The organism is Chryseobacterium indologenes (assembly GCF_002025665.1).
In the GTDB taxonomy this organism is placed as follows: domain Bacteria; phylum Bacteroidota; class Bacteroidia; order Flavobacteriales; family Weeksellaceae; genus Chryseobacterium; species Chryseobacterium metallicongregator.
The window spans coordinates 4,555,763-4,671,105 of the sequence record NZ_CP018786.1; the positions used below are offsets into that span (position 1 = coordinate 4,555,763).

General features: G+C 35.3%; 110 protein-coding genes and 1 tRNA gene (2 of these 111 running past the window's edge). 58 read left to right on the top strand and 53 right to left on the bottom strand.

The features are described from left to right. From BUE84_RS20570 to lpxB, 11 genes are all read right to left on the bottom strand, one after another. Positions 1 to 802: the 5' end (the start) of a reprolysin-like metallopeptidase gene (locus tag BUE84_RS20570; protein WP_079243299.1), read on the bottom strand. It extends 2,231 nt beyond the left edge of the window; only the first 802 of its 3,033 coding nucleotides appear in the window; the start codon lies at positions 800 to 802; its stop codon lies off the left edge, out of view. Positions 803 to 1,078: 276 nt separating this feature from the next. Beyond that, on the bottom strand, positions 1,079 to 1,744 hold the full coding sequence (locus BUE84_RS20575) for a DUF6048 family protein (RefSeq protein ID WP_079243300.1): 666 nt from the start codon (positions 1,742 to 1,744) through the stop codon (positions 1,079 to 1,081). Further along, on the bottom strand, positions 1,710 to 2,186 hold the full coding sequence (locus tag BUE84_RS20580) for a DUF6452 family protein (protein WP_079243301.1): 477 nt from the start codon (positions 2,184 to 2,186) through the stop codon (positions 1,710 to 1,712). The genes BUE84_RS20575 and BUE84_RS20580 overlap by 35 nt, the downstream gene beginning before the upstream one ends. A gap of 31 nt (positions 2,187 to 2,217) precedes the next feature. Continuing rightward, the gene (gene rlmD / locus BUE84_RS20585) at positions 2,218 to 3,630 is read right to left on the bottom strand and encodes a 23S rRNA (uracil(1939)-C(5))-methyltransferase RlmD (protein ID WP_079243302.1); all 1,413 of its coding nucleotides are present in this window, start codon (positions 3,628 to 3,630) and stop codon (positions 2,218 to 2,220) included. Between the two features lie 108 nt (positions 3,631 to 3,738). Further along, entirely contained in the window at positions 3,739 to 5,277 is a 1,539-nt protein-coding gene (locus tag BUE84_RS20590) for a TlpA family protein disulfide reductase (RefSeq protein WP_079243303.1), read from the bottom strand. A gap of 308 nt (positions 5,278 to 5,585) precedes the next feature. Further along, the gene (locus tag BUE84_RS20595) at positions 5,586 to 6,353 is read right to left on the bottom strand and encodes a succinate dehydrogenase/fumarate reductase iron-sulfur subunit (RefSeq protein ID WP_034693080.1); all 768 of its coding nucleotides are present in this window, start codon (positions 6,351 to 6,353) and stop codon (positions 5,586 to 5,588) included. Positions 6,354 to 6,377: 24 nt separating this feature from the next. Next, entirely contained in the window at positions 6,378 to 8,390 is a 2,013-nt protein-coding gene (locus BUE84_RS20600) for a fumarate reductase/succinate dehydrogenase flavoprotein subunit (protein ID WP_079243304.1), read from the bottom strand. A 15-nt stretch (positions 8,391 to 8,405) separates the two neighbouring features. After that, on the bottom strand, positions 8,406 to 9,068 hold the full coding sequence (locus tag BUE84_RS20605; protein WP_034693075.1) for a succinate dehydrogenase cytochrome b subunit: 663 nt from the start codon (positions 9,066 to 9,068) through the stop codon (positions 8,406 to 8,408). A 145-nt stretch (positions 9,069 to 9,213) separates the two neighbouring features. After that, on the bottom strand, positions 9,214 to 10,986 hold the full coding sequence (locus tag BUE84_RS20610) for a ComEC/Rec2 family competence protein (protein ID WP_079243305.1): 1,773 nt from the start codon (positions 10,984 to 10,986) through the stop codon (positions 9,214 to 9,216). A 141-nt stretch (positions 10,987 to 11,127) separates the two neighbouring features. After that, entirely contained in the window at positions 11,128 to 12,219 is a 1,092-nt protein-coding gene (locus BUE84_RS20615) for a glycoside hydrolase family 99 protein (protein WP_079243306.1), read from the bottom strand. A gap of 39 nt (positions 12,220 to 12,258) precedes the next feature. Further along, positions 12,259 to 13,362 carry a lipid-A-disaccharide synthase gene (gene lpxB, locus BUE84_RS20620; protein ID WP_079243307.1) on the bottom strand — a complete coding sequence of 368 codons (1,104 nt, stop codon included), beginning with the start codon at positions 13,360 to 13,362 and terminating at the stop codon, positions 12,259 to 12,261. A 78-nt stretch (positions 13,363 to 13,440) separates the two neighbouring features. Here lpxB and BUE84_RS20625 point away from each other — a divergent pair, with 78 nt between their 5' ends. Together BUE84_RS20625 and BUE84_RS20630 are read left to right on the top strand one after the other, a co-directional pair. After that, the gene (locus BUE84_RS20625) at positions 13,441 to 13,950 is read left to right on the top strand and encodes a DUF2480 family protein (protein ID WP_079243308.1); all 510 of its coding nucleotides are present in this window, start codon (positions 13,441 to 13,443) and stop codon (positions 13,948 to 13,950) included. Positions 13,951 to 14,061: 111 nt separating this feature from the next. Next, positions 14,062 to 14,718: a DUF937 domain-containing protein gene (locus tag BUE84_RS20630; RefSeq protein WP_079243309.1), complete on the top strand. Its 657-nt coding sequence runs from the start codon at positions 14,062 to 14,064 to the stop codon at positions 14,716 to 14,718. Between the two features lie 58 nt (positions 14,719 to 14,776). Here the strand turns inward: BUE84_RS20630 and BUE84_RS20635 are convergent, their stop codons facing one another. Both BUE84_RS20635 and BUE84_RS20640 read right to left on the bottom strand, forming a co-directional pair. Next, positions 14,777 to 14,896, bottom strand: coding sequence for a 30S ribosomal protein THX (locus BUE84_RS20635; protein WP_079243310.1), 120 nt, complete (start codon positions 14,894 to 14,896; stop codon positions 14,777 to 14,779). A gap of 184 nt (positions 14,897 to 15,080) precedes the next feature. After that, the gene (locus BUE84_RS20640; RefSeq protein ID WP_079243311.1) at positions 15,081 to 16,475 is read right to left on the bottom strand and encodes an MATE family efflux transporter; all 1,395 of its coding nucleotides are present in this window, start codon (positions 16,473 to 16,475) and stop codon (positions 15,081 to 15,083) included. A 112-nt stretch (positions 16,476 to 16,587) separates the two neighbouring features. Between BUE84_RS20640 and BUE84_RS20645 the strand changes: the two genes are divergently transcribed. The 3 genes from BUE84_RS20645 to BUE84_RS20655 all read left to right on the top strand — a co-directional run bounded on the left by BUE84_RS20645 (position 16,588) and on the right by BUE84_RS20655 (position 20,691). Beyond that, a complete protein-coding gene (locus BUE84_RS20645) occupies positions 16,588 to 16,950 on the top strand; it encodes an ankyrin repeat domain-containing protein (protein WP_079243312.1) in 363 nt (120 codons plus the stop codon). A gap of 138 nt (positions 16,951 to 17,088) precedes the next feature. Further along, positions 17,089 to 18,843, top strand: a complete 1,755-nt coding sequence (aspS, locus tag BUE84_RS20650; RefSeq protein ID WP_079243313.1) for an aspartate--tRNA ligase — start codon at positions 17,089 to 17,091, stop codon at positions 18,841 to 18,843. Between the two features lie 516 nt (positions 18,844 to 19,359). Beyond that, positions 19,360 to 20,691, top strand: coding sequence for a M12 family metallopeptidase (locus BUE84_RS20655; RefSeq protein WP_079243314.1), 1,332 nt, complete (start codon positions 19,360 to 19,362; stop codon positions 20,689 to 20,691). Positions 20,692 to 20,758: 67 nt separating this feature from the next. Here the strand turns inward: BUE84_RS20655 and BUE84_RS20660 are convergent, their stop codons facing one another. After that, a complete protein-coding gene (locus BUE84_RS20660; RefSeq protein ID WP_079243315.1) occupies positions 20,759 to 22,027 on the bottom strand; it encodes an adenylosuccinate synthase in 1,269 nt (422 codons plus the stop codon). A gap of 149 nt (positions 22,028 to 22,176) precedes the next feature. Beyond that, the gene (locus tag BUE84_RS20665; protein WP_079243316.1) at positions 22,177 to 22,746 is read right to left on the bottom strand and encodes a Crp/Fnr family transcriptional regulator; all 570 of its coding nucleotides are present in this window, start codon (positions 22,744 to 22,746) and stop codon (positions 22,177 to 22,179) included. Positions 22,747 to 22,914: 168 nt separating this feature from the next. Between BUE84_RS20665 and BUE84_RS20670 the strand changes: the two genes are divergently transcribed. After that, the gene (locus BUE84_RS20670) at positions 22,915 to 23,460 is read left to right on the top strand and encodes a hypothetical protein (RefSeq protein WP_079243317.1); all 546 of its coding nucleotides are present in this window, start codon (positions 22,915 to 22,917) and stop codon (positions 23,458 to 23,460) included. A gap of 52 nt (positions 23,461 to 23,512) precedes the next feature. Here the strand turns inward: BUE84_RS20670 and BUE84_RS20675 are convergent, their stop codons facing one another. The 5 genes from BUE84_RS20675 to BUE84_RS20695 all read right to left on the bottom strand — a co-directional run bounded on the left by BUE84_RS20675 (position 23,513) and on the right by BUE84_RS20695 (position 27,291). Then, a complete protein-coding gene (locus tag BUE84_RS20675) occupies positions 23,513 to 24,358 on the bottom strand; it encodes a mechanosensitive ion channel family protein (protein ID WP_079243318.1) in 846 nt (281 codons plus the stop codon). A 271-nt stretch (positions 24,359 to 24,629) separates the two neighbouring features. Next, positions 24,630 to 25,364 (bottom strand): SDR family NAD(P)-dependent oxidoreductase, encoded by a 735-nt coding sequence (locus BUE84_RS20680; protein WP_079243319.1) that lies wholly within the window; start codon positions 25,362 to 25,364, stop codon positions 24,630 to 24,632. 140 nt (positions 25,365 to 25,504) lie between these two features. After that, entirely contained in the window at positions 25,505 to 25,867 is a 363-nt protein-coding gene (gene yajC, locus BUE84_RS20685; protein ID WP_079243320.1) for a preprotein translocase subunit YajC, read from the bottom strand. A gap of 10 nt (positions 25,868 to 25,877) precedes the next feature. Continuing rightward, on the bottom strand, positions 25,878 to 26,384 hold the full coding sequence (locus BUE84_RS20690) for a DUF1573 domain-containing protein (protein WP_079243321.1): 507 nt from the start codon (positions 26,382 to 26,384) through the stop codon (positions 25,878 to 25,880). Position 26,385: 1 nt separating this feature from the next. Next, the gene (locus BUE84_RS20695; protein WP_034693040.1) at positions 26,386 to 27,291 is read right to left on the bottom strand and encodes a transcription antitermination protein NusB; all 906 of its coding nucleotides are present in this window, start codon (positions 27,289 to 27,291) and stop codon (positions 26,386 to 26,388) included. Between the two features lie 91 nt (positions 27,292 to 27,382). On the opposite strand from BUE84_RS20695, the gene BUE84_RS20700 reads away from it, so the two are divergent. Together BUE84_RS20700 and BUE84_RS20705 are read left to right on the top strand one after the other, a co-directional pair. Beyond that, positions 27,383 to 29,044: an ABC transporter ATP-binding protein gene (locus BUE84_RS20700; RefSeq protein WP_079243322.1), complete on the top strand. Its 1,662-nt coding sequence runs from the start codon at positions 27,383 to 27,385 to the stop codon at positions 29,042 to 29,044. Positions 29,045 to 29,143: 99 nt separating this feature from the next. Continuing rightward, positions 29,144 to 29,479: a DUF3276 family protein gene (locus BUE84_RS20705; RefSeq protein ID WP_002976288.1), complete on the top strand. Its 336-nt coding sequence runs from the start codon at positions 29,144 to 29,146 to the stop codon at positions 29,477 to 29,479. A 288-nt stretch (positions 29,480 to 29,767) separates the two neighbouring features. Here the strand turns inward: BUE84_RS20705 and BUE84_RS20710 are convergent. The 11 genes from BUE84_RS20710 to BUE84_RS20760 form a co-directional block, all read right to left on the bottom strand. Beyond that, a tRNA-His gene (locus BUE84_RS20710) sits at positions 29,768 to 29,843 on the bottom strand. Positions 29,844 to 29,878: 35 nt separating this feature from the next. Next, positions 29,879 to 30,598: a bacillithiol biosynthesis deacetylase BshB1 gene (bshB1, locus tag BUE84_RS20715; RefSeq protein WP_079243323.1), complete on the bottom strand. Its 720-nt coding sequence runs from the start codon at positions 30,596 to 30,598 to the stop codon at positions 29,879 to 29,881. An 81-nt stretch (positions 30,599 to 30,679) separates the two neighbouring features. After that, complete coding sequence (locus tag BUE84_RS20720; RefSeq protein ID WP_079243324.1) at positions 30,680 to 32,332, bottom strand: tetratricopeptide repeat protein; 1,653 nt, start codon at positions 32,330 to 32,332, stop codon at positions 30,680 to 30,682. Positions 32,333 to 32,423: 91 nt separating this feature from the next. After that, positions 32,424 to 33,296 carry a PstS family phosphate ABC transporter substrate-binding protein gene (locus BUE84_RS20725; protein ID WP_079243325.1) on the bottom strand — a complete coding sequence of 291 codons (873 nt, stop codon included), beginning with the start codon at positions 33,294 to 33,296 and terminating at the stop codon, positions 32,424 to 32,426. Continuing rightward, positions 33,286 to 33,483 carry a DUF308 domain-containing protein gene (locus tag BUE84_RS20730; RefSeq protein ID WP_171006307.1) on the bottom strand — a complete coding sequence of 66 codons (198 nt, stop codon included), beginning with the start codon at positions 33,481 to 33,483 and terminating at the stop codon, positions 33,286 to 33,288. The genes BUE84_RS20725 and BUE84_RS20730 overlap by 11 nt, the downstream gene beginning before the upstream one ends. 75 nt (positions 33,484 to 33,558) lie before the next feature. Further along, the gene (locus BUE84_RS20735; RefSeq protein WP_079243326.1) at positions 33,559 to 34,398 is read right to left on the bottom strand and encodes an energy transducer TonB; all 840 of its coding nucleotides are present in this window, start codon (positions 34,396 to 34,398) and stop codon (positions 33,559 to 33,561) included. A 28-nt stretch (positions 34,399 to 34,426) separates the two neighbouring features. Then, the gene (locus tag BUE84_RS20740; protein ID WP_034693034.1) at positions 34,427 to 34,993 is read right to left on the bottom strand and encodes an ExbD/TolR family protein; all 567 of its coding nucleotides are present in this window, start codon (positions 34,991 to 34,993) and stop codon (positions 34,427 to 34,429) included. Between the two features lie 11 nt (positions 34,994 to 35,004). Beyond that, a complete protein-coding gene (locus BUE84_RS20745; protein ID WP_034693033.1) occupies positions 35,005 to 35,613 on the bottom strand; it encodes an ExbD/TolR family protein in 609 nt (202 codons plus the stop codon). A 61-nt stretch (positions 35,614 to 35,674) separates the two neighbouring features. Further along, on the bottom strand, positions 35,675 to 36,538 hold the full coding sequence (locus BUE84_RS20750; protein ID WP_034693032.1) for a MotA/TolQ/ExbB proton channel family protein: 864 nt from the start codon (positions 36,536 to 36,538) through the stop codon (positions 35,675 to 35,677). Between the two features lie 240 nt (positions 36,539 to 36,778). Beyond that, positions 36,779 to 39,592 carry a leucine--tRNA ligase gene (gene leuS / locus BUE84_RS20755; protein WP_079243327.1) on the bottom strand — a complete coding sequence of 938 codons (2,814 nt, stop codon included), beginning with the start codon at positions 39,590 to 39,592 and terminating at the stop codon, positions 36,779 to 36,781. Positions 39,593 to 39,764: 172 nt separating this feature from the next. Next, positions 39,765 to 40,241, bottom strand: coding sequence for a lipocalin family protein (locus BUE84_RS20760; RefSeq protein ID WP_047373532.1), 477 nt, complete (start codon positions 40,239 to 40,241; stop codon positions 39,765 to 39,767). Positions 40,242 to 40,386: 145 nt separating this feature from the next. Between BUE84_RS20760 and BUE84_RS20765 the strand changes: the two genes are divergently transcribed. From BUE84_RS20765 to BUE84_RS20775, 3 genes are read left to right on the top strand one after another with little or no spacing between them, the layout of a single operon-like run. Then, a complete protein-coding gene (locus BUE84_RS20765; RefSeq protein ID WP_158521390.1) occupies positions 40,387 to 41,418 on the top strand; it encodes an acyltransferase family protein in 1,032 nt (343 codons plus the stop codon). A 23-nt stretch (positions 41,419 to 41,441) separates the two neighbouring features. Beyond that, a complete protein-coding gene (locus BUE84_RS20770; protein ID WP_079243329.1) occupies positions 41,442 to 42,200 on the top strand; it encodes a glycosyltransferase family 2 protein in 759 nt (252 codons plus the stop codon). After that, positions 42,200 to 42,826: a deoxyuridine 5'-triphosphate nucleotidohydrolase gene (locus BUE84_RS20775; RefSeq protein ID WP_079243330.1), complete on the top strand. Its 627-nt coding sequence runs from the start codon at positions 42,200 to 42,202 to the stop codon at positions 42,824 to 42,826. The genes BUE84_RS20770 and BUE84_RS20775 overlap by 1 nt, the downstream gene beginning before the upstream one ends. Here the strand turns inward: BUE84_RS20775 and BUE84_RS20780 are convergent. The 6 genes from BUE84_RS20780 to BUE84_RS25075 all read right to left on the bottom strand — a co-directional run bounded on the left by BUE84_RS20780 (position 42,818) and on the right by BUE84_RS25075 (position 46,629). Further along, complete coding sequence (locus tag BUE84_RS20780) at positions 42,818 to 44,056, bottom strand: 3-deoxy-D-manno-octulosonic acid transferase (protein WP_079243331.1); 1,239 nt, start codon at positions 44,054 to 44,056, stop codon at positions 42,818 to 42,820. The genes BUE84_RS20775 and BUE84_RS20780 overlap by 9 nt on opposite strands. Positions 44,057 to 44,061: 5 nt before the next feature. Continuing rightward, entirely contained in the window at positions 44,062 to 44,406 is a 345-nt protein-coding gene (locus BUE84_RS20785; RefSeq protein WP_079243332.1) for a cupin domain-containing protein, read from the bottom strand. Continuing rightward, positions 44,403 to 44,870 carry a DUF1648 domain-containing protein gene (locus BUE84_RS20790; protein WP_079243333.1) on the bottom strand — a complete coding sequence of 156 codons (468 nt, stop codon included), beginning with the start codon at positions 44,868 to 44,870 and terminating at the stop codon, positions 44,403 to 44,405. The genes BUE84_RS20785 and BUE84_RS20790 overlap by 4 nt, the downstream gene beginning before the upstream one ends. A gap of 22 nt (positions 44,871 to 44,892) precedes the next feature. Next, entirely contained in the window at positions 44,893 to 45,609 is a 717-nt protein-coding gene (locus BUE84_RS20795; protein WP_034693014.1) for a C40 family peptidase, read from the bottom strand. A gap of 85 nt (positions 45,610 to 45,694) precedes the next feature. Then, on the bottom strand, positions 45,695 to 46,342 hold the full coding sequence (locus tag BUE84_RS20800; RefSeq protein WP_079243334.1) for an O-methyltransferase: 648 nt from the start codon (positions 46,340 to 46,342) through the stop codon (positions 45,695 to 45,697). 131 nt (positions 46,343 to 46,473) lie between these two features. Next, positions 46,474 to 46,629 (bottom strand): CCPGW family putative bacteriocin, encoded by a 156-nt coding sequence (locus tag BUE84_RS25075; protein ID WP_409993781.1) that lies wholly within the window; start codon positions 46,627 to 46,629, stop codon positions 46,474 to 46,476. Between the two features lie 824 nt (positions 46,630 to 47,453). Between BUE84_RS25075 and BUE84_RS20805 the strand changes: the two genes are divergently transcribed. Genes BUE84_RS20805 through BUE84_RS20815 form a run of 3 tightly spaced genes read left to right on the top strand, consistent with a single transcriptional unit; the run spans position 47,454 to position 49,640 of the window. Beyond that, positions 47,454 to 48,047, top strand: a complete 594-nt coding sequence (locus BUE84_RS20805) for a hypothetical protein (RefSeq protein WP_079243335.1) — start codon at positions 47,454 to 47,456, stop codon at positions 48,045 to 48,047. Positions 48,048 to 48,100: 53 nt separating this feature from the next. Continuing rightward, positions 48,101 to 48,673, top strand: coding sequence for a hypothetical protein (locus tag BUE84_RS20810; RefSeq protein ID WP_079243336.1), 573 nt, complete (start codon positions 48,101 to 48,103; stop codon positions 48,671 to 48,673). Further along, positions 48,636 to 49,640, top strand: a complete 1,005-nt coding sequence (locus BUE84_RS20815; RefSeq protein ID WP_238594301.1) for an HTTM domain-containing protein — start codon at positions 48,636 to 48,638, stop codon at positions 49,638 to 49,640. Before BUE84_RS20810 ends, BUE84_RS20815 begins: the two co-directional genes overlap by 38 nt. 48 nt (positions 49,641 to 49,688) lie before the next feature. Here BUE84_RS20815 and BUE84_RS20820 read toward each other — a convergent pair whose 3' ends face one another. Further along, a complete protein-coding gene (locus BUE84_RS20820) occupies positions 49,689 to 50,522 on the bottom strand; it encodes an OmpA family protein (RefSeq protein WP_079243337.1) in 834 nt (277 codons plus the stop codon). A gap of 87 nt (positions 50,523 to 50,609) precedes the next feature. Here BUE84_RS20820 and tilS point away from each other — a divergent pair, with 87 nt between their 5' ends. The 10 genes from tilS to BUE84_RS20870 all read left to right on the top strand — a co-directional run bounded on the left by tilS (position 50,610) and on the right by BUE84_RS20870 (position 61,856). After that, complete coding sequence (tilS, locus tag BUE84_RS20825) at positions 50,610 to 51,962, top strand: tRNA lysidine(34) synthetase TilS (RefSeq protein ID WP_079243338.1); 1,353 nt, start codon at positions 50,610 to 50,612, stop codon at positions 51,960 to 51,962. After that, positions 51,935 to 52,495 (top strand): RNA polymerase sigma factor, encoded by a 561-nt coding sequence (locus tag BUE84_RS20830; RefSeq protein WP_079243339.1) that lies wholly within the window; start codon positions 51,935 to 51,937, stop codon positions 52,493 to 52,495. The genes tilS and BUE84_RS20830 overlap by 28 nt, the downstream gene beginning before the upstream one ends. An 80-nt stretch (positions 52,496 to 52,575) precedes the next feature. Further along, entirely contained in the window at positions 52,576 to 52,977 is a 402-nt protein-coding gene (locus BUE84_RS20835) for a thioredoxin family protein (protein WP_079243340.1), read from the top strand. 8 nt (positions 52,978 to 52,985) lie between these two features. Continuing rightward, the gene (locus BUE84_RS20840) at positions 52,986 to 53,534 is read left to right on the top strand and encodes a peroxiredoxin-like family protein (protein WP_079243341.1); all 549 of its coding nucleotides are present in this window, start codon (positions 52,986 to 52,988) and stop codon (positions 53,532 to 53,534) included. Between the two features lie 332 nt (positions 53,535 to 53,866). Next, positions 53,867 to 55,936 carry a protein-disulfide reductase DsbD family protein gene (locus tag BUE84_RS20845; protein ID WP_079243342.1) on the top strand — a complete coding sequence of 690 codons (2,070 nt, stop codon included), beginning with the start codon at positions 53,867 to 53,869 and terminating at the stop codon, positions 55,934 to 55,936. A gap of 135 nt (positions 55,937 to 56,071) precedes the next feature. Continuing rightward, complete coding sequence (locus BUE84_RS20850) at positions 56,072 to 57,607, top strand: T9SS type A sorting domain-containing protein (RefSeq protein WP_079243343.1); 1,536 nt, start codon at positions 56,072 to 56,074, stop codon at positions 57,605 to 57,607. A gap of 108 nt (positions 57,608 to 57,715) precedes the next feature. Further along, entirely contained in the window at positions 57,716 to 59,254 is a 1,539-nt protein-coding gene (locus tag BUE84_RS20855) for a T9SS type A sorting domain-containing protein (protein ID WP_079243344.1), read from the top strand. 306 nt (positions 59,255 to 59,560) lie between these two features. After that, complete coding sequence (locus BUE84_RS20860) at positions 59,561 to 60,085, top strand: biopolymer transporter ExbD (RefSeq protein WP_079243345.1); 525 nt, start codon at positions 59,561 to 59,563, stop codon at positions 60,083 to 60,085. 110 nt (positions 60,086 to 60,195) lie between these two features. After that, on the top strand, positions 60,196 to 60,978 hold the full coding sequence (locus BUE84_RS20865; protein ID WP_079243994.1) for an alpha/beta fold hydrolase: 783 nt from the start codon (positions 60,196 to 60,198) through the stop codon (positions 60,976 to 60,978). 71 nt (positions 60,979 to 61,049) lie between these two features. Next, the gene (locus tag BUE84_RS20870) at positions 61,050 to 61,856 is read left to right on the top strand and encodes a patatin-like phospholipase family protein (protein WP_079243346.1); all 807 of its coding nucleotides are present in this window, start codon (positions 61,050 to 61,052) and stop codon (positions 61,854 to 61,856) included. A gap of 28 nt (positions 61,857 to 61,884) precedes the next feature. On the opposite strand, the gene BUE84_RS20875 is transcribed toward BUE84_RS20870, so the two are convergent. After that, entirely contained in the window at positions 61,885 to 62,889 is a 1,005-nt protein-coding gene (locus BUE84_RS20875) for a DHH family phosphoesterase (RefSeq protein WP_034693239.1), read from the bottom strand. Positions 62,890 to 63,124: 235 nt separating this feature from the next. On the opposite strand from BUE84_RS20875, the gene rpmH reads away from it, so the two are divergent. Both rpmH and BUE84_RS20885 read left to right on the top strand, forming a co-directional pair. After that, on the top strand, positions 63,125 to 63,283 hold the full coding sequence (gene rpmH / locus BUE84_RS20880) for a 50S ribosomal protein L34 (protein ID WP_002976260.1): 159 nt from the start codon (positions 63,125 to 63,127) through the stop codon (positions 63,281 to 63,283). A 154-nt stretch (positions 63,284 to 63,437) separates the two neighbouring features. Next, complete coding sequence (locus BUE84_RS20885) at positions 63,438 to 64,148, top strand: cell division ATP-binding protein FtsE (protein ID WP_034692990.1); 711 nt, start codon at positions 63,438 to 63,440, stop codon at positions 64,146 to 64,148. 58 nt (positions 64,149 to 64,206) lie between these two features. Here the strand turns inward: BUE84_RS20885 and BUE84_RS20890 are convergent, their stop codons facing one another. Genes BUE84_RS20890 through BUE84_RS20900 form a run of 3 tightly spaced genes read right to left on the bottom strand, consistent with a single transcriptional unit; the run spans position 64,207 to position 66,939 of the window. Continuing rightward, entirely contained in the window at positions 64,207 to 64,899 is a 693-nt protein-coding gene (locus tag BUE84_RS20890; RefSeq protein WP_079243347.1) for a tRNA1(Val) (adenine(37)-N6)-methyltransferase, read from the bottom strand. Then, the gene (locus BUE84_RS20895; protein ID WP_079243348.1) at positions 64,899 to 66,353 is read right to left on the bottom strand and encodes a sensor histidine kinase; all 1,455 of its coding nucleotides are present in this window, start codon (positions 66,351 to 66,353) and stop codon (positions 64,899 to 64,901) included. The genes BUE84_RS20890 and BUE84_RS20895 overlap by 1 nt, the downstream gene beginning before the upstream one ends. Before the next feature lies 1 nt (position 66,354). Further along, positions 66,355 to 66,939 (bottom strand): riboflavin synthase, encoded by a 585-nt coding sequence (locus tag BUE84_RS20900; protein ID WP_079243349.1) that lies wholly within the window; start codon positions 66,937 to 66,939, stop codon positions 66,355 to 66,357. A gap of 48 nt (positions 66,940 to 66,987) precedes the next feature. Between BUE84_RS20900 and pdxA the strand changes: the two genes are divergently transcribed. The 16 genes from pdxA to BUE84_RS20980 all read left to right on the top strand — a co-directional run bounded on the left by pdxA (position 66,988) and on the right by BUE84_RS20980 (position 82,605). Beyond that, complete coding sequence (gene pdxA, locus BUE84_RS20905; RefSeq protein WP_079243350.1) at positions 66,988 to 68,079, top strand: 4-hydroxythreonine-4-phosphate dehydrogenase PdxA; 1,092 nt, start codon at positions 66,988 to 66,990, stop codon at positions 68,077 to 68,079. Positions 68,080 to 68,163: 84 nt separating this feature from the next. Continuing rightward, positions 68,164 to 68,694, top strand: coding sequence for a YceD family protein (locus BUE84_RS20910; protein ID WP_079243351.1), 531 nt, complete (start codon positions 68,164 to 68,166; stop codon positions 68,692 to 68,694). Positions 68,695 to 68,761: 67 nt separating this feature from the next. Beyond that, positions 68,762 to 68,965: a 50S ribosomal protein L32 gene (rpmF, locus tag BUE84_RS20915; RefSeq protein ID WP_007843326.1), complete on the top strand. Its 204-nt coding sequence runs from the start codon at positions 68,762 to 68,764 to the stop codon at positions 68,963 to 68,965. Between the two features lie 127 nt (positions 68,966 to 69,092). Further along, positions 69,093 to 69,575 carry an acetyl-CoA carboxylase biotin carboxyl carrier protein gene (accB, locus tag BUE84_RS20920; protein WP_034692974.1) on the top strand — a complete coding sequence of 161 codons (483 nt, stop codon included), beginning with the start codon at positions 69,093 to 69,095 and terminating at the stop codon, positions 69,573 to 69,575. 94 nt (positions 69,576 to 69,669) lie between these two features. Then, the gene (gene accC / locus BUE84_RS20925) at positions 69,670 to 71,025 is read left to right on the top strand and encodes an acetyl-CoA carboxylase biotin carboxylase subunit (RefSeq protein WP_034692971.1); all 1,356 of its coding nucleotides are present in this window, start codon (positions 69,670 to 69,672) and stop codon (positions 71,023 to 71,025) included. Between the two features lie 326 nt (positions 71,026 to 71,351). Next, the gene (rocD, locus tag BUE84_RS20930; protein ID WP_079243352.1) at positions 71,352 to 72,599 is read left to right on the top strand and encodes an ornithine--oxo-acid transaminase; all 1,248 of its coding nucleotides are present in this window, start codon (positions 71,352 to 71,354) and stop codon (positions 72,597 to 72,599) included. After that, a complete protein-coding gene (locus tag BUE84_RS20935; RefSeq protein ID WP_079243353.1) occupies positions 72,600 to 73,400 on the top strand; it encodes a glycosyltransferase family 2 protein in 801 nt (266 codons plus the stop codon). Position 73,401: 1 nt separating this feature from the next. Beyond that, a complete protein-coding gene (locus tag BUE84_RS20940) occupies positions 73,402 to 74,166 on the top strand; it encodes a polysaccharide deacetylase family protein (protein ID WP_079243354.1) in 765 nt (254 codons plus the stop codon). A 53-nt stretch (positions 74,167 to 74,219) separates the two neighbouring features. After that, entirely contained in the window at positions 74,220 to 74,966 is a 747-nt protein-coding gene (locus BUE84_RS20945) for a glycosyltransferase family 2 protein (protein ID WP_079243355.1), read from the top strand. 4 nt (positions 74,967 to 74,970) lie between these two features. Further along, positions 74,971 to 75,957, top strand: a complete 987-nt coding sequence (locus tag BUE84_RS20950; protein WP_079243356.1) for a hypothetical protein — start codon at positions 74,971 to 74,973, stop codon at positions 75,955 to 75,957. A gap of 3 nt (positions 75,958 to 75,960) precedes the next feature. Continuing rightward, positions 75,961 to 77,148: a glycosyltransferase gene (locus BUE84_RS20955; protein ID WP_079243357.1), complete on the top strand. Its 1,188-nt coding sequence runs from the start codon at positions 75,961 to 75,963 to the stop codon at positions 77,146 to 77,148. A gap of 3 nt (positions 77,149 to 77,151) precedes the next feature. After that, positions 77,152 to 78,387 carry a glycosyltransferase gene (locus tag BUE84_RS20960; RefSeq protein ID WP_079243358.1) on the top strand — a complete coding sequence of 412 codons (1,236 nt, stop codon included), beginning with the start codon at positions 77,152 to 77,154 and terminating at the stop codon, positions 78,385 to 78,387. Positions 78,388 to 78,463: 76 nt separating this feature from the next. Continuing rightward, positions 78,464 to 79,711, top strand: a complete 1,248-nt coding sequence (locus BUE84_RS20965; RefSeq protein WP_079243359.1) for a glycosyltransferase family 4 protein — start codon at positions 78,464 to 78,466, stop codon at positions 79,709 to 79,711. Beyond that, positions 79,711 to 80,850 (top strand): glycosyltransferase family 4 protein, encoded by a 1,140-nt coding sequence (locus BUE84_RS20970; protein ID WP_079243360.1) that lies wholly within the window; start codon positions 79,711 to 79,713, stop codon positions 80,848 to 80,850. The genes BUE84_RS20965 and BUE84_RS20970 overlap by 1 nt, the downstream gene beginning before the upstream one ends. Next, a complete protein-coding gene (locus BUE84_RS20975; protein WP_238594302.1) occupies positions 80,829 to 81,731 on the top strand; it encodes a glycosyltransferase family 2 protein in 903 nt (300 codons plus the stop codon). Before BUE84_RS20970 ends, BUE84_RS20975 begins: the two co-directional genes overlap by 22 nt. After that, positions 81,724 to 82,605, top strand: a complete 882-nt coding sequence (locus tag BUE84_RS20980) for a hypothetical protein (RefSeq protein WP_079243361.1) — start codon at positions 81,724 to 81,726, stop codon at positions 82,603 to 82,605. The genes BUE84_RS20975 and BUE84_RS20980 overlap by 8 nt, the downstream gene beginning before the upstream one ends. Before the next feature lie 52 nt (positions 82,606 to 82,657). Here BUE84_RS20980 and BUE84_RS20985 read toward each other — a convergent pair whose 3' ends face one another. The 3 genes from BUE84_RS20985 to BUE84_RS20995 form a co-directional block, all read right to left on the bottom strand. Further along, a complete protein-coding gene (locus tag BUE84_RS20985; protein WP_079243362.1) occupies positions 82,658 to 83,623 on the bottom strand; it encodes a hypothetical protein in 966 nt (321 codons plus the stop codon). Positions 83,624 to 83,927: 304 nt separating this feature from the next. Continuing rightward, positions 83,928 to 85,316, bottom strand: a complete 1,389-nt coding sequence (locus BUE84_RS20990; protein ID WP_079243363.1) for an MAC/perforin domain-containing protein — start codon at positions 85,314 to 85,316, stop codon at positions 83,928 to 83,930. Between the two features lie 279 nt (positions 85,317 to 85,595). Further along, complete coding sequence (locus BUE84_RS20995; protein ID WP_079243364.1) at positions 85,596 to 87,029, bottom strand: MAC/perforin domain-containing protein; 1,434 nt, start codon at positions 87,027 to 87,029, stop codon at positions 85,596 to 85,598. A gap of 440 nt (positions 87,030 to 87,469) precedes the next feature. Here BUE84_RS20995 and gltX point away from each other — a divergent pair, with 440 nt between their 5' ends. Both gltX and BUE84_RS21005 read left to right on the top strand, forming a co-directional pair. Continuing rightward, a complete protein-coding gene (gene gltX, locus BUE84_RS21000) occupies positions 87,470 to 88,978 on the top strand; it encodes a glutamate--tRNA ligase (RefSeq protein ID WP_079243365.1) in 1,509 nt (502 codons plus the stop codon). Positions 88,979 to 89,027: 49 nt separating this feature from the next. Next, positions 89,028 to 89,984: an acetyl-CoA carboxylase carboxyltransferase subunit alpha gene (locus BUE84_RS21005; protein ID WP_047435651.1), complete on the top strand. Its 957-nt coding sequence runs from the start codon at positions 89,028 to 89,030 to the stop codon at positions 89,982 to 89,984. Between the two features lie 62 nt (positions 89,985 to 90,046). Here BUE84_RS21005 and BUE84_RS21010 read toward each other — a convergent pair whose 3' ends face one another. Next, positions 90,047 to 90,817 (bottom strand): DUF6759 domain-containing protein, encoded by a 771-nt coding sequence (locus BUE84_RS21010; RefSeq protein WP_079243366.1) that lies wholly within the window; start codon positions 90,815 to 90,817, stop codon positions 90,047 to 90,049. A gap of 143 nt (positions 90,818 to 90,960) precedes the next feature. Here BUE84_RS21010 and tsf point away from each other — a divergent pair, with 143 nt between their 5' ends. The 8 genes from tsf to BUE84_RS21050 all read left to right on the top strand — a co-directional run bounded on the left by tsf (position 90,961) and on the right by BUE84_RS21050 (position 102,540). Beyond that, positions 90,961 to 91,785 carry a translation elongation factor Ts gene (gene tsf, locus BUE84_RS21015; protein ID WP_034692936.1) on the top strand — a complete coding sequence of 275 codons (825 nt, stop codon included), beginning with the start codon at positions 90,961 to 90,963 and terminating at the stop codon, positions 91,783 to 91,785. A gap of 325 nt (positions 91,786 to 92,110) precedes the next feature. Beyond that, a complete protein-coding gene (locus BUE84_RS21020; RefSeq protein ID WP_079243367.1) occupies positions 92,111 to 94,936 on the top strand; it encodes a gliding motility-associated C-terminal domain-containing protein in 2,826 nt (941 codons plus the stop codon). A gap of 223 nt (positions 94,937 to 95,159) precedes the next feature. Continuing rightward, positions 95,160 to 98,558, top strand: a complete 3,399-nt coding sequence (locus BUE84_RS21025) for a T9SS type B sorting domain-containing protein (protein WP_167595398.1) — start codon at positions 95,160 to 95,162, stop codon at positions 98,556 to 98,558. 204 nt (positions 98,559 to 98,762) lie between these two features. Next, the gene (locus BUE84_RS21030; protein WP_079243368.1) at positions 98,763 to 99,557 is read left to right on the top strand and encodes a hypothetical protein; all 795 of its coding nucleotides are present in this window, start codon (positions 98,763 to 98,765) and stop codon (positions 99,555 to 99,557) included. A gap of 292 nt (positions 99,558 to 99,849) precedes the next feature. Next, a complete protein-coding gene (locus tag BUE84_RS21035) occupies positions 99,850 to 100,614 on the top strand; it encodes a DUF6759 domain-containing protein (protein ID WP_079243369.1) in 765 nt (254 codons plus the stop codon). 96 nt (positions 100,615 to 100,710) lie between these two features. Next, the gene (gene trmB / locus BUE84_RS21040; protein ID WP_034692928.1) at positions 100,711 to 101,388 is read left to right on the top strand and encodes a tRNA (guanosine(46)-N7)-methyltransferase TrmB; all 678 of its coding nucleotides are present in this window, start codon (positions 100,711 to 100,713) and stop codon (positions 101,386 to 101,388) included. A gap of 17 nt (positions 101,389 to 101,405) precedes the next feature. Beyond that, a complete protein-coding gene (locus BUE84_RS21045; RefSeq protein WP_185117001.1) occupies positions 101,406 to 101,996 on the top strand; it encodes a DUF6759 domain-containing protein in 591 nt (196 codons plus the stop codon). Positions 101,997 to 102,099: 103 nt separating this feature from the next. Then, entirely contained in the window at positions 102,100 to 102,540 is a 441-nt protein-coding gene (locus BUE84_RS21050; protein ID WP_079243370.1) for a DUF6759 domain-containing protein, read from the top strand. Between the two features lie 358 nt (positions 102,541 to 102,898). Here BUE84_RS21050 and rpsB read toward each other — a convergent pair whose 3' ends face one another. The 3 genes from rpsB to rplM form a co-directional block, all read right to left on the bottom strand. Then, positions 102,899 to 103,660, bottom strand: coding sequence for a 30S ribosomal protein S2 (rpsB, locus tag BUE84_RS21055; protein ID WP_062675707.1), 762 nt, complete (start codon positions 103,658 to 103,660; stop codon positions 102,899 to 102,901). A 203-nt stretch (positions 103,661 to 103,863) separates the two neighbouring features. Beyond that, positions 103,864 to 104,250: a 30S ribosomal protein S9 gene (gene rpsI, locus BUE84_RS21060; RefSeq protein ID WP_002976218.1), complete on the bottom strand. Its 387-nt coding sequence runs from the start codon at positions 104,248 to 104,250 to the stop codon at positions 103,864 to 103,866. A gap of 6 nt (positions 104,251 to 104,256) precedes the next feature. Further along, complete coding sequence (rplM, locus tag BUE84_RS21065; RefSeq protein WP_002976217.1) at positions 104,257 to 104,712, bottom strand: 50S ribosomal protein L13; 456 nt, start codon at positions 104,710 to 104,712, stop codon at positions 104,257 to 104,259. Positions 104,713 to 105,060: 348 nt separating this feature from the next. Between rplM and BUE84_RS21070 the strand changes: the two genes are divergently transcribed. After that, complete coding sequence (locus tag BUE84_RS21070; RefSeq protein WP_079243371.1) at positions 105,061 to 106,158, top strand: DUF3667 domain-containing protein; 1,098 nt, start codon at positions 105,061 to 105,063, stop codon at positions 106,156 to 106,158. 41 nt (positions 106,159 to 106,199) lie between these two features. On the opposite strand, the gene BUE84_RS21075 is transcribed toward BUE84_RS21070, so the two are convergent. Beyond that, on the bottom strand, positions 106,200 to 106,652 hold the full coding sequence (locus BUE84_RS21075; RefSeq protein ID WP_309521618.1) for a hypothetical protein: 453 nt from the start codon (positions 106,650 to 106,652) through the stop codon (positions 106,200 to 106,202). A gap of 135 nt (positions 106,653 to 106,787) precedes the next feature. Between BUE84_RS21075 and BUE84_RS21080 the strand changes: the two genes are divergently transcribed. The 4 genes from BUE84_RS21080 to BUE84_RS21095 all read left to right on the top strand — a co-directional run bounded on the left by BUE84_RS21080 (position 106,788) and on the right by BUE84_RS21095 (position 112,577). After that, entirely contained in the window at positions 106,788 to 110,135 is a 3,348-nt protein-coding gene (locus tag BUE84_RS21080) for a methylmalonyl-CoA mutase family protein (RefSeq protein WP_079243372.1), read from the top strand. A gap of 166 nt (positions 110,136 to 110,301) precedes the next feature. Continuing rightward, a complete protein-coding gene (locus BUE84_RS21085) occupies positions 110,302 to 110,502 on the top strand; it encodes a hypothetical protein (protein ID WP_079243373.1) in 201 nt (66 codons plus the stop codon). Between the two features lie 37 nt (positions 110,503 to 110,539). Then, a complete protein-coding gene (locus BUE84_RS21090) occupies positions 110,540 to 111,250 on the top strand; it encodes a diphthine--ammonia ligase (protein ID WP_079243374.1) in 711 nt (236 codons plus the stop codon). A 214-nt stretch (positions 111,251 to 111,464) separates the two neighbouring features. After that, the gene (locus tag BUE84_RS21095) at positions 111,465 to 112,577 is read left to right on the top strand and encodes a serine hydrolase domain-containing protein (protein ID WP_079243375.1); all 1,113 of its coding nucleotides are present in this window, start codon (positions 111,465 to 111,467) and stop codon (positions 112,575 to 112,577) included. Between the two features lie 17 nt (positions 112,578 to 112,594). On the opposite strand, the gene BUE84_RS21100 is transcribed toward BUE84_RS21095, so the two are convergent. Together BUE84_RS21100 and BUE84_RS21105 are read right to left on the bottom strand one after the other, a co-directional pair. Further along, positions 112,595 to 113,314, bottom strand: a complete 720-nt coding sequence (locus BUE84_RS21100) for a hypothetical protein (RefSeq protein ID WP_145953315.1) — start codon at positions 113,312 to 113,314, stop codon at positions 112,595 to 112,597. Further along, a complete protein-coding gene (locus BUE84_RS21105; protein ID WP_079243377.1) occupies positions 113,311 to 113,634 on the bottom strand; it encodes a PadR family transcriptional regulator in 324 nt (107 codons plus the stop codon). Before BUE84_RS21105 ends, BUE84_RS21100 begins: the two co-directional genes overlap by 4 nt. Before the next feature lie 80 nt (positions 113,635 to 113,714). Here BUE84_RS21105 and BUE84_RS21110 point away from each other — a divergent pair, with 80 nt between their 5' ends. Continuing rightward, the gene (locus BUE84_RS21110) at positions 113,715 to 114,239 is read left to right on the top strand and encodes a 2'-5' RNA ligase family protein (RefSeq protein ID WP_079243378.1); all 525 of its coding nucleotides are present in this window, start codon (positions 113,715 to 113,717) and stop codon (positions 114,237 to 114,239) included. A 30-nt stretch (positions 114,240 to 114,269) separates the two neighbouring features. Here the strand turns inward: BUE84_RS21110 and BUE84_RS21115 are convergent, their stop codons facing one another. Next, a protein-coding gene (locus BUE84_RS21115; protein ID WP_079243379.1) for a M64 family metallopeptidase crosses the window boundary here: on the bottom strand, positions 114,270 to 115,343 show its 3' portion. 285 nt of this gene lie beyond the right edge of the window; 1,074 of the gene's 1,359 nt are visible here — the last part of the coding sequence; its start codon lies off the right edge, out of view; the stop codon is at positions 114,270 to 114,272.

The window sequence follows — 115,343 nt, forward strand, 5'->3', positions numbered from 1 at the left end:
GTAAATTCAAATGCAATGCAAAGTCTTTCTCAAAAACTCCATTTACTCTGGTTAGAGTATTGTTGATCGCAACAAGAGCAGGAGCTCTTTTCTGATCATCCGTAGCAGTAGCAGGTACACCAGCAAGTCCCATAAAGTATTGCGTATACTCACCCGTAACAGACATTGCCAGTCTCATTGTTCTATATTTCTTATCAGAACTTTTATTAAAAGTTGTTGGCTGATTAGTGAACGACTGTCCATTTTTTAATAAAGCATCTATTTCCTTCTTAGCAGCAGGAGATTCTTCTGTAGAACACAAGAAACCGTTCTTTTCCTTTTTTGTCTTAGGATGAACAGCATACACTGTTTTGTCTGTTGAAGCAGGATCAATAAATTCATATTTATCTCCATGGATGATCATTGACTGAAAATCATTAGGAGCGATACTGAATCTTAAGTATTTGGTAGGGTCATCGACACTTGTTCCAACATAAGATCCTAATTCATACTTGTCTGCCAGTTCTTTTACAACTACTGGAAAACTATATACATTAAACCTTTCAATCTTCCCGCTCATCGTAGGAAGAGAAATTACTACAGGAGTGGAATTTGCTCCCATTTCCTGTGCATTCTTCAGCTGAGATCTCAGTAAGTTCAGGTCCAGTTTATAGTACCCGTTACTTCTTACATTAGATTGATCTACTCTAAATCCTGTACTTCTTTTGTTGTCGTCTCCTTTTTTAAGAGAAGTTGGTGTCCATTGGCCGAACACTGCCCCTCCTATACAAGTAAACATTAAAGCAGTAAATACTCTTTTCATAAATTAAAACACAATTATAATTTCCGCCAAATATAGCCATTTTATAACTCACACAAATAAAATAACTTAATATTTTTTAATATTATACACCTAAAAAACACATTCATTAAAAAAAATATAAATCAAAGAACAAGATTGATTTTATATTATATATATTGTAAAAGTCAAGGATAATCATTTATAGAAATTATAAATAGCATTCATTAAAAAAAACACAACCTTTAGAATATTCTAAAGGTTGTGTTTTTTTATTTTAAACGGTAAGAGCTATCATTTCTAGAATTTATAAGCTATATTCCATGCAAATCCCATATTAAACTTTGAAGAACTTTTTCCAAAACCAGGAACAATCATTGGAGTGATGTCATCCTGTTTAGAAGTATATACCATATATCTTGGCTGGAGATTTACATCTATATAAAAATTGGAACTGAATAACTGTACTCTACCTCCAATAGTTCCTTCCAACCAAAAAGAAGACTGTGAGGATGAAGGAAATGCTTCAGAAGAATTACTTCCTCCAAATCCACGAACGGGAATCGCCATATATTCCTGATTATAGAAAGATCCAGCAACTTTTCCACCAGCATAAAATCCGTTAAATTCATTTTCTGCATCTTTTGCCAGCATATAGAAAGCTCCTAACTTAACGAAAGGACCGCTTGCCTTAGCATCATAGCCATTTTTCTGATATACGTTTTTCTCAAAACCGGCTTCTGCAATAGCATGAACATTTCCTTTGATCTTGGAGGAAATAAATCCCTGATACAGTTTTCTATCTGAAAAAAATCCGGCTCCGGTATTCAATACATCAAGGCCAACCATAAAATTAGGTTCATATTTTTCCTGAACCTTCTTCTCTGCTTCCTTTTTTTTGTCTTGGGCCCAGCTTATTATTCCAAATAAACTAAAAAGAAAGGTAAAGATTAGTCTTGTCTTCATTCTCTATTTGATTTTGTCCGGCCTCCACTTTCTGAACTGGATCCGGAGTTACTAATTCTGAAGTTAAATTCTCGTAATACTTTTTGATTCCGCATCCGGGAGAGACATATGTTGACTTTGTAGTATATTTAATTCTTACTTTAGATTCCGTGCCCTTTTTCGTAAGTTTAAAATAAACGTCTGTATAAGGTGAACTGTCTACCCGTAGAGGAATTAACCTGGAATCAGTCTTTACAGCTACTCCCAGATCTACCTTTCCGGCACCATAGTCTACTGCGACATAAAGTGAATCCAGAGTCGTCTCTTTTCCACTATCAATGTCTCTGAAGGCCACCTTCATTCTTGGAGTTCCTTCTCCGCTTTCACAAATATCATCGTCGCCTCCACAGGAAACAAGCATTCCTAAAAAGCAGATCGCTATGAGAAATTTAAAATACTTCATATTAAGATTTGAAATTCAAATTTAAATAAATTTATTTTTTAATCAGTAATGCAATGTTCTCAACATGGTGTGTTTGTGGGAACATATCTACCGGTAAGATCTTTACTAAAGTATAATGTTCTTTCATTAAAGCAAGATCTCTTGCCTGTGTAGCAGAGTTACAGCTTACATAAACTACTTTTTCCGGCGAAAGCTTAAGAATCTGTTCTACAACCTTCTGATGCATTCCATCTCTTGGTGGATCTGTGATTAATACATCTGCTTTAGGATGGTTAGCCATGAATTCATCATTAAAGATATCTTTCATATCTCCACAATAGAATGTTGTATTTGTTAAACCGTTCAAAGCAGCATGTTCTATTGCCGCATCTATTGCTTCCTGTACAGATTCTATTCCGATTACCTGTTTTGCATTTCTTGCTACATATTGTGCGATGGTTCCCGTCCCTGTATAAAGATCATACACAACTTCATCACCTTTCAGATCTGCAAACTCCAGAGTTTTTCTGTATAGTTCCAACGCCTGTTTGTAATTGGTCTGGAAGAATGATTTCGGTCCAATCTTAAACTTCAGCCCGTCCATCTCTTCCATAAGATACCCTTCTCCGAAATATACGTTGATATTTAAATCATAGATAGAGTCATTCTGTTTAGGATTGATGGCATATACTAATGTTTTAATCTGTGGGAATTTTTCTAATAAGAACTCAAAAAGTTTTTCTCTGTTTTCTTTTTCTTCTCTGTAAAGCTGGAAAAGAACCATCCATTCTCCATGAGAATTCTGTCTCATCATTAAGGTTCTTAAGAATCCTTCCTGATTTCTCACATCAAAGAAATCCAGGCCAGTATTAACGCCATATTCTTTTACAGCCAATCTAATAGCATTAGAAGGATCTTCCTGAAGGAAACATTCTTTCAAATCAAGAATTTTGCTCCACATTCCGGGAATATGAAAACCTAAAGCATCTTTGCTCCCGAAATTTTCTTCAGAACTGATTTCGTACTGAGTAAGCCATCTTGCATTGGAAAAGGAAAACTCCATTTTATTTCTATAAAAATACTGTTCTTCAGATCCAAGAATTGGCACAGTTTCAAACTCATCAATCCCTCCGATTCTTTTAATATTATTATAGACTTCTTCCTGTTTAAAATCAAGCTGTTTTTCATAGCTCATATTCTGCCACTTGCATCCTCCGCAAGTACCAAAGTGGATACATTTAGGTTCAACTCTGTATGGTGATTTTTCAAGTATTTCAATCGCTTCGCCTTCATAATATTTAGACTTCGCTTTTTTCACTCTCACATTCACAATATCTCCTGGAATTGCGCCTGTTACCATTACGGTTTTACCCTCCTCTGTTTTTCCTATTGCCACTCCTTTTGCTCCGGCAGTCAACAATTTTATATTTTCAAGAGTTAGATCTCTTTTTTTCTTCCTACTCATTCTAAAATTTTCTATTTTCCTAATTGAAACTTTTACGTTCCAGTTTGCAAAAATACAATAAAAAAAACCTTATCCGAAGATAAGGTTTCTATACTGTGTTAAAGTTTATTATTTTGTTGGAGCCGGCTGTGGATTTGCTGGCTGTGGTGCTTGCTGCATTGCAGATGGATCAAGCTGTAATTGTGGCTGCATTTGCGCTGGATCTACCTTCGGAGCTGAAAGACCTGTTTGTTTATCCAAAATAGTCACCAATTCCTGCTCACCAAGGTTTACAAAAGATCTGCTGGCAATTTTACCATCTTTATCAATAATCACAAAGCAAGGTAACTTAAACCCGTATACTCCATATTTCTTAGCGATGTCAGAGTTCAATCCTCCTTCTCCATAAACATTCACTCCCTGAATACCTTTTAATAAAGAGTTGCTTGTCTTAATAAATTGATCTTTTGTATCGTCTACGTTTACAAATACAAAATTCATTTTAGACTTATAAAAGTTTACCACTTCTTTTAATACAGGTACTGTAGCTTCGCTGATGTAAGGATTCCATGAAGCATAGAAGAATAACATATAAGGTTTTCCTTTGTTTTCAGAAAGCTGGTATGATTTACCATCTTGTTTTGCTAATGCTGCTTCAGGAGCTGCTTCTCCGATTTTAAGTCCTGTAATAGCTACCTGCATTTTTAAAAGATCACTTTTAATGGTAGCATCTTTAATATCTGAATCGATAATCTTTTTAATCTTGTCAATATTGGCAGCTGGAGTTGTTGGATGGATATCAGCCTGAGCCATTACAAATGCAAGAAGATAATCTTTTGCTGTTTGAGATAAATCTTTTTTTGTTTTTAAATACTGAGCGAACATCTCAGAAGTTGTAATCCCTGTTTTTCCTTTGCTATTTGCTTCAGCATATTTCTGGAAATCCGGAGTCATTTTTACAAGAAGATATTGTCTGTAAAGAGGAATCGTTTTTACCATTCCATCTTTGTCTGTTTCCAGCTGAGTTTCGTAATCTTTGAAAGCTTTAGACGCTTTGAAAGAAGGATTTCCAGACATTGGACCGTGAGACATTTCATAGTTCGCAAGCAAGTTAAGAATGGTTACTTTCACATCGTTTTTCTTCCATTCCAATAATCCTTTGCTTGGATTATTTTTCTTTGCAAGGTCATCTACGTTTTTATTAATATCTGCTTCAATTTTATGCATACCTTTCAAAAATGCAGCTTCATCTCCACCCATTAATACAGGTAAATTAACTTTACCTCCATATTCTGCCAAGAACTTCATACTTGCCGTAAGGAAGTCATTATTCTTTTTAGCATCCCCGGTAATCACATATTCATTTGGGAAAGTTGCTCCGTTTCCTGAGATATTTACTTTTTGTCCACCTTCAAGATAGATCAGGCTTTGTCTGCCAGCGTAATTGATTACGTACATTCCATCTTTAGGAGCGTCAAAATTTCCTGAAAAGTTTCCGTCTTTATCAAGACCTATATTAATCAAAGGCAGGGTTCCTACTCCTGAAGCTTCTACAAATTCAATTCTTTCTAATGGTGAGCTTCCAGTAATTTTTCCTTTTACTTCTACTTTTTTTGAACAAGACATCACAAAGAATGTGATGATAAACAATAAAAGATATTTTTTCATTTCAATTTTTAATATTACACAAAAATACGCTTTTTAGGGCTTGCTAATTCACACTAATTATTTTTTTTAAAAATTTTATTATTACCATTCAAAAGGGATATTCCAATTATTGAAGGTCATCTTTTTGAAGGTAAAAAGTATTTGAAAGTTTTTTCAGAAAACGATTCAATTACCTTCCAAATATATACTTAATAAATAAAGAATAACGAAGATCAGTCAATAAGTTAACAAACTTTAACAGGGTTAACTTTTTCATAAAAAAATCGCCTCCAAAAATGAAGGCGATTTTTTATATATTTGAATCAATTCTATCCTTGATCTGCAAGAGCAGCCATGTATTCTCTGTTCATTCTTGCGATGTTTTCAAGAGAAATACCTTTAGGGCATTCTACCTCACATGCTCCGGTATTTGAACAGTTTCCGAAACCTTCTTCGTCCATAGCTTTCACCATGTTCAGAACCCTTCTCTTAGCTTCTACTCTACCTTGTGGAAGTAATGCATACTGAGAAACTTTTGCTCCAACGAATAACATTGCAGATCCGTTTTTACATGTAGCTACACACGCTCCACATCCGATACAAGCTGCAGCATCCATTGCTTTATCTGCATCTTCTTTAGGAACAGGGATTGCATTAGCATCCAATGTATTACCAGAAGTGTTCACAGAAATGAATCCTCCTGCTGCCATTACTCTGTCGAATGCGCTTCTGTCTACCATCAAATCTTTGATTACAGGGAAAGCAGCACTTCTCCAAGGTTCAATAACGATCGTCTCACCATCTTTGAACATTCTCATGTGAAGCTGACAAGTTGTAATACCTGTATCAGGCCCGTGAGCTCTACCATTGATGTAAAGAGAACACATACCGCAAATTCCTTCACGACAGTCGTGGTCGAAAGCGATAGGTTCTTTTCCTTCGTTAATTAAGTTTTCGTTCAGGATATCCAACATCTCCAAAAATGAAGAGTCTGTAGATACATCTGATATTTTATAGGTCTCAAACTGACCTTTAGTTTTACTATTTTTTTGTCTCCAAATTTTCAGCGTAAGATGTAAGCCTTTTTTTGCACTCATAATGTTATATTTATAGGTTGGAGATTATTTATAACTTCTAGTTTTAACCTCGATGTTGTCGTATATCAATTCTTCTTTATGCAACACTTCTGTGTTGATATCGTTTCCTTGATATTCCCAAGCTCCGACGTATTTGTAGTTTACGTCATCTCTTTCCGCTTCTCCATCCGGAGTTGAATGGTCTTCACGGAAATGTCCACCACAAGATTCATTTCTGTGTAGTGCATCGATAGCCATTAATTGTCCAAGTTCAAGGAAGTCTGCTACTCTGAATGCTTTTTCAAGTTCAGTGTTCATCCCTTCTCCTTCTCCTGGTACTTTTACGTTTTTCCAGAAATCGTTTCTTACTTCTTCAATTTCTTTGATTGCTTCTCTTAATCCTTCAGGAGTTCTTCCCATTCCAACTTTATTCCACATAATGTTTCCTAATTGTTTGTGGAAATGGTCTACAGAATGAGTTCCTTTATTGTTTAAGAAGAATTCAATTTTTTCTTTAATTCCTTTTTCAGCTTCGTCAAACGCTCCTGAGTTCGTAGGAATAGCTCCTGTTCTGATATCTGCAGAAAGGTAATCTGCAATCGTGTAAGGAAGTACGAAATATCCGTCAGCAAGACCCTGCATCAATGCAGAAGCACCCAATCTGTTTGCACCGTGATCAGAGAAGTTAGCTTCACCGATTACGAAACATCCCGGAATAGTAGACTGAAGGTTATAATCAACCCATACACCACCCATGGTATAGTGAACTGCAGGATAGATCTTCATTGGAGTTTTGTAAGGATCATCAGCAGTAATTTTTTCGTACATTACGAATAAGTTACCGTATTTCTCCTCTACCCAGCTCTTACCTAAATCATAGATCTGCTGATCTGTTGGATTATGAATATGTTTTTCGATAGCGGATTCTTTACCTTTTTTCATGATCTCTGTAGAGAAATCAAGGTAAACACCTTCCTGAGTATCATTATTTTCGATTCCGAATCCAGCATCACATCTTTCCTTAGCAGCCCTGGACGCAACGTCTCTAGGTACAAGGTTACCGAATGCAGGGTATCTTCTTTCCAAATAATAATCTCTATCTTCTTCTTTAATATTTTCAGGTCTTAATTTACCTTCTCTGATTGCTACCGAATCTTCATGTTTTTTAGGAACCCAGATTCTTCCTGAGTTTCTTAATGATTCAGACATCAAAGTCAGTTTAGACTGCTGTGTTCCATGAACAGGAATACAAGTCGGGTGAATCTGTACGTAGCAAGGGTTTGCGAAGTAAGCTCCTTTTTTGTGAATTTTCCATGCAGCAGAAACGTTAGATCCCATTGCATTGGTAGAAAGGAAATATACGTTTCCGTATCCTCCAGAAGCGATTACTACAGCGTGAGCAGAATGTCTTTCAATTTCACCTGTTACAAGGTTTCTTGCGATAATCCCTCTCGCTTTTCCGTCAACAATAACAAGATCTAACATCTCATGACGGTTATACATTTTGATTCTTCCTTTACCGATCTGACGGCTCATTGAAGAATAAGCACCTAATAATAACTGCTGCCCTGTTTGTCCTTTTGCGTAGAAAGTTCTTTTTACCTGAACCCCACCAAATGAACGGTTATCTAGCTGACCGCCATAATCTCTCCCGAAAGGAACTCCCTGGGAAACACACTGGTCAATAATATTTGCAGAAACTTCAGCTAATCTGTAAACGTTGGCCTCTCTTGCTCTATAGTCACCACCTTTAATGGTATCATAGAATAATCTGTAAGTAGAGTCACCGTCTCCCTGGTAATTTTTAGCTGCGTTGATCCCTCCCTGAGCTGCAATAGAGTGTGCTCTTCTTGGAGAATCCTGGTAGCAGAATGCTTTCACATTATATCCTTGCTCAGCTAATGTAGCTGCAGCAGAACCTCCTGCCAAACCTGTACCTACAACAATAATATCAATCTTATCTCTGTTGTTTGGTGCAACAAGGTTCATATGGTCTTTATGATTTTTCCACTTGTCTTTAAGAGGACCCGCTGGAATTCTTGAATCTAATTTACTCATACTAGTATATTGATATTATTGAGTTATAAAATGGAAAACTGCAACGATGATAAATCCTGCAGGGATAAGGATTGAATACCATGTCCCGAAAGCTTTGATCACCGGCGTATATTTTGGATGTCTCGCACCGATAGACTGGAATGAAGACTGGAATCCGTGCGCTAAGTGTAATCCTAGCAGAACAAAAGAGATTACATACAAAGCCACTCTCCAAAGATCAGCAAACTTTTCATGAAGTTCCGGCCAGAAACGTTCTGCATCAGGAGTCAATCCTTCTACATACTTGTAATTAATTTCATGTAGCCAGAAATCATATAAGTGAAGCGCCAAGAAAGCTAAAATAACAGCTCCTGAAATAATCATATTTCTGGACATCCATGAAGAATTCACTGATGCGTTGTTAGCTGCATACTTTACCGGACGCGCTTTATTATTCTTGATCTCAAGTACAAATCCCATTACAAAATGGAAAATTACTGCAAAACCAAGAATAGGCTGCATTAAGAACTGCACAAAAGGATTATAGCCCATAAAGTCAGATGCTGTATTGAATGCATCCTTGTTTAGAACTGATAACAAATTGGTTGTCAAATGCAGTATAAGAAAAATCAGCAAAAACATAGCTGATAATGCCATAGCGTATTTTCTACCTATCGTAGAACTCGTTAAACCTGCCATATAAGTTTAAATTTGAATTTCCACAAAATTAAGAAAGTTTAACAATATCGAAAAGTGAGAAATCTCACAAATAGACAGTTTGTAATCTTTCTAAATAAGATTTTCACCCATTATAAATACAGGAAAATGGCTAAATTCAGAACCATCATTTCAGATCATAAATCTTATTCCTGAAAACCACTTTTTGAATGGAGGGTGACAAGGTTTTTATCTCAAAATGATCTACTCTCCTGGAAGCACAATATGGATTGACTATATACTGTAAAATCTTCGTCTTATTTTTCATATCCGAAATCCAGAAACAGACTCTGTCACCATTTTTCACTGAAAAAATTTTGTTTCTGTTAAAATGATGAACCAATATCTCTTCCTTCTGATTTTCAAAAGCCGTGATTCCGCTTCTTATCATTAGAAATAGTAATGCTGTCATCATCAACCTCATCGTATTTTTCATATTGAATTTCAGTATAGCTGCTCTTAGCAAATAGACAAACACTGATACTGACATCACTTCTATCCCATTCATTGGAATATTTTCAAAGAACAGTACATCCACTTCAGCAAACCAATGGATTACCTTCAGTAAAAACTGAATAATCCCATCATATATACCATTTATAAGTGCAAAATCAATCCCAAAAGAAATAAGAACTGTTATTAAAAAAGAGAAAATAATAATTAATTCAGAAAAAGGAACAATAACAAAATTGGCAATGATTGATATCAATGAAAACTGATGAAAATAGTACAATACCAGAGGAAGTGTTGCCAACTGTGCAGATAAAGATATTGTAATCGTGTTAAACAGAAGTTTTTTAATATAATTATCCTGTTTTGGGAAGTATTTCAGCAGAGGCTGATTCAGCCAATAAATTCCCAGAACAGCCAAAAAGCTAAGCTGAAAACCTACATCAAAAAGCTGTTGTGTATCTCCGATTAGAATAAAAAAAGCAGATAAAGCCAATGCATGAAGCAGATCCGGCTTTCGCTGAAGCAAAACAAAAATGAAATAAACACTCAACATGATGCAAGACCGTAATACTGAATTACCAAATCCAATAAAAGCAGCGAACAACCAGATAAAAATCAAACTGAAAACAACCGCATATTTTCTGAATTGCAAAGGAGCAAACCGAATCAGAAAAAAGTAGAACATCCCAAAAACAACCACAATATGAGTTCCAGAAATAGCCAGAAAATGAACCAACCCGGACTTATTGAAATCACTAACAGTGCCTGCATCAATTTCTGTTCGGTCTGCCAGAATAATACCTTTTAGAAATTCTTTAGTTTTTGCTGAAATTTCTATTTTATCAATTTTCTTAAGAACTTCAAACCTATATTGCCTAAGCTGATCTGCCCACGTTAAGTCATTCCGTTCAGCAGATATAATTTCTTTTGAAAGATAAACCTGGCAATCCATATGTTTTCTTTTCAGATATTGAGCATAATCAAATTGAAAATCATATGACAGAATCTGAGGTTTCGTAATGTAAACCTTAGCTTTGTAGTAGTGAATAAAATCTAACTCTTTACTCTCTTTTGGAACATAAAAAATTGAATTAAAACATGCATTTCTCGCCTGTGCAATGCCTTCATATTTTCTATATTTTTCCGAAGAATTTAGTTTCTGAGAGATCTTAAATAAAACCGTTTCATGCTTATTTATGGGGAGTTTATCAACCGATGAAGAAGTGTTATAGAAATGAAGAACAATTCCTGCTCCAAACAACAGAAGCATCAATAAAACAATTTTGGTTTTATGCAGAAGATAAGAATGAAAACAGATTAAAATCAACAATATTGAGCATATTATTCCCACTCCATCAACAACGATCTCTGCTAATACCACTCTATCCTGAAAAAGAATTCCAAGAATAAAGCATATTGCCAGAATAAGAAGAGGTTGTTTGTTCAATATCCATTAATTATCCTTTTAAAATAGGCAATGAATGGGAAATTCACGACCTCTTTAAAAACTAAATAAGCGCTCTGTCTTCATTAAAAATGTTAACAGAACGCTTAATTTTTTTTACTAAAAATTACGTTTAAAAGTATATTATCTCTTTTTCAAAAATTTATCCGTCAAACGCTTCGTTTCTTTGATATAAAATAAAGGATCTTTCCCGTAATCTTCATATTTGAAATCTACTGCTTTTTTAGGAATAGCAGGCTCTATTTGCGTTCCTTCATGCCATTCATTGAATGATGTAATTCCAATAAACTCAGGATTTACTTTACTGGCAGCATCAAACATTTTCTCATAATATTTTCCATGATCTCTGCTTTTGAAATTAGCTTCATTCCACGGTCGGATTCTTGTATCGGAATAACCAGGACCTACACACGGAATAAAAATCAGATGATGATCTTTAGCAAAGTTGGCCATAAAATCCCAATTAGCCGTTGTACTTCCATATACAAATCCTTCGCTGGCAAAATAGGTATAGAAACCATCAAAGCCTGCCGAATCGAAAAATTTAGCATCATCTTTCTCAACCCAAAGTCCGATATAAAGAGCATCTAAATACGTGTTTCTGACTGTTTCCGCTCCATCTTTGGATAATATTTTCATCCATTCTTCTTTAGAAATTTTATAGCTGTCATACACATAAAACAGAGGTTTTCCTTCTTTTTTATAGAATGCATGATGATTGGAATACGTTTTTAACAGGTAAGAAAGCTGCTCTTTTAATTCCGAAGTGTTTTTATAAAAGGGCTCAATGTGGAATGCTATTTTTAAATCAAACCGATCTGCAATATCTAAATACTTGATAAGACTTTTATCCGTAAACGAATCTTTTCCCAACCAGCTTACGACAACCACTCCTACTCCGGAGTCTTTAATCATTTTCATATGTTGCTCGATAGTTTTCGGATCATTGGAACTGTAGTTACCAAGAGCCGGGTAAAAATTAGCTCCGATATCATCACCTCCTTTATGATGCCCCAGATTATTCCACTTCGGATTACTCCAGTGAGGAAGAATCTCATGATTCCAATGCTGATAATCTCCATCTGTTGCAGGATTGGCGTACCAGCCGTAATAAAATATCTGAACCTTATCTCTTACACTGTTCTGCTGGGCAAAACTGTTTGTGAAAAATAATACAAAAGTCAGGAATAACAGTAAACGGTTACAATAATTCATAGTTAAAAAGTAGATTAATAATCAGAAAATCAGCACAAACTATACTTTCAATATCACCTCAGCAGCATGATCGCTGGCTCCTTTTCCGCCAAGTTTTTCTCTAAGAAGGCTATAGTCATTCAAAACCTGCTCCCTCTTTTCTCCTGACAAAATTTTATTGAGCTCTTCTACCAGATTTTTAGTATTCAGATCATTTTGAATCAATTCTTTCACCACTTCTCTGTCCATAATCAGATTAACCAGAGAAATATAATTGATATTTTTCACCAATCTTTTAGCAATAGCATAGGAAATCTTACTTCCACGATAGCACACCACTTCAGGGATATTCAACAAAGCGGTTTCCAACGTAGCTGTTCCGGAAGTCACCAAAGCAGCTTTTGAACATCTTAGCAAATCATAGGTTTTATTAGAAACAAAATGAACATTATCATCTACATATTTCTGATAAAATTCTTTTGGAAGACTTGGGGCTCCGGCAATCACAAACTGATAGTTTTGAAACTGCGGTCTTACGGAAAGCATTATTTCAAGCATCTTTTCTACTTCCTGTTCTCTGGAACCCGGAAGTAATGCAATAATTTCTTTTTCATTCAACCCATGCTCCGATTTGAATTTTTCAATGCTTATTTCCTGAAGATCCGAAATAGCATCCAGCAACGGGTGACCTACAAAATGAGAATGTACTCCATGTTTTCTATAAAATTCTTCTTCAAATGGAAGAATAACCATCATTTCATCCACATATTTTTTGATAATCTCTACGCGGCCTTCTTTCCATGCCCAAAGCTGTGGAGAAATATAATAAACCACTTTGATTCCCAATTCTTTGGCAAATCTGGCAATTCTCAGATTAAATCCCGGATAATCTACCAGAATCAAAACATCAGGTCTGTTCTTCTGAATATCCTCTTTACAGAATTTAATATTATTCAGAATAGTACGGAGGTTCATCACTACTTCCAGAAATCCCATAAAGGCAAGGTCACGATAATGTTTCACCAGCGTTCCGCCCTGAGCTTTCATCAGGTCACCGCCCCAAAATCTGAATTCCGCATTCGGATCCTTTTGTTGTAAGGCTTTCATCAGATTGCTTCCATGCAGGTCACCGGAAGCTTCTCCTGCAATAATATAATACTTCATTTCTATAGTAAGGATAGAGAACAAATTAAGACAGATATGATCTTAATTCGTAAATTTGTTCAAAGATAATGATAAAAAATGTCAGAAGAATTTGAAATCCGGAATAAAGTTGCAGAAAGCGGCCTTATCAATTTTGACCTTACCACTTTACTGCCAAAAGGGGAAAGAAAGGGTATAGACCTTAAAGATTTCCTTTTTCAGGAAATGATCCTGAAAGAAAAAGATTTCCGCGAAAAGGTAGACGCTATCGATACGGAACAATATAAAGACGCTTATATATACATTTACAATTCTGTAGACACTATTATTCCTCTTTGGGCTTATTTTGTTTTAACAGCAAAAATTACCGATGTAGCAAAGAAAGTAGTTTTTGGAAGCCGCGAGGATCTGGAAGTTATTTTAATGCATAATGCGATCCAGACTCATGATTTTGAGGAAATGAGAGGAAAAAGAGTCCTTGTAAAAGGATGTTCAGATAAAGAAATTCCTGAAAATGCTTATATTGAATTGGTAGAACAACTGAAACCTATTGTAAAATCTCTAATGTTCGGAGAAGCGTGTTCAAACGTTCCTATCATTAAAAACTAAGGCTTTCTGAAAAGCTCTCAGAAACTTTAACAATAATTATGAAAGACGGTCAATTTGTGAGGCATATTTTTTGATAACTTTGGTGTACTTAATACTAAATAAACACAAAAAATGAGTTTAATTGACCTACTTACAGGGAACACAGGCAACCAGGTTGCTGAACAGGCTGAAAACAAATTCGGAATCAATAAAAACCAGGTAATCGCCCTATTAGCTGTTGCTACCCCTCTTATTATTTCTTATCTTAGAAATAAATCTCAGGATGCTAAAGAAGCAGAAGCTTTAAATAATGCTTTAGATAAAGACCACAACGGAAGTATTTTAAATGATGCTTCACAAATTGAAGCAAGACAGGCTGAAGGAGGATCTATTCTTGATCATATCTTCGGTGGGCAAAAAAGTACTGTTGAAAACCAACTGTCACAGAACACTGGAATTTCAATAGATAAAATAGGTCCTATTCTTGCAATGCTTGCACCTGTAGTAATGGGTTATATCGGACAGCAAAAACAACAGAGCAATGTAGGAGCAGGAGGTTTAGGAGATCTTCTAGGAGGAATCCTTGGAAATGCTTCCAATCAGGCACAAGCTCAGCAGTCTAATCCTTTAAATGACATTCTTGGAAGTGTTTTAGGAGGAGGAGGCGGACAATCTCAATCATCAGGAAATCCTTTGAACGATATTCTGGGAAGTGTATTGGGTGGTGGAAACCAACAACAAGGCGGCGGCTTAGGCAGCATCCTTGGTAATATTTTGGGAGGTAAATAATTAATTTAATTTTCATAAAAAAGACCGGAGTTATGATCTTCGGTCTTTTTATTTTTAATTACTTTTTAGATTTTTCTGCAGAAGCAGGAAATGATTTTGAAGCTTTTTTAGGTCTTCTTTTACCATAACTTCCGGAATTAATTTTTCCTCTTCTTGATTTTTTGTCTCCTTTTCCCATAGTATTATATATGTATTTGTTGTTCTACGAATTTAGAAAATACAACACTAAAATCCAATTAATGAAGCTGTTAAAGTTTTATAAATTAGGGAGGGAAACTGGAAGTTATTTTTATTATTGATCTGCAAATTAATTATTCTTAAAAAACAATTTGTATACTTAAGGCTTAAGTAGCATCCATCTCCTACACTTTTATCGTCTTCCATTTTCCTTTTTTAAATAAGATAAAGGCAACAATCGTAATTAAAGTTTCTGCGGCAGGAATTGAGATAAAAACTCCTTTGGGTCCCATATCAAGATATTTTGATAAGAAATAAGCCAGCGGAATCTGAAACAGCCAGAATCCAAAAAGATTAACCCAGGTAGGAGTCCATGTATCACCAGCCCCATTAAAGGCATTGATCATCACCATCCCGATTCCATAGAAAATAAATCCTATACTCATAATCTGAAGCGCATTTTTAGCAAAATCTTTAATAGCCATTTCCTGAGTAAAAAAACCAACTAAAAAGTTCCCCATAAAAAGGAAAATCAAACTTACCACCAGCATAAAAATGACATTATATTTCACGGTTTTCATCACCGACTGTTCTGCTCTCAGCATTTCATTCGCTCCCATATTCTGCCCTACCAACGTAGATGCAGCATTACTCAATCCCCATGCTGGAAGCATAAAGAACATCATTAATCTTAAAGCTGTCTGATAACCTGCCGATGCATTCTCTCCTCCTGTAGTTGCAACAAGTTCTGCAAGGAAAATCCAGCTGCATGAGGCAATGACAAATTGAAAAATTCCGGGAGTTGCAATTTTTATAATGGATTTGATTAATGCATAATTCGGTTTAAAATAAGGAAGCTTAATTCTTATCTGAGTATCGGCTACCAAAAGATGATACAGCTGATACATAACACCAATACTACGTCCTATTGTTGTTGCCAAAGCAGCTCCCGTTAGTCCCAAAGCAGGAACAGGTCCTAAGCCTTTTATCAGAATCGGACAGAGAATGATATTAGCAATATTGGCTATCCATAAACTTTTCATAGCAATCATAGCATTTCCGGCTCCTCTGAAAATCCCATTAATTAAAAACAAAAGCATAATAATCGTGCTGCTTCCCATCATAATTCTGGTAAAATTCTTCCCATAAGCTGCTGCTTCAGGCTTTGAACCCATCAGGATTAAAATTTCTTCTGCAAAGATCACTCCCAACAAGCTTAAAATAAAAGTAATCGCAAAGGAAACGAGTAATACCTGCGCTGCACTCCTGGAAGCCTGTTCCAGATTTTTCTCACCAATTCTTCTTGCTACCAAAGCTGTAGCCGCCATACTCATCCCAATGGCAATAGAATACATTATCGAAAGTACAGATTCGGTAAGCCCCACCGTCTGGATAGCAAAACCGCTTTCTTTCAGATGGCCGACAAAATAGAGATCAACAAGCGCAAATACGGATTCCATAGCCATTTCCAGCATCATGGGAATTGCCAAAAGCAGCACAGCACTTCTGATGTTCACTTTGGTAAAATCAGTTTCTTCACCGCTGAATGCTTTTTTCAAAAATTCAATATATTTTGTCATTTCGCAATTAATATTTTATGTAATCCCAAAAATACAAATCCAATTATTAGAAAAACTTAGCAATTGGTAATAAAATTTAATTTAGATTTGTATATTCTTAAAAATTATCCTTATGAAAAAAATAATCTCTACTACTTTTCTATTTGGAATGTTACTGTCCGGCAGCATGTTCTCTGCCCAGAAGATGAGTCAGGAAAAGATGAAAGCCATTTATTCTGATGATATAACAACATTCAAAAAACAGTTTGCTCCAGGAGATTACAACAAATGTTTCCTTGTGGGAAATATACTTTATTCACCCCTTGGCTTCAGCGTAATGTCTGACAGAAAGAATATTATCAACTTCCTTTTGGATAACAAAGCGAATGTGAATAAAAAATGTCAGAATAAAACTCCTCTTGAAGTAGCTGATGAAACAAAAGGCAGCGAAGAAGTAAAGAGAATTCTAATCGCAAAAGGTGGTAACAGAATCTAAAAAAATCTAAAAACAATATATGAAACTTCCGAAAGGGAGTTTTTTTTATTTATAAAACCTGCAAAAATCTTATCTTTGCCAACGAAAAATTCAAGGTTCGGAATTGAACCTTAAACATTGAACTTTAAACAAATAATTATGTTTCGATCACACACCAACGGAGAGCTATCTCTGAAAAATCTGAATGAAGAAGTTACACTATCAGGATGGGTACAGACTATCCGTGATAAAGGATTTATGATTTGGGTAGATCTTCGAGATCGTTACGGAATTACCCAGCTGGTTTTTGACCAGGACCGCTCTTCTGCACAATTGATGGAAGAAGCTAAAAAACTGGGCCGTGAATTTGTGATTCAGGCTACCGGAAGAGTTATTGAAAGAGTAAGCAAAAACCCTAATATTCCAACTGGGGAAATTGAAATTCTGGTAGAAAAACTGACTATTCTGAATGATTCTCAGCTTCCACCTTTCACTATTGAGGATGAAACGGATGGTGGTGAAGAATTAAGAATGAAATACCGTTACCTGGATATCAGAAGAAATCCGGTAAAAGATAAACTGATCTTCCGTCACAAGATGGCACAGAAAGTAAGAAATTATTTATCTGACGAAGGTTTCATTGAAGTGGAAACCCCTGTTTTGATCAAGTCTACTCCGGAAGGAGCAAGAGACTTTGTTGTACCAAGCAGAATGAATCCTGGACAGTTTTATGCATTGCCACAGTCTCCACAAACTTTCAAACAACTTTTGATGGTAGGTGGAATGGATAAATATTTCCAGATTGTAAAATGTTTCCGCGATGAGGATTTAAGAGCAGACAGACAGCCGGAGTTTACACAAATCGACTGTGAAATGGCTTTCGTAGAGCAGGAAGACGTTATGAACGTATTCGAAGGAATGACTAAAACTCTTATAAAAGATATTACAGGTCAGGAATTCGGAGCTTTCCCAAGAATGACTTTCGCAGAGGCGATGAAAAAATACGGAAATGACAAACCGGATATCCGTTTCGGAATGGAGTTCGTAGAACTGAATGAACTGGTAAAAGGAAAAGACTTTAAAATATTTGATGATGCTGAATTAGTAGTAGGAATCAATGTAGAAGGATGTGCAGACTATACGAGAAAACAGATCGATGAACTTGTGGATTGGGTTAAACGTCCTCAAATTGGTGCTTCAGGAATGGTTTGGGCAAAATTCCAGAATGACGGAGTGAAAACCTCATCGGTAAACAAATTCTACAACGAGGAAGATTTAGGAAAGATCATTGAAAAATTCGGAGCAAAAGAAGGTGACTTAATGTTAATTCTTTCCGGAAACGAAAATAAAGTAAGAGCTCAGCTTTCCGCATTAAGAATGGAACTTGGTAACCGTTTGGGATTAAGAAAAGGAAATGTATTTGCACCACTTTGGGTAGTTGACTTCCCTCTATTGGAATGGGATGAAGACACTGAAAGATACCATGCAATGCACCACCCTTTCACGTCTCCAAAACCGGAAGATATCCACTTATTGGAAACAGATCCTGGAAAAGCAAGAGCCAACGCTTATGATATGGTTCTGAACGGAAACGAAATCGGAGGTGGATCTATCAGAATTTTTGACAGAGATCTTCAGTCTAAAATGTTTGATTTATTAGGATTTACCAGAGAAGAAGCAGAAGCTCAGTTTGGATTCCTGATGAATGCATTCAAATATGGTGCTCCGCCACACGGAGGTTTAGCATTCGGATTTGACCGTTTGGTGGCGATTCTTGACGGAAACGAAGTGATTAGAGATTATATTGCTTTCCCTAAGAACAATTCAGGACGAGATGTAATGATCGATGCACCTGCTTCGATTGCTGATGCACAGCTCGACGAATTAGAATTACAATTGAATTTAAAAGCATAAATGTAAAGCGGGGTATTTGCCCCGCTTTTTTTATATTCTTATTACAGAAGCCTAAAGCTCACCCTGAACTTCCTAATGTTTTATACTGACGACACTATTTTTGAAAAATAAATTTTAATAAAGTAGCATTATTTAGAATCAAAAAACATACAAATTCTAATATTATTTATCAATTTGCTAACAAAACAAACCTTACACTAACAAAAAGTATATTTTTATACACTATATCAAATATTCGTGAAATAATCAAATTTAAAATTCGATAGTAAAAATTAAATTAAAACAACTAAACAAACGAAATAAATACATTTTTAAAATAAAAATCCAACAAAACAATCATTATATTATGTTATATGTAAATATGATTTTTATTAATATATTTACGTTACACAGCTGATTTATAATGAAGACTTAATCAAAACTTAGGAATTGATGTATTTTTATAATCTCATGCGTATGATAATAATATAGCTGTTCATATTTTAAACCTTGATCACCAAACCAATATTAAATCATATGAAAAGCAAACTATTACTATTATCAGGATGCCTTGTTTTGGCACTGAATTCATGTAGGTCGGACATTGAAAATCCTCAAACTGATTCAATCGATCCTATCACCACGAAGCTAGACAATGCAAAGATTCACAAATTATCAATTGACGGGAAAGACACCTATGTCAATGAAGTAAATGGAGAATATTTTTATGCAGAAGATATTACGATTAGCCCAGAACAGTTTAATGTATTACAAAAGCAGGCTAACCCCGGAATATCAACTGCAGAGAAAAGTACCATTGTAAGCTCCTTTATTAAGACATGGCCGAATGCAACCGTCTACTATACATTACCAAGCCAGGGAAGTCTGAGTACTCAAAATTATAATACGTTCCTGACCAATATCAACAAAGCGTTTGATATGATTTCTTCACAGACCAGCATGCAGTTTGTTGAACGGACCAACCAAACAGAATATATCACCTTTACTTATACAACGTCCAACAGTTCTCCACTTGGATGGCAAAAAAACAGAGTTAACGGTATAAAAATTTATAATATTACTTATCCCGCCATTATTGCTCACGAAATCATGCATTCTATGGGAATCATGCATGAGCAGTGTCGCCCGGATAGAGATCAGTACATCATTGTAGATGTTAACAAGGCTGTAGAAGGAAGCCGTCATAACTTCAATCTTTATAATGATTATGCAGGACATGGTGCGTTTGATTTCGGTTCAGTGATGATGTATCAGTCTACAGACTTTGCTATAGACTCAAGTCAGCCTGTAATGACCAAGCTGGATGGATCTACATTCACCAAGCAAAGAACAGGATTGTCTGCAGGTGATTATGCCGGAATCAATCATTTGTATGGACCTGTTAATGCTACTTCTGCCATTAACGGAACGTATACCATGGGAACTGCTTTAGCGAGTGATAAAAATGTAGATATTTCAGGAAGTTCAACTACAGACGGCACCAGCATCATTCTGTACTCAGCTTCTACAGGGAATAACCAGAGATTTACTTTCACCAAATCAGATCATGGTTATTATATCATCAAATCTTTATTGGATCCTACAAAGGTATTAACTGTAAAAAGTAATGGAACAACGAATGGAACGGCTGTTGAATTAAGAACCAATGCAAATACAGATTCTCAAAAATGGTTATTATTTAATTTAGGAAATAATGGATTTGGATTTGCTCCTAAGAACGCACCAGCATTGAGATTAGAGGTGAAAAATGGCACAACAACCAATCTTACCCCTATTGTAATCGGCACAACTGATCAAACGGTTCAGCCTTCTACAAAACAACGCTTTATCCTTACAAAAGTTAACTAAATTTCTTCATACAAAAAAGAGGTTAGGAAATAAACTCCCTAACCTCTTTCTATTCTATAACTATCTATTAGATTAATTTCAACATCTCATTTCTTCCCGGCCCGGTTGAAAGATAAGCCACAGGAATTCCCAATTCTTCTTCCAAGAATGAAAGAAACTCGTTGACTTCTTTGGGTAATTCTGAAGGACTTTTCATTGCAGAGAAGTCAGCTTCCCATCCATTCATCCATTTTAGTATAGGTTTTCCGTTTTCAGGAAGTAAACCTGAAGCAGTTATGATCTCTCCATTTTCCAGTTCATAATGGGTACAAACTGCTACGGATTTCAGTCCACTTAAAACATCTGCTTTTGTGAGAACCAGCTGGGTTACCCCATTGATCATCACAGCATACTTCAAAGCAGGAAGATCCAGCCAGCCTGTTCTTCTCGGACGTCCCGTATTGGAACCAAACTCATTCCCTTTTATTCTGATCTCTTCACCTAATTCATCAAATAATTCAGTTGGAAAAACACCATTCCCTACTCTTGTACAGTAAGCTTTTGCAATCCCGAATATCTCACCTATCCTTTTCGGTGAAACACCAAGTCCACTGCTCGCTCCTGAAGCCGTGGTGGAAGAAGAAGTTACATACGGGTAAGTTCCGTGGTCAATATCCAGCATGGCAGCCTGAGAACCTTCAGCTAAGATTGTTCTACCTTCTGCCAGAGCATTGTTTAAATATATTTCAGTTTCTGTGCATTTGAATTTTTTCAGAAAATCTACCGCTTCAAAAAATTCATTACTTATTTCCTCCAAAGAAGGCAGTGTCATACCTCCTGCGATCAGCATCTTATAATCTCTTTCTAAAATGTGCTGTACTCTGCTTCTAAAGTCAGAAGCAAACATATCTCCTATTCTTACATTCTGTCTTAAGATTTTATTTGAATAAGCCTGTGCAATCCCGTTTTTGGTGGTTCCGATGGTTGTATAATCAGAACTTTCCTCCATAAAAACATCAAGAAGCTTATGAGTAGGCAGTACAAAGTGTGCTTTCAATGAAATAATCACATTACTTTCCGGCTGAACCGTTTCATCAAATAACTGAAGATTTGCAATTTCTTTTTTGAAACTTACAGGATCCAGAACGGTTCCTGTCCCGATCACATTTTGTACTCCGTTCATAAAGATCCCTGAAGGAATCATTTTAAGCGTAATTCTTCGTCCGTTTCTCTCTATGCTGTGCCCAGCGTTCGATCCACCATTAAAACGTGCTGTAATGTCATAATTTTCACTGATCAGATCAATAAACTTTCCTTTTCCTTCATCACCCCATTGTAATCCTAATACAATATCCATATTCGTACTTTAAATTTTATGAAGCAAAGCTATGACAGTCAATAAGAAAGACCATTGCCATTTGACAAAAAGAGATTTACTGAGAAATTAAAATCTAGATGCTAGAAATTAGTAACAACTCACCAACTCTATTACTCTCCCACAAAATCTTATACGATATTTCTCCTGATCCGGCTCAGTGAAGAAGGAGTGACTCCAAGATACGAAGCCAGCATAGATTGTGGAACTCTGTTGGCAAGCCCCGGATAATGATTTAAAAAATGAATATAACGTGATTTCGCATCTTGGTTGAGCATGATACTGGCAACCTTTAGTTTATTCTCAACAACAAACGCATGAATTCTTGCAAACAAAACCGGCCATACTGCAATTTTCTCTTCCAGAAGTTTAAAATGCTTAAGATTAATCACCAGCAGTACAGCATCTGTAATAGCTTCAATATCTTCATGAGCAGGCAGCTGATCGGTAAAACCTTGAAAATCTCCTATAAATCTACCTTCATAGATAAAATACCTGGTAAAATCGTCACCCTGTTTGTTATAGTATAAAGAGCGGAAAACCCCTTCCTTTACAAAAGCAATTCTTTGACTTACTTTCCCAGCCTCTACAAAAGGTTCTCCCTTCTTTACTTTAATTTCCTGAATTCCTTCAGCAATCAAAAGTTCCTCCTGAGGATTCAGTATTCCGAATTTTTTGATATAAGTAAAAAGCTCTTCCATATTTCTGTTTTACCCACGGATTGCGGTAAGATAAAGGTATAAAACTGACCGATAAAAACAATTGTCATTTGGTAAAAACCTTAAAAAAAGGGACAAAAAGATTTATTAAGGTGAAAAGTATTATCGACACTGAATAATTTCAATATTTTTGCATCCAAAACTTTTATCATGGAGGAGCCTATAAAATTACAATTATATTTCAATGAAAATATTGAGTGGGAAAATCAGAGATTTTTCTTTCAGTATACATGGAAAAAGCACTTCGTTGAACTAAAAAAAGCAATCCTATATGCTGTTCTATTCCTGGCACTAGGATTTCTTCCTCTAAAATCTTTGAATCTTGGTCCTGTTTCTGTTATTTTTAAATATGGTAGTTTCTTATTTGTAGGATATATTTTCCTTCTTTTATATCAATATTTCAGTACCAAAAATAAAACCTTCAATTTGATAGAAGAACAAATTGAAAATCTTAGAAGAAAACATGAGGAAATCAGTTTTATAACCCTTCACAAGGACAGCATTACTGTTAAAAATCCATTCAATACAATCAACTGCGTCTGGGATAAAACTCATTATAAAATGGTTGATCAATACCTTATTTTAAATATGGTTAATAACAAGGTTAATTTCATTTTTACGGAACCTGAGTTTAAGGAGAATGAATATAAAATTTTATTAGATTTTCTTCAGCAACATTCTACAAAAGAAAAATAAAAACTCCCACATTACAATAATGCAGGAGCTTCTTAAAAAAAATTAAATATAATTATTGATTGTAAACATGGATATCTCTCTGTGGAAAAGGAATTCCGATTCCAGCTTTATCGAGAGCTTCTTTACAACCGATGATTAGTTCTTCATTCATTGCCCAGAAATTTTCAGTGGAAGTACTCACTCTTACGGATACATTCACAGCACTGTCTCCAAGTTCAGTAACCACCACCTGTGGGGCAGGCGTTGCAAGAGCATATTGATTATTCTTGATAACGTTCATTAAAATGTCCTTGGTCTGTTTAAGATCCGCATCATAGGCAATTCCGATATCCAGTGATGTTCTCCTTGTTCCCAGTTGGGTAAAATTGGTAATACTGTTATTTGAAACTACTCCGTTAGGAATAATAATCAGTTGGTTTTGTGGGGTGATCAGTTTTGTATGAAAAATATCAATAGCATCTACAGTTCCTGAAACCCCTGAATTGGTAGAAATAAAATCACCAATCTTAAATGGTTTTAATAGCAGAATTAAGATTCCACCTGCAAAATTTGTTAAAGATCCCTGTAAAGCTAAACCTACCGCTAAACCTGCGGCACCAATCATTGCAACAAACGCAGATGTTTGTACTCCAAGTTGCGTCACAACAACAATAAACAGCAGAATATTAAGTCCCCAGTTGATAATATTTAAAAGAAAATGCTGCAACGAAGCTTCCATATTTCTCTTTTTGAAACCTTTTTCAACCAGTTTTTTAATCATTCTGATCATCCATGATCCGATAAGATAAATCAATAATGCAGAAATGATTGCAGTAAAAATTCTCGGTGCCCATGAGATTGCTGAAGAAATTAAGGTGTCCCAGTGTTGTTGAATCTTGTTCAGTTCTAAATCGTCCATTTTATACTATGTGTTTACTATTTATATCAATGAAGCATTGACATCTTCTGCAGGATTGAAAAAAAGAAATCCACCTTGCACTGTAGAGTGAAAGTAAATTATATTTTATCCTTAAAAATAGATTAACAGCAGAAAAGAATATTTCTGCTTTACTCAATATTCATTCAGAAATTGAATCTTGCAGGAAGAAATAATTTTTGGGTCATAGAATTACAAAAACGATACCGAAGTGTGTAAGCTATCCAAGAAAAATAATATTAATGAAAATTACTTAAGGTAATTTTGCAGCAAGGCTTTCCGGCAAAAGTCTCAGAATATGATAAATAATCTTCCATTTAAAGTTCGGAACAATGGTAAAGGAATTTCCGGCGTTGACAATAAATCCGGCCACATAATCCGGCTCCATGATCAGAGATTCATTCAGTTCTAATCCTTCGTTGATTTTTGTTCTGATATAGCCAATAACCAAGGCATTCACAATTATTTTTCGAGAAGCTAGTTCTTGTCTCAATCCCGCCAGAAACTGTGTAAACGCAGCCTTTGTACTTCCATAGACAAAATTGCTTTTTCTCCCTCTTACTCCGGACAAGGAAGATAGACCAATGATTCTTTCAAGATTTTTATTGTTTTTGTCCATTGCAATAATGCTTAGGATAGACACACCACCCATATAATTGACTTCCATCATTTGTCTGGCTCCCTTGAAATCAGTCAGTGCTTTTTGATTATCTACTAAAAAACCTGCAGCATAAACCACAATATGAGGTTGTACAGAAAGACTGGAATAAAATTGATGATGAGAATCAAAATCAGCAGCATCAAAATACGAAACAGAGACTTTTGAGCGATCCAGATTGTTTGAATCAATGAAATCATTCAAAGAGGTTGTATTTCTGGAAGCTGCAATTACGGAAAACCCTTTTTCCATATATTGTTTTATGCATTGCTTGGCAACATCAGAATTGGCTCCCAGAATAAGAACCGTTTTGTTTGTGTTTTGATTCATGAAGCAAAGATAATTTTTTATTAAACACTAATTTCACTAATTGTTTTCCACAAATGGACATAATTTTTCAAACCAGTGTAAAAAAATTGCGGCGGGTGAACAAAGTTCACCCGCCGCAGCTAAATATTTTTCAGACTGAATTATTTTTTTTCTTCAGTTGCTGTTTCTTTTTTGTCTTCTGCCTTATCAGCAGTTTTTGCTTTATCTCCAAAACGAGCTTCAGTCATTTCTCTTGAAACTGCTGCTTTTTCGAATTTCAGTTTTCCGGATAATGTTTCGATAACAAAACCGTCATCCTGAACCTGAGCAATTCTTCCGTGAAGACCTGATGTAAGAACTACTCTTGTTCCCACTTTAAGGTTTTCCTGAAAGTTTTTCTCCTGCTTTTGCTTTTTCATCTGAGGTCTGATCATCAGGAAATAAAACCCTACAAACATTACCCCCATCATGATCAGCATCATAGGTGAAGATCCACCCTGTGCCTGTAAAAATAGTGTTAACATATTGTAAATATTATGGTTGAATGTTCGCTGTGAACGTTAATCTGATTGGAGCTTTTTCTACATTAGCAAAAACGTCTGCATACTTCTGAACGTTTCCGTCGAAGCTTGAAGAATCGAAATGCAAAGTAACTTTTCCTTTTTTACCAGGCATGATAGGCTCTTTTGTAAAATCAGGAGCTGTACATCCGCATCCTGGCTTCACTTCAGAAATGATTAATGGATTCTTACCTGTATTGGTAATTTCATATACGTGCTCTACTTTATCTCCTTTTTTGATTTTTCCAAAATCGAAGCTGTTTTCAGATAAAGCTACAGAAGTAGATGGTTCGTTAGAAACCGGAGCAACTGTTTCACCTGCTACAGGTGCTGCTGCAGAATCAGTGGTTACCGGAGCCGCAACAGCTGCAGAATCAGTAGTTGCAGTTTCAGCACTTTGAGTTTCTTTGTTTTCTTTTTTACATGATACTAACCCAAAGCCTATAATTGACAAGGCGATAATTGATAACGTCTTTTTCATTTTATATTCTATTTTGATCTTTACAATATTTATCTAAAATACCATTGATGAAGATATTGGAACGGTCTGTAGCAAATACTTTTGCAATTTCAATATATTCATTAATAATTACTCTTGAAGGTGTGAAAGCAAAGTTATCAAGTTCTGCAATTGCTGTAGATAAAATTACTTTATCCATTAGAGAAACTCTTTCCAAATCCCAGTTTTCCAGTCTTTCTTCCAGTTTCTTTTCATTGTTTTCCCAGTTATTCAGGGTATCTCTTAACAATTTTGCAGCGAATGTTTTATCTTCTTCATCTTTAATCATTTTGATCAAAGTTCTGCTTTCTTCATCTTCTCTCAGGAAACCGATTGTTTTTTGTACCATTGAATTGGCAATATGGATATCATCGTACCATGAAAGTTCCTTATCTCCCAAGTAATCATGAAAATCTTCATTTTCAGCAATATATCTTAGAAATAATTTACCTATAAATTTCTGATCTTCTTCAAAAGAATATCCTTCTTCTTTCATGAAATCCTGATAACGTTTCCCGGCAGTAATTCTCTGGAAAGTTTTTACCAATAAATCATCATGCATATCCCATTTCAGTTGCTTGTGCTGTCCTGTGAAAAATAATCTTTCAGGATTTTCTTCCAGCTTAAGCAATACCTGGTTGTTGATGAATTTTTGGTTAGGATTAATATCAGCATCAGTTTTAAGAAATTTATTCTTACCAATTTCGATCTGATTTTCTGCCAAATCTTTCAAGCCCACCAAAAAGTTGAGCTGATAGATGTATAGATAATAGATTTTCTCTATCCCGGCAAACATGTTTTTCTCTAAAACATCAAATTTTACAGGATTTTGGTAGTAAGAATACACGGTCTGTACTACTTTTTCACGGATTTGTCGTCTTCCTAACATTCAAAGAGCTTTTTTATGGGTGCAAAGATACAAAATTTAAAATTGATGAAATTCGTAGTGTGATGACATTTTTGTAATTTTGTGCAACTATATGAAAGCGCTTAAAACCTTAAACCCCTATTTTTGGAAACACAAAATATTGTTGTTTTGGGGGGTACTATTTATCATTGCCAGTAATTTCTTTAATATATATAAGGTTCAGTTTGTAGGAAAATCTGTGGATGAACTTACAAAAAGTGGGAATCTTGGCTTTAACAATCAGGTTCTGATTTATGTTGGAATTATTGTAGGATGTTCTCTCTTAACCGGATTCTTTACCTTTATGATGAGACAGACCATCATTGTTGCGTCCAGAAGAATAGAATACGAGCTTAAAAATAAAATCTACAGACATTATCAGGATTTATCTTTAACGGATTATAAACAAACTACCATCGGAGACTTAATGAACAGATTAAGTGAAGATGTGGTGGCAGTAAGAATGTATCTTGGTCCTGGGGTGATGTATGTAGCCAACCTGATTGTACTGGTACTGATTACAGCTATTTACATGGTAAAAACGGATGCTTCCATGACGATGTGGACTTTACTTCCACTTCCTATTTTATCTTTTGCTATTTATAAGGTAAGTTCTATTATCAACAAAAAGTCAAAGATCATGCAGAAAAGCCAGTCTGCCATTTCAACTTTTGTTCAGGACAGCTTTTCCGGAATCCGTGTGGTAAAATTTTTCGCCAGAGAAAAATACATTGAAAAAAACTACGGAATCAAAGTCACCGATTATCAGAATAAAGCTTTGGATCTTGCTAAAACGGAAGCCTATTTTTTCACCATTATTCTTTTTGTCATCGGGTTATTAAATGTAGCGATCATCTGGATTGGAGGAACAAAATATATTGCAGGAGAATTAAGCATTGGTAAGATTGCCGATTTCTTCATGTATATCAACACCCTGATTTTTCCTTTCTCTATGGTAGGATGGGTAACTTCAGTCAACCAGAGAGCTGAAGCATCTATGCAGAGAATCAATGAATTTATGGATAAAAAATCTGAAATTATTAATACTAATTTTGAAAATTATCCGATCAAAGGAGATATAGAATTCAGAAATGTTTCTTACGTATATCCAAATACAGGCATCAAAGCCCTGGACAATCTAAGTTTCAAAGTAAAAGCCGGAGAATCATTAGCTATTATGGGAAAAACCGGTAGTGGAAAATCAACTATTGCCTTACTATTATGCCGATTAATAGATCCTACAGTAGGAGAAATTTTAATTGATGGTAAAAACCTGAAAGACCATAATCTGGAGAACTACAGAAACTTTATCGGGTATATTCCTCAGGAGAGCTATTTATTCTCGGATTCTATTGAAAATAATATTGGTTTTGCCATTGATCATCCTTCTCACGAGAAAGTAGTAGAGTATTCCAATATTGCAGATGTTCACAAAAATATTGTAGAGTTTAAAGACCAATATAAAACACTTGTAGGTGAACGCGGAGTAATGCTTTCGGGGGGACAAAAGCAAAGAATTTGTATCGCAAGAGCCTTAATTAAGGACCCTAATATCATTATTTTTGACGATTCTTTGTCCGCTTTAGACACTGAAACGGAGCAGAATATTCTGGAAAATATTGACAAAAAAATCAGTAACGCTACTTCCATAATTATCACACACAGAGAGTCTAGCGCACAAAAAGCCCACCAGATTATCAACCTAACCGAAATTGCCAATTCTGTAACCGCATAGCCATTTCATTCTCAATTGTTAAATAAATCATAAAAAAAATTTTGTGATTAAAAGAATTCTTTTATATTTGTTCTTAACAAGATTAAAAAATATCTAACAATGAGTGAATACAAGGAACGCCATGAAAATGAGATTTTCACGAAGGTGTTAAAAGCAGGGAGAAGAACTTATTTCTTTGATGTGCGCGAGACGAAAGCAGGAGATTATTATCTTACAATCACGGAGAGTAAGAAGAATTTCGGAGAGAATGGGGAAGCTACATTCGAGAAGCATAAAATTTACCTTTACAAGGAAGATTTTAAGAGTTTCCAGGAGATGTTTAATGAGTCCACAGATTTCATCATTAATGAAAAGGGTGAGGATGTAATTTCAGAAAAACATGACAAAGACTTCAAAAGCAGATCATATACAATTGATTCTGACGACGAGGTTTAAAAAAAGAATATCTAAAAACACAAGCATCTGAAAAAGATGCTTTTTTTATGCTCTAAAACTATCAATGGGCTAAAGCCCGTTTCTATTGAATATTATGATGAATATTTATTTTTAAGATTTCTCATACCTATTTTATTATTTTGGCAATACCATTTTTATATGCTGGCTCAAGATTATAAACGTAATACGTGAAAAAGTTTGAAAAAAAAGTAGAAAAATAAACTTTTAGTGAGTACTGAAATAGGTACAAAAATAAAAAAGTACACTTTCAAAAAGTGTACTTTCTTTGGGTGAATGATGGGTCTCGAACCCACGACCTTCGGAACCACAATCCGACGCTCTAACCAACTGAGCTACAATCACCGTTTTCTGAGTGCAAATATAGGACAATTTCCTCAACTACCAAACAATTCCATCAAAATTTTTCAAAGAAATTAATCTTTCAGACGTAAATCCCTCAGCATAAGTCACTCCCGATAATCGCCCTAAATCCTGTGCGCGGTAAGTTAAGCTCTCATAAAAGTCTTTTGTGGTAATTGGAGTCTCGGGTTCTTTAGAAGTCGGATCATAAAACTGAGTTTTGTATGCCATACAAGCTTCCAACTTTGTATTAAGATGCTCCGAAATATCAATAACAAATTCCGGTTTGATATCTTTCCACTGAATATAATGAAAAATATGTTTTGGTCTCCATACTTCCTGAGATTCTCCATCCAATACAGTTTCAATTTTTCTCAGTCCGGACAAAAAGCACGCATCCGATACTAATTTCGCTCCTTTTGCATGATCTGGATGTCTATCATCAATTGCATTCGCTAAGACGATTTCTGGCCTGTATTTACGAATCATTTTTACGATCCTCATTTGGTATTCTTCGGAATTCACCAAAAAACCATCTTTCATTCCAAGATTCTCTCTTGCGGAAAGCCCTAAGATTTTGGCAGCATCTGCAGCTTCAGCTTTTCTGGTTTCATCTGTACCTCTTGTTCCGAGCTCTCCTCTTGTAAGATCTACAACTACACATTTTTTTCCCTCTGAAACCATTTTAGCAATAGTTCCTCCACACCCCAATTCTACATCATCAGGATGTGCTCCAAAAGCAAGTATATCAGTTTTCATAAAATCAAAGATAAGTTTAAAATAAAAACTTCCCAAACATTACGAATGGGAAGTTTTAATATCTATAATTTAAATTTTAAATTACTTATTGATCTCTGCATTTAATTTTACAGCATCCTGGTAAGTAGGATCCAACTGTAGAGATTTTGCTACATAATCTTTTGCTTTAGCAGCATCAGAGTCTTTGCTCATATATGCTACAGCAAAATAAGCATAAGCAAGAGTCTGTTTGTTAGCTTCCTGATCAGCTGGTTTTACTGTACTGATGAATTTCTCATAAGCCATTTTTGCTGCATCATTGTTTCCTGCCTGCTGGTAAGAATATCCCTGGCTGTAATATGCCGGTGCCCAATCTGGAAGAAGCGCAGACATTTTTTGCCATGTAAGGATAGCTCCATTCCAGTTTTTAACATCCTGGTAAGCTGTAGCTAGCTTAAATAATGAATCAGAATCCTGGTTATTAGCAGCAACTTTCTGTTTTAATGCATCAATGGTAGGGTTAGTAGGTCCTTTGTCAACTTCTGACTGAGATACACCACCGCCTCCAGCGATGTTAGCCAATTCAAGATCCCACTTCATTGTTTCATCTTTAGCAGCCTTTGCGATAGCAACTTTCTGCTGAGATTCTGTCATTAAAGCTGTCTTTTTAGCAGCATCTTTTTCATCTTTTGCTAAACCTGCAGCAATAAGACCTTGCAAACCTTGGTCGGCAGGCTGTACTCTTGTTTTTTCAACCTGAGAAACGAAAGTATCCATGTTTTGCTTAGCATCTGCATAGTTTTTATCGGCATATGCATTGTAAGCTCTTAATTTGAACTTGATAGGATCTTCAATTTTATCAAAAATCTTATCTAATACCATTTTAGAGTTTGCATAATCTTCGTTTGTGAAGTATAGTTTTGCAATTTCTAATTGAGTATACGGATCTTCATCAGCATACTTGGTATAGTTGATAAGGTCTTGTGTAGCCTTTGCATTCTGTTGGTATCTGATGTCATAACCAGCTAATGCCTTATATGCAGGCGCGTAAGTAGCATCTACACCAATAGCTTTATCAATGTTTTGCTTAGCTTGTTGCCATTGTTGTGCAGCCATCCATAAAGTTGCCATTCTTGTATAAACGGAAGCTTTATTTTTAGCAGTAGGCAATGCTTTATCATAAGCAGACATAGCCTCTCCCGGCATTCTTTTTAATCTGTAAGCATCTCCTAATGTATAATAATAATGGGCAGGAACACCTTTTTTCTCAGCTTTTTCGATAGCTTTAGTTAAAAACTGAATAGCAAGATCAGGTGAACTGTTTTTCTCGAATAGAGTTAAAGCTTCTGCTGCTCTGAAAAGAACTTCAGCATCTTTTTCTCTTGAATCAGTAACTACTTTCTGAATTTCAGCAACGGCATTTTTATCACCTTTACCTAATTTAACAGCAGCTAAACCAATTTTGTTCAGATAGCTTTTACCATCAGCCGCTAAGCCTTTATTGAAATTTTCAGTTGCTTTAGCGTAATCTGGCTCTCCTTGTCTTAAGAAAGTATTTCCTAAATAGAAGTAGTTATCAGCTGTAGGTTCTTTAGCGATCATTTCAGTGAAATTTGTTTTTGCCTGCGCAAATTTATCACTGTCTATACTGTTGATACCATCCTGCAATGTCTGTGCAGAGGCAAAACCGGTAAAAAATACCACGGCTGCTCCAAAAGCAATCTTCTTTACATTCATATTCATTATATCTTTCATTTTATATTTTCAAATAATTGAGTTTTATTGTACACAATTTTCAGACCAAATCAAAATTTTTAATGAGGATAAATTGTGAATTTAATATTTTTTAACGCATCTGCACTTCTCTCTTATAAATATTATAAGGTTGCAACCCTTCTTTCTGCACAATTTTTTGGCCTAAATGGGTACATGAAAATCTTATAAATCCATTGGCAATATTAAAATTACCTTCGTTAATCAGGAAATAAAGCACTCTTGTAAACGGATATTCCATTGTACGAAGTCCTTCAAAATCTGCATTGTAAGATTTTCCTTTTTCTACCACAGGAAGAACCTTCACCATCTCTCTCAATTTTTCTGACGTTTTATCATAAGGACGGCTAAAAGTATTCAATCCAATAACGCCTATTTTATCGGGATATTTTCCTAATTCCTCTATAATCTTCTGATTTCCCGGAATAATGGAAAATTTCAGGTCTTTGGGTTGTTTTTTTAATTTCTCAGCAACAAAATTCAGGTTACTGGAGTTGGTTCCGTCAAAAATAAATTCCTTTTTATCAGACATCAAACCGCTGTTGATTTCTTCTATTGAAATACTTTCTATTGGAGAATCTTTAGGAACAACAAAAACCACTGCATCTGCAGCAAATTTAGCAGGAAGAAACTTTAAATCTGTTCTTTCCTCATATGTTTTTATTTCTTCAGGATTAAGATTTCTGGACATTACTACCACTTTAGCACTTCCTTTCAAAAGATCAAGAAGTCCTAAATCTTCTTTCTTGGTTTCTACTTTGATGTGTGTCTCAGGATAGTTGATCATATAGCCGTCAGCTAATGCTTCTGTAACGCTTTGAAAAGATTCGTCAGTAAAAATTGTAAGATTACCTTTGTGATAAGAAGGAGCATTTTTCTCCTTTTTGCAGCTTGCAAGCATCATACTCAACACAAAAATTACTGCAAGCTTGAAACTATTCTTCATTTCTCGATTTTTTAATTCTTGAGATCGCCCTGTAAATTCTAAAAATACCATAAATAATAAGCACCACTCCTAACGCATAAGCAACAGCGGGCTCTAAGATAGTAAAGAAGAATTTGTAGACAATCACTACAATTCCTAAAACGATATAAAACAATCCCGTAACCAGGGATAACCAATTGAACATCATGTAACAAAAATACCAAAAAAAATAAAAAGAGAAGCATAAGCCTCTCTTTTTATTTATATTTTGAATAAATAAGTCTTATTCAAAGTTCATAGTAAATGGTACGCTATAGTAAGATCTAACGCTCTCCCCGTTTCTTTTCGCAGGAGTCCATTTTTTAAGTTTCTTAACTACACGCATTGCTTCACTGTTGAAGTCACCATTTGGAGATTTCTCTTCAATAGTAACATTCGAAACAGTTCCGTCTTTTTCTACAACGAACTTAAGCTTCGCTTTTAGTGTTCCTTCACCTCCTTCCATCAAAGATGTATCGAAGTTATCTCCCAAGAACTTTCTTAATGCTCCCATACCTCCAGGATATTCTGCAGACTGGTCAACATCTTTATAGATCTCGTTAGGGTTGTTCGCTTTCACTTCTACTGTAGTAGCTTTAGTACCTGTAGATGGTGGTGGCGGTGGTGGTGTATAAGCCGGAGCTTTTACCCCCTCCTGATTATTCAAACCAGTTGTAGTTTCCAACTGCTTAGAAATTGGTGGTGGTGGTGTTTCAATTTTCGGAGCTTTTACAGGCTCTGGAACCACGTTCTGAATTACTTCAATTTTCTCTTCCTCTTTTGGAGGCGGAGGTGGTGGTGGTTCTTCTTCTTTAGGCTGCTCGATAATCGGTTCTTCCTCGATAATATCTACTAGATCTGCCTTAACTTCTTGCTTAGGCGGAGCTGTAAGATTTTTAATCGTAAGATAGATGAACGGAGACAAAGCTGCCAAAAGGAATAATGCTGTTCCGATAATAAAAGACTTTGTTAAAAGTCTCGGATACTGATGTCTAAGATCATAGGCACCATATTCCTTGTTTCTATTTTCAAATACGATCTCGTCTAAAGTAAGATTCTGACCGTATACATTTTCATCTGCCATAGATTAGATATACAATTTTATGGTTAAATTACTTTGTAGCAGCTGGTGCGGCAGCACCTCCTACTTTCTTCTCATAAATAGCTTTTTCCCAAGGTTTGATATCAGTAACCCCGTACTGCTCACTTTTGGTAATTGCCATTTCGTCAAGAATATCAACAAAGTTCTTATATATAGCATCGTCAGTTGGCTTGATGATCACGGTAAATTTCGTTTGATCTGCAGCTCTAGATTTTGCCTGCTGAATTACTTTTCTAATTCCTTCTCTGTCAAGAGTAGTTTCCATAAGAGTTTGGTCATTTAAGGATGTAGCATCCTGCTGGTGCCAAAAAACTCTATTGTTTTTTCCTAATAAGATAGAAATTGAGTTAGAAAGTTTAATTTCTGTTGGAGGTGGTTTTTGTTTTTCATCTTTCGGTTTAGCCGGAAGACCCAAATCCATAACGTTCGGTTTACTGAACGTAGTTGTGAACATAAAGAAGGTAATCAATAGAAAACCCAAGTCCACCATCGGAGTCATATCGACTCTGGTGTTTTGCTTCTTGGAACGGACCTTGCCGCCCTTGCCGCCTTTTTCTTGTACTTGTACTTCTGCCATTTCTATCGATATTATTCGTTAGGTTTACCTTCTTGTGATGTAATCAACCAAAATTTAAGAAAATCAATATCTCTTAAACCTTCAAATAAGCTTTTCACTTTAGGGTATTGTGTTGTAACGTCACCTTTAATCGCTAACTTATAGTCAGGGTTTACGCTCAAACTTTCTTTTACCCAATCAATTAATTGCTTATTTGTACTGTCCATAGGAATTCCTGATGGACTTCTATAATTTTTCTGCTCATCTGCAGGCATATCCAAGTAACCTTTAAGCTGGTTCATTGGAACTCCGATTGCCTGAACTTTCTGGAAAGCAGCTTTTTGGTTGTTGTCAAAAGTAATACCATACTTTTGTCCCATTTTATCCAAAAGAGCAATTCTTTCTGATGCATTTTCTACTGGCTGGAAATAGAATTTTCCGTCCGGAGTAGCGTTGATAGTCATTAAACTAGCATCAGGAAGCAATTTTTCCGAAATTGAAGATGGCGGTTTGATCTGCTCCACGTCAGGTTTTTTAAACTGAGTGGTCAAGATAAAGAACGTAAGAAGTAGGAACGCAACGTCACACATTGCGGTCATGTCCGTTACTACTCCATGTCTTTTAGGTTTGACTCTCGCCATTATTATAAAATATTTTTAATTAAACTTCTTTTAATTGCTAATGCAAATATCTTGCTAATTCTTAGTTGAATTCAGCGAAAGATTGTTGGATACTCATAGAGATCTCGTCGATCTTGTAAGTTAATCCATCAATTTTAGATGTAAAGAAGTTATAAAGGATAATAGCGATTGCTGAAGTACCAATACCTAATGCCGTGTTAATCAAGGCTTCAGAGATACCTGTAGATAGAGCAGCAGCATCTGGAGTACCACCTCCTGAACCTAATGCAAAGAACGCCTTGATCATCCCGATTACTGTTCCAAGTAGTGCGATTAGGGTTGCAACTGTACCTAGAGTAGAAAGAATCATCATGTTTTTCTCAAGCATTGGCATCTCAAGAGTAGTAGCTTCTTCGATAGCTTTGTTAAGAGCTACCATTTTCTGCTCTTTATTTAATGTAGTATCGTGAGAAAGTGCTTTGTAAGTAGTAAGACCTTCTTTTACTACGTTACCAACAGATCCTTGTTGTCTGTCACACTCTTCGATAGCTTCGTCAATTTTGTTTTGGTTTAGTAAGCTTCTTACTTGAACAACGAAGTTGTCTAAGTTTCCTTTTCCAGCAGCTTTACCAAGAACGAAATATCTTTCAAAAGAGAAAACGATTACAGTAATCATGAAAGTAATCAAGATTGGTACGATAACCCCTCCTTTGTAGATAATACCTAAAAACGATTCTGGGTGAATGTCTTTTCCTTCAACACTTGAAAAAGCTACAGAACCACTTCCTAGTTTTTCTGCATCCTTAAAGTTTCCTGGGCTACCAAGAACGAATAAATAAATACATACTCCTATAGCAAATAGAATAGGAATAATAACAGCTGGATTTAAACCTCCTGCCTTTCTAGCAACTACTTGCTCATCATTTTTTGAAACATTCATTTCCATATTTAACTAAATTATATTGTTTTAAAATTTTACAGGGTGTAAATTAAAGGCAAAATTAATTAAAATGCAAGAGTCTTAATTAAACATTTTGCTTTTTTTTGATAAAGAATTTTTAATACGATTTCGAAATAGTAATTATTTTAAATTATTTTATTTATTTTTTCCAAATTTAACATTTGAATTAAAAAATCATAAAAATAAGACACCCATTTTTTTTAATTTCCCAATGTTAATTTTTTTTTAAATTACGATATTCACAATACGGTGAGGGACTACAATGATTTTTTTAGGGGTTTTACCCTCCAAAATCTGTTGCATTTTCTCGTTCGAAATCACCAAATCTTCTACTTCCTTGGCAGATAATTGAGCTGAAAGCGAAATTTTGAACTTCATTTTACCATTTACACTTACCGGATACTCAATTTCGTCTTCAACCAGATAATCTTCATTCAATGCCGGGAATTGTTCAAATTCTATCGATGTACCGTGTCCTAATAAACTCCACAATTCTTCACAGATGTGAGGGGCATACGGAGAAATGATAACGGCAAGCGGTTCTAAAATATTGCGCTTGTTGCATTTTATTTTCTGAAGCTCGTTTACAGCAATCATAAAGGATGATACTGAGGTATTGAAAGAGAAGTTTTCAATATCGTATACTACCTTCTTTATTAAGGTATGTAAAACTTTGTATTCTGCTTTTGTAGGTTCTTCATCTGAAACTTCAAATACGTCTCCGTTGAAATACAGATTCCAGAATTTTTTAAGGAAACCATATACTCCGCTTAGCCCTTGTGTATTCCAAGGCTTGGATTGTTCTAAAGGTCCTAAGAACATTTCATATAATCTTAAGCCGTCTGCTCCGTACTCTCCACAGATGTCATCAGGATTTACTACATTATATTTTGACTTGGACATTTTTTCTACTTCACGGTCTGTGATGTATTTTCCGTCTTCAAGAATAAATTCTGCCTCTGCATAATCCGGTCTCCATAATTTGAAGGCTTCTGTATCCAATTCATCAGAGGTTCCTTTTAATAAGGATACGTCTACGTGAATCTGCTGAGTTTGGTAATCTTTAGCCAAATTTTTAGATACATATTGATTCGTTCCGTCAATTCTGTATACAAACGCACTCATCCCTAAGATCATCCCCTGGTTGATCAATTTCTGGAATGGCTCATCATGACTGATATATCCTCTGTCTTTTAAGAACATGTTCCAGAAACGGGAATATAATAAGTGACCGGTAGCGTGTTCGCTTCCTCCTATATATAGGTCTACTTGTCCCCAATAATCTGCTAACTCTTTTTTAACAAAAGTTTCTTCATCGTTAGGATCCATATATCTAAGGAAATACCATGAGCTTCCTGCCCAACCTGGCATCGTAGATAATTCTAACGGGAAAATTGTTTTATCATCAACCAGTTCTGTAGCGACTACCTTCTGGTTAGCTTCATCCCATGCAAATTCTTTTGCATTTCCTAATGGCGGATCTCCGTCTTCTGTAGGTAAATATTTTTCAACTTCAGGAAGTTCCAATGGTAAAGCAGAAGTCGGCAACGTGTAAGGCATTCCATCCTTATAATATATAGGAACTGGTTCTCCCCAATAACGCTGTCTTGAGAAAATAGCATCACGCTGTCTGTAGTTTGTTGTTCCATGACCGATTCCTTTCGTTTCGATCTCGGAAATCATTTTTGCTTTCGCTTCATTATAATGTAATCCGTTTAAGAAATCAGAGTTGACACAAACGGAATCTTTGGAATCAAAAGATTTCTCCTGAACATCTTCTTCCGTTTCTACCACTTTCTTGATTTCAAGATTAAATTTCTTAGCAAATCTGTGGTCACGCTCATCGTGTGCCGGAACTGCCATCACTGCTCCTGTTCCATATCCCATCAACACATAATCTGAAATATAGATTGGCATTTTTTCATTGCTGAATGGGTTGATCGCATAACTTCCGGTGAAAGCTCCGCTCACGTTTTTCACGTCAGACATTCTGTCTCTCTCCGTTTTTTTGGAAGTTTCTTCAATATAAGTATCTACTTCTACTTTTTGAGCATCCGTAGTAATGGTTTCCACTAAAGGATTTTCCGGAGCCAATACCATAAAAGTTGCTCCAAAGATGGTGTCAGGTCTTGTGGTAAATACCTCAACGGTTTCATTATGACCTTCTACATTGAACTGCACCTGAGCTCCCTGAGATTTTCCGATCCAGTATTCCTGAGAATCTTTCAACGGCTGCGGCCAGTCTAATGTATTTAATCCCTGTAATAATCTTTCAGAGTACGCAGAAATTCTCATGCTCCACTGCATCATTTTCTTCTGGAATACCGGAAATCCTCCTCTTTCAGATTTTCCATCTTTCACCTCATCGTTCGCCAATACCGTTCCTAATGCAGGACACCAGTTTACTGTCGTTTCTGCTCTGTAAGCAAGACGATAGTTTAAAAGGATATCTTCTTTATCAATTTCAGAAGCATTCTTCCACTCTTCTGAAGTGAAATTTAATTCGTCATTCTGATTGGCATTTAATCCTTCTGTTCCTTTTTCTTCAAAATGGTGAATCAAAGAATCAATAGATTCTGCCTTATCAGTATTTTTATTATACCACGAATGATACAGCTGGATAAAAATCCATTGTGTCCATTTATAATATGAAGCGTCTGAAGTTCTTACTTCTCTGCTCCAGTCGAATGAGAAACCTATTTTTTTCAGCTGCTCTTCATATCTGTTGATATTCTGTTCTGTAGTGATAGCCGGATGCTGTCCTGTCTGGATCGCATATTGCTCAGCTGGAAGTCCAAAGCTGTCATATCCTACCGGGTGGAGTACATTAAACCCCTGATGTCTTTTGTATCTCGCATAGATATCCGATGCAATATATCCAAGCGGATGACCTACGTGAAGTCCTGCTCCTGATGGGTACGGAAACATATCGAGTACATAAAACTTAGGTTTGTCTGTGTTATTAGAGGTCTTATAGGTTTGATTTTCCTCCCAGTATTTCTGCCACTTTTTTTCTATCTGCTGATGATCGTAAAACACTTTATATATATGTTATATGTTAGACTGAATTATTTTTCTTTTTGACAAGATTCACAAAAATAATGATTTTAAAGTAAATAGAAATTGAATTTATAATGAATTGCAATTCTACCCTCAACAAAAAAATCCCATCCGGAGATGAGATCTGTTTTATATCCTGAAGTATATACTATTATTGAGTAACTCTTTTGAAGGTATATGTTCTTGTCTGGAATATAGTAGGATCCTGAGTCTCCTCTCTTACCGCAAGATTGAGCGTTGTAGCATCCAAAGTAATAACCTTTGCATTTTGCGGTTCCACGATTCCCTGAATTTTCATCTGAACGTCTTTCCCTTCCTTATTATAAGTATAATTGAATTTTATATCTGAAAGAATAGCACACTGACCAGGTGTAGCAGTATCTCCCCAGTTGGTTTTTCCTCCTTTAGAGTCAACGCTGAACCACCATCTTGTCTGCTTCTGACAATCTGTATAAGTAATCGTGTTAGAAACCGGGTCTTCACCAACTTCTACAGTGGTAACTACTTCTTTTAACGGTTGCCATGTCCCAACAAGAGGAGCTTCCAGAACAGTATCATTGTCACTACTACAGCCTGTAGCTGCAGCAAACAAAGATAAACCTGCAAATAGTAATGCTAATTTCTTCATAGATCAATTTTTTCAAGCGCTAAAATTATAATTTTTTTGATTTATATTACTATTTTTTATGAAAAATTATTTCATCGACGATTATTTATATATATTTAAAAATAGGGACACCCTATTTTCCCTTTATTTAACAAATAATGAATACATGAGCATCGTTCATTCTATTAAAAAAGTTATTTTTGCAGGAAACAAAATACAAATGCAGGATATTACGAGAAACAATTTTGATTTTATACGTGTTCTCCTTGCCTTTATTGTCTTTCTGGGACATCTTGGCACACTCAGCGCTTCCCCTGATCTCAAGATTTTTGAGCACAGCCCTATAGAAATTGCTGTTTTCGGTTTTTTTGCAGTGAGTGGATTTCTTATTGCAAGGAGCTATGAGAGGTCTTCAAGCCTGAAAAGCTATTTAAAAAAGAGAATCAAAAGAATTGTTCCTGCCTACTTATTGGTTATTTTTTTATGCGCGATTTTATTAAGCTTGGTAAGCACTTATTCTTTCACTGAATATTTTAGCAATACACAAGTTTACAAATACATTTTTTGGAATTCATTATTTTTAAATTTTAAAGCCCCCTGGCTTCCGGGAGTTTTTGGGAATCAAGCAGTGAATGGAGCCCTATGGACACTGAAAATAGAAATGTGCTACTATTTTGCGGTTCCTCTGTTGTTTTTGCTTTTCGGAAAAAATAATAAATACAGAAATATAAGTTTGATTATTTTATATTTCTTATCACTTATTTATCTAAATTATTTTGAATCTTTAAATAAAATTTCACTTGCCAAACAGCTTCCAGGAACATTATCCTATTTTATCCCTGGAATGTTAATTTACTTTAATTTTGATAAATTCATTCAACATAAAAATCTCATTTTCATCATTGCATTTGTTACTGTGTGGATTGACTTATTCTTAAAAGTTCAGCTTTTTTCTCCAATGATGATCGGGGTTATTGTAATGTACATTGCCTATTCATTCAAATTCTTAAATAATTTCGGAAAATATGGCGATTTCACCTACGGGATCTACATTTTCCACTTCCCTATTATCAGAACTTTCCAGACTTTAGGGTTATTTGAAGATTATAATCCATTTGTAATGGCTTTGGTATGTATGTTGGTGGTTATTGCGGTAGGTGTAAGCTCCTGGCATCTTTATGAAAAAAGATTTTTATAATTTTGTAGTATAGAAAAACATAAATGAAAGATCTAATCTCCATTATTACTCCCAGTTATAATTCTGCAGAATTTATCGAGGAAACCATACATTCTGTTCTTAACCAAACCTATGAAAACTGGGAATGGCTGATTACTGATGATCTTTCTAAAGATAACACTGTTGAGATCATCAAAAAATATAATGATCCCAGAATAAAATTGCAGGTACTGGAGAAAAATGGAGGAGCAGGAAATGCCCGAAATAAAAGCCTTGAAAGAGCTGATGGAAGATATATTGCGTTTCTCGACTCGGATGATTTGTGGTATCCCGAATACCTGGAAAGCATGATTACATTTCTTCAGCAAAATAATGCAGAACTGGCATATTGCAACTACTCAAGATGTGATGAATATACAATGGAACCGATTTTAAAAGATTTCGAAGCCGACAAAATTGTTACTTTTTCGAATTTACTTAAAACCTGCAGACTGGCACCGGTTTCCACCATTTATGATACTAAAAGAGTCGGAAAATTTTTCTTTCCGGTAAAAAGCAAGCGTGAAGATCATGTCATGTGGCTGAATTTGTTGAAAGTAATTCCTAAAGGTTACCCGGTAAAAAAAACGATGGCTAAATACAGAATGCGCGAAAACAGCGTTTCAAGGAATAAAAAAAACATCATCAAAGATCAGTATCTTGTCTATAAAGATTTCATGGGATTCTCCACAGTAAAATCGTTGTATTATACGGCTAACTGGGCATTAAACGGATTCCTGAAATATTCGAAAATTTTCAATTAATGGAGTATTCAAAAGAGTTCAAAGCCGCTCTGAGTGCTTTTTCCGGAACGGAGAAGGACAAACTTATTTTCAGACTCCTGAGAAAGGATAAATTATTATCTAAAAAGCTCTACTTCGAACTGATTGATCCGGAAACTACGGATGATAAAAGAAACGCGATGGAAGAGCATGTGGAGGAACAGCTTCTTCTGGCTTCAAAATATGTGGGAAATGCTAAATATTTCCTTTCTACTGTTCGAAAAATAAGTGCAGAGATTACAGAACATGTAAAAATAACGACTGATAAATTTGGAGAGATTTCCCTAAATCTTCTTCTTGTCAACAAGGTACTGGAAAACAATAGTGACCTCAGCAGACAAAGGTTTGACAATGTTTATAAACTTTACATTTACATCATCAATAAAGTTTTCAAGTCATTGATTCTTGTAAAAAAGCTGGATGAAGATTATTGGATGGAAATTGATGAGTATCTTCATGATACTCAAAAGAAAATATCAGAAAACCATTATCTTCAAAAACTGTGTACCAATAACGGTCTTGACCTCAACTGGCTGGAATGCGACAGGATTCCTGAAAACATTGATCAGATCATGAAAGACATTAAAAGCCAGGGATTCTTAAGATAAAATTTTCTGAAGAATCATTCTGGTAGAATCTGGTTTCTCATCCACGAATTTTCCGGCGTTTTGAGACATCTCTTCAAGTTCTTCTCTGTTATCCTCATTCGTAAGAAATAAAACGAATTCTGATGCTGTATATTCGTCAGAGAAAGACTTTCCGCCATTGGCCGAGATCAGGCCATCCGCTTCCGGATTCTTTTTGTAATGATTTCCAAAGATCACAGGAACACCAAAGGTAGCTGCTTCCAGAATATTATGAAGTCCCGCATCATGAAATCCTCCTCCTACAACAGCTACATCTGCATAAGAATATAATTTTGATAATAAACCAATGCTGTCTATGATCAGAATTGAAGTATTGAAAGTTGAAGGCTGCATGTTTTGTATTTCGCTGTACAGTAAAGCATCCGGGAATATATTTTTTAAATGTTCTACTCTTTTCAGATCGTGAGGCGCTATAATGAGTTTTACTGTATTATTTTTGCGGAAAACTACTTCTGCTATTTTCTCTTCTGCCTGCCACGAACTCCCAAAGACTATTACTTTATTTTCACCAATAAAGTCTGCAATAAAATCTACATGATTATTTCTTTCACGCAGCTGTTTTACTCTGTCAAATCTTGTATCTCCCGTTACGGAAGACTTCGTTAATCCAACGCTTTTCGCCAAAGCCAATGAAAACTGAGTCTGGTGGAAAAACCAATCTACATTTCTCTGAAGCTGCTTCACAAACCATTTTCCATAGGAAGTAAAGAAAGACTGTCTTTCATAGAACAGGGCAGAAATGACATAAATCTTTGTCCCTTTGTTTTTCAATTCTGAAAAAAGATTGTACCAGTAATCATACTTAACCGTAAAAAATAGTTCAGTATTAAATTGGTCTATAAATTCTTTTACAGCACTTTTTTTATCGAAAGGCAAATAACAAATAACGTCTGCAATATGTTTCTTCTTTACCACATTTTCATATCCTGATGGAGAAAAGAAAGTCACCAGTATTTTGTGCTGAGGAAAATTCTCTTTAAGTTTCTCCAGAACAGGTAATCCCTGCTCATACTCACCCAGGCTTGCTGCGTGCATCCAGATTACTTGATCTGTTTTTGAAAATACAGACTTTACTTTATTCAAAGATTGGCTTCTTCCTTCAACGCCTTTTTTAGTTTTATCATTAATCAGCGCAAAAGCCTTCATTCCGAAGGTAAGTAGACTGATAAATATATTGTACAGAAATGCCATTTTAATTATTCTTTAATTTCAATTCTGTCATTATCCGTGGGAGGATTTGATATGATTAAAAACTCAATTTCTTCATCTGATTCATTGGAGATAAGATGCTTCATTCCCCGCTCAATGGATATAGATTCTCCTTGTTGAACCAAGAATTTTTCTTTATTAATGTAGAATACTGCTTCTCCTTTCAAAATATAAAAAAACTGTTCTGCCACTTTATGAAAGTGCAGTTTCTCTGAAGTTCCTGCAGGCATTTTCTCCTGCTTTACGGATAAGCTTTGGGTATTTTTAAGAATCCAGCTGTCACATTGGTTTCCCCAGATATAATGTTCTGAATTATCTTTAGAATGTATCATTTGAATAGATGAGCAATAAAAAGCAATGCAGGAGTAAATAAAACGACAGATAAAAAGATGGCAGCAAATGTAATTCTCGGTTTAGCCTGATCATCTACGGCATATCTGAACATATAGTCCTGAATATTCATAAAAATAACTGCCAGTAGCAAAAAAAGAATTCTCAAGCCAATTTTAATAATTAAAAACTGAGCATTCATATTCTGATCCGTAATTTCTACCGGGAAGTTAGTGTATTCAGGATGTCTCATGCCATAAACGAACAGAGCATATAATCCCAGAGCCAGTGCAGGCATCAGAAAGGCATACATTCTTCCGCCAAATCCATCCGCTTTCCCTTCCATATCAAAATGTACAGGAATCCTCTCTGGCAATGTATTATAGTTTTTCAGGGTAAACCACCACAGAAAAACAACCAATCCAAAATTAAAAATATCAAAAACTGTAAAAAGAATATTTTCCATTTCAGACGAGATTGAATTAAGATTAGATTACACTTTTCAGCACTCTCAGTTTATGAGTATGCTTATTCATTTCTTTATTGAAAATCCCTGTGGAATCCAGCGTGTCTATCCTTACTTTTCCGGAAGCATGGATGATCTTTTGATTTTCCAGCATAATTCCTACATGAATAATTTTCCCTTCTGCATTTTCAAAGAATGCAAGATCTCCAGGCTGCGTTTCTTCTATAAAAGTAAGTGCTTCACCTACCTCAGCCTGTTGTGATGCATCTCTGGGTATTTTTATATTGTGAATTTTGTAAACCAATTGGGTAAATCCGGAGCAGTCCACCGCAAAAAAGCTTTTCCCTCCCCACAGATAAGGTACATTTAGGAACTCTTTTGCTGTCAGGGCAATACTTTCACGCACATCATGACTTCTTCTTGAAGCAACCACCGGAAACTCCACTTCGGAGCCCATAGAAAGTAAAGTTTTGCCATCGTTCATGAGTACAGAAGAAAAATCTTCAGTAACGACAGTCACTTTTCTTTTGGCCAGCTCTTCGTCTGTTATAGGTTTCAGCTGCTTGGTGTCCATCCATCCTTCATAGCCATCATAATGCATTTTTATTTTGGTCCAGTTTTTATCTACCTCCAAAATATCTGCGCTTTCCCCAAATAATATTTCCGTAACAATTTCAGCTCTGTCAGAATTTTCTGCACGAACCGGCGCTACTGTAACAATACAAACTCCTTTATTCATTAATTTTCAATTTAAAGATTGAATAATTTAAAGATTAAAAATACAATGTGTATCTCTTTAAATGTTTAATCCTTGAATATTTCAGTTACTTTCTGCGAAGAAAGTTGACTCCATCACGCAAAGGTAAAATAAGATTTTCAAAATCTTCGTCTTTTGCTGCCAAATCATTTAATTCCTGGATAGACTGGGTAGATTTCAGCTTCGGATTTTCTTCCAACACTTTACCATACCACAAGACATTATCAAAAAGAATCACCGTTCCTGATTTTGTATGCGGTTTAATCAGTCTGAAATATTCAGCATAGTTTTCTTTATCAGCATCTACAAAAATAAGATCAAAAAACTCATCTGTTTCTTTTAAATATTCCTTGGCATCCTGAAGTTTAAAATCAATCTGACCGGCATATTCACTAGACTCAAAATATTTTTTAGGAAGATAGGCAAGATCTTCATTCACATCCAATGTTGTAATTTTTCCGTCTTTTGCCAGTCCTGATGCAAGGCATAAGGTAGCATACCCTGTGAATGTTCCTATTTCAAGAATACTTTTCGGCTGCATCATCTGGGAAATAATCGTCAAAAGTCTTCCCTGCTGATATCCGGAAATCATATGAGGCTGTGTCGTTTTCTGATAGGTCTCTCTTCTGAGCTTTTTCAGAATTTCGGATTCCGAAGAAGCGTGTGCCTCCAAATATCTGTCCATTTCAGGATTCTTTTCTTCAAAAAAACTCATACCATTTTAATTTAAAAACAAATTTAAGGATTTTAAAGCTAGTTTTTAAGTTCAACAGGAAGATACAAAAAAAGAGAGAAATTAATCTCTCTCTTTTTCTTAGCCAGATCTAAATTGTATGTAAAAAGTCATTATACGGCTATACAATATTGTCTTATACCAGCACAAACCCATCCCGGACAACACTTTGTTTGTGGGCTGGTACAAAATATCTGTGGATTACACCCTTTAATAGCACCTTGTACAGTTTTCATTTCTCCTCTTGAAAGTTTTTTTGAATTTTTCATAATAATTTTAGTTTAGTATTAATTTCCTACTCTTTAGATTTTCGGACACCTCTTTTATTATTTCCTTTAACGGAGATTTAAATATACATATTCTTTTATTAATCAACTAATTATAGACATACAAATTACCTATTAAATGTATAAAAATCTACATATCAGTGAAAACCCCATATAAAATACCGTGAAAACACGGATGTTATTTTTGTGGTATTAGTTATAAGTTTGCAATAAGAATAAGGGGTAAAAACACTAAGAGAAAACAAGATGATTGCAGGAGAGACACAAACTAACCATGAGAATCACAAAAAAGTTGTACTGAAAAGTAGAACTGATTCTTCTGCAGCAAAAAGTAAGACAGAAATATCCACTTCATTTTTGCAACGAATTATTTCACTCCTGAAAAAGGAAGAATTAATTTGATTAAAAAATAAATCCCGGCCACCTTCGGGATTTATTTTTGCTTTATAGTCAGATATTCCTTCTCTGGTTAGTTCATATTAAAAACCTCATCCATTTCCTTCATCATTTTTCTCAACGCATTCAACAAAACTTCACTAAGTTCATTATCTAGTTCATTCTCAGAACTCATATTTTAAGCCATAATACAGCAACTTGAATATCTATAAATAGCCATTATTCTTCAAAATCCTGATTCATATCTCAGTTCACAAGTCAAAATCCTCATAAAAAAACAGGAAAAACACTCTTATACAAGTGCTTACATGCCTCTACCTTTGATATACGTTTTCCAACCATGAAACATTCAAATAAAGGAGGAACCCGAAAATCCTAAAAAAGAGTAGGGATATTTTAAAAACAACCACATGAAAACAAAGACTTTATTATTAATCGGAGCAATAGTGGGACTTGTTATGATATTTTCCCAGCTAAAACCTCAGGAAATGTCTTTTTATAAAGAAAAAGGCAATTACATTGTAGACCATAATTACATTCTGAAAGATGTTAAAAAAATTTCGGATGAAGACATGAAAAGTTTATTAAGCCTTCAGAAACTTCATCAGAACAGTTTGGGCACCAATTTCATTATCTATAAAATCAACAGACAGTATGTAATCCGCGGATGCTTAATGAAAGCTAATATCGACTGGAAAAAGTATGGAGATCTAAGAGAAAAAGTTGAAGGAATTCTAAAAAAATATGGAGCTAAAGAATTGGGAACAGATTATTATGCCATTCAAAACAACCAGGTTGCAACCAACGCAGCATTGCTAAGCCAGAAAGACATTTCCTCTTTAAGCAGATTAAGCGTTAGAGGAGCAGAAGAATACACGATCTGCCCACCAACGATGGGTAGAAGAAATCTTACCAATGTGATTATAAAATCTTACAAAGTTAATACAGCCATTGATCCAAGAATCAATGTAAAGCTGAACAGCGTATTAATGAATTACAAATAACCTCAAAAGGCTGTTTTTAGTCCGAAGACAGCCTTATCTTATTTTTTTTTACCATGAAAAAAAAGCTTCAGTTATCCGGAATTTTCATTATTCTGCTGGTGGTTTTTACCATTGGTATGAAAGGAACATTTGATGGTTACTATGGTTTTTATTATGAAAACAAAGACTATAAAAAACCGCTGGTTTATACCGTTTCAGAAAATATTGCCCAGTTAAAGCCTGTCAATATATTTACTTCTTATACAGGTTTTGATACAGGATATGGTTTCTACGCACCCAATGTTGCCAGTGACTTTGTCATGAGCTTTGAATTAAAGGACCAGAATGGAAAAGTTCTGGAACAAAAAAATCTTCCCTATTTTAAGAACAAAGAAAGCAGAGTGAGATACACCACTGTTTTTAACATGTTTCTTGATAAAATTTCTGACAAGAACAAGTATGATAAAAAGTATTATCAGTATCTGGATATCATTATCAGACAGATCGCAGCCCACGTGATGAAAGAAAATCCGCTGGCATCCAGTATAACGACAAGGCTTTATCTGTACAACTACCCTACTATTGCAGATTTCAAAAAGGGAAAAACGAATGAAAACCTTATTCTTATTGATGAATTCAAATACTAAAGTGATGAAAAACCTGAATGCATTCTATACCAAAATTGAAAATTTCTTTTTCAAACAAGATAATCAAACGGAATTCTTAAGTTTCTTCCGGATTGCCATAGGTATCGTTATCCTATTACAGTTTACTGCAGTACTACCTGATTTTGAGAAGTTATTTTCAAGCAGCAGTATTATTCCTCAGGATATTATGAGTGTTTTTACACCAGACTGGCTGATTACCTTCTCAAAAATAGTAAGTTTTTTTCAGACCTTCGGAATTGAAGAAAGTACAACAATAGCAATAACCAAAGTATCATTTATAATCTTGTGTATTTTAATCATCACCGGATTATATTCAAGAATTTCTGCATTATTGTTGCTTATACTACAGATAGCCTTGCTCAAGGGAAGTTCTTTTTTTGCCTATGGTGCAGATTTTTTCACAAGCATGTCTTTATTTTATCTGATCCTTTTTCCTGCGGATCGGTATTTTTCTCTACGAAATTTTATTTTCGGCAGAAAGCCAGGAAACATTAACTTCACTCCGGTCAAAAGATTATTTCAGATTCATATTTCTATTGCTTATTTCTTTTCCGGACTGGATAAAGCTTTAGGGTTCAACTGGTGGAATGGTGAATCTATCTGGAAAGCCATTCATCTGCCTTACTCCAACAGAGACCTGAATATTGATTTCAGCTGGCTGATAGAACATTCTTATATTCTGAGCTTGATTGGATGGAGTACCATTCTTATTGAGATGTGTTATCCTATTTTTATCTGGTACAAACCCACACAAAAAATATGGCTTTTTCTCACAATTTCCATGCATATAGGAATTGCGCTTGTACTCAATTTATATTATTTTTCAGCCATTATGATCGTATGGAATATCACCAATTTTTATTTTGAACAACCTGCTAAAAAAACAGTATCGTCTTCAAAGAAAAAAATATCGGCAGATTATATTCCCAAACAGGTTGGCTCATAAAAAAATCCCGAATTGCTTCGGGATTTTTTTTGATATGGGGTTTAGTCATTATTTCTTAGGAGCGATATCCATCAGTTTCATAAACTCATCAAGTTTAGGCATAATGATGATTTCCGTTCTTCTATTTTCTCCTCTACCTGAAACGCTCATGTTAGTCGCTTTCGGGTTATATTCAGAACGTCCACCAGCTGTAATTCTTGCCGGATCAACACCAAACTGAGTCTGAAGAACTTTAGCAACTGAAGTACCTCTTAATGCAGAAAGATCCCAGTTGTCTCTAGGAAGATTTGGAGAGTTTAACGGAGCATTATCGGTGTTACCTTCAATTAATACTGAGTATTTGTCGTAATCGTTGATTACTTTTGCTACTTTACCTAACACTTCCTGAGCTGCAGGCAAGATGTTGTAATCTCCTGTTTTGTATAACATTTTATCAGAAAGTGAGATCATTACAACTCCTTTCAATACTTTTACCTGTACATCTTCATCTGATACATTATCCAATGATCTCTTCAGGTTATTAGACAATGCCAGATTCAAACTGTCATTTTTAGCATTACTGGAGATTAATTGCTTGATATAAGAATTGGAAGCATTGATTTCTCCTACCAGTTTATCAATGTTAGCAGAGCTTTTTCCTGTATTGGACAGACATGCATCAAGTGATGATTTTAATGCATCGTGCTGGCTTTTCAACAAGTTGTTTTCACCCGCCAATGCAGAGTTCTGAGATTTCAAATCCTGAATTTCTCTCTGTCTTTCTCCAATATTTTCAATACACTGCTTATAGTTTGTGCTCAAAGCATCATACTGCTTTTTGCTGACACAAGATGTCATCCCCAGCGCCATTGCAGAAACTGCTAAAACTTTTAAAATCTTCATAAATAATCATTTTTAGACTACTCAAAGTTAGGAAAATTCAATTGAATTATATCGGTTATCTTTGCATAAAAGAAATTCTCAACATCTATGTTGAATAAATTAACCTTTATCAATCAATTAAAAAGTCTCGTTCACGAAGCGGAAAATCACACCTATCTTCTGGCTGTGAGCGGAGGTGCAGATTCTATGGTTCTGGCCTCTTTGTTCAGGGATTTAGGTCTTGAAATTCAAGGTTCAACATTCCGGTTTCAGGTAGCTCATATCAATTATAAACTTCGTAGTAATGATTCGGATCTGGATCAGAAAACAGTGCAGGATTTTTGTGAGAAAAATCATATAAAATTTCATTTGTATGAAGTTTCGGAAAAAGATAGAAAACCTGAAAATTCAATACAGCTTTGGGCAAGAGAGCTTCGATATGCTTTTTTTAAAGAAATTCAGGAAAAAGAAGATCTGGAATTTCTCGTTACCGCCCATCACCTTAATGATCAGTTGGAAACTTTCATCATTAATCTATCCAAAGCTGCCGGCATCAATGGATTGAGCGGAATTCCATCGAATGATAACAATATCCTTCGTCCCCTTTTAAATGTTTCAAAAAAAGACATTTACCAGTTTGCAGAGCAGAATACTATTGAATTTCGGGAAGATCTTTCTAATAAAAAAAGTGATTATCTGAGGAATAAGATCAGGAATGAGATTGTTCCGATGCTGATGGAAACCAACGATCATTTTCTGGAAAACTTCAGAAAAAGTTCTTTGTACCTTAATCAGACTAAGGATTTTGTTCAGAAACAGATTCAGGAGAGAGAAAATAATCTTACAATATTTAACCAAAACTATAAAATCTTATCAAAGGAAAAGCTGGATCAGGAAAGTGATTTCGTGAAATTTGAAATCTTAAAAAAATACGGATTCAATCAGGAAGAAGAAATCCCGAAAATTTTTAAAGCAGAAAACAACAGTTCTTTCTTTTCAAAAGAATATCAGTTGATTGTCAACCGTGATGAACTTATTTTTATTGATAAAAGGAAAGAAAAGGGAACTCCTGAAGAAATAGTACTGATCAAAAATTTTGATTTTTCCGAAAACCAGATCAGCATCAACCTCGTAGATGATATTGAAAACATTGTTGAGATCAATAAAGGATTTGAATGGAACTTCGATGCTGAAAAGCTTCAATTCCCTCTCTTTTTGAGAAAACAACAGGATGGAGATGAATTTTATCCTACAGGGTTTTCAGGAAAAAAAAAGGTTTCTAAATTTTTTAGGGACGAAAAATTATCTGCTTTGATCAAGGAAAAGACCTGGTTATTGTGTGACTCCGGAAACCATATTTTAGGTGTCATCCCTCTCAGACAGGATCGCAGGTATCAGGCAGACAGAACTACTCAAAAAAAGATAACTGTAACGTGGACAGAAAAACAACTAATTCGTTAGCTGTTGATGATTTTAAGAAAGACAGCAATATAGCTTTTGGAATTTTATACCAACAGTATTTTGGTTATACTCAGAAATTTATTCTGAACAATAAAGGTAATCTGGAAGATGCAGAAGATATTTTCCAGGATGCATTACTCATTCTTTACGAAAAACTCAATGCCGATGACTTCAAAGTTCAAACCTGTCTGGGAAATTATATTATCGGAATTGTAAAAAATCTATGGTTTAAAAAACTAAAAAACAGAAACTTTTATGTAGAGTCTCCTGAAAACTATTTCATGGAACATCAGGAGGAAATAAGTACTGCTATTGAAAATGAAAGGTATTACTGGGAAAAATTGGTTGGTTATATCAAATCAATCTCTTCACATTGTCAGAATCTTATCCATGACATTTTTATTGAAAATAAAAGTATAGAGGAAATTCAGGATAAATACCAGTATTCCAGCAAACATAATGCTCAGAACCAAAAATATAAATGTGTAGAACAGATCAAGAAGATTAAAAACAATAGTATTTTTTCTGCCTGAAAATCAAACAATTAAATAAAATATTTTAATGTATGGGTGATTTTATTCTTGATCAGGGAACATAATAAGAAAAGAAATATATGTTCAGAAAAATCGTATTGAGCCTTCTTATACTAGTAGGAATTTCATTTAACGCACAAAGCGCAGGCATCAATTTTCAAAAAATTGATTTGGAAGCCGCGAAAAAAATCGCAGCAAAAGAGAATAAACTGATCTTCATTGATCTGTTCACCACATGGTGCGGACCTTGCAAGCTCATGGCAAAAAACACTTTCACTGATGCCAGAATCGGAGATATGTTCAACAAAAATTTTGTAAACCTTGCCATAGATGCAGAAAAAGAAGGGCTAAACCTTGCTAAAGAATTTAAAGTGGTAAACTATCCTTCCTTTTTATTTCTGGATTCAAAAGGAAAACTGGTTCAATATGATTTCGGATACTATAATCCTGAACAGTTTTTGGAAGTTGAGCATCTGTTCTGAAAAAAAAGATGTCTCAATCCGGCAAAACTTTAGATCAGGTAAAAGGAAAAATGATAGGTGATAAAATTGATAATTTCAATGCAAAAGATCATTTAGGAAATACATTTTCATCATCAAAGGAAAACAAAAAACTGGTAATTGTTTTTATTCGTGGGCAATGGTGCCCTTATTGTAACAAATATATTGAAACATTACAAAATCTGGCTCCGGAGCTGAAATCGAAAAACGCAAGACTTGTCATTATTTCTCCAGAAAAACCGGAGTTTATAGAAAAGACGATCAGCAAAACAAAGACAGATTATACAGTTTTATATGATGAAGGATATAAAATTGCAGAAGCATTTGATGTCCTGTACACTCCAGACAGTGAAACACTTAATTTCTACAACTCAAAATTAAAGGAAGATTTTGCCAACAGCAGATCAGATCATTCAGGGAGGCTTCCTGTGTCCGCAACTTTCATCCTGAATGAGGGGAAAGAAATTACATGGAGACATTTTGATCCGGACTATAAAAACAGAGCATCCGTAGAAGACATTTTAAAAAATCTGAATTGATTTTCTCAGAGATTTCTGCCTGGAAAAGATACTCATCATCATACCAAGTTGGCAAAATTGAAAAAATCTATAATCATTTTGAATGATAAAATAAGTAACACTTCTATTGCGATTAGGGCATAAGACAAAATATTTTAGGGATCAGGCTTAAAAAAAGAAAGTTTCTAAATTTTTTAGGGACAAAAAATTATCTATTTTAGCGAGGCAAAAAATCTGGACACAGACTCATTAGGAATAATGCTGTATTTGACAGCCTTCCTTTCAAGTAAGACAGAAGATTTGCAAAGAATGAGAAAACGAAATGGAGTCTCAAAACTTTAATGAAATGAACAATGAAATTTAGAAATTGGTTTTTATTAATTCTACTATTTTTAGCGACAGGAATTAATGCGCAGATAAAAAATCCTGTAAAGTTTAAATTCACCATCAACGATTTGGGGAACAATCAATACGAAGCGGTATTGAATGCTACCATGGAAAACGGATGGCATATTTACTCGAAAGACTTACCGGAAGACACCGGTATTCCGACCGAGTATAAAGTGACAGGAAAAAATATTGAGTTGATCGGAAAATTTACCGAAGTAGGTAAAAAACATGAAGAATTTTCTGAAGCGTTTGGAGGAACAATTGTTTTCTACTCCAATTCTGCTGGATTTAAGCAAAAATTTAAATTAAAAGATCCTACAAAACCCGCAGATGTCACTTCTGAGATTACCTATCAGACCTGTGATGACAGAGTTTGTCTGGCTCCCAACACATTAGAATTCAACCAAAAAGTTACGCCAAAAGGAGCAACGGAAGAGGCTGCAACCGAAGAAACTACAGGTCCTGCAAAAGATTCTGTAAAAATAACTGAGACGGTTACTGAAAATCCTGCAAAAACAGAAGCTACGATTACAGAAACTTCAAAACTGGATCCTAAGCAGCTGAAAATTGAAAGTATTGATTTCAAAAAACCATTGACGGATTGCGGTACAGCGTCTACCAAAGTGGATGAAAACTACTGGACGTATCTATTCTTAGGATTTATCGGAGGATTAATTGCTTTGCTTACGCCATGCGTTTTCCCGATGATTCCACTAACGGTTTCATTCTTTACAAAAGGAAGTAAAGACAAAGCAAAAGGAAAAAGAGATGCGCTTATTTATGGGTTTTTCATTCTTCTTATCTTCGTTTTATTGAGTATTCCTTTCCATATTATTGATGGAATCGCCGGAAATATCTTCAACGAGATTTCTACAAGCGTATGGTTGAATATTGCTTTCTTTATCATATTCATCTTCTTTGCCGGAAGTTTCTTCGGGTATTATGATATCACTCTACCAAGTTCTATTGCCAACAAATCTTCTAAAGCGGAAGAGGCAGGAGGAATTATCGGTATTTTCTTTATGGCATTAACCTTGGTGATTGTTTCTTTCTCATGTACAGGTCCTATTTTAGGAAGTTTACTGGGAAGTGCAGTAACAGGCTCATCCAATGTTCCAATGCTGTTGACCTTTGCGTTGGCAGGATTCGGACTGGCATGGGCGATTATTTTTGGATTGTTGGCATTGTTCCCGCAGGCATTGCAAAGTCTTCCGAAATCAGGAGGATGGATGAATACCGTAAAAGTGGTATTAGGTTTCGTAGAACTGGCATTAGCGTTAAAATTCTTGTCTAAAGCAGATCTCGTTTCTAAAACCTTCTTCTTAAAAAGGGAACTTTTCATTGCGATCTGGATTATTATCGCATTAGGATTAGCAATCTATTTATTAGGATTGATCAGATTCCCTCATGATGATAAGAAACCTAAAATTTCTATCACCAGAAAAATATTAGGGGTATTGGGAATTGGTTTTGTGATCTATCTGGTTCAGGGTTTAATCCCATCTGACCGTCCGAAACTTCAATTATTAAGTGGGATTTTACCTCCATTGAACGTAAGCTATTTCCATGATGAAAAAGACGGAATTTTAGGAATGCATCCGGAACACGACTTCTTCAAAGCTATAGAACTGGCTAAAAAAGAAGACAAGCCAATCCTGATTGACTTCACAGGATACGGATGTGAAAACTGTAGAAAAATGGAGGAATTTGTATGGAGCGAACCAGACATCTTGCCAATCTTACAGAATGATGTTGTATTAGCTTCTCTATATGTAGATGATAAGGAAGAACTTCCTGAAGATCAGAAAACCAAAATTGACCTTGGAGACGGACAGATCAAGAAGGTAAAAACAATTGGGGACAGATGGAGTTTATTCCAACAGGTGAACTTCAATAATAACTCTCAACCTCACTATGTTTTAATCACTCCGGACGGAAAAGTAATTAATACTCCTGTTTCAGGATATATGCCAAAAGAGGATTTCAAAAAATTCCTTGAATGCGGGGTAAATTTCTACAAAAAGAATAAATAAATTATTCACATATCATTCAAAAACTCACACTTTATCGTGTGAGTTTTTTGTTTTCATGAATTAAATAAACAACAAAACACCAAACGTAGTGTAAAATTAATTACATTTGAATAACCATCACTTATTCAAATACATATGAGATATTTAACAACTACTTTTTTATTTTTTACTTTTTCAATAATCACAGCACAGACTGCTCCTTCCATAGAATGGCAAAAAGCATTGGGAGGTACTCAGAGCGAATCCGCCAATGCAATCCAGCAAACCTCTGATGGAGGTTATATTGTAGCAGGAAACTCTATGTCCAATGATGGAGATGTGAGCGGACACCACGGACAAGGTGATTATTGGGTCATAAAACTTGATTCGGCCGGAAATATAGTATGGCAAAAATCTTTAGGGGGAAGTAATCTGGATACTGCACAATCTATCCGTCAGACTATAGACGGAGGATATATTGTTGCCGGATCATCCAACTCAAATGATGGAGATATTACCGGGTATCATGGAAACTATGACTTCTGGATTGTAAAAATAGATTCTAATGGAAATATACAATGGCAGAAGTCTTTAGGTGGGAGTAATCTCGATCAGGCTCTGTCTATTCAACAGACCGTTGAAGGTGGATATATTGCTGTCGGCTGGTCAAGCTCTAATGATGGAGATGTGAGCGGAAATCAGGGAGGACAGGATTACTGGGTTGTAAAATTAGACAATAGCGGAAATATAGAATGGCAAAAATCATTAGGGGGAAGCGGCAGCGACCAAGCCTCTTCTGTACAGCAAACGTTTGATGGTGGATATATTATTGCGGGATCTACAACTTCCAATAACGGCCATGTTACCGGAAACAATGGCGGTTACGACTTTTGGGTAGTAAAACTGAACTACGCAGGAAATATGCAGTGGCAAAAAACATTAGGAAATAATAGTAATAATATGGCTTCTTCTGTACAGCAGACTTTTGATGGCGGATATATTGTTGCGGGAACTTCTTTTAATCCCTTACATTCTGAAAACGGACTTCCTGATTATTGGGTGGTAAAATTAAATAGTAATGGGGTTCCTCAGTGGGATAAATATTTTGGAGGAAGTGCTCATGATAATGGTATAGCAATCCGGCAGACAAGCGAATGGGATTATATTTTTGCAGGCTGGACTGCTTCCAATAACGGACAGGTAACAGGAAATCATGGAAATAATGATTGCTGGATTATAAAAATGGACAGTAACGGAAATATGAAATGGGAAAAGACTCTGGGAGGGAGTAATTATGAAAACTTAACCGCTGTAGAGCTAACTGATGATAATGGTTATATTATTTCAGGAAATACAGGATCTATAGACGGAGATGTTACAGGAAATCATGGTTTACTTGATGCCTGGGTAGTTAAGTTAAGTCAGGAACAATTAGGAGTATCAGAAAGTCAGCAGATCAGTAAGCCTAACCTCTACCCTAACCCGGCAAAAGATTTCTTTTATGCAGATAACTTACCTCAGGAAAGCAACATTCATATTACCGATATGTCGGGAAGGAAAATATTCTCAGAAAAGTATCATGAGAAAAAAATAAAAATCAATACTTCTGCATTTTCTGAAGGAATCTATATTGTACAGATAAAAAGCAAAGAGGAAATCATTCTCTCAAAGAAAATAACAGTCAGTAGATAATTTATTGACTAATACTTTAATCATTCGGGAGAAATAACATCATAGATTATTTTTTAGCGAATTGAATAAAATTAATTACATTAGAATAAACTAATACCCATCAAAAATATGAGAAACTTATCGTTTATTCTACTATTATTTATAACTTCAATTCTATACGCTCAGACTGCTCCTTCCATTCAATGGCAAAAATCGATGGGTGGAAGTAATGTAGATCTGTTTCACTTTGTAGAACCAACTTCTGATGGCGGATATATTGTCTCGGGTTCTACCTTTTCCAACAACGGAGATCTTACACAGAATTTTGGCAGCAGGGACGCCTGGATTATTAAATTTGATTTCAACGGAAATATACAATGGCAAAAATTATTAGGAGGCAGCCAGGCAGAATTATTCCATTCTATACGGGAAACTTCCGATGGAGGATATATTCTTGCCGGAGGATCAACTTCTGCAGATGGCAACCTTACGAGCAACAATGGTTTTGAAGATTATTGGATTGTAAAATTAGATTCAACTGGGGATATAGAATGGCAAAAATCGATGGGCGGAAGCGATCGCGATATTGCAAAAGATATTTTGCAAACTTCTGACGAAGGATACATTATTGCCGGAACAAGCTATTCTAATGATGGTGACGTACTGGGAAGCCATGGAGGTGCGGATATCTGGATCATTAAGACAAATTCCGCAGGAAATGTACAATGGCAAAAATCCTTAGGCAGCAGTTCAGTGGAACAAGTTCAATCTATCCAGCAAACTTCTGACAATGGATATATTATTGGCGCCGCCACGGGAAATATTGCTGACGGAGATGTTACACAAATTTATGGAGGATCGGATTATTGGATTATAAAACTGGATTCATACGGGAATTTACAATGGCAGAAGTCCTTAGGTGGAACAGGCTTTGATACTGCCAATTCTATTCAACAGACTTTTGATGGGGGCTATATTGTTGCCGGAATATATGAAAGGTCTATTTATCCTTATCCTTTAAATTCTGATTATGGCATCATAAAACTAGCCAGTAATGGAGATGTACAATGGCAAAAATTTTTTGGAGGCAATAAAAGTGATGGTGCAAAATCTATTCAACAAACAGCTGATGGAGGATATATAATTGCAGGGCTTTCCAATTCTAACAATGGTGACGTGCTGGGAAATCATGGAAATACTGATGCATGGATTATAAAAACAGATAACACAGGAACGCTTCAATGGCAAAAATCTTTAGGCGGAACCGGCAATGAGAATGCGGAGACTATCCGGAAGACCGTAGATGGCGGGTTCATTATCATTGGGTATTCCAGTTCCATCAATGGAGATGTTTCAGAGAACCACGGCAATATTGACGGGTGGATCGTAAAGCTAAGCCCGGAACAACTAAGCATCTCCGAAAGTCAGAAAATGAATCCACCTAACCTCTACCCTAACCCGGCAAAAGATTTCTTTTATGCAGATAACTTACCTCAGGAAAGCAATATTGATATTACCGATATGTCGGGAAGAAAAATTTTCTCACAAAAGAATCATGAGAAAAAAATAAAAATCAATACTTCTGCATTCTCTGAAGGAATTTATATTGTACAGATAAAAAGCAAAGAGGAAATCATTCTATCAAAGAAAATAACAGTCAGCAGATAATTTATTGACCAATACTTTCATCATTCGGGAGAAATAACGTCAATAGATTATTTTTTCTGCTTAAAACACTCACCCATTACTGCGTGAGTGTTTTTGTTTACCTCTTCAGTTCATCAGGTTCATTGCCCAAACAATAAAGTCATTTCTTTCATTTTCTAAAAAAATAAAAGAAATGGAAGCATTTAAAAATTAATTACAAAAACAATCAATAGATTCATGAATCTATTGATTATTCCACAAACAAGGCACGCTTGTTGTAAGAATTTTTCAAAAAAAACACCGTTTAACATTTAAAAATTTTTAATCATGGCAGAAGTAATTGCACAAGAGAAACAAGGCGGAAAGCAAAAGAAAAAAATGATCCGCGTGGACATGACTCCTATGGTAGATCTGGGATTCTTACTCATCACCTTCTTTATGTTCACCACTAATTTTACAAAACCTAACGTAATGGATTTAGGATTACCAGCGAAAGACCCAAATCCCAATCCTATCAACACTCCGGTGATTGGAGACCAAAACCAGATTACCTTTATCCTTGGAAAAGACAACCGTGTATTTTATCATCAGAGCAATCAGAAAGATCTCAATACAGGAAACCTTAAGGAGACTGATTTCAGTGGAATAAAAATTTCAAAAATCATTGCTGAAGCCTATAAAAAAGCTCCGGCACCTGAGAAATTCACAGTCATTGTAAAACCTACAGATGAAGCCAATTACAAAAATTTTGTAGATATGCTGGATAACCTTGCTATTTCTAAAAAGGAACGATATGGCGTAACAGACATCAAGCCTTGGGAAACAAAGATTTACAAGGAATTAACTCAATAAAAGACAAGGGCATTTTTTAAATGCTCTTTTTTTGACTAAATTTGAAAGGAGAAACAGATCTGCAGCATGCAAACTGCTGTATTATTTTTAACCTTCTAAATTTTGGAATCATGCTGAACTTTGAAAGAAAAGGAAACGGAAAAGAAACTTTAGTACTTCTTCACGGATTTATGGAAAACCTATCCATCTGGAGCGATATGGAGCATCATCTTTCCAAAGATTTTTCACTACTCAAAATTGACCTTCCCGGCCACGGACAGTCTGAAATTCTGGCTGAAGTTCACACCATGGAACTGATGGCTGAGGAAGTAAAAAAAGTTTTAGACCATCAGAATTTAGAAAAAGTTCACCTTCTGGGACATTCCATGGGAGGCTATACTTCACTTGCCTTTGCTGAAAAATATCCCCGTTCTTTAAAAACTTTAACGTTATTTTTCTCTACCTACTTTCCGGATGATGAAGAGAAAAAACAACAACGTATCAAAAGCTATAGAATCATCAAAGATGCATTTGCCCATTATGCAAGAGCGGGAGTACCTAATTTATTCAATCCGAATGAAAGAGACATTCTGGAAGGAAAAATTGAAACAGCTCTTGAAACAGCCCTTTCCACCAACAATTTAGGGGCTCTTGCCTCTGTGAAGGGTATGGTAGAAAGAACAGACAAAAAGCATGTTCTGGAAAATCTGGAAGCTAAAATATTAATATTGGCCGGTAAACATGACAATGCTGTAAAAACCGATATGATGATCAAACATCTTCCGGACAGAACGAATATTAAATCTTATATCCTGGACTGCGGCCACAACGGTCACTGGGAAAAGCCAGGAATCTGCGCAGAAATCATCAATACAGAACTTCTTCACAATCTTCCTAAAAAACTGGTTTTATAAAACAGGTAACATGACAAATTAAGCTGCGCATAACAAAAAATCCTGTATATTAGTAGAGGATAATTTTGGTAATGGCTTTATTTTCATTCAAAAAAAAGAAACCACCGGCACCACCGGTTATCGGACTTACACTTTCAGGCGGAGGAATGCGTGGGATTGCTCATATTGCCGTACTGAAAGCGCTGGAAGAATACAATCTGAAACCACATATTATCTCAGGAACCAGTGCGGGCTCCATCATTGGTGCTTTTTATTCTTTTGGAAAAACACCTGACGAGATGATGGAAATTGTAAGACAGACTTCTTTTTTCTCAAGATCATCTTTAAAATTATCCAAAAACGGAATTTTCAGTTCCAATTTTATTTTAAAACTGTTCAAAGATTATTTCCCGGAAGACAATTTCAGTATTTTAGGAATTCCGATGTATGTGGCTGCTACTGAAATGACGCATGGCATCGTAGACTTCTTTTCTGAAGGAGAGCTTTTTGGACCATTACTGGCTTCCTCAAGCGTTCCTTTTATTCTCCCTCCGGTAAGAATTGGTGAGAAAATTTATGTGGATGGTGGCGTTCTGGATAATCTCCCTATTGAACCCATCATGGATAAATGTAATTTTCTGATCGCCTCTCATGTCAACTCCATTAGCTATGATGAATTAAACAAAATGAGTCTGATGAAGGAATTCGACAGAATTCTCCACTTAGCGATTGCCAAATCTGTGTATTCTAAAGCAAAATACTGCAATATCTTTTTGGATCCACCCAAAATGACGAAATACAGTCTTTTCAACAAAAGATACATGGATGAAATGTTTCAGCAGGTGTACGATTATACCTGCCAGGAACTTGAAGAAAAAGGGTTTCGTAAAAGTATTTAGGAATTTTAAAGACATTCCCGTTCTTCTCCTACAAACCTTCTTCTTTTACTTTCTCTTTAAAGTTCACTATTGTTCCGGCTAAAGAATCTAAAGATTTCCCTCCGGCTGCATTAATGTGCCCACCACCGTTGAAATATTTTCTTGAGAATTGATTCACGTCCACATCGTCTTTACTTCTGAAAGAAATTTTAACGAAGTCTTCGTACAAATCTTCCATAAAGAATGCTGACATTTTTACACCAGCAATGCTTAAACCATAGTTTACAAAACCTTCTGTATCTCCTTTCTGGAAACCAAATTCCTTAAGTTCATTTCTGGTAAGGCTTAAAACCGCTACTGTTCCATCATTCACTACTTCTATTCTTCCAAGAACCAAAGCAAGCAAATGCAGACGGGAAACCGTGTTCGTATCCCATGTATTGGAGGTAATCATGGCAGGATCTGCACCGTGTTCAATAAGATTAGCAATAATACGGTGAGTAGTGGCACTGGTAGAACGAAAACGGAAACCACCTGTATCAGTCATAATTCCAGTATAAAGACATTCTGCCATATCCTGATTCACCAGTTTTTCATCATTCATTGCTTCAATGAAATGATAAATCATCTGTGAAGTGGCAGGAATGACTGTATCGGAATACACAAAATCAAATTGTTCCGGCTGTTGGTGATGATCGATAAGAATTTTCTTCCCCGGAGCTTTTACCAGCCAGTCTCCCAATAATCCGATTCTTGACGGAGAATTAAAATCCAGGCAGAAAATAACATCTGCTCCCGCAATCATATCCGAAGCCAGTTTTCTTTTATATTCTGCAATAATAACTTTTTTAGATTCCGGCATCCATTTCAGAAATTTCGGAAAATCATTAGGCACGATAACCTCTGCATGAATTCCTTTTGCTTTCAGATAATGTTTTAATCCCAAGCTTGAACCAATAGCATCTCCATCCGGGTTATAATGGGTAAGGATCACTATTCTGCTATCCTGGGTAAGTAATGTATTGATATCTAAAAGTTCTGCTGGTGTAAACATCTGGTGTTTATTTTTCGTTAAAATTAAAGTTTTCAAAGATAGAGCTTTTATATAAATCATTTAAATATTATTTTTGCACCCGAAAATGGTTTTCCCATGAGGGTTTATAAATGCCTGACTGAAAAACATTACATTTAATTTTAAAAAAAGATAATTAAAGTTTGTAACTTATATTTTTTTATATATCTTTGCAACCTGAAAATTAATAGATTAATTACGATTTAAACATATAGTAATGAGTAAAAGAACATTCCAGCCATCAGAAAGAAAGAGAAGAAACAAACACGGTTTCAGAGAAAGAATGTCTACGCCAAATGGAAGAAGAGTTTTGGCTGCGAGAAGAGCTAAAGGCAGAAAGAGATTAACTGTAAGTGCTGCACGCGCTAAGAGATAATTTCTAATTATCATATACAAAACATGCTTGAGAAGTTCCTTTTCAGGCATTTTTTGTTGTTAAAATTTACTAAAATTAGAGTCAAATAGACTTCTTTTTTCTATTTTTAAAGATTGAAATTTTTTTGTTAGAAAACAGCCTTTAAAATTTAATTATGCCACATACAAATATCGCCGGAGACAATATTATAAGTTTACAAAACGCAAAGATTGCACAAAAAAACTTCACTGTACTTTCTGATGTAAATCTTAATATAAAGAAAGGTAGATTCTGCTACCTTATCGGAAAAACAGGTTCCGGAAAAAGTTCCCTACTGAAAACGCTTTACGGACACATCCCATTAGCATCAGGACACGGAGCTGTTGTAGGATTTGATCTGGCAAAACTAAAGCCATCCGATATTCCTAACTTAAGAAGGAAACTAGGTATCGTATTCCAGGATTTCCAGTTACTTTCTGACAGAACGGTTGAGAAAAACCTGAAGTTCGTTCTTGAAGCAACAGGATGGAATGACAAAGTAAAAATAGAAGACCGTATCAATGAGGTTTTAGGAAGCGTGAACATGAAGAGCAAGAAGCACAAAATGCCTCACGAACTTTCCGGAGGAGAACAGCAGCGTATTGCCATCGCAAGAGCCCTTCTTAACCACCCGGATCTTATCTTAGCGGATGAGCCGACAGGAAACCTTGACCCTGAGACTTCCAACGAAATTATGACGCTATTAAAGCAGGTTGCCCTTGAAAATGGCGCTGCAGTAGTAATGGCAACACACGATTATCACATGATTCAGAACTTCCCTGGTGAAGCCATCAGATGTGAAGACGGAAAAGTTTCTGTATTGGATACTTCAGAATTATTTGAATAAGAATAAAAAATAAGAAGCTCAGAAATAACTAAGTTCTAAAATCTAATTTCTAACTTCTTTACTTAAAAACATGAAACTCTTTGGTGAGTTCAAGATATTGGTCCGAGTATTGTCTCGGACTTTTTTCTATAATAAAATCAGATTCGTTGATTTCCTTTTCTTGTAAAGAAAACTCCAGAATCAATCTTTTTGCCTTTGAATTTTCAATTCCTTTGATATTCACTTTTCTGTTCAGATAAAGATTATTTTCTTTACCGATGGAAATAAAAACGTCTCCCGCTTCCACAGGTATGATCACAGAAAACATTCCGTTTTCGGACAATAATTCTGCCGCCTTACTAATTAACTGTCTGAAGTTTAATTCTACGGTTTGGCGCGCAATCTTATCTTTTTCAGACCCAGATTCTTCGAAGTAAGGAGGATTGGATACAATAAGATCAAAACAATCTTCAGTTTCAAAAGTTTTAAAATCCTGATGGCAATTTTTCAGCCTTGCACGAAAAGGAGAATTTTCAAAATTGAGCTGAGTAAGCCTTACAGCATCCTCATTAATATCCAGCCCTAAAAATCCAGCCTGTGGATTTCTTTGTGCCAGCATAAGAGAAATTAATCCCGTACCTGTTCCGACTTCCAAAACACTGGAAGCATGTTCAATATCAGCCAAAGCCCCAAGCAGAACACCGTCTGTTCCTACACGAAAGACGTCTTTAGACTGCTGAATTTCAAATTGTTTAAATGTAAAGGGTTTCACTATAAATTAGTAGGCAGTGTAATAATGAATGTAGATCCCTTCCCTACTTCTGATTTCACAGAGATCTCACCTTTATAATCCTCAATCATTTTTCTCACCATGGACAAACCAAGCCCCATTCCACTACTTTTAGAAGTAAAATTCGGTTCAAAAATTCTTTCGTACATATTTTCAGGAATCCCGACTCCATTATCCTGAACAGAGATAATCACTCTTCTTTGATGCTGTTCCACATCCACATTGATAATGAGTTTTCTCTGGTCACTTTCCGCCTGCTTTGCATTGGTCACAAGGTTTGTAATGATTCTGGAAAGATAAATTCTATCCATATTGATCATTATATTCGTCTTGTTGGCATGCATGAAAATACTATCATCATTGAATACGCGGAGAATATCTTCAACTTCTGTATTCAGATTGATCACTTCATTATTTTTTTCAGGAAGTTTGGCAAATTCTGAGAATGCTGAGGCTACTGTAGCAATCAGATCAATCTGGTCGACAATAGTTTTACTCATTTGCTTTACTCTTTCTCTGATATTAGGATCTTCAGGATCAAATTTTCTTTCAAAATTCTGAATGGTCAGCTTCATAGGAGTCAGCGGATTTTTCACCTCATGAGCCACCTGCTTGGCCATTTCTCTCCACGCTTCTTCAGATGCTTTAAACCTAAGCCTTTCTTTCTGATCCTGAATCTGTAGAATCATTCTGTTATAGGCTCTTGCCAGAGCATTAAGCTCATCATTTTTATAGTATCTGATAGGACGCATTTCATTTTCAAACAAAGTAATACGGGTAATCATATCAGAGAATTTCGTAATGGTTTTCGCCAGACTATTAGAAGTAACCCAGCTGATCCATATACTAAAAAGAATAAGGAATATATCGACTAAAAGAATATATTTTACATATTGATGAAGAACCTCAAGGTAAGCAGATTCATTGTGATATAAAGGGATATAAACAATTCCGATAGGTTCAAGTTCATTGTTTTTCAATAAAAGATAAGAAGAAGTAAGCTTAGCATCCTTAGTAGCATCATAATTCACCATATCTACTCTTGCGTCAGTAGACAGAATCTTATTGATGATTTCTATAGGAATTGTTTTCTGCTCAACTAATCCTTCATCTTTATTGGAAAGCAAATAGTTTCCTTTCAGATCATAAATAAAAATGTCATGCTGGTTGATATCCGCTATTTCAAAGATCTTATTCCCTAAAACTTCCGGAAGATCTTTTGTCTCTATAAGAGTCTGGCTTACTGCATAATCCAGATATCGCATTACAGCATTGGTTTTATCCTGCATATCGATATTACTCTGCTGTAAAGAATGATTTCTCAATACAAAGTAAGGAACAAGTGATGTAGCAACGACACTTAAAAAACATACCAGCAAGAAACCGAAAAACACCCGGTTTCTTAAGCTATATCCTTTATACTTATTTATTGACATTCTACTTTTTAATTAACCTAGCAATATACTTACCAATGATATCAAATTCCAGGTTTACTTGATCACCAATTTTCAAATGTTTCATATTCGTGAATTCCCAGGTGTAAGGAATAATAGCTACGGAAAACTGAGCATCTTCGCTCTTAGCAACAGTAAGACTGATCCCATTTACTGTAATTGAACCTTGAGGTACCGTTACAAAACTTCCGTCATTTTCATACTTCATAGTAATAAAATAACTTCCGTCTTTATTTTCAATATTAACAACTTCACCGGTTTTATCAACATGTCCCTGAACAATGTGGCCATCCAGTCTTCCATCCATTTTCATACAACGTTCAAGATTTACAACAGTTCCCAATTGCCATTTTCCAAGGTTGGTTTTTTCCAGTGTCTCGTTAATCGCTGTAACCACATATTGATTATCTTTTATCTCAACTACCGTAAGGCAACACCCGTTGTGGGCAAGGCTCTGATCAATTTTCAGTTCGTTTGTAAAAGGACACGTAAGGGTGAAATCTATATTACTTCCTTTTTCTTCAATCTTCTCAATAACACCAACTGCTTCAATAATTCCTGTGAACATATTATTTTTTGCTAAATTTGTAAATTATAATCTTCAAAGATAATCAAAATGAGCCCAAAAAACCATAAAGTACGAGTAGGAATTTCAATCGGTGATTTCAACGGCATCGGTCCGGAGATCATTATGAAGTCTCTGAAAGACAAAACTATTACAGATTTTTTCACGCCTGTAATTTTTGGTTCGGGAAAATTATTCACTTATCAGAAAAACATTTTTAAGCTGAATCTTAATTTCAACTACGTTAACGAGCCTTCACAGGCACAGGCAGGGAAACTTAATATGGTTAACCTTACCAAGGAAAACGTGAATGTAGAATTGGGAGTTCCTACTGAAGAATCTACGAAAATGGCGATTGACTCTTTAGAAGCGGCTACTGAAGCTTTGATGAAAGGAGATATTGATGTATTGGTAACCGCTCCGATCAACAAGGATGAAATGGTAAAAATGGGATTCAAGCATGCCGGACACACGGGCTATTTTGAAGAAAAATTCAATAAAAAAGGATTAATGTTCCTTGTTACTGAAGATCTTAAAGTAGCTGTTTCCACGCATCATATTCCTATTGCACAGGTAGCTGAAAATATTTCCAAGGAAAAAATAAAGAAACAGATCAGGGTATTAAATCAGACACTTATAGAAGATTTCTGTATTCAAAAACCAAAAATTGCTGTATTAGGACTAAATCCTCATGCAGGAGACGGAGGCGTTATCGGAAACGAAGAAATTGAAATCATCAGCCCGGCTATTAAAGAACTTTCTGACAACGGAATATTAGCATTCGGACCTTTCCCTGCAGACAGCTTTTTCCAGCCGAGTAAATATAAAAATTTCGATGCTGTTTTAGCGATGTATCATGACCAAGGACTGGCTCCTTTCAAAACATTAGCCTATGAGGAAGGAGTAAATTATACAGCCGGACTTCCTTTTATCAGAACATCTCCTGACCATGGAGTTGCTTACGATATTGCAGGAAAAAATGTGGCCGATGAGCAGAGTTTTACAGAAGCGATCTTCACAGCGATCCAGGTTTTCAAGAACAGAAGTGAATACAGCGAACTGATGAATGACCGCCTTCAGCCTAGAAAAATGGCTGTAGACAACGGAATAGATGAAGATCTACCGGAGGAAACTGAAGCATAAATCTTTAAAACAAATTTTAAATTAATTTGTTTCAGATTTTATTTGTTATTATAAAAAAAATGCATATTTTTGCACACTCATTTTATGGACAAGTTAAGAAACTATGACGTAAGCTTTTCCGGACTTAAAAACGGAAGACACGGGTTCAAGTTTGAGATAGATAAAACGTTCTTTCAATTATTTGACACTGAGCAGGAATTTACAAATCCTAGAATAGAAGTGAATGTATCACTTGATAAACACACTACTTTTTTAGAATTTGAGATTAAAATTAATGGATTGGTTGAGTTGGTTTGTGATATCACAAATGAAGATTTCGACTATCCTATTGAGAATGAAATCAAAATTTTGGTGAATTTCGGGGAAGAATATGATGACAGCAATGAAGATGTCATTACCATTCCTACTGCAGAGCATGCTTTCAATGTAGCACATTTGATTTATGAAAATGTGATGCTTTCTATCCCGATGAAAAAAATTTCACCGAATGTAAGTGATGACGATCTTAAAATTCTTGACCAGTTCAGTCCTAAAGATATTGAGGTAACTGAAGAAGAAGAACATGAAAGTGACCCTAGATGGGATGCTTTAAGAAAATTAAAAGACAATAATTAAATAGAATAATTTAAATATGATGAGATGATGAATCTCATCGCTCATCAATTAAAAAAGTTATTAGAAAATGGCACATCCAAAGAGAAGACAGTCGTCCACAAGAAGAGATAAGAGAAGAACTCACTACAAAGCTGTAGTTCCTCAATTAGCTAAAGATGCAACAACAGGAGAGCTTCACCTATACCACAGAGCTCACTGGCATGAAGGAAAACTTTACTACAGAGGTAAAGTAGTATTGGAAAAAGAAGTAGCTACTACTGAAGAAAACTAAGAGTCGCTTTTCACTGAAAAAGCCTCATTTTAATACAAAAACCGCCCAATTTTGATAAAATTTGGCGGTTTTTTGTTGTTTTTTACGTTTTTTTGGTATCTTTGACATCAAATCAAATATCAAATTTATGGACATTAAAGACATACAAAATCTTATCAAGTTTGTATCTAAGGCTGAAGTATCAGAAGTGAAGTACAAAACTAAAGATTTCGAAATCACTATTAAAACTCCATTAGCTGGAAGCGATGCTGTTTATGCACAACCTGCAGTATACCACACTGCTCCACAAGCGGTAGCTGCTCCGGCACCTGTTGCAACTCCGGCTGCTCCTGTTGCTGAAAAAGCTGAAGCTGCATCTGATGACAGCAAATATGTAACAATCAAATCTCCAATGATTGGTACTTTCTATAGAAAACCATCTCCTGATAAAGATGTATTTGTAAATGTAGGTGACGAAGTTTCTGTTGGTAAAGTAGTTTGTGTTATTGAAGCAATGAAGCTATTCAACCAGATTGAATCTGAAATCAGCGGAAAAATTGTTAAAATTTTAGTTGACGACGCTACTCCCGTAGAGTATGATCAACCTTTATTCTTAGTAGATCCATCTTAAGGAATTTTAGATTAAAGATTATAAATTTTAGATGAATCTTTTTTCATTTAAAATAATTTAAAATTCAAAATTTATAATTTAAAATTTCGGAGAGATGTTCAAAAAAATATTAATAGCCAATCGTGGCGAAATTGCAATGCGTATTTTACGTACTTGTAAAGAAATGGGGATCAAAACCGTTGCGGTATACTCTACTGCTGATAAAGACAGTCTTCACGTAAGATTTGCTGATGAAGCGGTATGTATTGGCCCTGCAATGAGTAAAGACTCATATCTTAAAATCCCTAACATTATTGCTGCTGCGGAAATTACCAATGCTGATGCAATTCACCCAGGTTACGGATTCTTATCTGAAAATGCTAACTTCTCAAGAATCTGCCAGAAGAACGGTATCAAATTCATTGGTGCTTCCCCTGAACAGATTGAAAAAATGGGAGACAAAGCAAATGCTAAGGCTACCATGAAAGCAGCAGGTGTACCATGTGTACCAGGTTCTGACGGATTGATCGAATCTTACGAACACGCTGTAAAAGTAGCTGAAGAAACAGGATACCCTGTAATGATCAAAGCTACTGCCGGTGGTGGTGGAAAAGGGATGAGAGCTGTTTGGAAAGCTGAAGACCTTAAAGATCACTGGGAATCAGCAATTCAGGAAGCTGTAGCGGCCTTTGGAAACGGAGGTATGTATATGGAAAAACTGATTGAAGAGCCTAGACACATCGAAATTCAGGTTGCGGGTGACCAATTCGGTAAAGCTTGCCACCTTTCTGAAAGAGACTGTTCTGTACAGAGAAGAAATCAGAAATTAACTGAAGAAACGCCTTCTCCTTTCATGACAGACGAACTTCGTGAGAAAATGGGTGATGCTGCTGTAAAAGCTGCTGAATTCATTGGATATGAAGGTGTAGGAACTATCGAATTCCTTGTAGACAAACACAGAAATTTCTATTTCATGGAAATGAATACAAGAATCCAGGTAGAACACCCTATTACTGAACAGGTAATTGATTATGACCTGATCAGAGAACAAATTCTTCTTGCTGCAGGAACTCCTATTTCAGGAATCAACTATTACCCTAAATTACATTCAATCGAGTGTAGAATCAACGCAGAAGACCCTTACGCAGACTTCAGACCGTCTCCGGGAAAAATCACAGGATTAAATATCCCTGGCGGACACGGAATCAGAGTAGATACTCACGTATATTCCGGATATACAATCCCTTCTAACTACGACTCAATGATTGCTAAGCTTATCACTACGGCTCAGACCCGTGAAGAAGCTATTGCAAAAATGAGACGTGCTCTTGAGGAATTTTATATTGAAGGAGTAAAAACAACCATTCCTTTCCACAGACAACTGATGGATAATGAAGATTATCTTTCAGGGAACTACACCACAAAATTCATGGAGGATTTTGTAATGGACAGAAAATATGATAATCACTAAGATTATTTTACAATAAAAATGAAACTGCCTCTTTTTGAGGCAGTTTTTATTTTTAGCCTGTAAACTTGAAATTTTCAATACAAAGCATCAATCAGTCGTTATCGTGGTTATTGCTGAAGTATAAATAAAAATTAATAAAGAGACAGAAAATAAAATTTCACACTTATAAAGATATAATACCTATAACAGTCTGTCAACAGGGAAAATATTTTCTAATCCTCCATTATTCCACCCTAAAATCTACTTCAATTATACCCTCAAACGTCACTTGATAATTGTTTATACATATCATTAATATTGCGTAAATTTGTTGAAAACCAAAATATATGTCAACAGCAGAACAAACAAAAAACTCGCAGTATTTTATTGACCTTGAAGACAAACATGGAGCACACAACTATCACCCGCTTCCAGTAGTTCTGGACCGCGGAGAAGGTGTTTTCGTTTGGGATGTGGAAGGTAAAAGGTACTATGATTTTCTTTCAGCATATTCTGCTGTGAACCAAGGGCATTCTCATCCTAAAATTGTAAGCGCTTTGGTAGAGCAGGCTCAAAAACTGGCTTTAACTTCAAGAGCATTCTACAACTCTAAATTAGGAGAATACGAACAGAAAATAACGACCCTTTTTGGATTTGATAAAGTTTTACCAATGAACTCCGGAGCTGAAGCTGTGGAAACTGCTGTAAAACTAGCCAGAAAGTGGAGTTATGAAGTAAAAGGAATTGCAGAAAACGCAGCGAAAATTATCGTGTGCGAAAACAACTTCCACGGAAGAACAACAACTATTGTTTCTTTCTCTAACGATCCGGATGCCAACCAAAACTACGGACCTTTTACCCCAGGATTTATTAAAATTCCTTATAACGATATTGCAGCCTTAGAAGAAGTTCTTAGCAGAGAAGCAGCAAATATTGCAGCATTCCTTGTAGAACCTATTCAGGGAGAAGCCGGAGTATATGTTCCGGATGAAAACTTCCTTAAAAATGCGTCTGAATTATGTAAAAAATACAATGTTCTTTTCATTGCTGATGAAGTTCAGACAGGTATTGCAAGAACAGGAAAACTGATTGCATGTCACCATGAAAATGTACAACCAGATATTTTGATCCTAGGAAAAGCGCTTTCCGGAGGAATGTATCCTGTATCCGCTGTGTTAGCAAATGATAACATCATGAATGTTATCAAACCGGGACAACACGGTTCTACATTTGGAGGAAACCCTATTGCATGCGCAGTAGCGGTAGCAGCATTGGATGTGGTAGCTGATGAAAAACTGTCTGAAAGAGCAGAAGAATTAGGAAAACTTTTCAGAGCTGAAATAGAGAAGCTTATTGAAAAAACAGATCTTATTACCAAAGTAAGAGGAAAAGGCCTTTTAAATGCTATCTTGATCAATGATACACCTGATAGTTCTACTGCATGGAACCTTTGCTTGCAATTGAAAGAAAACGGATTGCTGGCAAAACCTACGCATGGTAATATCATCAGGCTTGCACCGCCATTGGTAATTACTGAAGAGCAATTGTTGGATTGCGTGAAGATTATTGAGAAGACAATTCTTGAGTACAAATAAATGGCTCTTTCCCTTGCAATCATTACTTATAATGAAGAAGAGAACATCGTAAGACTTTTAGATTCATTAACAGATATTGTGGATGAAATTATTATTGTCGATAGCTTTTCTACAGATAAGACCAAAGAGATTTGCACTCAAAAATATCCTCAGGTAAAATTCTTTGAGAAAAAATTTAATGGGTATGGTGAACAAAAAAACCATGCCCTTCATTTATGTTCCCATGAATGGATTTTGTTTCTGGATGCTGATGAAGTTCCTGATCAAAATCTGAAAAAATCTATACAAAACATTGTTTCTTCAGAAAATACTGAATTCAATGTGTATAAAGCAAAATTCAACAATCATCTTGGGATTCACCTGATCCGATTTGGTGGTTGGGGAAATGTATGCCGTGAAAGGCTTTTCAGAAAAAAATATGCAAAGTATTCTGATGATAAAGTTCATGAATTTTTGATTACTGATCAGAAGGTGGGCCTTATGGAAGGAAAACTGGATCATTATACTTACAAAAGCATTCATCATCATGTTTCGAAAATCAATAAATATTCGGATATGATGGCTGAAAAGATGTTTGAGAGAGGAAAAAGAATCAACAGATTTAAAATCATTGTAAGCCCAATGTTTGAGTTTATTAAGGTTTTTATTTTCAAACTTGGTTTTCTGGATGGATTTCCAGGATTTTATATTGCTAAAACAATGTCTTATTACACCTTCCTGAAATACATTAAACTGCATGAAAAAACACGACTGTACGAAAAAATACGGATGCAGGAAATTGAAAAAAATACAGTAAAATAGTATGATTCTGTATCTTATTCCTGTTTTAATAGCGATATTTATCGTTATATATTTCCGTCTCTATTTATTTGCATTTCCTTACAACAGACTGGTCATCCTTATGTACCACCAGGTTGAAAAGAAAAGCCATGAAGATCTTACAGTCAGTTTAAAAAATCTTGAACAGCAGTTTTCATATCTGAGCTCTAAAAAGTATACTTCATATTTTTTCTCAGAGCTTCCTCTTTCGGCAAAAAGAAACATTATCATCACCTTTGATGACGGATATAGAAACAACCTCGAATATCTCCCCTCTTTACTGGAAAAGTATAATCTGAAGGCGACAATTTTTATTCCAACAGAATTTATTGAAAAGGGATATAACAATTATTCAATGATGACCTTTGATGAAATCAGAAGTCTGGATAAAAAATATTTTGAGATTGCCCTTCATAGCCATGCCCATGAAAATTTAAGAAATGTATCTCTTGACTTTATAGAAAAAGATCTAAAAAAAAATATGGAGATTCTCGATGCCCAAAATATAGGGTATTCAAAGGTTTTGGCATATCCTTATGGAAAATATCCACAAAAAAAACATGATAAATTAGCATTTTTTTCTATTTTGAAAAAAATAGGAATTGATTTTGCAGTAAGAATTGGAAATAAAGTGAATTATCACCCTACCCAGCACCCATACGAACTGTGTAGAATTGATATAAAAGGCAAAGATTCGCTTATAAAATTCAAATTAAAACTTATCTTTGGCAGATTAAAACTATTTTAAAAAACAATTTTAGGGAAGTATTCACCTACTTCTCTGTCAAACAAATCGTTGTGATGAATATAAGTGGTTTAATCATAACATATAATGAAGAAAAAAATATACAGGATGTCCTAGAATCTTTTGATTTCTGTGATGAAATAATAGTAGTAGATTCTTTTAGTACGGATAACACTGTAGAAATTGCAAAGAAATTCTCCAATGTAAAGGTGATTCAAAATAAATTTGAAGACTTTACAAAGCAAAGAAATTTGGCTCTGGATACTGCAACCAACGACTGGGTTTTATTTTTGGATGGTGATGAGAGAATTACACCAGCCCTGAAGCAGGAAATTATTGATGAGCTTAATAAACCCGGGCAAAAGGATGCCTATTATTTTTACAGGAAATTCTTTTTTGCCCAGAAACCGATTCATTTTTCAGGAACACAGTCTGATAAAAATTTCAGACTATTCAGAAAATCGAAAGCCAGATATATGGCAGGAAAAAAGGTACATGAAACTCTGGAGGTTAACGGAACCATCGGAGTTTTAAAAAATAAATTACTCCATTACTCCGTTTCAGATTATGAATCTTACAGAAAAAAAATGATTCACTACGGAGTTTTAAAGGGGAAAGAATTGGCTGCTAAAGGGAAAAAGTACAGTATTGGGGTTCAATATCTTAAAACTGCTTTTAAATTCTTTAAGGCCTATATAATGAGACTTGGTATTTTAGACGGAAAAGAAGGCTATCAGTTATCTTTTCTGCAATCTTTAAGCGTCTATGAAACCTATGAATCATTAAAAAAAGAGCAAAATTAGTTGAATGAAGATTTGTATCATTAGTTATGATTTTTGGGATTATGATAAGTATATTGTTGAAACATTATGCCAACGTGGTATTGATGCTCACCATATAAAAATCAGTACCGTTACTCATTCCAACTTCAACGAAAGAGCTGTAAATGCATTAAGCAAAACTTTTTTAAACAAAAATCTTAAGACTGAAAAAAGACAGAAGTATGTTCTGGATTCTTTGGAGAAATTAGGGCATCAGGATCAGATACTGGTGATGAATCCGGATACATTTGATCTTTCTACCCTTAAAAAAATTCGAAAATCTACAGACCGTCTGGTGACCTATCTGTATGATAATCTTGAAAGAGTTCCTGTAGAAGACAAACTGTATCTTTTTGACAAAGTCTTTTCCTTTGACTATATTGATGTTAAAAAGCACGGTTTTGAAAAATTAACCAATTACATTTACCTTCCCCACTGTGCCAAAGAAAACCAGCAGCCCGAAATGGATCTTTTTTACATCACATCTTATGATAACAGAAGGGTTTCACTCATAAAATTGCTGGCTAAAAAGCTGATTGAGCAAGGATTAAAATTCCAGATTATGATTATTGGAAAAAAATCCTGGAAACATCAGCTCACCAACATTTTCATTACAGTACCTAAGAATCTTTTCCTGATTTTCAGTATCAAGAAGATTCCGCATAATGATCTTCCAAAATATTATAAAAACTCAAAAGTTTTACTGGATCTGATGCGTGAAGGGCAATATGGACTTAGCTTCAGAGTTTTTGAAGCCATGTCTCTGGAAAAGAAAATCATAACTGATAATGAAGCCATTAAAACCTATGATTTTTACAACCCCAATAATATTTTGATTTTAAACAAAAATATTAGTAATCTTGACAAATCTTTTTTTGAAAAACCTTACGAGAAAATTCCGGAAGAAATCTACTACAGGTACACTTTGGATAGTTGGGTAAATAAAGTTTTTGAACTCGATACTAAAAACTGACAAATGGGAATCTTAAAAAAAATAAAAAAACACTTCGAAAGAAAAGAAAAACTCAAAAACCTTCAGTCTAAGGATATTGTCAACATTAATCTGTATGACGCTTCAAAAAAGACAATCCTGTTTGCATCAAGAGATTTCCCTGCCCATGATAAAGAATCCGGGGCTAACAGACTGAAAGAACTTATATTTATTTACAAAGAATTAGGATACAACTGCATTTTATTTGCTCCCCATATGTTTGAAGACGATTCTTATGTGAAGTTTTATCAGCAGCACAATGTTATCGTTTATATAGAGAACAATAAATACAGGAATATTTATGATTTCCTTTCTTCTTTTAAAAAGATAGATTACGTTTGGTTCAACGGCCCTCTGGCGCTGAATCTTTTTTATAAGAAAATGAAAACCATTTTACCTTCCGCCAAATTCATTTATGATATGGTGGATATTCATTTTTTAAGATTTAAAAGAGCCATCGAACTGGAACCTACCCGTATTTCTTTAAAGAAAAATTATAAACATTTTTTCCGCTTGGAAACTGTTGTTGCTCCACAACTGGATTATATTATTGCCATCTCTGATAAAGAGAAAGAAATTATGAGCCAGTATGCAAATAAAAATAAGATCATTACAGTATCTAATATTCATTATCCTAAAATTGATATTTCTGAGCGAAAAAGCTTCAGTGAAAGTAAGGGAATTACCTTCATTGGCTCTATTCACGAGCCGAATATTGATGCGGTAAAGTTTTTATATGAAAAAATAATGCCTATTGTCTGGAAAACCAATCCTGAGCTGGAAGTAAGCATCATCGGGAATGTGGCAGAAAAACTTGATGTTAAACTATTTCCTAAGTTTAAATTTTTAGGATTTGTGGAAAGCATTGAAGAGCACTTTATGAATTCGAAAATTATGGTGGCTCCTCTGAGATTTGGTGCCGGCGTGAAAGGGAAAATTGGGCAGGCTTTTGAATATTTTTTCCCTGTAGTTACTACGGATATTGGTGCAGAAGGTATGAAACTTACCGATCAAAAGCATGTATTGATTGCCAATGATGAAAACAGCTTTGCAGAAGCAATTATCCAGCTGAATAATAATGAAGAGCTTTGGAATACATTAAGCAGAAATTCTGTGGACAGTCTGAGAGCATTTTCACCTGAAGAAGTAAAAGAAAAACTTAAAACATTATAATCCATGTCATTAAGTGTAAATTACCACGGTTTTTTTGATGGAAATTTTGGAATTTCCGAAGCAACCAGATTAAATGCTTTAGCATTAGAAGCAATAGGTATCAAAGTAAACCGGATTAATTATTCCAGTGAAACTTTTGAAAGAATTGATTCAGGCTCCGAGTCATCATCTTCCATTAATGTTTTCCATATTAACATCAATTTTATCAACAATTTCTTTTCTAAGAATCAGGATCTGAATCTTAAGGATCATTATAATATTATTTACTGGGCCTGGGAATTTCCTGAAGTTTCCGAGAAGGTTGTTGAGATATTAAATGTATTTGATGAGCTATGGGTACCAAGTGATTTCTGTGTGAATATCTTTACAAAGTATACAGGAATTCCTGTGATCAGATTTTCACATCCGATTCAAAAAATGGAAGAGTCTAAGGATTTTGAGCTAAGCCAATATCATATTTCTCCGGATTCAAAGATCTATCTAACGATTTTCGATTCTCTGAGTACCACCATCAGAAAAAATCCGGAAGCTACGCTGGAAGCTTTCACAACAGTTTTCAAAGAAGATAAAAGCAGTGTTCTTATCGTGAAAACACATAATCTTGAAAGAAGCAAAGATGCTCAGAAAGCGCTGGAAGCTTACCAAAATATTCCGAACGTCATCATCATTAACGAGCATTTTTCAAAGGAGAAACTACATTCCCTGATCCAACAGTCTGAGGTTCTGATTTCTCTTCATGGTTCTGAAGGTTTCGGTCTCACGATGGCAGAAGCCATGGCCTATGGAAAAATTGTTGTAGGAACGGGTTATTCCGGAAATCTGGATTTCATGAATGTAAATAACAGCTTCCTGATTCAGTATGATTTCATCAAAACATCCAATACAAAAGGGCTGATTGATGAAGGTTTAACACTTGCCAAGCCTAGCCTGAAAGATGCTGTTGAAAAACTCCAGTATATCAAAAACAATTTTGACAGCCTGGCTTCGATGAGAGAAAAGGCAAAATCACAAATTGCTGAGAATTTTTCTATTCAATCTATCGGAGAGCTATTCAGAATAAGATTGAATTTCATAGATGGTTTTGGTAAAAAAGAAAGTACCGGAGGCAGTGATGTCAATAATGTTTTCTATTTAAGCGAAATCGAAAGATTAAATTCCCGAGTCCATTATCTTGAGCGAACTCTTTATAATAAAATCAGAAAGAAAGTAAATGCTTTCTTCAAAAAAGGCAGAAAATAATTTTATTGGTTAATGTTCTGGTTCGTCAGCTTATGGGCGAATCGTTATATTTACAAATGAGCTTATCATATTTCAGATGAAAGACAAAATTGCAATAGTAGTCCAAAGATATGGGCTGGAGATCAACGGAGGTGCAGAACTTCACGCAAGATTATTAGCTGAAAAATTGTCTGCTCTCTATGATATTGAAATTATTACAACCTGTGCTATAGAATTCGAACGTTGGGATAACCACTATCCGGAAGGCATTGAAATCATCCATGATATTAAAGTAAGAAGATTTAAAACGTTAAAAAAGGATTTAAAAAGATTTAATGAGCTAAGTAAAACAGCTCGTAGCTTATATAAATATTATAATAGAAAGCTAAGTTTTTTAAACTTCCCTTATTTGCTTTATAAGAGATTTAAATACAAGAAAAAAGACTTTAATTTCAATGAATGGTTAGAAGTACAGGGACCATTCTCCCAGGATTTAATTCAGTTTATAAAAGAGAAAAAAGAAGATTATAAGGCTTTTATTTTCTTTACCTATTTATACCACCCTACCAATATAGGAATCAGAGAAGTTGCTGATAAAAGTATTCTTATTCCAACGGCTCACGATGAGCCTCAGTTTTATCTTGATGGCTATTCTCAATTGTTTTCTCTTCCAAAATTCATCATGTACAATACACAGATTGAAAAAGATTTTGTAGAGAGCGTTTATCCTCAGGCACAAAAGCTAAAATCAGAAATTGCAGGAATTGGTTTTGATGATTATGATGCAGCATCGGGTGAACTGCCTAAGGATCTTTATCAGACCAAATACTTTATTTATATTGGAAGGATTGTTGAAGACAAAGGCTGTGTCATGATGATTGAATATTTTAAAGATTTCAAAGAAAAACATCCTGAATATCGAGATGTAAAGTTAGTTTTGGCAGGCAAAAATTCTCTTGAGGAAAAAATAACTCAGGGAGATGATATTATCCTGACCGGATTTGTAGACCACGACCTCAAAAATGCATTACTGGAGAATGCCAGCGCACTTATAATGCCCTCATTCTATGAAAGCCTTTCACTGATTACCTTAGAGGCCATGTTATTGAAAATCCCTATCATTGTAAATAAAAACTGTGAGGTTTTGTATTCTCATATTGACAAGAGTAAAACCGGGAAAAGCTTTACAGACAGTGCAGAGTTTTCTCAGGCATTAACGTTTTATATGCAACAACCACAGAATGAGATTGTTTCTGAAGGCATCAAAGCAAGAGATTATGTTTTAAAAAACTATTCATGGGATACCATCATCAACAAATTTAATTCCGCCATTACATCTTTATAATGACCAAAAAAATTCTATTTTTTTTTCCTGAAAATCCATTTTCAAACAGAGCAGGAAATACCACGAGAGCAAAAACGACCCTTACTGTTTTAAAGAAAATGGGATATCACATTGATCTGGTAGGAGCCGCTGAGATTTATAAGAGCCAAAACGATACTACAGATATTGATCAAAATATTGTTGATAATCTGTTTTTAATCAAACACAGACCATTAAAAGTAAAAACATCTTCCGCATATTGGAAGTACAAAATATCAAAATTTTATAAAAAGCCTAATGAGTATAACCACTTATTGACAGATTTTGCCAAGAAAGAATTTTCTGACATCTTCAATAAGGAAAAATATGATGCCATCATCATCAATTATGAATTCTGGGCAGGATTAGTTGACCATGAATCTATGAAAAACACTTTAAAGATCATAGATACCCATGATTGGATTACCCTCAATGAATTCTACAAAAACAAATCATTAGATATTGGAAAACGTTTCAATGAGGAAATCAATAATCTTTCAAAGTTCGATAAAGTTATCACCATATCAGAAGATGAAAACCTTGTTTTTAAAAGATTTTTAGGTGAAAAAGTAATCAACATACCTCCTTCTTTCCCCTCTCATTTTAAAAAAAGTAATGATGGTAAAAAGTATGATTTAATATTCGTGGGATCTGAAAATATTTTCAATATACAATCCATACAGTGGTTTTTTGATCATGTATATCCATTGCTTCCTCCAAATATCAACATTGTAATTATCGGAAGAATTTGCAAACATATTAAAGAAAGAGAAGGCGTCACATTAATAGAGTTTGTAGAAAGTCTGGAGGAATATTACCACCAGTCAAAAATTGCAATTTGTCCAATGCTGGAGGGAACAGGCATCAAAATCAAAGTCATTGAAGCCTTATCTTACGGACTTCCTATTGTAGGAACAGAAAGAGCGATTGACGGCTTCCCGTCAAAGACAACAAATGGTTGCCTGGTAAGTGATCATCCTGAAATTTTTAAAGATCAGATCATGTCTTTACTGCAAGATCAATCTTATTATCAGGATATAAAAATACAGGCTGAGGAATATTTTAAAAATAATTTTTCTGAAGAAAAAGCAATTGAAAAATGGAAAAAGATTTTACACTAATGGATGACCTGGCCATTATCATACTGAATTACAATTCTTTTGAGGATACCCAGCGAGAGGTTAATTCATTATTAAGCGAAGGTATTTCACAACAATCTATTTATATCGTAGATAATAATTCAAAAGACAGAAAGGAAATAGAGCAACTGGGCTCACAAAAGCAAATCAATTATATTTTAAGTGATTATAACGGTGGCTATGCTTTCGGTAATAATTTAGCAATTAAAAAAGCGATTGAAGATGGTAAGAATTATTTTTTATTATTAAATCCGGATATTGAAATATCCAGCAGCACAATCAGTCAGCTATATAACGATTTAAAAGAATTTCCAGGTATTGGAATCATTGGCCCAAGAATCTGCTACAGAAACATTCGTGACAGAATATTCTCAGACGGTGGGCTGTTATTCCCGGAAGAAGGCTTTCAGGGAGGACACACCAATTCTGAACAGGATAAAAGCCATGTGAATGCTCCTCATTATAACTACAATATAAAATATGTAGATGGAAGTGCCCTGATGTTCCGAAAAGAAATATTGGATGATGTAGGATTAATGAACACCAGCTTTTTCATGTATTATGAAGAGTCTGAATGGTGTCTTCGTCTTCTTAAAAACACCCAATGGAAAATTGCGGTTAATACACAATGTGAAGCTTTCAATCTTGCCAGCGATAAAGGCAGTTTTTATGAGTATTATATCACCAGAAACCGGATCTGGATGTGCAGACTGTATGACGGGAATTTAAAATATGTGACCAAAGAACGATGGAAGTTCGCAAGGAAAGCACTTAAAAAAAGAAAATTTTCCATGGCGAAAGCTTACATAAAAGGTATATTAGACGGTCTTTATTCCAATTTAGATAAAATAAAAAATGAGTAAAAAAAATATTATTAAAGTAGGATATCTTCTATCATATGACTACTGTTACATCTTTACATCTCTCAAGCATATTTATGAGCATGCAGACTGTATCGTAATAAGCTATGATGCCAATAATAAAACCTGGGCTGGCAATGATATTCATATTCCTGAAAGTGTTTTCAGTGATATCAAAAAATTGGATACTCAGAATAAAATCATCTTTTACAAAGACACTTTTTTCATTGAAGGGATGCAGCCAATGGAGCTGGAGACCAGACAAAGGAACATGATGGCGGAGAAAATGGGCTCTGGCGGATGGCATATCCAGATGGATGGAGATGAATATGCTTATGACTTTGGAGTATTAGCAAAGTTTTTGAAAGGGAATAAATTTTTATTAAAGAATCCGGCTAAAAATCCTTTTAATTTTCAGGTAAATTTTGTGACATTATTCAAACATAATACTGAAGGTTTTTTTGTGATTACTCCTTTTGATGAAAAGTGTATGCTTATTACAAACAACCCTCACTATGAATATGCAAGAAATACAAATAAAGGCAGAATCCTGCCACTGGATTTTTATTTAATACATCAGTCATGGGCACGGGAAGAAAATGAAATTTCAGAAAAAATCAATAACTGGGGGCATAAAAATGATTTTGACACCTCAGCATTTTTAAATTCCTGGAAAACGGTGAATGCTGACAATTATAAGACATTTATAGACTTCCATCCTTTATATAAGGGCATTTGGAAAGAGCTTTCCTTTTTCCCTGCAAAAAACATTGATGAATTTATTCTTTCCTTTTCAAAGAAATATCCTCAGCAAAAACTCAATCTGAACTTATCTTTCACAAAAAAAATAAAGATGAGAATTAGAAGTCTTTTTTAATTCTTTCAGACCAAAATATAAGGCTAATGTTGTTACATTAGCCTTTACTATTTTATTTGATAAAAACATTTTCAAATTTCTCCATAACTGCCCGTGGATTGAAAAGCTCTGAGTAACAATCCCAGTTTTTACCTGCATCCGGTTGAAAGTTCTTCAGGATTTGCATGATATCCTGTTTATCTTTGTATACAATAGCTTTATCTCCCAGAATCTCAAGATGTGATTTCTCATCAGATCCGGACCATGTTATAATAGGTTTATTTTTAATAGAAAACTCACCTACAGCCATTCCGAAACTCTCTCCTTGCGTGCGGGCATGCAAAAATGCATCAGAAGTATTAATAAATTTCACTTTTCTTTCGACATCAGTTGTTGGTGGAAGAAAAATAATATTCTTGTAAGACCTGAAAAAATTTCTCTTTACAAATTCATCAGTTCCCATAAAAACAAAGTATATATTTTTATTTTTCAGAGCTGTTTTCTTGACAGCTTCCATTACAAAACCAATATCAAAAGTTTCAGTTCCTCCATATCTTGCAAATACCACTGCATCTTTCGGAATATTCAACTCAGCACGAAGATCGCCATTTACCTCAGGAAGATCTACAATGTGGGGAACAAAAGGAAGCTTTCCACCACTCATCGTTTTGGCCAGCCATTCAGAAACATAGGCATAAACATCTCCATAGGGTTCGTTGTATTTAAAAACCGCATGAATAGCCGTTTTAATAAGATCATGAGGAGTATCTGTTTCTCTTTCACCGGATTTTATTGCATAGAAAAGATCTGCATTTGCCTTTTTAATGATTTCATCTCTTTCCTTGATATCGCTATATCCAACAACGTTAAACTTTTTTTTAAAACGTTCAATAGCTTCTTCAGCATTATTCGGACTATTTTTAGGATAAAGAATCATCGACTCGTTACCAAGCATTTCCTCATTATAATAAGCATAATCAAAAAGAGCATTAGAAGTCCCTCTATAACATAATTGATTTTCGTGGAAAATAATTTTCATTTGTTAGTAAGTTAAATTATTTAGTTTCAAACCTTCTCCATGGAAGTAATAAAATTTGTAATACTATTCCTCTAGTTTCTGAAACAGATTTTATCTGATAAAGAACAATGCTTTTTCATTGATCAACTAAATTTATAAGTTACAAAAATACATTTTTAATAAACGACTACTGGCAATATTCTTTCACTGTTCCTTTAATCAACGAAAATATTTTGCAAATATTCATTTTTTGTTCTCGTTATAAAAAAAAAACCGTCTCAAAATTGAGACGGTTTCTTTGTTGTAAAATATTAATATTATTTAGTTAGTATGCATAAAATTCAACAGATTCCTTAATGTAACCCGGAGGCGTTACGCTGGATCTTGAATAATAATGATCTTTACCATTCCAATATTGATATATAGGAACTGTATTAGGCTGCTGAGTAGCAAAAGCATTGAACTCGATTCCTTCAGATACATATCCCGAATAATATCCCGGAGTTTTTGTGTAGTAATGATCTTTACCGTTCCAGTATCTGTAGATAGGAACTGTGTTGGGAGCTTTATATAAGAATGCATTAAACTCTGTTCCTTCAAAAGAATATCCATTGTAGCTTCCTGCAATTTTTGTATAGTAATGATCTACTCCGTTATAATATCTGTAAATTGGAATTGTTTTAAATTCAAGATAGACTTTATTATCAATCAGATATTGGTCTACATAAGCTTTTAGCTGAGCTTTTTTAACAGGATCTTTTACAAAGTCATAAATAATGATCAATCCGTTGCTTCCAAAGTCTACCAAAACAGAATTGCTTACATTGGAGCTATTCTGCCAATTGGAAATATTAACTTTAGGATTAGTCTGATCCAGGTTTAAATCTCCTACTAAACCTTTTGAAGGATCCCCACCTCTTGTTTTGTAAGTCAATTTCTTAGAATAGTTCATGTGGTATTCAGAAGTATTCACATCATTATCCACATTCACATTAAAAATATTCAACATTCCTGCCTTTACCCCAATTCTGGCTGCCTTATCACGAGTCTGGCTCGTTGTTTCAGACTGGAATAAAATATCAAGTTTTGCTCCTGTATAAATATCAGTCATTACGTGAGTTCCATAATCCTGAACAATCTGCTGTGGGGTTTTTGTCTGTAAATCCTGAGCAAATTCAGGAGTAACATAATCACCCAACATATCTGTAGTAGCGTTGAATCTTACTCTTTTCTGCTTGATCGTCAGATTATAACTTCCGTAAAGATATTTTGCATCAAACTTATTGTTACTCGTTACAGCTGAGCCAAAACCTACAGAGAGTATTTTTTTAAATAATGGAAAATTAACTGTTGCGTCCACTTTGGTTGAAACCATTTTAGAATACGCCTCAGCATTTTCACCATAATCTTCAGCATATTCCTGAGAGTATGTGTTTTCGCTGACTAGTCTGTTGGTCTGTTCCAATTTAAAACGGTCAATATCGATCACTTTAAAACCTGCTGCCGTTGCATTAGCATATTCACCGGCAACATTATAACCATGTCCTAAGACATCATAAATTCCGTCACCTGCAAATTTGGCTGCAGACATTCTGTTATTAGCCTTTGCTGCCGGACTTTCAGGCGTTACCTCTGAGTTAAGATCTTCAGAAGAACATGAACTCATAAAAAGCATCAGTAAACTACTGAAGCAAAATACAATTTGTTTTTTCATAGATTATTAAAAAGTTTCTGCAAATGTAATATTCATCACCCAGTGAGAAAACAATTCCAGAATGATATATATCATTAATCAGTGAATTTAACAACCGGTTAAAACTCTATTAATAAATAGTTTCAACATCACATAATAGAGAAATAATAAAAATAAATAATTACTATTATTATTTTCACATCAAACTCAGATTCTATTTAATGATAAATAAAAAGCGGAGCCAGAATTACTGACTCCACCCATAATGTATAACCAAATTGATTTATATAAATCCAAAAATTAATTAGCTGGAATATAGAAAGCAATACCTTCTCTGATACTCCAATAGTTCACAGGACCTAAATTAGGTGACACTGAAAGATAATGGTCTGACCCGTTTTTAGCTTTATAGCTGTATACAGGAATTCTTCCAGCTCCCGGAGTTTTATAAGCATAGAATGCTACCCCCATATAAACATTCCAATAAGAAGATGGTTGTAACGTACTTGCCTGTGTAAAGTAATGATCTGCTCCTGAAGTACTTTTATAGCAGTAAATAGGAACTGTATCTGGTGCTTTGTACTGAAAAACTTTAAATGTTGGTCCTTCATTAGTCCAGTAAGAAGATGGCTGAAGGTTTGTATTGAAAGTGAAATAATGATTACTGTCCGCCTGATTTTGGTAGCCATATAACATTGTGGTATTATACTCCAATGAAATCTGATTATCAATCAAATACTGATCTACATACGCCTTAAGCTGAGCTTTTTTGACCACATCTTTTACCAGATTATAAATAGGAACCAGCCCATTATTTCCAAATTCTACCAATACAGAATTACTAGCTGTAGAACTGCTTTGCCAGTTTGCAATATTAATTTTTGGTGTATTCTGATCCAGATTCAATTCTCCAACCAAACCTTTTGAAGGATCTCCTCCTCTTGTTCTGTAGGATAATTTCTTAGAGTAATTCATAGATGATTCCGAAGTATTCACATCATTGGTTACATCTACATCAAAGATAGATTTCACCCCCACTTTTACTCCAATTCTGGCAGCGCGGTCACGGCTTTCGTTAGTTGTTTCAGACTGGAACATGATATCCATTTTAGCTCCGGTATAAATATCAACCATAACGTGGGTTCCATAATCCTCTACAATCTGCTGAGGAGTTTTCGTTTGCAGATCCTGGGTAAATTCCGGAGTTACATAATCTGCTAACATATCCGTGGTAGCATTGAATCTTAGTCTTTTTTGCTTAATGATAAGATTGTAACTGCCATAAATGTATTTGGCATCAAATTTATGGTTGGTTGTCACTGCAGAATTAAATCCTACTGATATTGTTTTTTTAAATAATGGAATTCCTGCGGTAACATCTACTTTTGTAGAAACCATTTTAGAATAGGTTTCTGCATTTTCTCCATATTCTTCAATGTACTGTTGTGTATTTGTATTTTCAGAGAGTAATCTTGCTGCCTGTTCATTTTTAAATCGTTCAATATCAATTACTTTAAAACCTGCAGAATTAGCGTTGGCATATTCACCAGCAGCATTAAAACCGTGTCCTAAAACATCATAAATACCGTCTCCTGCAAATTTCGCTGCTGACAAACGATTAGTTTTTGCTGGGCTATCAGCCGTAGATTCATTATTATTCAGATCTTCTGAAGAACATGATCCCATGAAAAGCAACAGTGCTGCACTGAAGCTAAATAAAATTTGTTTTTTCATAGTATTATTTTAAAATTTTCAACAAATATAAACTTCAATACTAGGTGAAATACAAAAACAGCAACTGACATATATCATTAATTAGTGATTTTATTACATAATTAAACTACTATGAATAAACAAATTAACAATCACTAATTTGTGATATAATTATAAAACAAAAATTATAAAAACAAACTTAAATACATTCACAAATAGATTTATACATCAAACACAATACTTATTGTTTATGAATTCATTTTTCACAACCACATTTTATAGGTTATGATCAATGAGTAAAAAAAATATTATCAGAAATATAAGATTGGGAGTTTTAAAACCGCATTTATCCAAAATCTATAGAAATAAATAAAAAAGTCAGGATCAAAAAATCAATACACGGTCAGAAATCATCTCTTAAACGCATAATTTTAAGTAAATTTGCAAAAATTAAAATTGAAATGGAGAAAGTAAGAGTACGTTTTGCTCCAAGTCCTACAGGACCATTACATTTGGGAGGCGTAAGAACCGCATTATATGATTATCTTTTTGCTAAAAATCAAGGGGGAGAATTTGTATTGAGAATTGAAGATACAGATACAGCCAGATATGTAGAGGGAGCTGAAGAATATATTGAAGAAGCTTTAGAATGGTGCGGAATCATTCCTGATGAAAGTCCTAAAAAAGGAGGAAAATTTGCTCCTTACAGACAGTCTGAAAGAAGAGACATCTACGACAGATATACAGAACAGATCTTAAAGACAGATTATGCTTACATTGCTTTTGATACTGCAGAAGAACTGGATGCCATGCGTGCAGAATATGAAGCAAAAGGAGATGTTTTCTCTTATGATAATAAAACAAGAAATCGTTTAAGAAACAGCCTTGCCCTTTCTGAAGAAGAAGTCCAAAAATTATTGGATGAAAAAACGCCTTATGTCGTAAGATTTAAAATGCCTGTTGACAGAGTATTAAACCTTGAAGACATTATTCGTGGAAAATTCTCAGTCAATACCAATACTTTAGATGATAAAGTTCTGGTAAAGAATGACGGAATGCCGACTTACCATTTTGCCAATATTATTGATGACCATGAAATGGAAATCTCTCACGTCATCCGTGGTGAAGAATGGCTTCCATCTTTGGGACTTCATACCTTATTATATGAAGCAATGCAGTGGAAAGCACCACAGTTTGCACACCTTTCTTTAATTTTAAAACCAGAAGGAAAAGGAAAATTAAGCAAAAGAGACGGTGATAAATTCGGATTTCCGGTATTTCCTCTTGACTTCAAAGATCCTGCTACAGGTGTAGTTTCTAAAGGATACAGAGAAAACGGATATCTTCCTGATGCTTTCATCAATATGGTAGCATTATTAGGTTGGTCTCCAGCAGATGATAAAGAAATACTTTCTTTGGATGAAATGATCAAGGAATTCGATCTTCATAAAGTACATAAAGCAGGGGCAAGATTCAGCAAAGAAAAATCCGAGTGGTTCAACCATCAGTATATTCAGATGAAGTCTGATGAAGAACTTCTTCAGATCCTTAAGAATACAGATCTTGATCTTTCCGGTACTTCTGATGAAAAACTGTTGAAAGTAATTCATCTGATGAAAGAAAGAGCCACTTTCCCGAAAGACATCTATGAGAGTGGAAAATTCTTCTTTGAAGCTCCAACTTCTTACGATGAAAAAGCATCGAAAAAGGCATGGAATGAAGAAACATCAGCAATTTTAGGAGAATTGGCTGCTGCATTTGAAGCTAAAGACTTTATGGCTGAAACATTAAAGCAAACCATGCATGATTTTGCTGAAAACAAAGGACTAGGAATGGGTAAAGTAATGATGCCGTTACGATTATCTTTGGTAGGAGAGCTGAAAGGACCAGACGTACCGGACATTCTGGAAACCCTTGGTAAAGAGGAAAGTATCTCCAGAATAAACAATGCTATAAATAATTTTAAATAGAATAACCATAATTTTTCATACATTTGAAAGATTTAATTTACTTCAAGAAATGGAATATTTAAGTTTCGAACTTCCTATCAAAGAATTGATGGACCAATACCAGACGTGTTCTTTAGTAGGAGAAGAAAGTGGTGTTGATGTAAAATTAGCATGCAGCCAGATTGAGGATAAGATTTTAGAAAAGAAAAAAGAAATCTATTCAAATCTTACACCTTGGCAAAGAGTACAACTGTCCCGCCACCCAGATCGTCCCTATACATTGGACTACATCAACGGAATGGCAGACAAAGGCAGTTTCTTAGAACTTCATGGAGACAGAAATTTCGCTGATGATCCGGCAATGATTGGAGGATTGATTACCCTTGATGGTCAGAAAGTAATGATCATAGGGACTCAAAAAGGAAGAACGACTAAAGAAAGACAGCACAGAAGATTTGGAATGCCAAATCCGGAAGGATACAGAAAAGCTTTAAGATTAATGAAGCTTGCTGAAAAGTTTAATATCCCTGTGGTAACTTTAGTAGACACACCGGGAGCTTATCCTGGATTGGAAGCTGAAGAGAGAGGACAAGGAGAAGCTATTGCAAGAAATATTTTTGAAATGGTTCAGCTGAAAACTCCAATCTTCACTTACATCATCGGAGAAGGTGCCAGTGGTGGAGCATTAGGTATAGGTGTTGGAAATAAAGTATATATGTTGGAAAACACTTGGTATACAGTAATTGCACCGGAAAGCTGCTCTTCTATCTTATGGAGAAACTGGGATCATAAAGAAGATGCAGCCAACGCATTAAATCTTACACCAGCAGATGCTTTAAGAGAAAAGTTCATTGACGGAATCATTGAGGAACCACTTGGAGGTGCTCATTATGATCAGGAAACCACTTATTTGAACTTGAAAAATTCAATTTTACAAAATATCAAGGCTTTTTCCAAATTTACAGGACAGGAGCTTGAAACCCAAAGACAGGACAAATTCATTGCAATGGGTCAGTTTAAAGGATAAAAAAATAAAAAGGTTAAGAATTTCTTCTTAACCTTTTTTCTTTAGTTTTCTTCTTTCTTATTCTATTCCGCAACATTCAGGGCAATTTCAATATCCTGAGTAATTTTCTTTACAGATGAATATTTTGCATCACAAACTGATGTGGTCATTATATATTCTCCTTTATCAACCAGGATAAAATTCTCTCCTTTTGCTGGAACCGTTAGATTATAATATTTTTTCCCGCTGATCTTAACAATAAGATTACAGGCTGATCTGTTCTTGATATTGATATAAGCTTCACTTTTGTTGATATCATTATTAAAAAGATGAGTAAGCATTGCTGCTCTCCTTTTCCCTTCCTCACTTGGTTCAGCTTTAGATGTTCCTGCCGTTTTTGCTGTACCTGCAGATCCTGCCGATGCAAAAGTAGTTCTTCTTTCTTCTTTTAGAGCTTCAATAGCAGCCGCAGTATTATTAGACACAGCCTTACCGTTTACTGTGTTTGTTTTATTTGCAGCAAGTGTTTTACCGCTATTCAGTTCATTATTTTTAACGATATTTTCAATTTTATCTTTACTAATTGGTCTAATTGTAGGCTTTGCTTCCGGAGAATTATCTGCCATAATAATATCAATCAGCTTTCTTTTGAAATAGTCAGTTTTAGCATGACCAGGGTTCTGTTTCAAAAATCCGGCAATTATTCTTGCCTCTTTTGAAATCTCAGCTTCCTGTTCAGTATAGATAATTACAGTTTCTTTTTCAACAACAGCTTTAGATTTTGTTTTTTTCTTTTTTTGAGAAAAACCTAGAGCAAAAATGCATATAAATAGAAGGAAGAAGATTTTTTTCATTAATCAAACCTTTAAAATAATATTAAATATATTAATAACGTGAAAAGTCATTTTTTAGTTTATCATTAAAATCATTATCTTTGCACTGCTCTAAAATTAAGCTAAAAATTAATACTAATCTTAAATAAAAAATAATAGATATTATGTCTTATACACCAGTTGCTGCAGACGTAGCTAAATTAAGAAACCAAACAGGTGCAGGTATGATGGACTGCAAGAAAGCTCTAGTTGAAGCTGAAGGAGACTTCGAAAAAGCGGTAGATATCCTTAGAAAAAAAGGACAAAAAGTTGCTGCTAACAGAGCTGACAGAGAGTCTACTGAAGGGGCAGTAATCGCAAGAGTAAACGAAGACAACACTTTAGGTGCTGTAATTTCTTTAAATTGTGAAACTGACTTCGTTGCTAAAAATGAAGCTTTCGTTGAGCTAGCTTACGAATTAGCTGAAATGGCTATCTTCGCTGCTACTAAAGAAGAGCTTTTAGCTACAGATTTCCACGGAATCACTGTTGCTGAGAAATTAGTTGAGCAAACAGGAGTTATCGGTGAGAAAATTGAAATCGGATCTTTCGAAAGAATCCAAGGAGATTTCTTAGGAGCTTACATCCACGCTGGAAACAAAATTGCTGCAATTACTTCTCTTTCTGCTAAAGTAGACGGAGCTGAAGAAGCTGCTAAAGCTGTTTCTATGCAGGTTGCTGCAATGAACCCAATTGCTCTTGACGAAACTGCAGTTTCTCAGGAAACTATCGACAGAGAGTTAGAGATTGAAAGACACAAACTTACTGAAGAAGGTAAGCCTGCAAACATTATCGATAACATCTTGAAAGGTAAAATGCAGAGATTCTACAAAGATAACACTTTGGTACACCAGGATTTCATTAAAGACGGAAGTATCTCAGTTGCTGATTACGTAAAATCTGTAAACGCAGACCTAAAAGTAACAGGATTTGTAAGAGTAAGCCTATAAGCTAACTGTTTCAAAAAATATAGAATCCCGGTGAAGTTTCATCGGGATTTTTATTTTTATATTACTTCTGCTATACTTATTAACGCAAAAACGATCATCCGGAGGTAAAACCAATAAGGTTTTAAACAATTCAAATAGACAAAATTTTTCTCCAGGAAATACTGAAAGATAATTACATAGACTGAGGACAATATTCAATTACCAGTTTCATATTCAAGATGGCTTTTAATTAAATATCAAAGACGGTTTTTTAACATTTATTTAAATTTTATTAAAAGTATTTCATTTTTTATTTTATTTTTGTAGAAATCCTAATTCCATACACATGAAAAGATTTCTACTCAGTTTGGTATTAATTTTTTTGACAATTAATACACTCTTTGCACAAAGGGATACCGAGCATTGGATTGCTCCTTATTATGACAGTGTTGGAGGGTATAACAATATGATATACCTTTCCACTGATTCAGACACTCCTTTTGACGTAACCATTTACAACAACAATGCTGTGGTTACAACCGTTACAATCAGTAAAGGTAATCCACAAACCTATAAGGTTGCCAATAACCTTATTTCCACAGGAACATCTACCGAAGCATTCATTGTGGGTAACAAAGGGCTTTATTTAAAAGCAGCCAAACCTTTTTACTGTAGTTTAAGACTAGCACAGAGTGTTCACGGGGAAGTCATTACCAGTAAAGGAAAGGCTGGAATTGGAAAAACATTTTTCGTTGCTGCTGCTCCTAATACCAATACCAGTAGTATTCAGAATTTTACTGCAGGTGTCCTTGCTACGGAAGACAACACGAATGTAACAGTATCATGGAACCCAACTGCCGGAGTAGTTTTTATTAACGGTAGCCCAACTGGAAATACTCAGACCTTTACTTTACAAAAAGGACAATCTTTCATTCTTGCAGGATCTGGCTCTCAGTCCGGAAACAAAACAGGTTTTATTGGTGCCAAAATAGTTGCAACCAAACCAGTAACATTGACCAATGGAAGCTGTAATGCCAATTTCTCTGCTTCAACAACAGGAAGTGATCCGGTTCTCGATCAATCGGTTCCGGTTGACAGACTTGGAAATACTTTTGCCATAGTAAAAACAAGATCTACTGCTCCTACCTTAAATATGGAGGGCGGTCTTATTGTGGCCACTGAAGATAATACCGAAGTATATTTAAATGGCGGAGGTACTGCTGTTGCTACACTTGCTGCCGGAGAATGGTACAGAATTAATGAAACCAGCTATGTTGCTCAGGGGACATCAGGACATTCAAACATGTTCATTTCCACAACCAAAAATGTATATTTATATCAATTTATTGGAGTATTATTAAGTGATGCTACCAATGGATTCAACTATATTCCGCCATTAAACTGTTTCCTTCCAAGAAAAATTGATGAAATCGGGAAGATCAATGAAATGCCTCTTGGAGTAGGAGGAGCCAGCATGACAACAAGTGATCTTGTAGTAAAATTAAACATCCTAACAGAAGCTGGTGCTACTGTCATGGTAAATGATGCTCCTCTTTTGCCTGAAGCCGGACCTTATCCATTGGCAGGAAATGCTAACTGGGTTACCTATGGAATCAACAGTGTATCCGGAAATATTAAGATTACCTCTACAAAAGCTGTAACAGCAGGTATCAACGGAGGATATAGTTCTGCAGGATACGGAGGGTACTTTGCCGGATTCTCATCAATCCCTGTCATTGCGAAAAAGACAGGTGAATGTGTTCCGGGAATCGTTCTTGAGGTAGACGATGGATATGAAACATATCAGTGGTTCCGTGACGGAGTTGCCATTTCAGGTGCTACCAGCTATACTTATACCCCTACCCAATCAGGAAATTACACCGTAAAAGTAACAATGGGGACATGTCCTCCAGTAACAACGCCTATCTATAAAGTACAAACTTGTTTAAAAGAAACAACACAAGCACTTAATGCTTGTTCTACTAAAATTATTACCCCTACATTTACTTCTTCCACTCAAACTGTGGTTCCAAGTACAGTAGTAATTTTAACTCCTCCTACCAAAGGAACAGCTGTAGTGAATCCAAACGGAACAATCACTTATACACCTAATCCTGGGTATTTAGGACCAGACAAAATCATTTATAAATTCTGTGGAAACTCAGTTGAATTTACAGATTGTGAGCAGGTAACCCTGAACCTTACCGTAGTACCATTCATCGTAACTGATGCTTCCATTAAGGCTTGTTGGTACGATGTGGATCCTTACGCTTATTTTGACCTTACAAAAGCAAAAGTAACAGACTATAATGCTGTTACAAAAAAATACTACCGTACTCTGAATGATCTTACTGCAGGAATCAATGAAATTACAACACCCAACAACTTCCCTTCAACAGGAGGATTTGTATATGTGAAAGTAACAACTGCTGAGGGATGTACGGCAAATGCAAAAATTGAATTAATTGTACTTCCAATTAAAAAATCTCCAATCCTTGTAGATCAGTATATCTGTATGGATGCGAAAACAAACCTGGACGCTGGTCCTGGATATGATTCATACCAATGGAGCACCGGAGCTACCTCTTCAGGTATCAGAGATATAGGTGTTGGAGAATACACGGTAATTCTTGGTAAGAACGGATGCTTCCTTACACAGACTGTAAAAGTTAAAAAAGTTGAAGATCCAGTAATTCAAACTATTGAGATCAATAATAATACAGCAACTGTAATTGTAAGCGGAGGTAAAGCTCCTTACAAATATGCAGTTGATGGAACTGCAAACTGGCAGGATTCAAGTACCTTCACAGGTTTAACAAGAGGACAACACACTTTCTATGTAAAAGATGCTTATAACTGTACTCCTATTGCTGTGGAAGTTACCATTCCTAATCTATTAAATGCGATTACACCTAATGGAGACAATGTAAATGATTATATAGATTACAGTGAACTCGCTTATAAAGAAAATCTGAGTTTTGTAGTGTATGACAGATATGGAAACATGGTGTTCACCGGAAATAGATTCAACAACTACAGATGGGATGGAAAACACTTTGATAAAAAATTGGGAACAGGAACATACTGGTATCATATCAGCTGGAATGAGTCCAACAAAGAAAAGACTCCAATAAAATATACAGGTTGGATTCTTGTTAAAAACAGAGAGTAATAATTAGTTTAAAACTATATTTAATGAGCCATAATCAGATGATTGTGGCTCATTTTTGTTAAGCTCTCCAATTCAATTCATTTTTTATATTATGTTAAAAGCAGAAAAAAATAATATAAACTTAAATTTTGTTTAACCACAATTTCAAAATCATATTTTTTTATTCTATTTTCAATAATTTAATACTTTTTATCACTAAATTTGTGATAAAGACCACCGCTGAATGAAAAAAATTTTATCTTTTCTATTTATGCTTTGCATTTTCACCTCTGCTTTCTCCCAATTGGACCGAGAGCATTGGTTTGCTCCGATGATAGATAGAACAGGCGCTCCCAATCCCTATCAAAAACTGTATTTATCTACCAATAGAACAACTCCTTTTCCAGTAAATATTTACAACAACAATGTTTTAATTGGAACCGTAAATATCAGTAAAAATAATCCGCAAAAATTTGATGTATTAAGAGATTATATCATTACCAAACTGCAGGGAGATTTATTCACCACAACCACTAAGGGCTTGTATCTTAAAGCTGAATTTCCTTTTTATGCCAATTTAAGGTTCTCAGTATTCAACCATGCAGAAATCATTACTTCCAAAGGGACTTCCTCCATAGGGCTAAAGTTTTATGCAGCTACAGCTCCTATTACTGTGAACAACCCCATTCTGAATTTCATGACCAGCGTATTGGCAACCGAAGATAACACCACTGTTACCGTTTCCGGCTACAGTCCTACTGTTCAGTTTTCAAATGGACTGACTGGAACAACCAACCCGACATTAACATTTACTTTAAATAAGGGGCAATCCTACATTATTGACGGAATCGGTAACATAGCAGGAAATTTTAATGGTTTTATTGGCGCAAAGATTACTTCAAACAAACCGGTGAATGTAACCAATGGAAATTTTAACGGTCAATATGCAGGAAATTATCCCGCTAGTTCAGATATTTTAATGGATCAGGCAGTACCTGTCAACAGACTTGGAAATGAATTTGCCATTGTAAAGGGTAGCGGACCAATTGGTACTCGTACAGAAGGAGCCATTGTAATTGCTACTGAAGACAATACTCAGGTCTTTGTCAATAATGAAATCCCTCCTATAGCAACGATCAATGCAGGAAAATACTTCATTATTCCTGATTCCAAATATATCCTTCAGGGAAATGGTCATTATAATTTATATCTCAAAACCTCTAAAAATGCTTATGTCTACCAGATTTTAGCTGGAGATTCAAATGCAGGAAGTGAAGTATTTACCGGAGGATTCAATTTTATTCCTGCGTTAAACTGTTATCTTCCCAAGCAAATTAATGAACTGGGTCTTATTAATGAAAATTTTGTTCATTCAAACGGTCACCCCGGAGGTATTCTGAACATCACCACAAAGCTGAATATTATTACAGAAAGAGGAGCTAGTGTTACCGTGAACGGCACGAATCCTCCTGCAATAACCGGTCCTTACAATATGACAGGTACAACGAATTGGGTTACCTATGGAATACCTAATGTAACAGGAACTATTACTGTAGTTTCAGATAAAGCAATTATGGCTGGTATCACTGCCGGCAGTGATGCAGTAGGATATGGAGGTTTTTTTGCAGGTTTTCCTACACAGCCGGTTATTTTACAATCCGGAGGTGGTTGTATTCCAGGGATGGTTCTTACTGTGGATCCTTTAATTTATGATACCTACCAATGGTACAGAAATGGGAATATAATTCCGGGAGCAAATACCTCTTCCATTGCCCCTGCCCTACCAGGGTATTATACATGCTCTGTAACAATGGGAAGCTGTGCACCTTTAGTCACTGAACAATTTAAAGTTCTGAATTGTACAAAACTATCCAGTACCTCATACACTGCATGTAATTCTAAAACTATAATCCCTGCATTCAGCGGTTCACCACAGACTCCCGTTCCAAGCACGGTAGCTATTACAACAACACCCTCATTGGGTACAGCTGTTATAAACTCTACTACAGGCGTTATTACTTATACTGTAAATACTCCCGGAGCATCAGGAACTGATACATTCTCCTATACATTCTGTGGAGATGATCCAGACTTTCCAGATTGTGAAACGATAACCGTTACGATGAATATTCAGGCTCTAACCGTAATGAATGCAACATTATTTGCCTGTGATATCAATGGGCAGGGAACCTTCAACCTGACTACAGCAAATGTTACTAGTAATTCACCAGTTACTATTACTTATTACCCTACCCTTTTGGATGCTCAGAATGAAAATGCCGCAGCACTAATAACTAATACAACTGCCTATACCGCAGCTAACGGAACAATAATATATGCGGTTGTTAATGATAATATTGGATGCAAAAATATTGCACAAATAACATTATCACTTTTTAATAAAGCTATTGTACTGGATAACTACAATGGCATCTTCTGTGATGATAATCTGGATGGAACAGTTACTGTGGTGCTTTCCAATATCACCCCTATTGTTCTTAATAATCCGAATTACTTTACGAATGTAAGATATTATGCAAATTTAGCAGATGCCAATGCTGGGAATAACAATACACTCCCTAATAACTGGAGTTATACAGCTACGACAACCATTTACATCAGGGTAGATTCTCCGGATGGATGTGCTACTGTGATCAAACCTTTACAATTTAGTATCGGAGCAAAAGTAACATTGATTACAAAAACCGTTACAGAAAGTACCTGTGATGATGATTTGGACGGAATAAAAAGTGTCAACTTAGCTCAGTTTATTCCCCAGTTTACATTAGATCCAAATGTTACCTTCACTTTTCATGCAACTTTAGCAGATGCTCAGAATAATGTGAATCCAGTTTCATCTCCTGTTAATATTACAACTTCACAGACTTTTTATATACGTTTTGAAAAAAATGGAGTTTGTCCTGAAGTAGGTACTCTGAAAATCAATATTAAAGTTCCTAAGAAATCAGATATATTAAAAGACAAGGCAATTTGTCCAAAAACCACTACGACACTTAATGCAGGACCTGGCTTTGAAAAATATTTATGGAGCACCGGAGCGACTACTCCTTCCATTACGAATGTTGCTCCCGGAAGTTATTGGGTAGAACTTACCTCCAATGGCTGTGTTTACAAGCAATATGTAAATGTTACGGAATTACCTCTTCCTATCATAACCTCTATTGAAATTGATGGAACAACTGTAAAAGTTGGGGCGAGCGGTGGTACACCTCCATATGAATATTCTTTAGATGGTGTGGTATGGCAGAGTTCCAATGTTTTCTACAATGTACCCAGAGGAGCTCACAACATATTTGTAAGAGACTCTAAAATGTGTGAGGATGTTAAAAAACCATTTGCCATTATTAACCTTATAAATACCATTACTCCGAATGGAGATGGTCATAATGAAGTCATCGACTATTCTTCCTTAATGAAGAATGATAATCTTGTATTCCGGATCTTTGACAGGTATGGTGCAGAAGTCTTCAGAGGCACTCCTGAAAACAGATACACCTGGGATGGAAGAATTGGCGGCAGGTATGTACCTACAGCAAATTATTGGTACTTCATCACCTGGACAGAATATGGCTCCAACCTTATGGTAAAATACACAAGCTGGCTGCTTGTAAAACATAGATAACAACAGAAAGCCGGAAGAAAGAGCAACTGAAAATTCAGTACTTCTTTCTTCCGTTTTTTTTATGTAAATGTTTCCTTTTTTAAATGAACGGCAAGTTTCTAACACTCCTTAACAATTTAATCCCAAAGTTTAATATAACTTTAACCACTATTATTCATCTAACTACACAGAATTGCTTTATTTCTATGTAATTTTGCGCATTATATGAAGAAACTGTTTACTCTACTGCTATTGGTTTTTCTGGCAAAAATTAATGCACAAATATATTCCGGGGAGGTATTTCTGAGAGACAACTCTATTTTATATCTCAATCAGGTGTATGTCACCAATCTGAATACACAGAAAACCGTTCTTACGGACTACAATGGAAATTTTAATATCCCGGCCAATACCGGGGACGTAATCCGCTTTACCTCTATTGTGACCGAAAGAAAAGATATCAAGCTGACTCCACAATCCATGGAACAAAAAAATCTGGTTGAGCTTAAAATCGCATATTACGAAATTCAGGAGATTGTTCTCAGCAGGTTCAAGCCTACCGGTAACCTTCGATATGACGTTAACTCTTTAAGAAAAGAAGACAAAGCATATGCCCTTAAAAAAGTAATTGGTCTTCCTGAACCCAAAGGAGACGGAACACCACCGGAACTTCCTGTTGCCGGACTTCGAGATGGAGGACTTACCTTCAGCCTAGAAAGTATTTATGATATTCTTTCCGGGGAAAGAAAGAAAAAACAGCGCTACCAGGCCTATGAAAGGATGAACAGCTCCGTAGCACAGATCAAAAATTATCTGGGTAAAGATTATTTTATAAAGTTTAAAATACCGGAAAACTTAATTGACAATTTCCTTCAGTTTGTTTATTCCTCCGAAAATATCCAGGCTTATGTATTGGCGGGCAACTTTGAAGCGGTAAAAATTCCTATTGAAAAATATCTTCCTATTTATCAGAAAAGACTCAAAAATTCACACCTTCAGGAAGTTGTAGGCAGTAACTAGAAATTTTTAAAAAGACAACTCAAAATATTTTTATAACTCATGTACATTACATGGGTTATTTTTTTGCTGAATGATTGAAAGTACCAGCTATGCTTTACTAGAAGTATTCTCAATATGGATTATTCAAATTTTGCAACATATTATTCCTCAATATTCAAAAATATGTTTAATTTTATCTCACAAACAAGTGTTTAAAATAAAAACACCAGATATTTCGTTATCAAATAAAAAACTAAGCAACCAAAACGCAAATTAAGAGTGAAGCACCTAATTTCTAACTTAATATTAATTAATGAAAAAAGTACTTTTACTTCTTGGCTGTATGTTCTTTTTTATGGTTTCTGCCCAAAAGAAAGGGAAAGATTATAGTGATATTTTAAAAAGTAAGAATATCTATGAGATCAATGCCTTTTTAAGGGATGCTCACCCTGATGATCCCCGAAGATCTGTTTTGAAACCCAGGGTAATGGAAATGATGAAAGAGTACATCAAAAATGCACACCCTGCTGATCAAAAGGTAAAAGACATGCAGGAAATGCTTGCTATGTTGAGGAGAAGACCTTCTACCAAAATTACTTTTGATGAAATGAATGCCATCATCAAACAAAAACAAATTGCAAAATATAAAGCTGAGCTGGCTGCAAAACAATCTACCACAGTGTTTACCCCAAGTACTGCTCAAAATACATATGTTGTGAATACCACTGCAAACACGGCAATTCCCAATGCTGAAGCAGAAGAATTCAATATGCTGATGGCTGTATCTCCTGTAGAGCACAAAAACAGAACAGTAAAAATCTTAAATTCCCTATTTGATAATGATCCTAATGCTAAAGAATGTATTGTTTTGATTCAAAATAAATCGGATTGTAATATCATCGTAAGAATAGAAGGTGTAAGAACTACCAAATATAGACTTGCAGTTCCTGCTCAGGGTGAAGGTTCCATTGTGATAGATAAAGGGCAATATCTTTTTACCAGCCTTGTTTGCGGGGCCCAATATGCTTCACAAAAAACAATTGAAAGACCAATTATGGTGGCTTTGGGAAGTCAATAATACAAACTAAAAGCGAATGATCTCTATGTCTTTTACAACCAAAAGACATAGAGACTCCATAAATTTTCACTATTTTTGCACTCATTTTATAACTCAATGGGCAAGAATAAATTAGCAAGATTTGCAGAAAACAAAATATTACCGAATGTAATCCAGCCAACAAGAGAAGACGCTTTAAATGGTTTCGATCTTAAAGGAAAGTGGAGAGACAATTTTTTTAAAAATGATAATCCTATCGTATTGGAACTGGGTTGTGGAAAAGGAGAATATTCTGTAGGACTCGCAAAAACATTTCCTGAAAAAAACTTCATCGGAGTTGATATTAAAGGAGCCAGATTTTGGTTTGGTGCTAAAGAAGCTGTGGATAACAACATGACTAATGTAGCATTTTTGAGAACTCAGATCGAACTTGTAGATTATTTCTTTGCTGAAAATGAAGTAGACGAAATCTGGATTACATTCCCGGATCCACAGATTAAATACAAAAGAACAAAACACAGATTAACCCATCCGGATTTTTTAAACCGATATAAAAAGTTCCTGAAGCCAGGAGGAATTATACACCTGAAAACTGATTCAGAATTCCTGCATGGATATACTCTTGGATATTTACAAGGAGCAGGCTATGAAATCATTTCTGCCCACCATGATATCTACGGTGCACCAGAATACGATCCTAATACAGAACATTTGAGAGACATCAAAACGTATTATGAAGAGCTATTCTCAGCGAAAGGAAAAACCATTACTTACATCAAATTCCGGATAAGCTGATGAAATAAACAAACTTGATGAAAAAAAAATTTTTAACGATTTTATTCTTCACATTTCTTATTCCCCACTTTACACAGGCTCAGAAAAGCAGTAAAGACATTTTAAAAAGCACAAACATTAAAGAAATTGAAGAATACCTGAAGAACGCACACCCTGACGATCCTAAAAAAACAGTGCTTAAACCCAAGCTCATTGCTTTAAAAAACACAGAATGGACAAAGGGAGCGCGTACAGCAAAACCTATGGAAACAAGGCCTGTTATTGCAGACATTCCTAAGGATGTAATGAGAAATCCAAATTCGGACGATGCTGAAGAGTTTAAAAAGCTCATCGCTGAAACATCTGCCGAACATAAGGATAGAACAGTGAAGGTACTGAATGCTATGTTTAATGAGAATATCAACCGTAATGAGGCCATTCTCTTATTCAGAAATAACTCTGACTGCAATATTGTATTACGAATAGAAGGAAAGGAATTTTACAACCTTGCTGTTCCTGCTCATGCAGAAAATTTCATTGTACTTAAGAAAAACTCATATACATTGAGAAGCAATATCTGTGATATGAAATATTCCTCTCAGAAAGATATTAAAAAAGTATATTTGTAACGGTAGACAATCCAAAAACGTCCAACATTGAGCTGAAACCTCCTCAAAAGGAGCCGATAACGGAAAAGTCACAGAAAAAACAAAAGTCAAAAAATAAAATAGGATGAAAAAACTATTAGTTCTTACCGGAATTTCGTTGATTCTTGCCAGCTGTAATGTCAATTATGGAGGCTATCCGGGAAGAACCTCCTACCCTTATCCTGCTAACAATTCAGGGAACAGAGCCAATACAGAAAGAGAGTATAATGATCTTATAAAGACCTATAAGCCGGAAACAGCTGATGTACTTAATGACCTTCTCAACAGTGATGATCCTAAAAATCCAAAGACCTCTATTTCCGTAGAAAATAAATCTCCTTGTAATATGGTCCTTACAGTGAGCGGCGGCAATTTCTTCAAGAAGATTCCCATTGGTGCAGGAAAAATAGGATATACAATGGTTCCGAAAAATCAGAACTACAGATTATCCGGAGTGGTTTGTAACTCTCCCTACCAGTCTACAAAGTTTGTCACAACTTCCTATTCTATAAAACTTTCAAACTAAAATATAACCTGCAGAATTCTGTAGGTTTTTATTTTTAATGAAATATTTGGATCTTTTATTTTTGGTCAATAGCCAAAGGACCCAAAACAACATTATTTTTAAAGCTAAAAAAAATAAAACTCATCACTAAGTATAGAAAAGTGTTTGCGCTGTCTAGAAATGCTTAATAATGCAATAGAAGAAAGCAATATTCATATATTTCAATGCTTTGAAGTAAAGTTAAACCGTCTAAAACTTATTTATTAAAAGTGGAAACGGAGTAAATCAAAAACACGATCTTACGCAATCATTCTTGATATAAATAAAAAAACGCTGGATCGAAATCCAGCGTTTTTTCTATATTAAAGAAAATCTTTAATTATTCTGCATCGAAATCAGCATCTGTATCAGCAGATACTTTTTCTCCTTCTTCTTTAGATTTTTCTTTATCAGCTTTTCTTTGAGACTGACCTTCTTTGATAGACTCAGAAACTACGCTAAGGATCATATCAATAGACTTAGAAGCATCATCGTTTCCTGGGATAACGAAGTCAACTTTTCTAGGGTCAGAGTTTGTATCAACGATACCGAAAACTGGAATACCTAGTTTCTTAGCTTCAGTTACCGCGATGTGTTCTCTTAAGATATCAACTACAAATACAGCAGATGGAAGTCTCACCATGTCAGCGATAGAACCTAAGTTCTTCTCTAGGTTAGCTCTTTGTCTGTCAACTTGTAATCTTTCTTTTTTAGATAAAGTTTCGAATGTACCGTCTTTTTTCATTTTGTCGATAGCATTCATCTTCTTTACAGCCTTTCTGATAGTAACGAAGTTCGTTAACATACCACCTGGCCATCTTTCTGTAATATAAGGCATATTAAGTTCAGAAGCGTGTTTTGCAACTACTTCTTTCGCTTGCTTCTTAGTAGCTACGAAAAGAACTTTTTTACCTGCAGAAGTTAATTTTTCTAAAGCGCTGCACGCTTCATCCAATTTAACTGCTGTTTTATGTAAGTCTACAATGTGAATACCGTTTTTCTCCATAAAAATGTATGGAGCCATATTTGGATTCCACTTTCTAGTCATGTGACCGAAGTGTACGCCAGCCTCTAAAAGGTCTTTTACATTTGCTTTTGCCATGTTTTCTGTTTTTGTTAGTTTACTTTCCGTCTTTTAAACAATCAACAACTTCTTTAGATGGGAGAAGCGTTTGGATGCTAAACGTAACGGGCAATTTTTGCTTTAAGCTTCAGGCAGTAAGCCATAGGCTTTGAAGCGAATTAAAAATTTTAATAAGTTTTTCAAATAGCTTATTGCATGTTGCTTTAAGCTTATCGCAATTCTTAACGTTTTGAGAATTGGAATCTCTTTCTTGCTTTTTTCTGACCTGGCTTCTTTCTTTCCACCATTCTTGCGTCTCTTGTAAGTAAACCAGCTGGCTTCAATGCTAATCTGAACTCAGCGTTGATTTCGCATAAAGCTCTAGAAATACCTAATCTGATAGCCTCTGCCTGACCTGTATTTCCACCACCGAATACGTTTACGGTAACGTCATACTGACCAACAGTCTCAGAAAGGATAAACGGTTGGTTTAATTTGTAAACCATCACGTCTGTAGAGAAATATTCTTTAGCATCTTTACCGTTTACTGTAATAACACCAGAACCTGGTTTTACATAAACTCTAGCTACAGAAGTTTTTCTTCTTCCGATTTTGTGAACTATAGACATAATTAATTATTTAAATTCGTTAACATTAATTGTTTTTGGCTGTTGAGCTTCATGTTTGTGCTCAGTTCCTTCATATAAGTAAAGGTTCTTAAGGATAGCAGCTCCTAATCTGTTTTTAGGTAACATACCTTTTACAGATTTCTCTAATACCTTTAAAGAATCTTTCTTTTGAAGTTCAGCCGCAGTCATAGACTTCTGTCCACCAGGGTATCCTGTATGCCAGATATAAGTCTTATCAGCCCACTTGTTTCCGGAAAGTGTAATTTTCCCAGCATTCAAAACGATTACGTTATCACCACAATCTACGTGAGGTGTGTAGTTCGTTTTGTGCTTACCTCTCAAAATCTTTGCAACCGTAGAAGCTAATCTACCTAACGGCTGTCCTTCAGCGTCTACCACAACCCATTCTTTATTAGCAGTAGCTTTGTTCGCTGAAACAGTTTTGTAACTTAATGTATTCACACGTTTTAGTTAAAGATTAAACATAATTTACCCCTAAAAGGGTGTGCAAAGGTACAAATTATTTTTGTAACCCAAAAACATATTTTATTTAATCTATATAATCTTCACTCTACACTCCTCTATCAATAGATTTTAACACTATTTATAGTTTTGGCACAGATCTTGCGAACTAATGTGCCGATGAAAAAACACTTCGAAGATTCTAAAAACACCAATGAAACAGCAAAGAGTTTATTCCCTCAACTCTTTCTTTTATTAAATTTACCTTAACGATTCCTATAGAATACATTAATATAATTATAATTTACCCGAAATAATTATATTTGTGGCAATCAATATTCCATAATCATGAGCCACGGAAAAGTACGAGAAGATAAAACCTGTCTAAACTGCGGACATCAGGTTGAAGAAAGGTTTTGTCCCCATTGCGGGCAGGAAAATATTGAAAGACGACAACCCTTCTATTTTCTTTTCACCCATTTCATTGAAGATTTTACTCATTATGACGGACAGTTCTGGGGAACAGTTAAAAATTTGTTATTTAAACCCGGCAAACTGACAAATACTTATCTTGAAGGAAAGAGACAGAAGTTTGTACCTCCTGTAAAGCTTTATATTTTCGTCAGTTTTATTACATTCTTCGTGTTTGCCCTTTTTCCCATGGTTAATATAGGATCTCCAAAAGAGGGAAATACTGGAGAAAATAGTAAGACCAACCTTTTAAAAGTCATGAAACCTGTTGGAAAACAAAAGCTGATAGACAGTATCAAAGCAAAAAAACATCTGACTGGACAAGACTCTCTTGCCATTGAGGGAATAAAAGCAATCCCTGATTCTTCTGAGATAGGAGACATAATTAACATGGACAAAAAAATAGATCCGGACGTAAGCTTTGGAGAATATAAAACCAGAAAGGCCTATGATTCTGCTAAAGCCAAAAACCCGTCATCTCTCAGTTTTATTGAAGCTCCCATTGTTCACAAATTCTTTGAACTTAAAGAAAAAGGGGTTAAGAAAAAGGAGATTATTGCTGGCATGGTAGAAAAGTCTTTTCATAATCTTCCTAAAGCCCTTTTCATCTACCTTCCTCTTTTCGCATTCTTTTTATGGGTTTTCCATAGTAAGAAAAAATGGTGGTATTTTGATCATGGAATTTTCACCCTGCATTACTTCTCGTTTTTACTGCTAACCATCTTACTTATATTCCTAATCTCTAAGTTGACAGGTCTTATAGACTTTTGGCTGATTAATACCATTTTATATTTAACAATATCATTCCTGTTATTATATACCATGGCGTATTTCTTTATTGCCCACAGGCGTGTTTATCGTGCCCATGGTTTGGTAAGCATTATTGTCGGAATGGTATTATTTACTATTAATTTTATTGCATTCATGTTTTTACTCCTGGGCCTCGCCCTGATAAGTTTCATGATGATCCATTAATAAAAAAAAGAGGCTTCCAATGTGAAAGCCTCTTTTTTTATTTATTTTCTTAATGATTTAGTTGCCCTAAAGCTCGCTATGACATAGTAGGCGACAAACACCATGGAAAACTTCAGAATGGATGGTATAGCCAGCTCAAGTTTAAAAACAAGAGTACCTACAACAACCAGAATAGCCATTATTACAAAAGACAGTCCCAGTTTCTTTACCAATGTAATATCCGGAGTATCTAAATAATAAGCAATCCCCCACGCTGCACCAAAAGCAATAGCATAGTAGAACTCTAAACCGATATTCTCTGAACTTAAAAAGAAATAATTAATCAGGAAGCTTACTGCAGTTCCCAATGCGAAATATATCAACGCTTTTTGCATGTCTGTAAAATATGGTGCAAAAATAGAGAAATTAATTTGAGAATCTGAAGAAGCCCCTTTGAAAATGAAATCGTCATAACTCATTTTAATTCTGTAGTTACCGAACCATTCAACTTTCAAACATTTAAACATAAAATTGGGGAGATATAATTAAATAACACGAAATAATAAACTGAAAATCAAAAACATAAAATCAAACACTATGTTCTTTTTTTATTATTATATTTGGAAACTTAGAAACTTTCTAGAATTTTTATGGAAACCCAAAAATATACTCCAACCAACAAGGTAAGAATTGTAACTGCTGCCTCATTATTTGATGGGCATGATGCTGCAATCAATATTATGCGTCGTGTCATCCAGGGCACAGGATGCGAAGTGATCCACTTAGGACACGATAAATCAGCAGAAGAAGTTGTAAATACAGCAATCCAGGAAGATGCCAATGCTATTGCATTAACTTCATATCAGGGTGGTCACAACGAATATTTCAAATATATCTATGACCTGTTGAGAGAAAAAAATTCACCTCAGATCAAGATCTTTGGCGGCGGTGGCGGTGTAATTCTTCCGGAAGAAATCAAAGATTTGATGTCTTACGGAATCGACAGAATTTATTCTCCAGATGACGGCCGTGAGCTTGGTCTTCAGGGAATGATTGATGATCTGGTACACAGATCAGATTTTGCAACTGGAAAAGATGTCACTGCAAAAGATCTTGACGATATCAGCTTTGAAAACCCGTCAAGTATTGCACAGATTATTTCAGCTGTTGAAAACTTCTCCGAAGAAAAGCCAGAGCTTGTAAAAGCGATCGACGAGAAATCTCAAGATTTAACCATTCCTATTATTGGTATTACCGGTACCGGAGGAGCAGGTAAGTCTTCTTTAACAGACGAATTGGTAAGACGTTTCTTACGTTCCAATACTGATAAAAAAATTGCCATTATTTCCATTGACCCTTCGAAAAAGAAAACCGGTGGTGCTTTATTAGGAGATAGAATCCGTATGAACGCGATCAATGACCCAAGAGTTTATATGCGTTCTATGGCAACCAGAGAAAACAACGTTTCTGTTTCGCCGTTTATTCATTCTGCACTGAATGTGCTGAAACTGGCTCATCCGGATGTCATTATCCTTGAAACGTCAGGGATCGGACAGTCTGGTTCAGAAGTTTCCGATTTCGCAGATGTTTCCATGTATGTAATGACTCCTGAATACGGAGCTTCTACACAGTTGGAAAAGATCGACATGTTAGACTATGCAGATCTGGTAGCATTGAACAAATCTGACAAGCGTGGTGCATTGGATGCTCTTCAGGCAGTAAGAAAACAGTTCCAGAGAAACCATTTACTATGGGAAAGCCCATTAGATGATATGCCGGTATACGCAACCAAAGCATCTCAGTTTAATGATCACGGAACTACAGAATTATATAATAGATTAGTTTCAAAAGTAAACGATAAATTCGCGGATTTAAATCTAAAAACTTTTGTAGAACAGGAAGTTACTGAAGAAGTAACGATTATTCCTCCGAAAAGAGTTCGTTATCTTTCTGAAATCGTTGAAAACAACAAACAATACGACATCAATATTGAAAAGCAGGCCGAACTGGCCAGAACAATGTATCATATTGAAGGCGTAAAAAATATCATTTCCAATGAAGTTTTAGAGGCTGAATATCAAAAAGCTGAAAAAGAGCTTCAACAGGACAATATCGACTTCTTAAAAACATGGGGCGATACGAAAAAAGCATTCCATGCAGAATTCTATTCTTATTTTGTAAGAGGAAAAGAAATTAAAGTTGAAACTTCCACAGAATCTTTATCTCATTTGAGAATTCCAAAAATTGCATTACCAAAATACAATGACTGGGGTGACCTGATCAAATGGAAAGGTCAGGAAAATCTACCGGGAAGCTTTCCTTATACTGCTGGTATTTATCCGTTCAAGAGAACCGGTGAAGACCCTACAAGGATGTTTGCAGGAGAAGGAGGTCCTGAAAGAACCAACAGAAGATTCCATTATGTTTCTGCAGAAATGCCTGCAAAACGTTTATCTACAGCATTTGACTCTGTAACGTTATACGGTCAGGATCCTGCTTTACCACCAGATATTTATGGTAAAATTGGAAATGCAGGGGTTTCTATCGCAACACTGGATGATGCGAAGAAATTATACTCCGGATTTGATCTGGTGAATGCACTAACTTCGGTTTCAATGACAATCAACGGTCCTGCACCGATGCTACTGGCTTTCTTTATGAATGCTGCCATTGATCAGAATGTTGAAAAATATATCAAAGAAAACAGTTTAGAGTCTAAAGTAGAAGCAAAACTGAAAGAAAAATTTGATGATAAAGGATTAGAAAGACCGAAATACAACGGTGAACTTCCTCCATCCAATAACGGTTTAGGACTACAGCTTTTAGGATTAACAGGTGATGAAGTAATCCCTGCTGATGTATATGCAGAAATTAAAGCTAAAACAATTGCAACAGTTCGTGGTACTGTTCAGGCTGACATTTTAAAAGAAGACCAGGCTCAGAATACTTGTATTTTCTCTACAGAATTTGCATTGAGATTAATGGGTGACGTTCAGGAATATTTTATCAGAGAAAAAGTAAGAAACTTCTACTCTGTTTCTATTTCAGGATACCATATCGCCGAAGCAGGAGCCAATCCGGTTTCCCAATTGGCATTCACACTGGCTAATGGTTTCACTTATGTGGAATATTACCTGAGCCGCGGAATGGACATCAATGATTTTGCACCGAACTTATCTTTCTTCTTCTCCAATGGTATTGACCCTGAATATTCAGTAATCGGACGTGTGGCCAGAAGAATCTGGGCAAAAGCCATGAAATTAAAATACGGAGCAGACGAAAGAAGCCAGATGTTGAAGTACCACATTCAGACTTCAGGACGTTCTCTTCACGCTCAGGAAATTGATTTCAATGATATCAGAACTACTCTTCAGGCGCTTTACGCAATCTATGACAACTGTAATTCACTTCACACCAATGCGTATGACGAAGCAATTACAACGCCTACTGAGCAATCGGTAAGAAGAGCAATGGCGATTCAGTTGATCATCAACAAAGAATTAGGATTGGCTAAAAACGAGAATCCGCTTCAGGGATCATTCATCATTGAAGAACTAACGGATCTTGTAGAAGAAGCCGTTTATACTGAATTCGACAGAATCACGGAAAGAGGTGGTGTTCTTGGAGCGATGGAAACCATGTACCAGCGTTCAAAAATCCAGGAAGAATCTATGCATTACGAATGGCTGAAGCATACCGGTGAATATCCGATTATCGGAGTGAATACTTTCTTAGGAAAAGATGGTTCACCAACCGTTTTACCAGGAGAAGTTATCCGTTCTACCGAAGAGGAAAAACAGGCACAGATTGAATCTCTTCACAACTTCCAGCAAGCGAATGACAGTAGATCTGAAGAAGCATTAAAACAACTTCAACATGCAGCCATCAACCAGCAAAACTTATTTGAGGTGATGATGGACGCTGTGAAATACTGTTCTTTAGGACAGATTACCAATGCTTTATTTGAAGTGGGCGGTAAGTACAGAAGAAATATGTAAGCTTATACAGCAAACATTTTTTATACAAAACCTCAAAGAAAATCTTTGAGGTTTTTTTTATTTTAATGTGAAAAAACGCTAAATTTTGACAAGCAGGTTGATAATGTTTGTTAAAAATTAAAAATAAACTAGCCTGACCCTATATATTTGTCATCAAAAAATTCGAATGAAAACATGTATTAAAATTATTTTGGTGTTTGGTTTTGTTGTGACATTAGTTTCCTGCAAAACATCTCCTGCAGGAACTTCTCACAAAAGTGATATGGTTAAAAATACTGAAGAGTTACAAAAAAGAGAACAGGCGGAAAGGCAAAAAGTTGATATTACAAGTCCCCAAAACAACTACGGAAAACCAACTTCAAAATAAGAAAATCTCCCTACTTTTGGGAGATTTTTATTTTACAATGAAACCAAAAGCATTATTCAACTGGAGCAGCGGAAAAGATTCTGCCCTTGCTCTTTATAAAATACTACAGGAAGACCTGTACGAGGTCAGTACACTGCTTACCAGTATCAATCAGGAATTTCAAAGGATTTCTATGCATGGCGTTCATGTATCGCTTTTAGAAAAACAAGCGGAAAGCCTTGGAATTCCATTAACAAAAATGGAACTTCCTAAAGAACCATCCATGGAAGAATATCAACAGATCATGAGTAAGACAATGACTGAAATTAAGGCGCAGGGCATTACTCATTCAATTTTTGGCGATATCTTTCTTGAAGATCTGAGAAAATATAGGGAAGACCAATTAAATACTATCGGTATAAAAGCAGTATTTCCTCTTTGGAAACAAAATACCTCTATCCTCATCCAGGAATTTTTAGATCTTGGTTTTAAAACCATCGTAACCTGTGTCAACGGATCCTACCTTGACCAAAGTTTTGCAGGACGAATTATTGATCAGAAATTCATTGACGATCTTCCTGAAAATGTAGATCCATGCGGAGAAAACGGAGAGTTTCATACTTTTACTTTTGATGGGCCTATTTTCAAAAATCCCGTTCAGTTTGAAATTGGGGAAACGGTAAAAAAAACATATCCTAAACCAAAAAATTCTCCTGAAGACGAAGATAGAGAATACATTTTCTGGTTCAGTGACCTGGTATTAAAATAAGCCTGAGAATATTCTTTCACAGGCTTTTTCAATGTTATATTTATTCCAGGAGCCCATCTCATTCATAAGACTGTAATATTCCACAAAGATTGATTAAATCCACATTAAATTGCTCCGGAACCTCATTCTAGCACGTAATTTGCTTCCCTTACTGCTCTTTAGGATATTTTAGTATCTTTAAAAGTATCAATCATCATTAAAAAATACAACACCTGTGATCAAAAATTTAGTATTCCTTTCCCTTTTCTGTGCTTTGCTTTCATGCAGTACTACTGAAGCACCAAAAATGACGTATGTTGATAAAAAAGCAATTGTTGATTCTACTATTGCTGCTTTCGAGAAGACCCTTTTAGAACAACAGATTGATTCTACCTTCAAGAAATACCATTTCAATGGAAGTATTGCTGTTTTTAAAGATTCTATTCCTCTTTACAGGAGAGAAAACGGTTATTCAGATTTTAAAAGAAAAACTAAAATTGACAGCAATACCATTTTTGCAATTGGATCTGTAAGCAAGCAGTTCACAGCTGTTTTGATCCTGCTTCAGATGGAACAGGGAAAACTGAATATCACAGATAAAGTGTCAAAATACCTGAAAGAATTTCAGATCAAAGAATATGAAAATATCACGATCCATCAACTGTTAAACCATACTTCAGGGTTGAATCTGATGGGTGGAAAACTGATGTTTAAGAGCGGTTCAGATTTTTTCTATTCCAATGACGGATTTAATACTCTTGGAAAGATTGTGGAAAAAGTTTCCGGGAAATCATATGATGAGAATGTATCGGAACTGTTCAAAAAAGCAGGAATGACCCATTCTTCAACAGGAAATATTTTCAAAGGAAATAATTTTGCCAGTGCTTATGTTGGGACACCTGCCAAGTTCTCAGAAGTTCCCAATATGCCGAAAAGATTAGGCGGATCAGAAATTGGTACACCAGCTGGTGGAATATTATCTACGATTCAGGATCTTCATTCATGGAATAATGCACTGTATGGCGGAAAAATTTTAAAACCGGAAACCCTTAAACTATTCATGGCAAAAAGTTCAGAAAGACACCATGCTATTTTTGGAAAAATGGGTTACGCTTATGGAATTATGCTTAATATCGGTCAACCCAATTCTTATTTCCACAGCGGTTATATAAAAGGTTCTCCTTCCTTAAACATCTATTATCCGGATACCAAAACGTCTGTGATTATCCTGTCTAATATTGCAGATGAAGAAAGAGGAAAAGGAGTAATCTTCAGACCTCATATTGAAGTGAAAAAGATCACAGACCATCTTGAGAATACGCTTACACAGCTTAGGATAAAACAGTAGTTTTAATGGTAGTCTTTCTATGTAAGTTTTAGAAATTCCAGCATTTTCACAAGGTTCTTTTTATGTTCAATGAAATTAAATACAGCAAAAGTAAGTGCAGTTTGCAATACAAAAGGAAGAATTAAAGTTATCAATACCCCAACAACATCTGTATAATTTTGCTGTCTGAAAAATTGGTAAGCATAATCACCACTCTTCAATGCTACCTGCGTCATAGAAGTAGCGCATACAACCATTAATCCAAGATTCTGCTGATACATGGTATAAAGACATTTTCCTTTGTATTTAAAGTCTGCTTTTATATATTTCCAGATTTTATAATTAAAAATCCAGATCAATAGTGTTGTCACTACAAATGAACCATTAAGAAGTCTGAAAAATAATTTATATTCCTCCTGATTTCCTGCCATAAAAATCAATAATAGATTAATTACAAATGCAAGAACGGCTACCATTAAAGATTTTTTGAAAAGACCACTGTATTTCTCCTGAATAATTCTTTTGGCAATCAAAGGAATTTTAGTGGGATAAAACAGCAGGTAATTAACCATTGTAAACTCTCCATTCCAGGATTCTTTTACTTTTGAGAAGGCTTCCTCAAATTTGATATTCTCATGGCTCTGAATATCCAAAATTTGGCTGATCATATGATCTTTTATTTCTACCAGAATATCCAGGGAAAGCTCTTGAGCTATCAGATAATCTGTAATTTTATTTTCCTGTGCTTCGGTCATCATATATTGAATATTGTCTGTAAGTTGACTAAATAACTTTTCATCTCAGTTTCTTGCTCTGCCTGTTGTTTTTTTCCTTTTTCAGTCAACAGATAATATTTCCTGTCTCTCCCATTAATATTCTGAATTTCGGAAGTGATCATTCCATCGCTTTCTAATTTGTGTAGCAATGGATAGAGTGCACCTTCCGTCATTTCAAGTTCACCCAGAGTAAGTTCTTTGGCTCTTTGGGTAATCTGATATCCATACATCTTTACTTCTTTCGAAAGGAGCTTCAAAATAATATTCCGCAAAGTACCTTTATAGAGACTATTCTTTTTCATAGAATGATTATATACCTTGCAAACTTATGCATAATTTTCTTATGCATAAAAATTTAAAGTAAAATATTTTAATTTGCTGTATGAAAAAAATGTATTTCATTGCCATTTATCCACCTCAGGAAATTATTGAAGAAATAAAAGTGTTTAAACAAGATCTGGCAACAAATTATGCCAATTCCAAGGCCTTGAAAAATGAAGCTCATATTACACTTTTTCCTCCCTTTTCAAGAGAAATTGAACTGGAGGAGGATATTCATATTGCTTTTCAGAAGATCAATACAGAAATCACACCTTTTAAAGTAGAACTGGACGGCTTTGGAAGCTTTCCTAATCCTAAAAATCCTGTACTCTATATTAAGCCCAAAGAAAATGCTCAATTAACAGAGCTTTATCATAGGGTAAAGGAACATTTTAATTTTGCCCAATATTCCTTTCACCCACATATGACTGTGGGATTCAGAGATCTGACCTGGGAAAATTATCTTAAAGCCTGGGAAAAATATGAACCCAAGGAATATAAAACTAAATTTATAGTTGATAAAATTCTCCTACTCCGTCATGATGGACAATGGGTACCTATAGCAGAGAAAAAGCTGGAAAAATAAAACCGGCTGCTGGAGCCGGTTTCGTTTCATTTATTCTTTGATGATCTTCTGAGAAATAATCAGGTTTTTATTTTCTTTTACATTCAACAGATAAGTACCTGCCGGATAGTTTTTAATATCAACCTTTATAGCAGAATCATTCAGTTCAAATCTGGATGGAATAAGCTTTCCTGAGGCATCATAAACTTCAACGTTTATATTTTTTGAAAAGGACTGTTTCCCTTTAATGAAAAATTCTCCATCTGTTGGGTTCGGATAAATACTAAACCGTCTTTCTTCAGCTTTTACCTCTGAAACTCTAAGCGTAGTTTTGCTCAAAGTCCAGGAAACATTGGTAACATGGAGTGTACTGTGATTATCTACTTTCAAAAGCGGATTGTTATCTACAACCGAAAGCGTCAAGGTATTATTTCCGTTATTGAGTTGTCCAGGGGTAATGGTAATGCTACTTCCTGTTTCTCCAAGAGTCGTTCCGTTTAAACTCCAGGAATTAACCAGCGTATTCGGGATGGGAAGGATTTCATTGGCCGTGAAAGTAACATTGGATGTAGCATCCACAGTTGTATTATTAGCCGGAGTATAGGAATCCACAGGAGAAACCAAACTATGGATTCTTTCAATAATTGCCTCTTTACATACTGAGCAGAACTGTTGATTAAGATATCTCATTTCACAACTCTGATGCGGTCTGAACCAAGTTGGGCTTTCCGCATGAGCATACACTCCTACTCCATTCAATCCTACCCAGTTTTTCCACTTTATCGTTGCCGGATTAGAGGTCTGGGTTTTATTGGGAGATTCCAGCGAACCTGAAAACCAATATTCATCCGCTAATTTACCAAAAGAATGCCCCAGCTCATGCACCACAATTTCATTGGAAGAACCATTAAGTGAAGCAAAAGCATAAGTTCCTCCACAACCACCATATTCTGTAGAATTACCCAGCACGTAAGTAATGTCATAATCTGGGATATTGGCTGCCAGAACCTGCCCTACTTTATTGGTTGTATTACTGTATATACATCGGTGAACTCCTACATCAAAAGTAGATCCAAGATAATTATTGGGGTTGGTAACAGGAATTACAGGCTCTGTCACATCTGT

Excerpts from the sequence above, each read along its gene's own strand:
- BUE84_RS20855 (WP_079243344.1), top strand. The coding sequence starts at position 57,716 with ATGAGAAACTTATCGTTTATTCTACTATTATTTATAACTTCAATTCTA.
- BUE84_RS20750 (WP_034693032.1), bottom strand. The coding sequence starts at position 36,538 with ATGGAAATGAATGTTTCAAAAAATGATGAGCAAGTAGTTGCTAGAAAG.
- BUE84_RS21070 (WP_079243371.1), top strand. The coding sequence starts at position 105,061 with ATGAGCCACGGAAAAGTACGAGAAGATAAAACCTGTCTAAACTGCGGA.
- BUE84_RS20860 (WP_079243345.1), top strand. The coding sequence starts at position 59,561 with ATGGCAGAAGTAATTGCACAAGAGAAACAAGGCGGAAAGCAAAAGAAA.
- BUE84_RS21050 (WP_079243370.1), top strand. The coding sequence starts at position 102,100 with ATGAAAAAACTATTAGTTCTTACCGGAATTTCGTTGATTCTTGCCAGC.
- pdxA (WP_079243350.1), top strand. The coding sequence starts at position 66,988 with ATGAGCCCAAAAAACCATAAAGTACGAGTAGGAATTTCAATCGGTGAT.
- rpsB (WP_062675707.1), bottom strand. The coding sequence starts at position 103,660 with ATGGCAAAAGCAAATGTAAAAGACCTTTTAGAGGCTGGCGTACACTTC.
- BUE84_RS20705 (WP_002976288.1), top strand. The coding sequence starts at position 29,144 with ATGAGTGAATACAAGGAACGCCATGAAAATGAGATTTTCACGAAGGTG.
- BUE84_RS20680 (WP_079243319.1), bottom strand. The coding sequence starts at position 25,364 with ATGAATCAAAACACAAACAAAACGGTTCTTATTCTGGGAGCCAATTCT.
- lpxB (WP_079243307.1), bottom strand. The coding sequence starts at position 13,362 with ATGAAGTATTATATTATTGCAGGAGAAGCTTCCGGTGACCTGCATGGA.
- BUE84_RS20760 (WP_047373532.1), bottom strand. The coding sequence starts at position 40,241 with ATGAAGAAATTAGCATTACTATTTGCAGGTTTATCTTTGTTTGCTGCA.
- BUE84_RS20940 (WP_079243354.1), top strand. The coding sequence starts at position 73,402 with ATGATTCTGTATCTTATTCCTGTTTTAATAGCGATATTTATCGTTATA.
- BUE84_RS20690 (WP_079243321.1), bottom strand. The coding sequence starts at position 26,384 with ATGAAAAAGACGTTATCAATTATCGCCTTGTCAATTATAGGCTTTGGG.
- BUE84_RS20910 (WP_079243351.1), top strand. The coding sequence starts at position 68,164 with ATGGACAAGTTAAGAAACTATGACGTAAGCTTTTCCGGACTTAAAAAC.
- BUE84_RS21005 (WP_047435651.1), top strand. The coding sequence starts at position 89,028 with ATGGAATATTTAAGTTTCGAACTTCCTATCAAAGAATTGATGGACCAA.
- BUE84_RS20810 (WP_079243336.1), top strand. The coding sequence starts at position 48,101 with ATGAAAAAAAAGCTTCAGTTATCCGGAATTTTCATTATTCTGCTGGTG.
- BUE84_RS20850 (WP_079243343.1), top strand. The coding sequence starts at position 56,072 with ATGAGATATTTAACAACTACTTTTTTATTTTTTACTTTTTCAATAATC.
- BUE84_RS20770 (WP_079243329.1), top strand. The coding sequence starts at position 41,442 with ATGAAAGATCTAATCTCCATTATTACTCCCAGTTATAATTCTGCAGAA.
- BUE84_RS20630 (WP_079243309.1), top strand. The coding sequence starts at position 14,062 with ATGAGTTTAATTGACCTACTTACAGGGAACACAGGCAACCAGGTTGCT.
- BUE84_RS20820 (WP_079243337.1), bottom strand. The coding sequence starts at position 50,522 with ATGAAGATTTTAAAAGTTTTAGCAGTTTCTGCAATGGCGCTGGGGATG.
- BUE84_RS20670 (WP_079243317.1), top strand. The coding sequence starts at position 22,915 with ATGGAGGAGCCTATAAAATTACAATTATATTTCAATGAAAATATTGAG.
- BUE84_RS20735 (WP_079243326.1), bottom strand. The coding sequence starts at position 34,398 with ATGGCAGATGAAAATGTATACGGTCAGAATCTTACTTTAGACGAGATC.
- BUE84_RS20600 (WP_079243304.1), bottom strand. The coding sequence starts at position 8,390 with ATGAGTAAATTAGATTCAAGAATTCCAGCGGGTCCTCTTAAAGACAAG.
- BUE84_RS20975 (WP_238594302.1), top strand. The coding sequence starts at position 80,829 with ATGGAAAAAGATTTTACACTAATGGATGACCTGGCCATTATCATACTG.
- BUE84_RS20865 (WP_079243994.1), top strand. The coding sequence starts at position 60,196 with ATGCTGAACTTTGAAAGAAAAGGAAACGGAAAAGAAACTTTAGTACTT.
- BUE84_RS25075 (WP_409993781.1), bottom strand. The coding sequence starts at position 46,629 with ATGAAAAATTCAAAAAAACTTTCAAGAGGAGAAATGAAAACTGTACAA.
- BUE84_RS20990 (WP_079243363.1), bottom strand. The coding sequence starts at position 85,316 with ATGAAAAAACAAATTGTATTTTGCTTCAGTAGTTTACTGATGCTTTTT.
- BUE84_RS20790 (WP_079243333.1), bottom strand. The coding sequence starts at position 44,870 with ATGGAAAATATTCTTTTTACAGTTTTTGATATTTTTAATTTTGGATTG.
- trmB (WP_034692928.1), top strand. The coding sequence starts at position 100,711 with ATGGGCAAGAATAAATTAGCAAGATTTGCAGAAAACAAAATATTACCG.
- BUE84_RS20955 (WP_079243357.1), top strand. The coding sequence starts at position 75,961 with ATGGGAATCTTAAAAAAAATAAAAAAACACTTCGAAAGAAAAGAAAAA.
- BUE84_RS21030 (WP_079243368.1), top strand. The coding sequence starts at position 98,763 with ATGAAGAAACTGTTTACTCTACTGCTATTGGTTTTTCTGGCAAAAATT.
- BUE84_RS20595 (WP_034693080.1), bottom strand. The coding sequence starts at position 6,353 with ATGAGTGCAAAAAAAGGCTTACATCTTACGCTGAAAATTTGGAGACAA.
- BUE84_RS20875 (WP_034693239.1), bottom strand. The coding sequence starts at position 62,889 with ATGTTTACACCAGCAGAACTTTTAGATATCAATACATTACTTACCCAG.
- BUE84_RS21110 (WP_079243378.1), top strand. The coding sequence starts at position 113,715 with ATGAAAAAAATGTATTTCATTGCCATTTATCCACCTCAGGAAATTATT.
- BUE84_RS20720 (WP_079243324.1), bottom strand. The coding sequence starts at position 32,332 with ATGAAAGATATAATGAATATGAATGTAAAGAAGATTGCTTTTGGAGCA.
- BUE84_RS20625 (WP_079243308.1), top strand. The coding sequence starts at position 13,441 with ATGTCAGAAGAATTTGAAATCCGGAATAAAGTTGCAGAAAGCGGCCTT.
- BUE84_RS20995 (WP_079243364.1), bottom strand. The coding sequence starts at position 87,029 with ATGAAAAAACAAATTTTATTTAGCTTCAGTGCAGCACTGTTGCTTTTC.
- BUE84_RS20950 (WP_079243356.1), top strand. The coding sequence starts at position 74,971 with ATGAAGATTTGTATCATTAGTTATGATTTTTGGGATTATGATAAGTAT.
- BUE84_RS20870 (WP_079243346.1), top strand. The coding sequence starts at position 61,050 with ATGGCTTTATTTTCATTCAAAAAAAAGAAACCACCGGCACCACCGGTT.
- BUE84_RS21025 (WP_167595398.1), top strand. The coding sequence starts at position 95,160 with ATGAAAAAAATTTTATCTTTTCTATTTATGCTTTGCATTTTCACCTCT.
- BUE84_RS20970 (WP_079243360.1), top strand. The coding sequence starts at position 79,711 with ATGACCAAAAAAATTCTATTTTTTTTTCCTGAAAATCCATTTTCAAAC.
- BUE84_RS20605 (WP_034693075.1), bottom strand. The coding sequence starts at position 9,068 with ATGGCAGGTTTAACGAGTTCTACGATAGGTAGAAAATACGCTATGGCA.
- BUE84_RS20835 (WP_079243340.1), top strand. The coding sequence starts at position 52,576 with ATGTTCAGAAAAATCGTATTGAGCCTTCTTATACTAGTAGGAATTTCA.
- BUE84_RS20885 (WP_034692990.1), top strand. The coding sequence starts at position 63,438 with ATGCCACATACAAATATCGCCGGAGACAATATTATAAGTTTACAAAAC.
- BUE84_RS20725 (WP_079243325.1), bottom strand. The coding sequence starts at position 33,296 with ATGAAGAATAGTTTCAAGCTTGCAGTAATTTTTGTGTTGAGTATGATG.
- BUE84_RS20645 (WP_079243312.1), top strand. The coding sequence starts at position 16,588 with ATGAAAAAAATAATCTCTACTACTTTTCTATTTGGAATGTTACTGTCC.
- BUE84_RS20615 (WP_079243306.1), bottom strand. The coding sequence starts at position 12,219 with ATGAATTATTGTAACCGTTTACTGTTATTCCTGACTTTTGTATTATTT.
- rpmF (WP_007843326.1), top strand. The coding sequence starts at position 68,762 with ATGGCACATCCAAAGAGAAGACAGTCGTCCACAAGAAGAGATAAGAGA.
- BUE84_RS20900 (WP_079243349.1), bottom strand. The coding sequence starts at position 66,939 with ATGTTCACAGGAATTATTGAAGCAGTTGGTGTTATTGAGAAGATTGAA.
- accC (WP_034692971.1), top strand. The coding sequence starts at position 69,670 with ATGTTCAAAAAAATATTAATAGCCAATCGTGGCGAAATTGCAATGCGT.
- BUE84_RS20740 (WP_034693034.1), bottom strand. The coding sequence starts at position 34,993 with ATGGCAGAAGTACAAGTACAAGAAAAAGGCGGCAAGGGCGGCAAGGTC.
- BUE84_RS20665 (WP_079243316.1), bottom strand. The coding sequence starts at position 22,746 with ATGGAAGAGCTTTTTACTTATATCAAAAAATTCGGAATACTGAATCCT.
- gltX (WP_079243365.1), top strand. The coding sequence starts at position 87,470 with ATGGAGAAAGTAAGAGTACGTTTTGCTCCAAGTCCTACAGGACCATTA.
- BUE84_RS20815 (WP_238594301.1), top strand. The coding sequence starts at position 48,636 with ATGAAAACCTTATTCTTATTGATGAATTCAAATACTAAAGTGATGAAA.
- BUE84_RS20965 (WP_079243359.1), top strand. The coding sequence starts at position 78,464 with ATGAAAGACAAAATTGCAATAGTAGTCCAAAGATATGGGCTGGAGATC.
- BUE84_RS20575 (WP_079243300.1), bottom strand. The coding sequence starts at position 1,744 with ATGAAGACAAGACTAATCTTTACCTTTCTTTTTAGTTTATTTGGAATA.
- BUE84_RS20675 (WP_079243318.1), bottom strand. The coding sequence starts at position 24,358 with ATGGACGATTTAGAACTGAACAAGATTCAACAACACTGGGACACCTTA.
- aspS (WP_079243313.1), top strand. The coding sequence starts at position 17,089 with ATGTTTCGATCACACACCAACGGAGAGCTATCTCTGAAAAATCTGAAT.
- BUE84_RS20800 (WP_079243334.1), bottom strand. The coding sequence starts at position 46,342 with ATGAGTTTTTTTGAAGAAAAGAATCCTGAAATGGACAGATATTTGGAG.
- rlmD (WP_079243302.1), bottom strand. The coding sequence starts at position 3,630 with ATGAGTAGGAAGAAAAAAAGAGATCTAACTCTTGAAAATATAAAATTG.
- accB (WP_034692974.1), top strand. The coding sequence starts at position 69,093 with ATGGACATTAAAGACATACAAAATCTTATCAAGTTTGTATCTAAGGCT.
- BUE84_RS20785 (WP_079243332.1), bottom strand. The coding sequence starts at position 44,406 with ATGATACATTCTAAAGATAATTCAGAACATTATATCTGGGGAAACCAA.
- BUE84_RS20845 (WP_079243342.1), top strand. The coding sequence starts at position 53,867 with ATGAAATTTAGAAATTGGTTTTTATTAATTCTACTATTTTTAGCGACA.
- BUE84_RS20745 (WP_034693033.1), bottom strand. The coding sequence starts at position 35,613 with ATGGCGAGAGTCAAACCTAAAAGACATGGAGTAGTAACGGACATGACC.
- BUE84_RS20655 (WP_079243314.1), top strand. The coding sequence starts at position 19,360 with ATGAAAAGCAAACTATTACTATTATCAGGATGCCTTGTTTTGGCACTG.
- yajC (WP_079243320.1), bottom strand. The coding sequence starts at position 25,867 with ATGTTAACACTATTTTTACAGGCACAGGGTGGATCTTCACCTATGATG.
- BUE84_RS20840 (WP_079243341.1), top strand. The coding sequence starts at position 52,986 with ATGTCTCAATCCGGCAAAACTTTAGATCAGGTAAAAGGAAAAATGATA.
- BUE84_RS20775 (WP_079243330.1), top strand. The coding sequence starts at position 42,200 with ATGGAGTATTCAAAAGAGTTCAAAGCCGCTCTGAGTGCTTTTTCCGGA.
- BUE84_RS20730 (WP_171006307.1), bottom strand. The coding sequence starts at position 33,483 with ATGATGTTCAATTGGTTATCCCTGGTTACGGGATTGTTTTATATCGTT.
- BUE84_RS21080 (WP_079243372.1), top strand. The coding sequence starts at position 106,788 with ATGGAAACCCAAAAATATACTCCAACCAACAAGGTAAGAATTGTAACT.
- BUE84_RS21105 (WP_079243377.1), bottom strand. The coding sequence starts at position 113,634 with ATGAAAAAGAATAGTCTCTATAAAGGTACTTTGCGGAATATTATTTTG.
- BUE84_RS20580 (WP_079243301.1), bottom strand. The coding sequence starts at position 2,186 with ATGAAGTATTTTAAATTTCTCATAGCGATCTGCTTTTTAGGAATGCTT.
- BUE84_RS20805 (WP_079243335.1), top strand. The coding sequence starts at position 47,454 with ATGAAAACAAAGACTTTATTATTAATCGGAGCAATAGTGGGACTTGTT.
- BUE84_RS20935 (WP_079243353.1), top strand. The coding sequence starts at position 72,600 with ATGGCTCTTTCCCTTGCAATCATTACTTATAATGAAGAAGAGAACATC.
- BUE84_RS20765 (WP_158521390.1), top strand. The coding sequence starts at position 40,387 with ATGAGCATCGTTCATTCTATTAAAAAAGTTATTTTTGCAGGAAACAAA.
- BUE84_RS21010 (WP_079243366.1), bottom strand. The coding sequence starts at position 90,817 with ATGAAAAAAATCTTCTTCCTTCTATTTATATGCATTTTTGCTCTAGGT.
- BUE84_RS20635 (WP_079243310.1), bottom strand. The coding sequence starts at position 14,896 with ATGGGAAAAGGAGACAAAAAATCAAGAAGAGGAAAAATTAATTCCGGA.
- BUE84_RS20700 (WP_079243322.1), top strand. The coding sequence starts at position 27,383 with ATGAAAGCGCTTAAAACCTTAAACCCCTATTTTTGGAAACACAAAATA.
- rocD (WP_079243352.1), top strand. The coding sequence starts at position 71,352 with ATGTCAACAGCAGAACAAACAAAAAACTCGCAGTATTTTATTGACCTT.
- BUE84_RS20695 (WP_034693040.1), bottom strand. The coding sequence starts at position 27,291 with ATGTTAGGAAGACGACAAATCCGTGAAAAAGTAGTACAGACCGTGTAT.
- BUE84_RS21045 (WP_185117001.1), top strand. The coding sequence starts at position 101,406 with ATGAAAAAAAAATTTTTAACGATTTTATTCTTCACATTTCTTATTCCC.
- BUE84_RS21035 (WP_079243369.1), top strand. The coding sequence starts at position 99,850 with ATGAAAAAAGTACTTTTACTTCTTGGCTGTATGTTCTTTTTTATGGTT.
- BUE84_RS20640 (WP_079243311.1), bottom strand. The coding sequence starts at position 16,475 with ATGACAAAATATATTGAATTTTTGAAAAAAGCATTCAGCGGTGAAGAA.
- BUE84_RS20795 (WP_034693014.1), bottom strand. The coding sequence starts at position 45,609 with ATGAATAAAGGAGTTTGTATTGTTACAGTAGCGCCGGTTCGTGCAGAA.
- BUE84_RS20985 (WP_079243362.1), bottom strand. The coding sequence starts at position 83,623 with ATGAAAATTATTTTCCACGAAAATCAATTATGTTATAGAGGGACTTCT.
- BUE84_RS20780 (WP_079243331.1), bottom strand. The coding sequence starts at position 44,056 with ATGGCATTTCTGTACAATATATTTATCAGTCTACTTACCTTCGGAATG.
- BUE84_RS20590 (WP_079243303.1), bottom strand. The coding sequence starts at position 5,277 with ATGAAAAAATATCTTTTATTGTTTATCATCACATTCTTTGTGATGTCT.
- BUE84_RS21090 (WP_079243374.1), top strand. The coding sequence starts at position 110,540 with ATGAAACCAAAAGCATTATTCAACTGGAGCAGCGGAAAAGATTCTGCC.
- BUE84_RS20660 (WP_079243315.1), bottom strand. The coding sequence starts at position 22,027 with ATGGATATTGTATTAGGATTACAATGGGGTGATGAAGGAAAAGGAAAG.
- BUE84_RS20895 (WP_079243348.1), bottom strand. The coding sequence starts at position 66,353 with ATGTCAATAAATAAGTATAAAGGATATAGCTTAAGAAACCGGGTGTTT.
- BUE84_RS20980 (WP_079243361.1), top strand. The coding sequence starts at position 81,724 with ATGAGTAAAAAAAATATTATTAAAGTAGGATATCTTCTATCATATGAC.
- rpmH (WP_002976260.1), top strand. The coding sequence starts at position 63,125 with ATGAGTAAAAGAACATTCCAGCCATCAGAAAGAAAGAGAAGAAACAAA.
- BUE84_RS20945 (WP_079243355.1), top strand. The coding sequence starts at position 74,220 with ATGAATATAAGTGGTTTAATCATAACATATAATGAAGAAAAAAATATA.
- BUE84_RS21020 (WP_079243367.1), top strand. The coding sequence starts at position 92,111 with ATGAAAAGATTTCTACTCAGTTTGGTATTAATTTTTTTGACAATTAAT.
- BUE84_RS20960 (WP_079243358.1), top strand. The coding sequence starts at position 77,152 with ATGTCATTAAGTGTAAATTACCACGGTTTTTTTGATGGAAATTTTGGA.
- tilS (WP_079243338.1), top strand. The coding sequence starts at position 50,610 with ATGTTGAATAAATTAACCTTTATCAATCAATTAAAAAGTCTCGTTCAC.
- BUE84_RS21100 (WP_145953315.1), bottom strand. The coding sequence starts at position 113,314 with ATGATGACCGAAGCACAGGAAAATAAAATTACAGATTATCTGATAGCT.
- rpsI (WP_002976218.1), bottom strand. The coding sequence starts at position 104,250 with ATGTCTATAGTTCACAAAATCGGAAGAAGAAAAACTTCTGTAGCTAGA.
- tsf (WP_034692936.1), top strand. The coding sequence starts at position 90,961 with ATGTCTTATACACCAGTTGCTGCAGACGTAGCTAAATTAAGAAACCAA.
- bshB1 (WP_079243323.1), bottom strand. The coding sequence starts at position 30,598 with ATGAAAACTGATATACTTGCTTTTGGAGCACATCCTGATGATGTAGAA.
- BUE84_RS21085 (WP_079243373.1), top strand. The coding sequence starts at position 110,302 with ATGAAAACATGTATTAAAATTATTTTGGTGTTTGGTTTTGTTGTGACA.